This is a genomic window from Dehalogenimonas sp. W (assembly GCF_037094495.1).
GTDB classification, from domain to species: Bacteria; Chloroflexota; Dehalococcoidia; order Dehalococcoidales; family Dehalococcoidaceae; genus Dehalogenimonas; species Dehalogenimonas loeffleri.
The window spans coordinates 230,686-341,583 of sequence record NZ_CP146612.1; the positions used below are offsets into that span (position 1 = coordinate 230,686).

The window sequence follows — 110,898 nt, forward strand, 5'->3', positions numbered from 1 at the left end:
ACCAAAGCACTGTTGGGGCAGGACACCACGCAGGTCCAGCAACCAATGCACTTGTCAGGGTCTGAAGTGACCACGCCGGTCACCGGATCTTTACTCATCGCCCCGGTCAGGCAGGAATAAACACACCATGGCTCGTCACAATGCCGACAGGGTACCGAGAAACTGGTCTCATTCTGTCGTTCCACCTTCAGCCGCGGCACCGCCTTGGGGGACTCCTTGCGGTGTGCCTTCAAAATATCTTTGGAATCTGAATGCTGGGTGGCGCAATACACCCGGCACAACCCGCAGCCGATACAGACTTCTTTGCGGATGTAAATCTTTTTTCTCATTTATCCCCTGCTTGGCCGAAAATACGGCAGTCTTTTACCAATGGAATAATCCTTGCGTCAGGACAATTATTATAGCTGAATATTGAATATATTTCAAACTTGTTACCCATTTGTCGCCTCTAACACCTTCGCTGATGGCGCCAATCCCGGCTGATACGACGTTTTTACGGCAATATAGCAATATTTTTGCCGTATTACCAAACGAGGCACGCTTAAATTTCAATGCGCATTACGGCACTAAAGGATTGAATTATGGTAAAGCGTGTCCGGTAAAATTATCCTTTCAGGAACTCAAACCCTCTACCAGAATCTTGATGCCGATACCGATAAGTACCAGGCCGCCGAAGAGTTCTGCCCGCTTGCCGATCATCTCACCCAGCCGCCGGCCGACGGCAAAACCGAGCAGCGAAACCCCAAATGAAACCAGCCCCACCAGTACCGCCGCCGGAATAATAGCCACCTGCACAAAAGCAAAGGTCAGCCCCACCGCCAGTGAATCAATACTGGTAGCCACCGACAACGCCACCAGAGCTTTTCCCTGACTGATGTCCACGACCCTGCCGGTTTCGCTCTCCTTTTCAAAGGACTCCTTGAGCATCCGGGCGCCGATGAAGACCAGCAGAATAAAGCCTAACCAGTGGTCAAAACTTTCAATTACCCCGACGATGGTGCTGCCGGCCAGAAAACCCGCCAGCAGCATCCCGAACTGAAAAAGCCCGAAAGAAGCCGCCACCTTCAGCCGCCGGGCCCGGTCCAAAGCCGCACCCATGCTGATGCTGCCGCTGACGGACACAGCGAAACAATCCGCCGCCAGTCCCAGCGCAATTAACAGAATGGCGAAAAAATCCATAGCGTCCCAGTGTAGCAGATAGCTGCTCAAAGCCTCAAACAAACCAATTCAATTCGTATCAGCAACGCCCAGGCACACAACATATTTATTTTCCCGGAGCAGCGGGTTCAAAGCTGGCATCCGGTTGACGCCGCCGGAAGGTTTGCTAGAATTAACACACCAACCTCAAGACGTCCAATAAGTGATATCTAATCAGACGCGGAAACTGAAAAAAGGATAGCGGATAAAGGAAGAGTAAACAGGCGGCAGGCACCCTGCTTCCTCAAACATTATGCTGATCAGCTTGTTTATCTTTCTGCTCACTATTATCGCCGTCCTGCGACGGCCGGCCGGTGTGTCGGAGGCGGTCGTCGGAATCATCGGCGCGGCGGTCATGATTGGAGCAGGCTATGTCAGTTTACCCCAGACATACACCGTCGTCATCGATAGTCTCAATGTGGTCTTATTTTTTCTAGGCTTGATGATAATGGTGGCAATAGCCGAGGTTTCGGGATTAGTGGAAACCGCCGCAAACACTGCCGCCAGGTTTTCCCATGGCAACGGCCGACTGCTCCTGTTAGTGGTCTTCGGTATTGGAATCATAATCACAATCCTGCTTTCCAATGATGCCACGGTACTGATACTAACCCCGGTCGTTTTGGCTCTGACCAGTCGTTTCAACCTTAACCCGCTGCCTTATGTTTTCGCTTGTGCCTTTGTGGCCAATGCCTCCTCCATGCTGTTACCCATCGCCAATCCGGTTAATCTTCTGGCAATTGATGCCTTTGATATTCGCCTCCCTGAATACCTGATTCATCTTCTGTTGCCGGGATTGACCGCCATTGCCGTAACAATATCCCTGTTCATGATTATCTTCCGCCGCGAAGTCAGGACAAATTTTACACTTGAGGCAAATTCCTTCTACCCGGTCAACCCACTATTGATGCCCGTGTTGACCACCCTCGGAATAGTCGTGGCCGGATACATTTTATTCTCGGTCCAAGGCTGGCCGCTGTCCATTCCGGTACTCAGCGGCGCAATCATGCTGCTGGCAATCGCGCTGACCGGACGACATATTACCCTGCGCCCGCTGTCAAAATCCATCAGTTGGTCAATACTGCCGTTCATCGTTTCGTTGGCGGTATTGGTTCAAGGTTTGGCAAACAGTGGCTTGATTCAGTTATTGGGCGATCATCTCACTACCCTGCTGAATCAAGGCGAAATACCAGCTTCGCTGGTCGCCTCTTTCGGCACCGCCGTTGGGGCCAACCTGTTTAATAACTGGCCGATGATGATGATTTCGGTTGAAACCTTGAGGACAAGCCCGGAACTCATCGGCATGGTGCCGGCTTTACCATATCAGGTTATTCTTGGAGCAGATCTCGGACCTAATATTGCAATCTTCGGCTCATTTTCCACTCTGCTTTGGTTTGTAATACTGCGCCGTCGCGGCCTTAATATTAAACCCTCAAGTTATTTGAAATTGGGCGTCATCGTTACCCTGCCGGCCCTTTTATTCAGCAGCCTGGTGTTGATTCTCATAAGTTAGGTAATCATTGAGCAGACCACCGCCGGCGTCGACCCTGTTCCTATGAAAATATATTTTTCACCTGAAGCTGCCTCAAAGCTGGCAGCCGGTTGACGCCGGCTGTGGTTTTGCTACAATAAATAGAACATTATTTTAGGAGTCTCAAAAGTGAAATTGGAAATGCCCGCCGCCGAAGATGAAGCTGAACCCCCTTCGTTACCGAGTGTCAGCCCGGAGGAACCACCCCTTAAGGTGCCGGTTTTAAACCGGCATAAATTATTCCCGGACGTCTCCGACGCGGAGTGGAATGACTGGCGCTGGCATTTCCGCAACCGCGTCACCACCGTTGAAGCATTATCCCGCTTCCTGCCGTTATCCGTGAAAGAGCGGACCCGCCTCAAACTGGTAAGTGCCCGCTACCCCCTGGCCATCACCCCGTATTATCTGTCGCTGGTCAATCCCGCCGACCCGCACGACCCGATTCGCCGTCAGGCTGTGCCCTGTGTCCAGGAATTGACTGATACGGCCGGCCGCGAAGACCCGCTGGAAGAACACAGCCATTCCCCCGTGCCGGGACTGGTTCACCGCTACCCCGACCGGGTGCTGTTGGTACTGACCGACATCTGCCCCATGCTGTGCCGGCACTGTACCCGCAAACGCGAATGGCGCAACGGCGGTTGGGTCCAAAACCCCGACCGGATTAACGCCATGCTGGACTATATCCGCCGCACCCCCGCCGTCCGCGATGTCATCATTTCCGGCGGCGACCCGCTGACCTTGTCCACCCGGCGGCTGGAAGAAGTGCTGGCCGGGCTGAGGGCTATTGAACACGTTGAAATCATCCGTATCGGCACCCGTTTTCCGGTAGTCCTGCCGCAGCGTATTGATGCCGAACTGTGCGACATGCTGTCCAAATACGGCCCGATCTGGCTTAACACCCACTTTAATCATCCCAACGAAGTGACGCCCGAAGCCGCCGCCGCCTGTGACCGGCTGCTGCGCGCCGGGGTTCAGGTCAACAATCAGAGCGTCCTGCTCCGGGGCATTAACGATACCGTAGATATTCAATTGAAACTGTGTCACAGCCTGCTCAAAGCCAAGGTTCGCCCGTATTACCTGTTCCAGTGCGACCAGGTCCAGGGCACCGGGCACCTCTGGACGCCGGTAGAAGTCGGCCTGCGCATCATTGAAGGCATGCGCGGCCACACTTCCGGGCTGGCGATTCCCAATTATGTCATTGATCTGCCTGACGGACGGGGTAAAATCCCACTGACTCCCAATTACGTTATCAGCCGGTCGGATCAGGATCTGGTCGTCAGAAATTACGAAGGCCACATCAGTCATTTTGCCAATCCGAAACAGGTGTCAGCGACCAAAAGGAGTAAACCGGCACCGACCGTCACCCCTTCGGTCCGCCGGGAAATAGAGGTAGCCGATGAAAATAGGGCTGGCGTACGACCTTAAAGAGGCCGTAACCGCTTCAGCCGCTGGGCCTGACGATGCGCTGGAAGAATATGATTCCGCAGAGACGGTGAATCTGCTGGCTGCGGCAATCCGGAGCGCCGGGCATGAGGCGGTTGCGCTGGGCGGCGGCAGTGCCTTTCTTAAACGCATACTGGAAACCGACATTGATTTTGTCTTCAACATCGCCGAAGGCCGGGGCGCTTATCGCAGCCGCGAAGCCCAGGTGCCGTCGGTACTGGAAATGCTGGGCATTCCCTATTCCGGAGCCGATCCGCAGACGCTGGCCGTCGCTCTGGACAAACCGTTAACCAAACGCATCCTGCAAACCGCCGGGGTGGCTACGCCGCGCTGGCAGGTGTTTGCCGCCCCGGCCGACATTGCAGCGGCCGACTGGGGTCTTTTCACCTTTCCCGTTTTTGCCAAGCCGGCTTTTGAGGGTTCCAGCAAGGGCATCCGTTTCAGTGCCGTCGCGGACACCCCGGAACAGGCGGCCCGGGAAATAGTGCGCCTGCTGGAGAGCTACCGCCAGCCGATTCTGGTGGAAGAGTTTATTGACGGCGATGAGGTCACCTGCGGTATCATCGGCAATCCGGCCGCCGGCGACGCCGAGGTGCTGGTCTGGCCGCTGCGCGTCGTCCCGCGGCAAAAATCCGGTCCGTTCATCTATTCCCTGGAAGTCAAACGCAACTATCGGAATCTGGTGGATTATGAGTTTCCGGCGGCCCTTCCGGAGCCGGTGCTGGCCAAAATCAAACAACAGGCGCTGACAGTATTCCAGAACCTGGGCTGCCGTGATTTCTCGCGGGTGGACTTCCGCGTCAGTGCCGACGGCACTCCATGGTTTCTGGAGGTCAACCCCCTGCCGGGGTTGTCGCTGGACAGCGACCTTTATATCGTGGCCGTCGCCCTTGGCTGGAGCCATGAACGGCTGATCCAATCGGTCCTCGGCGCCGCACTGGCCAGATACCCTGAATTATGCGTATCGCCCTGATTTATAACCAGCCCGCGCCCTCAGCCTATGATGAACGGGGCGAATCAGCCGCGGAAAACGGCGTCATGGACGCGGTAGCGGCAGTGCGCCGCGCCCTGAAGTCCAACGCACACCAGATTATTGAACTGCCGCTGGCGCCGACAGCGGCAGTCACACCGGAAACCCTGGCCGCCGGCGGGGCGGACGTCATTTTTAATCTTTTTGAAGGCTTTGCGGGAAAACCGGAATCGGAAGCCGAATTTGCCGGCCTGCTGGCTGAATCCGGTCTGCCGTTTACCGGTTCGGCGGCCCCGGCCCTGGCGCTGACCCTCAATAAGGCAGCAACTCATCAGGTGCTTCAGGCTCACGGTCTCAGGACACCCCGATTTCAACTGCTGATGCCGGCCGCGCTGGCCACTTTTAACCTGAGCTTCCCCTGTATCGTCAAGCCCGCCGCTGACGATGCCTCTCACGGCATGTCCGCCCAAAGTGTAGTATTTAATCCGGCAGAGCTGGCGCGCGAAGTCGGTCGGCTGGAAACGGACTACCCCGGCCAGCCGGCACTGGTGGAAGAATTCCTGGATGGCCGGGAGTTCAACGCCACCGTCTGGGGCGTCAACGCGCCCCGTTTGCTGCCGGTCTCGGAAATTGTCTACACCCTGCCTTCCGGCCGGCCCAATATCCTGACCTTCGCCGCCAAATGGCAGCCGGACAGTGATGATTACCGCCAGACCGCAGTGGCTTGTCCGGCCCGTCTGGAGGCCCGCCTGGAGCCGGAAATCCGAACCGCGGCGCTGACGGCCTTCAGCGCTACCGGCTGCCGCGGGTATGCCCGGATAGACTTCCGGCTGGATCGGGACGGCCGGCCGGTCATCCTGGAAGTCAACGCCAACCCGGACCTGTCGCCGGACGCCGGTGTTGCCCGACAGGCCCGGGCCGCCGGAATTGACTATAATAATATGGTGACTGAAATTATTAACTTCGCCCTGGAGGCCGCATGACCATTGAATACCGGCCGCTGACCCCGGCGGACAAGCCGGCGATAATGCGCCTGCTGCAAAATACCCCGGAGTTCACACCGGAGGAACTGCCGGTGGCCGAAGAAGTATTGGACGATTGCCTGCTTCATCCGGCGGATTCCGGATATCACGGCATCGCTGCGGTCAGGGACGGGGCCTTATGTGGTTACATCCTCTACGGCAATACGCCGCTGACCCGGGGCAACTGGGAGATTTACTGGATGGCGGTGGGGCTAAGCGCCCGGAATCTGGGCATCGGCGGGCGGCTGGTACAACTGACGGAATCTGAAATCCGGCAGCGCGGCGGTCGGCAGATGACGCTGGAAACTTCATCGCAGCCGTCATATCAAAACACCCGCCGTTTCTACCGGGCCTGCGGCTTTCACGAAACAGCCTGCATCCCGGATTTCTATGACCGGGGCGATGACCTTTTGATATATCTGAAAAAACTGGCCTGAACCACCACTCAGCGGCAATAGGCCTGCCCGTCACCGGGGTTCAGGTGGCAACCCGGACACCGGCAGTCGCCGGCGTCATCAGACGCCGTCTTATGGTGATTCCGGCAGTAGAGCCCGGTCGCCGGCAGCTTGTCATCAAAGATGTCGGTTAACGCCCGGCGCAACTGCTTACTGGTACACTCCGCCGCCGTCCCGACGGCACAATCGGCACAACAACAGCGCAAAATGTCTGCATGGGGGTCGTTATTTTCGTCGTTCATTAAGAATCCTGTCATAATAATGCTAAGAACCAATTCATATTGTATAATGCTGGTAGTAAATACGCTATGACTGATCATACAGATAAAACCCAGAGTGAACTCATCGCCGAGATTGAACGGCTTCAATCTGCCGTTGAAGCCGTCATTGAGCCCGCAGAGACGGATTGCCGCTCCGTCAGGGAAAGTGAAGAGAAGTTCCGCATGCTCTTCCACAACGCCAATGACGCCATTTTCCTGTGGGAAATACGTAACGGCTATCCGACGGTACTGCTGGAAGCCAACAAGGTAGCGGCCAGCCGCCTGGGTATTCCCATGGCGGAAATGCCTGATCTGCAAGTGGCGGACTTCTCCATCACCACCCGGGCTGAAACTGAAGCCAACGTCGCCCGCCTCTTGCAGGACCGTCACGGCACGTTTGAGTCAGTCCACAAGCGTCGGGACGGCAGCACCTTCCCGGTGGAAATAAGTTCCCACGTTTTTGAATTAGGTGGAAAAACCGTAATCCTGTCCATCGCCCGGGACATCACCGTGCGTAAGAAGTCTCAGGAAGAACTGACCGCGCTGTATCACCGGGAGAAAGACCTGCGGCTAGCGCTGGAAACTGAAATCAGCAAGCGTATTGACTTCACCCGGTCACTGGTGCACGAACTCAAAACCCCGCTGACCCCGATGATTGCCTCCGGCGAAGTGCTGCTGGATATTCTGGAAGGCGAGGATGAACTGCGGCTGGCCGGCAACATCTACCGGGGCGCCCTGAATCTGGAACGCCGGATCAACGACCTGCTGGACTTCGCCCGCGGCGAGATGGGCGTCCTCAAAGTCAGTCGTCAGCCGCTGGATATCTGCCCCTTGCTGTTAGACCTGGCGGCGGAGGTTTCGCCCCAGTTTGACCGGAAGCAGCAATCGCTGGAACTGAATCTGCCGGATATACTGCCCCAGGTACTGGCGGATGAAGATCGGTTGAAGCAGGTCCTGCTGAATCTGCTGACCAATGCCGGTAAATTCACCCCCCGCGGCGGGCAGATTACGCTTGGCGCTAAAGTAGATGGGAATATGCTACAATTATGGGTGTCCGATAACGGCCGCGGCATCGCACAGACGGAACAGGCCAGTATCTTTTTGCCGTATTACCGCGTTCAGGATGACAATGATCCCAACGACGGCATGGGTATCGGCTTGGCATTATGTAAAATGTTAGTAACCCTGCACAGCGGGGACATCTGGTTCACCAGTGAAAAAGGTCAGGGCAGCACCTTCTATTTTACACTGCCGCTGGCTAAGAATATGGAGTGAAGAAATGAACAAACCTGAACTGACCGTGGCCCTGATTGAGGACGACAATGAAATTGTGGAAGCGGTAACCCTGACCTTCAAGATCCGCTGGCCTCAGGCCACTTTCCTGTCCAGCTCTTCGGGAGAAGAAGGAATCGCGCTGGTAGAACGCAACAATCCCGACCTGGTTATCCTGGATCTGGGTTTGCCGGATACCAGCGGCTTCAATGTGCTCAAGGAGATCCGCCGGTTCAGTCATGTGCCGGTCATCATCCTGACGGCCCGCGGTGAGGAAGCGGATATCGTCCGGGGCCTGGAACTCGGTGCCGATGAATATATCGTCAAGCCGTTCCGTCAGATGGAACTGCTGGCCCGGGTCAAAGCCATCCTGCGCCGCCACGAATCATCCGGTGAGGAATTGCCGCTGACCGTCGGCGGTATGAGCCTCGGCCCCTCAGTCCGCGACCTTAATCTGAACGGCCGCCGCGTCAATCTGACCCGCACCGAAGGCATCGTCCTCAGCCAGTTGATGCGCAACGTCGGGCACCCCGTCAGTCACTCCATCCTGGCTAAAGCCCTCTGGGGTGAAGAATACCCCGGTGCCGCGGAAAGCCTCAAAGTCTATGTCCGGCATCTGCGGGAAAAGATTGAGGAAAACCCCTCGGATCCCAAGCTGTTGCTGACCCGTATCGGGGCCGGCTACCAGCTGGCTAAACCTCAGTAAACCTGACAATCTGAAGAATACTACGGCGCTTCACCCTGCAGCACCGCCAATCGGTCGCGGAGTGGGGCGCCGCTGGATAATTGAATGACCACATATAAAGTTGCCCTGCTGCATCTGGCCCCGGAACTGGGCGCCATTGAAGCCAATAAAAAACAGGTGGAACGGGCGGTGCATCTGGCCGCCGCCGCCGGTGCGGATATTGCCGTTACCCCGGAGACGGTGATTCCGGGTTATCATTTTGCCGAGCTTATCGGCACTGACTGGATAGAACCGCAGCCTGACGCCTGGCTCCGCCGCATGGCGGAAATGGCCGGACAACTGAAGCTGAACATCTTTCTGGGGTATCAGGAACGCGACCCGGCCGACGGGCGGCTGTACAATGCCGTCTTCTGCCTGGACAAAAGCGGCCGCCTCGCCGGCCGCCATCGCAAGATGGGCATCAGCGCCGGCCATACCGCCGAGGCCTGGGCCGCCGCCGGCACACAGGTGGACATCATCCAATGCGACGGCTTCAAAGCCGGAATACTCATTTGTGCCGACACCTGGGGGCCGGATCATGCCGCTAAACTTAACACCCGCGGCGCGCAGTTCATTATCTCCCCGGCCGCCTGGCCGCCCCGACCCTGTCCGCCGGAAGGCTGCTGGGAAAAACGCAGCGCCGAAACCGGCCTGCCGGTCTGGGTCTGCAACCGCACCGGTGTAGAACCGGGGCTGGACTTCACCGGCGGTGAAAGCATTGTTGCCGTCGACGGTAACCGGGTACTGGAATATGACGCGCCGGAACCGGCGGTTTTACTCTTTAACTGGGATGACCAGGCCCGGCAGCCGCAGCAGACCGCTTTTGAGATTATCCCGCTTAATTAAAGCCGCCCGGACTATTTGACCACCGGATAGCCGGCGGCCTGCCAGTCCACAATACCACCGTCCATATCGCTGACGTCCTGGAACCCGAGATTTTTCATGACATTGACCGCCTGACCGGAACGATTGGAGGTCCGGCAGTACACCAGGTACCTGACGTCCTTATCCAGTTTGCCGACTTCAACCTCAAAATTTCCGGCATTGAAATCCAACAGCACCGCGCCTTCAATGTGGCCTTCGGCAAACTCCGCCGGCGTACGTACGTCCAGGATAACAAAATCGTCCTGCCCCTGGTTATCCTGAATCATGCTATAGGCCTCCGCCACACTCAAATCGCGGATGGTCTGCCCGTCAGGGGGCGGCGCCGCGGCGCCGCAAGCGGCCAGCGGCAACACCATCAGGCCGGCCAGTAAAATCACTAACAGTCTGCGCAATTTTTCACTCCTCTGTAGATATTACGGTCTATTATAAACTGCCCGCCGGCAAGCCCCAAAAAACGGGGGCGGGTTGTTACGCCCGCCCCCACCATGAAGCTGAATACTTCGGACTATTTGATGTCCGGTTTCTTTTCCGATGTTTTGTAGTGATGGGCGCTGGTTTTCAGCTCTTCAAAGGCGGCCCGGGCTTCGTCAATAGACGCACCGTCATCCAGAGTGGAAGTATCGCCGACGGTGGCGCCGGTGGCTACCGCTTTCAGCAGACGGCGCATGATCTTGCCGCTGCGGGTCTTGGGCAGCAGATTAACGAAGAAGATTTCTTCCGGAGTGGCCAGCGCGCCGATCGTCGCCCGCAGGTGACGGGTGAGTTCGGCTTTGATTTCCGGTGACGGATCAGTGCCCTTGCGCAGCGTCACAAACAGAATGATCGCTTCACCTTTGACTTCATCCGGCCGGGAGCAGGCCGCGGCTTCAGCCACAGCGGAGTGACCCACAATGGAGCTTTCCAGTTCGGCGGTGGAAATACGGTGACCGGCCACCTTGATGACCTCATCAGCCCGGCCCAGCAGCCACAGGAAGTTATCCTGGTCTTTCATGCAGAAGTCACCCGGCAGATAGTAACCGGGGAAACGGGACCAGTAGGTTTGCTGATACAGTTCCTGATTTTGGTAAATATCCAGCAACATCCCCGGCCAGGGTTTGCGAATAACGATGAAACCGGTCTGCCCGTTAGGCAGTTCTTTGCCATCCGGATCCAGCACTGCCACGTCCACGCCGGGCATCGGCTTGGTCGCAGAACCGGGTTTGAGCGGATGCGGCTGAATACCGGGGGTGGGTGAGATCATGAAACCGCCGGTCTCCGTCTGCCACCAGGTGTCGGAAATGGAAATGCGTTCATGACCGATATTGCGGTAGTACCACAACCAGGCTTCCGGATTGATCGGCTCACCCACCGAACCCAGTGATTTCAAACTGGACAGGTCGTATTTGGCCGGCCATTCCTCACCATGGCGCATAAACATGCGGATAGCCGTAGGAGAAGTGTAGAAAATGGTCACGCCGTACTTGGCAATCAGTTGCCACCAGCGGTCAATAGCCGGGAAATCCGGTGCCCCTTCGTACATGACCGAGGTCAGCCCCAGCTCCAGCGGCGCAAATACCACATAACTGTGACCGGTAATCCAGCCGATATCGGCAGTGCACCAGAAAACACTCTTTTGGTCAGGATTGAAAGCCCACTGTAAGGTTTTGGCAATCCACAGGGCATAACCGGCGGTGCCGTGGAGGATACCCTTGGGCTTGCCGGTGCTGCCGGAAGTGTACAGAACAAACAGCGGGTCATTGGCATCCATGGCTTCCGGAGCCACATACTCATCAACGCCGGCCAGAATATCGTCCAGCCAGACATCACGGTCGGGGTCCATTTCGGTATGATGACCGGTGTGCTTAACGACAACAATCTTCTCCACACACGGGCATTTAACCGCCGCCTCAACGGCATTCTCTTTCAACGGCAAGATCTTGCCGCGGCGATGCATGCCTGAGGAAGTGATAATTACCTTGGCTCCGACATCTTCCACACGGTCGGCCAGCGCCTGACCGGAGAAAGCGGAGAACACTACCGTAAAGATGGCTCCAAGGCGGGCACAGGCCAGCATGAAGACCGGCAGCGCCGGAATCATCGGGAGGTACAGAGCCACCTTGTCGCCCCGCTTGACTCCCAATCGTTTGAGGGCGGCGGCGTAGTTGTTGGTCAACCGGTACATCTCGTTGTAGGTCAGCACCTGGGTTTCACCCAGTTCGCCTTCCCAGTAAAAAGCCACCTTGTTTTTAACCTCGGTCTGTACATGACGGTCCAGACACTGGTAGGAAAGATTCAGTTTACCGCCGACAAACCAGCGGGCATACGGCGCCTGCCAGTCCAGCACCTTTTCCCAGGGTTTGAACCAGTCAAGGCTCTCGGCCTGTTCCGCCCAGAATCCTTCCGGATCCTCCATGGAGCGCCGGTACAGGTCGTCGTACTCGCCGGACGGCGTGTAGTAACTGCCGGTGGGCAAATGGGTAACGCGGGAATCTGTTTGTGTCATCGTTTCTTCCTTTCTCTCTATATATGATTCAGTCAGTTATTCAGTATTGTACCCGGCCAGACCGCCGTGTCGGATAACGCCAGGCCGGGGGCGCTGAAAACCCCGTCAGCCAGCACCGTTCCTTCTACCCGGGCACCGGTGCCGATGACACAGCCATCGGCAATTATAGAATTGGAAATCACTGTGTTGGGGCCGATAGTCACCCCGTTCCAGATAACGGCAGCCGTAACCACCGCGCCGGAACTGACCACACAGCCGTTGCCGATAACGGCCGGGCCGTTGACCACTGCGCCGGCCTCAATGCGGCAATTATCACCGATGACCACCGGGCCGTTGACAGCTGCGGCCGTATCAATCGCGGTCCCCCGGCCGCAGCATGCCTGAACTTCCCCCGATTGACCCAGCAGGTCCATATTAAGCTGAAAATATTTCTCCCGTTTGCCCATGTCAATCCAGTAAGCCCCGGTCGTATCATAACCATAAAACGGCCGGCCTTCCGCCAGCAATGATTGAAAAGTCTGCCGTTCAATGCTCACGGCGGTATCAGCCGGAATATAGTCCAACACCGCCGGCTCCAGCAGATAACAGCCGGCATTAATCATATTGGTGGTAATTTCGTCAGCCCGGGGTTTTTCAATAAAACGGCGGATGCGGCCGTCATCTTCAGTTTCAACCAGCCCGAAGGCCGCCGGATTAGCCACCGGCGTCAGGGCAATAGTCGCCAGGGCGCCGGTTTGAGCATGAAAGCGCCGCATGGCGGTATAATCAATGTGGGAATAAACGTCACCGTTGAGCACCAGGAAGGTGCCGTCCCCCAGCAGGGATTGGCAGTTTTTAATGCCGCCGGCGGTACCCAGCGGCCGGCTTTCATCAACATAAGTGACCTTCAGCCCAAAGCCGGAGCCGTCACCAAAATAGTGCTCCATCAGCCCGGCCAGATGGCCGCGGGTGAAAATCACCTCGGTCACGCCGTGCCGCGCCAGTCGCCGCACCACATGACCCATGAACGGCGTGTTCAGCACCGGCATCATCGCCTTGGGGGTGTTGACCGACAACGGCCGCAACCGGGTTCCCAGACCGCCTACCAATATCAGCGCTTTCATGAAATGACGAGTTTGTCCTCCAAAAAGTAATTTAAGGGTGGTAACTGGTCTTGGTTGCGCGGAATGCCTTTATCTTATAGGAACTAATCCCCTTAAATCAAGCTCTAATACCCGGATTTCACCCGCCGCGGTTGATTTCTGCCAGAATAGCCGCGGCTTTGGCGGTAGCGCGGGCCCGGTGACTGAGGGCATTTTTAGCTTCCGGCGTCAGTTCAGCCATGGTGCGGCCTAGTTCCGGCACACAAAAAACCGGGTCGTAGCCAAAGCCGCCGTCACCCCGCGGCGCGGCGGCAATAACCCCTTCCACCGCCCCTTCTACCACCCGGGTCGGCTGTCCGCCGCCGGCGATGGCAATAGCACAGCGGAAACGGGCGGTACGTTGCGCCGCCGGCACCACCCGCATATTTTTCAGCAGCAGCTCATTGCGGTCGGCATCAGTAGCTCCGTCGCCGGCGTACCGCGCCGACCTGACGCCGGGGGCGCCGGCCAGCGCATCCACTTCCAGTCCGGAATCATCAGCCAGCGTCAACAGCCCGGAAGCAGCCGCCAGGGCTTCGGCTTTTATCACCGCATTATCAGCAAAGGTCTGTCCGGTTTCAGCCGGTTCAACATCAATCCGCTTGTCCGCCGGTGTCACCAGACAAAACCCGACCCCGGCCAGCAAGCGGGTGTACTCTCTGACCTTGCCCGGATTATTGGTTGCCAGCAGCAGCTCCCGCGCTGCCACTATTATTCTTCCCTCTGCATCGTATACTCCTAAAATAAACTACCCCCTTCTTCCTCAACGCCGGGCGCTGGAAATCAGGGGGGTAGTCATTAAACACTTAACCTATATAGCTTCGAAACGGCTTTCCAGTTTACGCGACACCTGGGGCATGGTGGTGTATTCCATTTCATCCAGGGGCAGGCGGTGAGGTTCAAACGGCCCGTGTTCCCGCATCATGTAAGCCATGTCATTGGCTTTCTGGCGAGCCTGATCGTAGGACACATCGGCAAAGAAATCCCGCGGCCCTACCAGCCGGCCTTCAGATAACTGGAAGCCCAGCGCGGTCACCCGCGGCGGGCCGTCAAAACGGGTCGGCTGGCTTTGAGCAACGCTTACCGGCATCAGCGGCCCGTAGTGAGAACCACGCATCCAACCCTCAACCAGGTAAGGTTTGGCAAACGGCTCCAGGGCCTCACCGACGGCCGGGAAGGCACCCTGACAGCGGACGATGCACACCGGGTCATCCTTGCCGACATAGCGTCCGGCCAGGAAGGCCAGCTTTTGGGTGGAGGATGAAGCGGCGATCTCGCCGCTTAACGTATAGACCGCCTTAACGGGGTAGCGGTTGGCCGCGCCGATAAAGACCAGCATGTCATAGATTTCTTCCGGGGTTTTGAAGGTTATCTTTTTGCTTTCCTTGACGTCATGCACTTCAAATTTGAAACCCTGATGCATGTTTTCAGCGATTACCAGACCGATGGTGTTAAAGGGATCGGCAAACATCTTATACAGCGGCATATTCCAGGCGCCGGAGGAGGTTTTATCAGCCATGAAGACCACAATCGGCTCAGACACCCGTTCTTCAAACTCCATCTCGGCCGCCCCCGGCCCCATACCCTTGATATTGCCGGAAAAGGCATCGGTCAGCAGATCCTGGCCGGCACCGTACAGCTTCAATTTCTTGGCGACTTCGGTACACTCTACAAAGGTATCCCAGGCCATTTCATGAATATCGCCGTTGTTTTCACCTTTCTGGTGAGTCATGATGAGTTGCAGGTCATCACCGCACTTGGTGACGTGATAGTCAATCAGCAGACCTTTTTCCTTGGCCCGGGCCAGAGCCGAGTCTGCGGTACAAAGACAATCCGGATGGGCATCGGAATGACCGACAAAGCCGCCGATATCGGCCTTGATGACGCTTACGGTAACCTTCATGGTTTCTCCTCCGAAACTTATTAGTAATCAATGCCCTTGCGGGCGCGAATCCCTTCATTAATGGGGTGCTTGATCATCAGTACCTCAGACACCAGGTCGGCCATCTGGACCAGCCGCGGGTCGGCATATCGTCCGGTGAGCACCAGTTCAACATTGTGGGGCTTGGTTTCTATCAGCTTAACCACCGCTTCAATGTCCACCAGACTGCTGGCGATGGCGCCGTTGACCTCATCCAGGATGATAACGTCATATTCGCCGCTGTTCATCGCCGCCGCGGCAGCGTCCAGCGCCTTCTGCGCCTGTTCCCGATGCTCCGGCAGCACATTGCCCCGCTTGGCCCAGCCCCGCTGGCCGAACGTATCAATAGTGACATTGGGCAGGGCTTTGAGGACTTTGAATTCACCATGGTCAAAAGCCTCATTGGCCTTCATCATGAACACCATATAAACACTAAGGCCGTGTCCGGCGGCCCGCACTGCGGTCCCGATGGCGGCTGAGGTTTTACCCTTGCCGTGACCGGTAAAAATATTCACCAGCCCTCTTTCCAGTTTATAGCCGTTATCGGGTGATACCTGTTCGGTCAACACAACCCTCCGGGAACGATATTATTGAAGCGGGAAACATGTAACAGTAAAACCTTCCAAGTTTAACAAGCGCCCTCTTAAAGTGTCAACTGTAATCGGGATATGATTTTCTGTTTTTGTACCTGTTTTTCCATTATTACAGTTATAGATTCCTGATGGTTTTCATCAAAAAGAGTTTCTTCGGTTGTTACCGGACTTCCGGCTCTTCAATACAGGCCACCTGGTTACGCAGGGTCCCCACGCCGTCAATCTTGATTTCTATGGTATCCCCCGGCTGCATCGGCCCGATGCCGCTGGGAGTGCCGGTAGCCACCACATCGCCCGGCAGCAGCGTCATCACATGGGAGATAAAGTGAATCAGGTAATCCACCGGATAAATCAGATCTGCGGTATTGCCGTACTGTTTGCGTTCCCCATTCAGATAAGACTCTACCGTCAGGGCTGCCGGGTCCGCGGAAGTGCTGATCCACGGGCCGACGGCGGCAAAAGTATCAAAGCCTTTGGCCCGCGCCCACTGGCCGTCCTGCTTCTGCAAGTCGCGGGCAGTAACGTCGTTAAAGCAGGTGTAACCCAGAATACAATCCCGCGCCGCCTCCCGGCTGACCCGCCAGACCGGTTTTTTGATTACCACCGCCAGTTCGGCTTCATAATCCACCCGGTGCGACATCGGCGGATAAAGGATATCAGCTTCCGGTCCGATAACCGCGGTAGACGGTTTTAAAAATATCAGCGGCGCGTCAGGTATCTTGTGATTCATCTCCCGCGCGTGCCCGTGATAATTGACCCCCAGACAGACGATCTTACTAGGCTGACACGGCGCCAGCAGTTGTACCGCCTGCGGGTCAAAATCCCGTCCGGTGTATTCAATGTTTTTGAAAGGCGTCCCGGTCAGTTCCCTGACCGTTTCCGCCTCAATAATACCGTAATGTTCGCCGCCGTCGGGCGCTTTGAATCTGACAATATTCATATCAAAGCATTTTAGCCATTAACCAGAACATGTACAAGCACCGCGCTACGCCACCAAAGATTATTAAAGAGGTACTGTAATCCATGGGCCGTCCGGAAATATTTAACTGAACAGCTTTTCCAGGTTTACCGTGATAAGATCGTTCCAATCACGCACTACAATTTCAACTTTATAACCAGCCAGATTACCTTTCAATGTAATCGACGTACCGATAGATCCCGTTACGGTATTTTCGGTAAAACCTGTGGCCCCTTGCATCAGATTCCGGTAATGACTGACGGCATCGGCAACACTGCCAGTGTTTTCATACCGGCGATAGTATTCTTTGGAGTTCGACCAGCAATAGAAGATATCTGACAAGGGAACACTCAATTGATAAGCAGGGAAAAGGGTCGTGGGAAAATCGGTAAAGTAGGGATTGCTTTGGTAGACGATTTTATTATTCCCCACCATGACGCTGACGTTCTGTTCACCGGTATAGAAGGAGGCCTCCGCGTCGGCGTACACTTCCCAATCACCGATATAGCCTTGAACATCACTGAAAGCATTAATCTGATGCGCCTCAACCCTGTCATAGTAATGTTTGAGTACCTCGGCTTCGGTTGCGGCGGAAGAGTATTGAATGCCAAAATAAAACTTAATGTCAGGATATACATAATCCGCCGGGTAATACACTTCCATCCAGAAATTATTCTGACGTTCTTCAATATTCTTAATTTTGTATAGCGGCCAGATGGTCTCAGGGTATTCTTTAAGTTCACACATAAAATTACCGACCGCGGTCGGCATCGGCGGAGCTGTCGTGACCGGAGCCGTCGTACCCGGCGGATTGGTGTCAGGTGTATTTGTGCCGGGATCGTTGTTGCCGACCTCCGCTCCCGAACTGCAACCCACCGCGATCAGCATGATTGACATTGCCGTTACAACAATACGCGCCCAGGAAATTTTGTTGGTCATTATTTGCCTTTCTAAGCGTATTTACACACTTGACGAATATATAATCGGCTATTATCAGTCAGCAGGCGTGCTTTGTCAAAGTGTTATTTCACCAATTTTTTATTACAAGCCGGTTTGACACCCGGCGCCCTGGTGGCTAACATAGGCGCATTATGCTCGCTAAAACCATGACCTGCGCCCTGCTCGGACTGGACGGCACCATCGTTGAAGTTGAGGTTGATATCGCCCCCGGTCTGCCGTCGTTCACCGTGGTCGGTCTGCCCGACGCCGCCATTCAGGAATCCCGGGAGCGGGTCCGCGCCGCCGTCAGGAATTCTGGTTTCTTTTTTCCAATGAAGCGGGTGGTCGCCAGCCTGGCGCCGGCAGATTTCAAGAAAACCGGCCCGGCTTATGACCTGCCCATCGCTCTGGGCATCTTGCTGAGTTCCGGCCAGCTTCGCGCCCAGGTAAAAGACATCGTGTTTCTGGGTGAATTATCCCTGGAAGGCAAACTGCGCCACACCAGCGGTATTCTGCCGATGGTATCGCTGGCGCGGGACCACGGTTTCCGCCGGGTGATTGTGCCGGCCGAGGATGCCCTTGAAGCCGCCCTGGTGGACGGCGTGGAGATTATTCCGGTAACCAGTCTGGCTCAAATGGCCTCTTTTCTCTCCGGCGACATTGAAGCCCCCCAGCCGCCGGAACGGCCGGTCTTTGCCGATGACGGCACCGCCGCCAACTTTGACATGTCCCACATCAAGGGTCAGGAACACGTCAAGCGCGCTCTGGAAGTGGCAGCCGCCGGGGCGCATAACGTGGTCATGTCCGGCCCGCCCGGCTCCGGCAAGACCATGCTGGCCCGGGCTTTGACTACTATCCTGCCGCCACTGACCAATGATGAGGCCCTGGAAGTCACCAAAATATATTCAGTTTCCGGCAATCTGCCGCCGGGCACGCCGCTGGTGCGGCGTCGCCCCTTCCGTTCTCCTCACTACACCACTTCGGCCGCCGGTCTGGTTGGCGGCGGTCACCAGCCGCGTCCCGGTGAAATTACTTTGTCACATCGCGGCGTACTATTCTTGGATGAACTGCCGGAGTTCGGCCACAGCATGCTGGAAGTACTGCGTCAGCCACTGGAAGACCGGGTGGTGACCATCAGTCGCTCGCAGGGCACGGTCACTTTCCCGGCCAACTTCATGCTGGTCGGCGCCATGAATCCCTGTCCCTGCGGTTATTACGGCGATCCGCTCAAGGAATGCCGTTGCGCCCCGTCACAAATTACCCGCTATCAGACACGTTTATCCGGGCCGTTTCTGGACCGGGTGGATATTTTTGTTGAAGTACCGCGGGTGGATTATGACAAGCTATCGGGCGACCATCAGGGTGAATCATCTTCGGCCATTTCCAGTCGGGTGACCACCGCCCGGGAATATCAGACAGTCCGCTTTACCGGCAGCCGCCTGACTGCCAATAACGATATGACCGCGGCCGATATTAAGAAACACTGTAAAATGGACGCCCCGGCGGAGAGTCTGCTGAAAACAGCCATGCGCCAGCTGTCCTTGTCCGCCCGCGGCTTCCACCGGACCCTCAAACTGTCGCGGACCATCGCCGACCTGGACGCCAGCGAACAAATCAAGACCCACCACATGGCGGAAGCCTTACAGTACCGTCCGCGGATTACAGTTTAATAAAAGGTAAAATTCCGCTATTATAAGGTAATGGCTGAAATCATTATCAAGCCGCCGCCTCCGGAGTCTCCCGACGGGGAAGACCCTAAACAGCCCTGGCTGGTGCGGAACGTACGCCGCAACTTCATCACCGGTTTGCTGGTCACCGTACCGGCGGCGCTGGCCGTTCTGGCCCTGTTATGGTTCTTCAACACCATTGATAACGTCCTGCAACCCATTATCCGAGCTATCTTCGGTCAATCCATTATCGGACTGGGTTTTATCATCACCCTCGTCTTGATTTACATGGCCGGCATCCTGGCTTCCAATATCGTCGGGAAACGATTGATCCAGTTCGGTGAGGCGGTAGTAGGCCGCTTGCCGGTACTGCGCCAGATTTATAATGCCGCCAAGCAGGCCATGACCAGTCTGTCCGGCCTCAATAAAACGCGGACGGCGTTCCGCGAGGTAGTCATGGTGGAATTTCCCCGCCGGGGAATGTGGACGGTAGCCTTTATCACCAATGAATTGCATGACGCCACGGGCAAAAAACTGATATCCATCTATGTCCCGACAGCCCCGGTACCGACTTCCGGCTATTTTGCGCTGGTGGCGGAAAAGGAAATCAAACGGACAAACATCTCTGTGGACGCGGCTATGAAAATGGTCATCTCGTCCGGCATCGCCTCCACTGAAGATATCAGCGTCGGTCTGACTGGTGAACTTTTAGGTTATCAGCAACCCGATGATGAGGATAACCGCCCCGATCGCCAGGGCGATCCAGCCGCCGGTACGCACTGACCCGGGCTCGGCACGCTCCGGATTGTGGGTCACAAACTCCCGCAAATCGCGTTTACCTGACAGCGCGTCGTAGTAACCTTTTTCTTCACGGGAACCAATAAACAACATCACCAGGCCGGTCAGGATAAAAAATCCCCCCAGCGCCAGTATAACCCCGGTTTCTCCTGACATGGGAAACCTCCTTCAGGCTGCATCGCTCCCGCCTGAATTATAGTTTTTCCCCTGCCCCGAAGCAAGAGGTATAGTCGCCGCCACCGAAACCCACACGGTCCGTCATCTTCCCCACAAGCCGGGGGCTATCACTCTAAACCATTCGTGGTGAGCCTGCACGACCATGTCCGGTACTGATAACTGATGACTGTTTACTGTTTACTGATAGCTGACAGCTCGCCCCGTTTCGGTTATTGTGATTTTGGTATTTGATATTATTTTGGATTTAGAAATTAGAGATTAGATATTCACAGGTGACAGCTCGTCCCATCTCAGGCCCCCGGCGGCACCTGAATGGTCCCGCCCAATATGGCATTGCCGTCCGCGGTGATGGTGTACTTGTTCTGCGTTGATTCTATCAGATAGGTGCCGGGGTCATTGACGCCCCCGACCTTACCACCGGCGGGAATAATCTCATTGGTATAAGTCACCACGGTACCGCCGCCTTCGGTCAGCGCCTGTATGGTCGCTATCTGCACCGTCAGCAGTTCATCGTTAAATAGCGGGCCGTCCTGGGACGGGTCATAGTAAAACATATCGGTAATGTCTTCAGCGTCCGCGGCTTCTTCCGGCAGATTGATGTTTACCGGCTGTCCGATGTTGCTGAAAGTCGTTGTCTGAGACTGGGTCATGGTCACACCGCCGGACGTAGCGCTCCACGCGATATCCAGACCTGCCGGCTGGTAAGTTGCCGAGTCTATGGTGATGATGATTTCCACATCGTCTAATTGCATCTGGTCGGGATCATCCATCATCTGGGCTATCTGTTCATCGGTCGCTCCCAGAAAGGTGGCGAACTGCTCCATGGTCACTGTCACTTCCAGGCGGTATTTACCGTCTGCTTCTTCAATCGTTACCGATTCCTCACCAATGCCCTCAAATAGCAACCCGATCTGTCCGGCCTGATTGTATGACCGCCACATCTGCTCGTAGTCTTCCGTTTTCAGCGTTACCTTCTCCCATGCGCCCTCTATGCCGGAACCTTCACGTTCGGAGAACATATACATCGTATCGCCGATAACATACATTTCGCTGGATGTTGTGCCGAATCCCGGTAACGACATCTCACTTACCATGGTTAAAAACAGCTTTTCTCCGGCTGCATCCACCACCGCTGCGGCTTCCATTGTGGTCACATTCGGCTCCTGGTCGTCAGCTGTAACCGTTGCCGTCGTCTGGAGGTCATATTCGTAGGTGTTCATACCATTCGCCGCATCCAGCATAAACTCTATTATCTTGTCGTCATTAGGCGGTTTAGGCCCCAAAGGAAGAAACTCTTCTTTTTCACAACCCACCGTCAGCCCCACAGTCACCATTATCGTCAGCAATACTGCCGGTAACAATCTACTCCATTTCATCATTTGCCTCCGTAAAAATTTTCAATCCGCGCCGGGAGCGTCGGGAAAAAGTATAACACCCCAACATGAACGCCAGATGAACAGAACAGGGTAAAATAATAAGAGTTTACTTATTTACTATTCCGGGTGTGACGGCACGCCGTCTCGTTGCAGTTTTCACCGCCTGATAAATGGTAACTCCACCCAGGCTGATGAGCACAACTGCCGCGATGAGGTTATACGGCACCGCCCACACCGCCAGAAACACTCCAATAGCCAAACCCGTTATTATCAATGCGACTCCGTCAATAACCAGGTCGTTTTTGACCGGAGCGTTATTCTTGCCGATAAACGTCACTATCACACCCCCGACGATCAGTCCCAGTGCCGGGGCTATTTCAAAAGGAGAGGCTAGAAAGCTGACTGGGAAATCGGTTTTGCCGTAAAAAGAGGCTATATAAAATATACCGGCTATAATTGCGGCGACCCCGAAAAACCGCGGCTGAGTTTTGAAGCCCCCAACCAGCGCCAGCACCGCCCCCAGCAGGGCGATCACCGCGGTCATCAAAAATCCAACGCCGGAGCCTAATTGCCCGGTAGTTGTCAGTGTGTATGAGGACGAGAAAGCCCACACCAGGCCGGAAATTACTATGAGCATACCGCCCCAGGCAGCGAATCTCAGGGCAGTTTTCATGCCTTTCTCCGCCGTCTAAAAACCCAAATGGCTGCCCCGACGGCGGCCAAAAGCGCGGCTGCCAGGCCGGGATACCAGCGCTGGTCGTGCCAGAAGGAGGCATCATCCACACTGCCGACCAACCAGTAAGGCCCGCCGGCGTTCCCTGACGGACTTATTCCAGTATATGGCTCCATGGAAATAACTTCACCGCCGCCGAACGCTTTATACTGACCGCTGCGGACAATAAACTCACCGTCCTGGTTCAGCACCTCTACCTGGATACCGGATATCCGGTATGACCAGCCGTACGGCCAAATCAACAGGTGAGAATCACCGCCTGACTTTAGGCGCAAGACGTCGTTTTCCACCACCAGCTTGCCGGTGTTCAACGCCAGGAAAGAGGCAGCCTCCGGATATTTGTTGACTGGAAAAATATCTATCTCCGGTGACTCGGAAGTGCAGGCGGTGGCTGTTAAACCAATCACCAAAAGACAGGCCGTTATGCCAAATACAAATCTAAGTCCGCCGCGGGTCTTCAACGACCTCATAACCAACCCCTCTGAACGTTATCTCCATCCGGTTCTGACCCCGGTGCTGATGAGCCTCGTTACCGCCGGCAGCATGTACATCGCTGCTCCCAGATAAAAAACAGCTATAATCCACGGCTCAATATCCAAATGCCCGCCGAAGTATACGATCGAGCGCTGTCCGACAAGAGCAATCCCGAAAACCAGGGCAAAGGCACTGCCGTTCAGTGGTGATTTGAAGGCTAATATCGCCATGTAGCTCAGCAACAGGACAAAGAGGATACTTGAAATAACCCAGCCCTCGCCCATCAGCATTCCGCTGACAAACAAAAGCATGTTGCCGGTCAGCATTGATAGGAACATCGGGTTATGGACAGCGAGCTGTAAATCCTGATTTTTTACCTTGGCGTATCTATTCAGATAATAAATGACAGCAAGGTGAATGGCACTGATTAAAAGGATAATTACTATCTCAACTATGCCGAATCTCATTGCCTGACCTCCAGCCATTTATCCGTATTGTACCACCCGAAGATGAACGGGAGATGAAAATACGCCTCTCGGCGCCCGGTTTCAAGTTATCGGCCCAGCCAGAGGGATGGTATCAGTCGCCGTCTTTGACAGAATAATACCGGTTTCGTCATCAATCTTGAATATAAGTGTTTGAAACGAGCCCTGGGCCAACAAACCTTGATTTTCCAATATCGGGGTAGCGTCTGCCTGCCACCCCAGTTCTTCCTCCGTGAATGTGTCTCCGACGTAGTAGCGCACCAGCCAGTATCCTTCCTGATGTATCGTCGGAACACCGCTAGCCTTCACCAGGACGATTTCAGGGATAACATTGGATGCGATGGCTTGAGCTTGTTCGCTTGAAACATTCGGGACCGGAACCTTACTGCAACCGATCAGCGCAACGACAATTAAGACGATTACCATCAACGACAAGGCCTGTTTTATCTGATTTATTCTCATGGGGATCAATATCCTCCCTTAACAATAATAGGAATCCCTGTCATCGTTTATAACCCCGGATTACGTACCTAATCAGAGCGAAGAGTATCAAGCCTATACCGAACGTATTGAGCAAAATAATGACTGGAGTTAAAACTGGGTGTTGGAAAAGTATCTCGGTGCCATCGTCATGGCCGAACAATCCAAAAACGGTCATACTAATCGCCATGGTTGTTAATAACAAGACGCACCCGGATATCCAAATCGTCTGAATAGTTGATGGCTTCATGACCTTAACGTTTTTAGGTACCAAACAGAAAATAAGACGATTATACCGGGAATCAGCAGCAATCCCGCGATTAGCATAATCACCAGATTTTCAATAATACCGCCAATGGCTAACAATACAATCCCTACCAAGGTCATCGTCTGACCAATCTTGGGTACTGTCCAACGAGTTAATAAATGTTGCGTATATACTCTAACGGTATTGTCATTCACTTGTTTAGTAGCGCTTCGGCGGACAGTTGAAAGAAATAACGAAAAAACGAAATAAACAATTGCCGCGATAACGATGGTAAAAGCGATGAACGGGAGTAACTGAAGCCCAAATACGATAAGCGCGTCGCCGATGTCACCGTTTGATGCCTGTTCCCATACCTTCCCCAGAAAATATCCGGCTCCGAACGGTTCAATGTTTGGCGGAGGCGGCAAATTGGAACCGGGCGGCGGTGTCTGAGTCATAAACATATTATGGATATTGTAGGAAGGTGCGGTGGCAAATGTTACGAGCCAGACGGGAAGAAAATAGCGCCATTTCCAACGTTGCATCAATGGTTCAGTTCCGTTCATAATATTAAACGCGTCCTTTCATTTTAATACGTTGTAAAAAGACCTGGTATTTACCTGGAGCAGGTTATTCCTCATACAATTCCAACTTCACTGTAAATACACTCCCTTTTCCTAATGTGCTTGCCACAGAAATATCGCCCCCGTGACGGGTAATGATGCCGCGGCTGATGGACAGTCCCAGTCCGTAACCGGACTCCGGCGTCCGTTCTTCGGACACCTTAAAGAACCGCTCAAATATCTTATCCAGGTGTTCCCGGGCAATGCCTTTACCATTATCTTCCACCCTGATAACGGCATTGTTGCCGTCGGTTATCAGCCCCAACACCACCTCTCCCCCTGGTGAAGTATACTTGGCGGCGTTGTCCAGCAGGTTGGAAAACACCCGGGAGAGTTGTTCGCCGTCGCCTTTGACAGTGACGGGTTCGCCGACCGCTAACCGCCCGGTTTCCAGCCTGAATTTGATTCCTCTCTCATCAAATAACGGGGTAAATTCTTCGGCGACACCGACAACAATTTTCGTTAAATCAACCGTCTGATAATCTGTTTTCTGGGTAGTCTCATCCGCCCTGGCCTGGGACAACAGGTCCGCAATCAGCCGTTCCTGGGCTTCAATCCGGCGGGATAGTACCTCCAGTAATTGCTGGTATTCTTCCACCGTTCTATTGTCGGTCAGCGCCCCTGTCACTGCCGTCTTCATGGATGCCAACGGTGTTTTCATTTCATGAGCGGCGTCGGACACGAACCTTTTCTGGGAGTCAAATGACTGCTGTAATCCGGCCGCCATCCGGTTGAGCGAGTACGCCAGCCGCCCTATTTCATCCTTTGATTTCACCGCCGTTCTTTCAGCCAGAGCGCCCTCAGCCAGTCTTTCGGAGAACTGAGTCAGGCGGGTTACCGGATTGACGGTCATCCTGGAGATTGCCCAGCCGAGGAATAAGGCAAAAATAGTCACCAGCGGCAATGACCAGATAACATCACGGACCACGGCATCAATCCATTTAGTCTGGGGTATGAATCTTGGGTCCAAAGATGCTATGAAAACGATGTCATCATAACCCTCAATGGGCAGATAATACAGGCGTGGTATAGGATGTTGATTCAGATAATCATGAATGGTTCGTGAAAAATAATTGTCGGTCAGGAGTACCGGCCCGATCTCGGATTCACTTATAGACACCAGATATGCCTTGTAAGATGGGATTTCCGCTTGCGGTACTCTGGTAACCGTAGTGCTGAATCCCACACCTCCGGGGCGAGTGGTATCAATGATCGGACTAAAATTCTCAATTACCTTGGACGGCGTTAACCCTCCGAATTCCTGATTGAGCGCGTCATATAAATTCAGTATATTAATACTGCCCGGTCCATCGAACACACCAGGCGTTGCCCCCTTGATATATCCCGGACCTGTCTCCATCAAGCGACCGGCATCGGTGTCTGACGCCATGAATTTGCTGTATTCCATATACATGAACACCGCCACCACTAACAGAAAGACGGAGGCCATATAGAGCACTACCAGTTTAAGGCTTAAGCTTTTCATCTTTTATGGTATATCCCAGACCTCTGACTGTTTTGATTATCGCTTCTTTATCTTCAGGATTGAGCTTGTTTCTTATCCGGCCCACCAGCACCTCTATGACGTTGGAATAGATGTTGTTGTCACCGCCCCAGACGTGTTCTTCTATCATATCCTTGGTGACAGTGCCGTTTTTGTTGTAAGCTAGGTATTCCAGTATGCTGTATTCCCGTGAGGTCAGCGGCACCACCCGGTCGTCATAGGTCACCGTCTTTAAGTTGGTATTTATCTTCAGTTTGCCGGCCGACAGTTCGCCGGAGGAATGGTTGTGCGCCCGGCGGATCAGCGCCCGCACCCGGGCGAAAAGCTCCGGGTAGCTGAAAGGCTTGGCCAGGTAGTCATCCGCGCCACAGTCCAGGCCGCGCACCCGGTCGTCTTCTCTAACCCGTGCCGTCAGCATCAGGATGGGTGTATGTATGCCTTTCTGCCGAACGCCACGACAGACATCAAAGCCGTCAAGACCCGGCAGCATGATGTCCAGAACGATAACGTCGTATGTGGCCGTTAAGGCATTTTCCAACCCGGCCTTGCCGTCGCTTTCGTGTTCCACGGCATACCCGTCCTGCTCCATCCGGGAACGGATGGCCCAGACCAGGTCCAGGTCGTCTTCCACCAGCAAAATACGCATGATTCAGACTATAAACCGTAAAAATGGGTTTGTAAACAATATTCAGCTTCTGTTCATATTACTTGTTCCCGCCCCTCTGATTTGGTCAATTTGCCGCGTTCTCTTCTCATCCCCCGGCTTGCGCCGGGGGCTATCGCTCTAAACCGTTCGTGGTGAGCCTGCACAACCATGTCCGGTACTTATAACTGATGACTGTTTACTGAAAGCTGACGGCTGATAGCTATCCAAATCGTCCTTGCGAGGCTCCGCCGAAGCAATCTCGGTACCCCGGTACTCATAACCGTTTACTGTAAACCAGAAAGCTGACAGCTACTGTAAACTGTCTACTGCCAACTGTGAACTGAAAAGCTGAAACCTGATCGCTGACAACTCGCCCCGTTTCGGTCATTGTGATTTTGGTATTTGATATTATTTGGGATTTAGAGCTTGGATATTAGGATTTCCCGCGTAGCGGGCTATGCCTCGCCCGCCCGGTAAAGCTGATAGCTGACGGCTGAAAGCTGAAAGCCGGGAAAAATAATCTCCCCCAATGGGACATTTACCCCTTGCATTACGTCGCGGTTTATGCTATTATATGTTCTGTTTATAGCCATCAAGCGAAAGTTGAACCCGTACTGAATTGTTTCTTACACCGACGAATCCTCCGCCACCCCCGATTCAATCGTAAAAAGGGATTCGCTTCCTTCGTTTATCGGACAGAATACGACCCGGCTTACCAATAACACCTTGAGAGTAAGGCGGACTACCGCACTCCGGCAATGAGGCGACCCGGACACACTAACCAACTGAGCACGGAAAATCATCTGCTGAAAGCCGGCGACGGTGCCGCGGACCGTATCCCGGCGCGTTGCCCGCCCATTTGGCAATGTGCTATACTGCTGTGTTATACTCTCTACTTGGCTAAATACACTGGGCCTTAATATACAGGAGGAGTTTCACTTGCCGATCACACAGACCAATATCAAGGAATTACTGGAGTCCGGGGCGCACTTCGGCCACCAGACCAGCCGCTGGCATCCCAAAATGAAGAAGTACATCTTCACCAAGCGCAATGACATCCACATTATTGACCTGGACAAGACCGTGGTCATGCTGGATAAGGCGCTTGATTTTATTGACGGTGTTATCGCCGAAGGCGGCAAGATACTGGTCGTCGGCACCAAGAAACAGGCTCAGGAAATCGTCGCTGAAGAGAGCAAGCGCGGCGGATTGTACTACATCAATCAGCGCTGGATCGGCGGCATCCTGACCAACTTCGCCGCCATTCAGAACCGGATAGACTATCTGGTACGTCTGGAAGACCAGCATGCCCGGGGCGAACTGGCTCGTCTGCCCAAGAAAGAACAGCTCAAGCTGGCTGAAGAGATGCTGCGTCTGAATAAAATGATGGGCGGTTTCAAGGAAATGACCGCTCTGCCCGACGTCATCTTCATCATTGACCCCACCAAGGAAAAGATTGCACTGGCTGAGGCTCAGCGCATGGGCATCCCGGTGGTGGCCATCGTGGATACCAACTGCAACCCGGACGGTATTGACTACCCGATTCCCGCCAACGACGACGCCATGCGCGCCATCAAGCTGGTGCTGAGCAAAGTAGCTGACACTGTCTTGAGCGCCAATGAACAGCTCACCAAGTTTGAAGTGGAACAGGTAGAGACTGTCGCCGCCATTGCTGAGGCCGATGAGGCAGCGGCTGAAGACACCGAAACCGCCTGATTACTTAATCTAAAAATACGAGGTCTATTAAATTGCAGATTCCAGCGGAAACAGTAAAAGAATTACGTGAAAAATGCGGCGCCGGCGTTATGGACTGCCGCAATGCTCTGATTGAAGCCGAAGGCAACGTAGACAAAGCCTTTGAAGCGCTTCAGGCCAAGGGTTTCCAGAAAGCCGCCAAGAAGGCCGAGCGCGTTACCGGTCAGGGCGTTATTGAAGCCTACGTTCATACCGGCGGCCGGGTCGGTGCCCTGGTGGAACTGAACTGCGAAACCGATTTTGTTGCCCGCACTGACGAGTTCAAGAAGCTGGCCCATGAAGTGGCCATGCAGGTAGCCGCCATGTGCCCGATCTACCTGTCCGAGGCTGAGCGCCCGGAGGACTGTGAAGAGGACGCCGCCAGCGTCTGTCTGCTGTCCCAGGCCTACATCAAAGACCCCTCCAAGTCCATCAATGACCTGATCACCGAAGTGATCGCCCGCACCGGTGAGAACATCCGGCTGAAGCGTTTCGCCCGGTTTGAACTCGGCGGCTAAGACCGCCTGAATTAAGTAACGTTTTAACCGGCCGCGGCAAGCGGCCGGTTAATATAAAATAGATGAGGAGGCCGATGACTGACGTGGCGAACTCCCAAACGACACCTGATGCCGCCTCTTTGGATGCTTCCGACAGCCCGGTTGCCGGTGACCAAACCACCGGTAAGTTAAAATTCAAACGGGTCCTGCTGAAACTCTCCGGTGAAGCCTTCGCCGGGGACGCGCGGGGTCTCATTGACATCCCCACCATCCGCGGTATTACCCATCAGATTAAAAATCTTATCAGCATGGGCGTTCAGGTTTCTGTAGTCGTCGGGGCCGGCAATATCTGGCGCGGGGCTACCGTAGCTAAAGACGGCATTGACCGGGTAACCGCGGATTATGCCGGCATGCTGGCTACCGTTATCAATGCCCTGGCGCTCCAGGATTTGCTGGAAAAAGACGGCGTCAGCACCCGCACCCAGTCAGCCATTACCGTACAGCAGGTGGCCGAACCTTTTATCCGCCGCCGCGCCATCCGGCACCTGGAAAAAGGCCGGGTAGTCATCTTTGCCGGCGGCACGGGCAACCCGTACATGACCACTGATACCGCCGCGGCACTGCGCGCCATAGAGATTGAAGCCCAGGTGCTCCTGATGGCCAAGAACCGGGTGGACGGCGTCTATAACGCTGACCCGCTGAAGCATCCGGAAGCCGTCAAGTTTGACCGGCTGACTCATCTGGAAGCGCTCAACAAGCGGTTGAAGGTGATGGATGCCACAGCACTGTCGCTCTGTCTGGAAAACAAGCTCCCGATTATCGTCTTTGATATGACCGCCCCCGGTAATCTGGAACGCACAGTTACCGGTGATGCGGTCGGTACACTTATAACAAGCGAGACTCAAACATGAACATTACTGAAATCCTGCAAACCGCTGAAAAGAAGATGGGCGTTTCCATTGAGGTGCTGCACCGGGAACTGGGTGCCATTCGCACCGGACGGGCTTCAACGGCCATTATTGAGCATGTCCGCGTGGACTATGCCGGCACGCCGACGCCGATTCACCACCTGGCTAACGTCTCGGTACCGGAATCCCGCATGCTCTACATTCAACCTTGGGACCGCACCATGATGGGCCCGATTGAAAAAGCGATCATGAAGTCAGACCTGGGTTTAACCCCGTCTAACGACGGGCAGGTTATCCGCCTGTCCATCCCGCCCCTGTCGCAGGAACGGCGTGTGGAGCTGACCAAAATGACCCACAAACGGGTGGAGGATGACAAAGTTGCCATCCGCAACATCCGGCGGGAAGCGCAGGACCATTTTAAAAAATTGGAAAAGGATAAGGAAATTTCTCAGGATGAAGCCAAACGCGCGGCCGACACCCTGCAGAAATTGACCGATAATTATATAGCCAAAGCCGACCTGCTGGGCAAGGAAAAAGAAGCGGAACTGCTGAACGGCTGATTCCGGTGTTTAAGCCACCCTTTTCTGCTTCCGGTGAAACCTTAACGACCGGCATGGCAAATTAGCCCGGTTAGCCCGCCGGGTTATGTTATAATCAATCAAAGCTGAATTACCGCTTATTTTCGGAGATAATCACTTGAACGGACTCCTGTCAGTCAAACAACTGGTCGTTGACCTGATTACCCAGGCCGCCGCGGCCGCTCAGGAAGCCGGCCGGTTGCCGGCTGTCACCGTGCCGCCTGCGGGCATTGAACACCCGCAGAACACCAGCCACGGCGACTATGCATCTTCATTGCCGCTGAAAATGGCGCGCGCCACCGGTATGAAGCCGCTGGATATCGCCGCCGCCATCGCTGAATTCATTCCGGCGGTTCCGGAGATTAAGTGCGTCGCAATCGCTCCGCCAGGTTTTATTAACTTCACCCTGTCCGATAATTGGATTATTGAGCAGGTGGAAGGCATCATCAATTCCGGCGATACCTACGGCAGCATTGATATCGGCCGCGGCAAGACCGTCCAGGTAGAGTATGTTTCCGCCAATCCCACCGGCCCCATTCACGTCGGCCACGGTCGTGGTGCCGTACTGGGCAGCACGCTGGCGCTGGCGCTGGAAGCCGCCGGTTTTGACGTCCAACAGGAATTTTACGTCAACGACGCCGGTAATCAGGTGCTTTCTTTTAAGCGCTCCTTATACATCCGCTACCTGCAACAGCTCGGCCGGGATGCCGAGATGCCGACGGAAGGTTATTTCGGCCATTACATGATTGACCTGGCCGCGGAGATCGTTGCTGAGCACAGCGACCGCTTCGCTGATATCCCGGAAGCTGAAGCACTGGAAAAACTGGGAGCCATCGGTCTGAGCAAAATGCTCGGTTTAATCCGTGACGATCTGGCCGGCCTGAGCGTTAATTTTGACCGCTGGTTTTCGGAGAAGAGCCTCTTTGAAAGAGGCGAATATGATGCGGTCATCAACCGGCTGAAAGAGGCCGGCTATATACTGGAAAAAGAAGGTGCGGTGTGGTTTGCCTCCACCGCTCTGGGGGAAAACAAGGACAACGTCATCGTCCGTTCTGACGGCACGCCCACCTATTTTGCCAGCGATATCGCCTACCATTACGACAAATTCGTCACCCGTCGGTTTGATAAGGGTATTAATATCTGGGGAGCCGACCACCAGGGTCATGTTTCCCGCATGAAATCGGTATTACAGGCGCTTGATATTGATCCCGAACGGCTGCATGTCATCATTTCCCAGTTGGTCACGCTGCGCCGCGGCGAAGAATTGGTACGGCTGTCCAAACGGACCGGCGACATGATTACCCTGCGGGAAGTGCTGGATGAAGTAGGCGCAGATGCCTGCCGGTTTAATTTCCTGTCCCGCGGTGCCGATTCTCAGATGGACTTTGACATGGAGCTGGCCAAAAAGCAGTCAGCGGAAAATCCGGTTTATTATGTCCAGTACGCGCACGCCCGCATCTGTTCCATCATCAGCCTGGCCGCTGAACGCGGCATCAACTATCCCGAAGGCGATGTCACCAAACTGGTAGAACCGGCGGAACTGGAACTGCTGCGCAAAATGCTGCTGTTGCCGGAAGTCATCGCCCAGGTGGCCGAAACACTGGAACCGCATCACCTTGCCTATTACGCCCAGGTCCTGGCCACCGCGTTCCATGCCTTTTACAAGGATTGCCGTGTGGTCTCCGATGATACCTGCCTGTCACAGGCCCGGCTCAAGCTGATGATCGCCGCGCGGCGGGTTCTGGCGCGAACACTCTGCCTGATGGGCATGTCGGCACCTGAGAGTATGTGAACTTCCGTCGGCTGGTATGACTGCAAACATTTTCGCGGGCTCCATAATTTCTTCACATTCTCAGGTTATAATAGGATGGTTGGCGCGTCAGGCGTCAAATATATACTTTTAAAGGAGTCCCTCGGATGAACCGCTGGCTAATTTCGCTGATTGTCATACTCCTGATCGCCGGTACTGCTTACAACGGCACTTTGTTGTCGCAGGCTAACAGCGATTTGAGTGAAGCCCAATCCGGTCTTACCACGCTGGAAAACACCAATACCAGCTTGCAAACTTCCCTGGCTGACCGTCAGGATGAGCTTGACTCACTCGCAACCGCCATCACCGCCATGGAACAGACGGTAAACCAGCTGGTAGCCGCGCCTGACCAGAGCGGTGTTGATTTTGTAGCCCTGGTAAACCAGGTGGAACCGTCAATTGTGTACGTTGAGGTGTCCTCACGCTTTGGAGCCGGCACCGGTTCGGGAACCATTATCCGTGCTGATGGCTACGTTCTGACCAATCAGCACGTTGTTGACGGCGCTACATCGGTCCAGGTGACCTTGATGACCGGCGAAACTTACAGCGCCACCATCATTACCACCAACGTTGACCTTGATACCGCAGTACTCAAACTCAATACTACCCGCACCGACCTGCCGGCTATCACTATCGGTTCTTCCTCGGCCATGCTGGTCGGCGAGCAAATTATGACCGGCGGTTTCCCGCTGGGGGATGAATTATTCGGGGATGCTTCGTTTGGCCCGGCTACCTTCAATACCGGCATCGTGTCGGCTATCCGCACCATGACCTCCAGCAATTCCTACAACCCCAATTCGCAGATTGACTACATCCAGATTGACGCTGACATTAACCCCGGCAATTCCGGTGGCGGACTGTTTAACACCCGGGGGGAACTGATCGGCATTCCGTCTTACGGTTTCGCCGCCGGTATTAATACGGCGGTGCCGATTGATGCGATCAAATCCATCATCCAGAACGCTGTCGGCAGTTAAGGAAGCAGACTGATGAACATTAAAGCTGTCTTTTCTGCGGCCATCGTCACCGTCGTAATCGTCGGTAACGCCGTCATGTTTTCGGCTCAAGCCGGCCTCAACGACCAGATTGATGCGGTCAATGACCGCCGGACAGCCGTGGCCGAGGCCAATTCCGGCCTTCAAACGGCTGTCACCGATCTGCAAACAGGAACCGTTCAGGCGCAATCCGCCTTAACTGCATTGACAGACTCTATCGCCGCGATGCATACCGGCACGCCGGTATCGGCGTCTGGAACGTACACCGCCTTAATCCAGTCTATTGACCCGGTCACCGTGCTGGTTAACGCCACCGGGCCGGGATTACGGGGCTTCGCCTCCGGCATTATCGTCAGTGCTGACGGCTATGTTCTGACCGTGCTGCATAACGTGGACAACGCTAATTCCATCCGCGTCACTTTGAATACCGGTGAGGAGTTCACCGCCACCGTTGTTCAAACTGACGCGGCTGCTAACCTGGCTCTGCTGAAAATGAGCACCAGCCGCACCGACCTGCCGGTAGCCGCACTGGGGGCTATGGCCGATGTCCAAACCGGTGAGGCCGTCATTGCTGCCGGATATCCGTTGAACGACGACTTGCCCGGACCGGCCAGTTTCACTTACGGTATCGTCTCTGCCCTGCGTACCAGTACTGACTACTTCTTCGTGCAAAGCGAAGTACCCATCGCTCCCGGCAGCGGCGGCGGCGGGCTGTTCACACTGAACGGCAAAGTCATTGGCTTGTCTTCACTGGCCGAAGCCACCGGTATCTATTTATTCGTGCCTATTGATCTGGCTGAACCGCTGCTGGCGCTGATTCCGGCCTAAGCGGCTCCAAACCTTTGGACAAAAAAAGGTGGGTGGTGCTTTCAAAAACACCACCCACTTCAAATATTCAATTATCCTGAAGGACTAGCCGCCTTGAGCGACCGCGATACCGAGCTGCCGGGCGCTGATCTTGCCTTTTTCCAGCTCTGCCGGCGCCGCCAGTACCCAGTCACCGAACTTTTTCCAGCCCAGGTAAGTGGCGAATTTGTCCAGTGCCGCCGCGGAATCGGTGGCCTCATTGGCATGGCAGATGATAGCCGCGAAGGTCAGGCCCTTCTTAACTTCTTCCCGAGCCGGCCAGACGGTCTCAAAGAACTTTTTAGTGTCGCCGGCCAGAGACTGGAACGGCTGGGTGGTCACCAGGACGAAGGCGTCGGCGCTGGCCAGATCAGCCGCCTTGGTTTCAGTGATGTTCTTAACCTCAGCCTGACCGCCGGCCTGAGCGACGCCCTCGGCCGCGGCTTCAGCCAGTGCCTTGCAGCTCCCTGTGAAGGATTGGTAAGAGATGACGATTTTACCCATGAATTATACCTCCATAAAATTAGATTACGTGTTGTTGCGGCGGACATTCCGCCGGACAGTCGGCGACATCACAAGTGACGCACTGCGAAACCAGAGAAATCAGCGCTTCCCGTTCTTCGCTCTCCCGGTGAAGTTCCGCAATACGCTGACGGCTGCGCTCGGCTTCCAGACGCAAAACCTCAAGGGTATGATCCACCCGTTCAGAGCGGTCAACCCCGTCGCTGACCATGACATCGCGGATTTCTTCAAGGTCAAGCCCGACATTACGCAAACGCCGGACGAGTTTGACCCGGCTGACGTCACGGTCATCAAACAGTCGCATTCCGCCGGAAGTCCGCTGCGGAGTTTCCAGTAATCCCTTTTGCTCATAGAAACGCACGGTCCGGACGCTCACACCGGAGCGCCGGGCGACTTCGCCAATCTGGTAAACTCCTGTATTAGTGTTGGATTCAGCCATTGAGAGGCATTCTACCCCGATATAACGTTAGTGTCAATATCTTACCTTACGTCATATAGCCTTCATTTGAGGGCCTGTTATCGCTATGCTACAATGGCTCTTCGTCAAGGAGAACTTATTATTCATGAAAAAACGTGTATTTTCCGGAATCCGCCCTACCGGCCGGATTCACCTGGGTAATTATTTGGGAGCGGTCCAGAATTATGTCGCCATGCAGGATGAATATGACTGCATTTACAGTGTAGTAGATATTCATGCGCTGACCACGCTGGAAGATACCCACCTGTTGAAAGATAATGTCCGCGAACAGGTCATAGACCTGCTGGCAGCCGGACTTGATCCCGATAAATGCATCCTTTTCGTCCAGTCGCATGTGCCCGAAGTGACGGAACTGTTCACCCTGCTGGGGATGGCAACCCCGCTCTCCTGGCTGCTCAGGGTGCCGACCTTCAAGGAAAAGGTACGGCTCCAGCCCCATAACGTCAACTACGGCCTGGTAGGTTACCCGGTGTTGATGACTGCGGATATCGTGCTTTACAAGGCCGAAGCCATCCCGGTCGGCGAAGACCAATTGCCGCACCTGGAACTGGCCCGGGAAATCGTGCGCCGTTTTAATGAGCACTTTGGACCAATATTCCTCGAACCCCAGGGAAAACTGACCAATTTCCCGATGGTGGTTGGCCTGGACGGTCGGGATAAGATGAGCAAGTCACTCAATAATCACATTGAGTTGGCTGCCACGGCTGAAGAAACCTTGAAAAAAGTAATGAGCGCCGTCACCGACCCGGCCCGACGCCTGCGTTCCGACCCCGGTCATCCGGAGGTCTGCAACGTGTACAAACTACACCAGCACTTCAGCCCTGAGGTCATTGAGAATATCGCCGTTGAGTGCCGCTCCGCCGCCCGCGGTTGTGTGGACTGCAAAAAGCAACTGGGGGCCGCCATCAATGCCTACCTGACGCCGCTCCGTGCCCGCCGGGCTGAAATAGCCGCCGACCAGGCATATGTGGACAAGGTTATCCGAGAAGGCGCGGCAAAAGCGCAGGCCATCGCCAAAGTAACCATCACCGAGGTCAAACAGCGAATGGGACTGCTTTAGTCCGCCTCTGGAAAACTGTATGAGCACTGTTATTCTTAAGGTTAACTGTCAGGATAAAAAAGGCATTATTGCCGCTGTTTCCGGTTTTATCTCCGGTCATAACGGGAATATTATCACCCTGGATGAATTTGTTGACCGGGATACCAACACTTTTTTCATGCGGGTGGAATGGGATATCTCCAAATTTACCCTTCAGAGAGCCTACATCAGCACGGCTGTTACCAACCTAGCCGCCGAGAATAATTTCGGCGGTAACTGGGAGCTGTATTTCACCGACGACCTGCCCAAAATGGCTATCATGGTCTCCCGCTTTGATCACTGTCTATGGGATTTGCTGCTGCGACATAAAGCCGGGGAACTTAACTGCCGAATACCGCTGATAATCAGCAATCACGAAGACCTGAGGTATATCGCCGACTTTTACGGCATTGCTTATCAGTACGTCCCCAAGACCACGGAGAATAAGGCTGAGGCGGAACAGACAGAATTTGCCTTGCTTGATAATGCTGGCGTTGATTTCATCGTCATGGCCCGCTATATGCAGGTACTCAGTCCAGATTTCCTGAACCGGTACCACAACCGGGTCATCAATATCCACCACTCGTTCCTGCCGGCCTTCGAAGGCGCCAAGCCGTATCACAGGGCTTTTGAACGGGGGGTAAAAATCATCGGCGCCACGGCACATTTCGCCACCGTAGACCTGGATAAAGGGCCGATCATCCACCAGGCGACACTTCCGATATCCCACCAGGACACCGTGAATGACCTCATCACCAAAGGCCGGGATATAGAAAAAAGAGTTCTTTCGGATGGGGTAAAACTCTATATTGCCAACCGGGTCTTCGTCCATGGCAACCGGACGATTATTTTATAACACTAGTCTGCCGCCCCTGTCTCATCTAAAATAAAGACCTCATCGATGGTTGAGTTTAACGCCAGGGCAATCCGGTGCGCCAATATAAGGGAAGGATTATATTTGCCCTTCTCCAAATATAGTAAAGTTTGTCGTGTTATACCGACCTTTTCCGCCAGATCCTCCTGGGTGAGATCGTAGCGGGCACGGAATTCTTTGATACGTGTTTTCATTGATCCATAACTTTTGAACTTATTTAAGAGCGTTCATTGAACAAATACCAATAATAAGAAAATATCAACACAGCTAATCCAGAGGCAACTACGATTAACAGAGAGGTAGCAGTCGGTGTTTTGAAATCAACAAAGATAAACATCGTCAACCATGTTACGCCAAAGGCATTCCGGGCGCTTTTGTTGATTACTACCTCAATTCTCTCATCAACCTGAACCCATTCGAATTTTTCTCTCTTTACTACGTACCAATATATGATAAACGATCCGTATGAAATCAAAAAGATAATACCAATGGGTATAAGTAACGATTCAGTATCCATCCCCACCTCAACCAACAGGTTGGATGTCATCACTGTTCATATAACCATAACGAATATGGGGACCACATAATAAGATATATATTTCACTTGTATATTCCTTACATCTGAGTCTTCTTCTTGAAATAAAGGAGAGAAATGACAAAAACCAATATTGTCGCGGTGATCCCACCGAGTTAGAACTTGGTGTCGTCAACAATCACCTCGAAGGAAACAGTATAGAATATCAACAGAGCAGCCAAGAATGCATTTCTGGCACTTTTGTCGTTTTCCGACCTGACTCTTTCATCATCGGCTATCTTCCCCGTTCTCTGTCGGCAGCCGATAAAAAGAGCGAAGAACAATGCTAAAATAAACGGTATCAGGATGAATGGTAGAGCACTATCAAAAAGTGTCATAACGATTAGATTACCGACCATAAGAATAGCCGCAGCCCCAATGATATAAGAAACACTGTTAACCGCTTTGGAATTCACAGCACCACCTCGTTAGTAATATTATTTGTACTATATGTACAATATATATTACTTTAAATGCGCTGTCAATAGGTTCTTACGATATCATATGAGCACAAGTGAGATCTAACCAGGGCAGTTGGCGAAGTGAGCCTGCAACTCGCTTGCGGCCTTTAGCAATAGACTCTAACTACAAGCGACTTAGGAATCTCTTGATCCGTTCCAAGGCTTCCTCAATCTGGGACATCGAGGTGGCATAACAGCAGCGGAGGTAACCCTCACCTTGTTCACCGAAAGCAGTGCCCGGTACCGCGGCGACCTTTTCTTCTTTTAACAAACGTTCAGCGAATTCATCTGAAGACAAGCCGGTGCTTTTGACGGACGGGAAAGCATAGAAAGCGCCTCGCGGATCAAAACAGGACAATCCAAGGGAGTTAAAACCGGACACCATGACCATGCGCCGGCGGTTATAGTCCTCCACCATTGCCTGGATATCTTCCTCACCGTTCTTAAGCGCCTCCATGGCGGCTGCCTGCCCCATTGAGGAGGCGCAAAGCATGGAATACTGGTGAATCTTGGTCATGGCAGCAATGATTTCCTGTGGGCCGGCCGCATAACCGATACGCCAGCCGGTCATGGAATAGCATTTGGAGACGCCATTAAGCAGAACCGTTCGCTCTTTCATTCCCGGCATACTGGCGAATGATGGCACGGTGACCCCGTAGGTCAGGCGGTTATAGATCTCATCGGAAATGACGATGAGGTTGTGGCGTTCGGCCAGAATAGCGATTTCGGATAGTTTATTCGCCGGCATAACCGCCCCGGTAGGATTGGCCGGAAAGCCTAATAATATGGCCTTGGTCTTGGGGGTAATGTAGCGGGCAACATCCATGGGATTAATCTCAAATGATTGATCTTCGTAGGTCGGCACCGATACCGGCACCCCTCCAGCCAGCGTGATACAGGATGCATAGGACACATAACAGGGATCAGGCACAATAACTTCATCGCCGGGATCCAGAATAGCGCGGGTGGCCAGATCCAGAGCTTCACTTACTCCAACCGTCACCAGAATCTCGCTTTTCCAATCATAATCAAGTTCATGGATCCGGTTCAGGTAGGCAGCAATCTCTCGCCTCAGCTCCGGTGTACCTGAATTGCTGGTGTACATGGTGCGCCCATGCTCCAGGGCAAAAATAGCGGCTTCCCGAATGTGCCAGGGGGTTGTATAATCCGGTTCCCCGACGCCAAGTGAAATAGCGCCCTCCATGCCGGAAAGAAGGTCAAAAAACTTCCGGATTCCGGAAGGTTTGATCGCCTTAACGCGCTTTGAGGTTCTTGAGTATTCTAAATCAGCTTCAATTGACATATTTATTCAGGCTTTTAAAGGACCACTTGCTGACGCTGCACTTCTTCACTGCCAGCCAGGATTTCCCCGTCTTCCTTATAACGTTTGAGCATAAAATGAGTGGTTGTCCCCATAACCCCGTCAATCTGGGACAGTTTTTGGGAGACAAAATTGGCTACCTGATGCATTGTCTTGCCAGTAACCAGCACCGCCAGGTCATAGGTTCCAGACATCAAATAGACCGTTCTGGCTTCCGGGAAACGATAAATGCGCTCGGCGATGGAGTCAAACCCCGTATCCCGCTGCGGCACGACACGGACTTCAATAATGGCCTCAACACGCTCGTTGGACACCTTTTCCCAGTTGACCACGGTCTTGTAGCGGACAATCGTTCGGTCATCCTCAGCATCTTTGATGATCTGCTTGATTTCAGTAATGCTGCCGCCGGTCATGCGGGCGATGTTCTCAGGAGTTGTCCGCGCGTCAGTCTCCAGAATCTTCAGGATTTCCTGTTTAAGCATAACCGGCCCCCATCACAAATGTGTGCTTCATTATACGCATTCAGTCGGAAGGGTGTAAAGACCACGCGGGTTCAACTATTTTAGAATGGTGAAGCTCTCAACAAAATAGGCAATTTCTTCATCAACGGCCTGCGCTATCTGATCAATGATGATAGACGAAGGATACCCTGTCTGCTTATCATAGGTGACCGTCAAGCTGTCGGCCTGGGTGTCAATCGCTTCCTGAATAATTTCAAACAGCTTCTCAACAGTGTCTGCGCGGTTAAAATAATCTGAAAGAACAGACACTCCTGTTTCTGCATAAATCCGGTCGGTAACCACCCCATCAATCACGCTGATCAATACCGGTTGGACTATTTCCTGCGGGCAGAAACAACTAACCCGCAACTGGAATTGATAATCCTCGATCAATACTGAATCCCACAATATACGGGCTGCATCCAGTTCCTTCTGAGTGGGACTTTTCCCCAAACTACAACCAGCTATCAGGCTCACAATAATAACCAGACTCAGTAATGATAGTCTCAATTTAACCCTCATCTTCACGTTTCCTATAACGCCGGTGTGATAAAAAGGATATTAGGAAAGGCTTGCCATCCTGCCTGCTTGTGCTACAATATTTTTAATCAAGTTGACCGGCATACTGACTGGGAGAAGCGGGAGATAGACCGCGAGATTTCACTTCTGAACCGCAAATAAACTAGATGAATCTCTCAAACCGGTCCTTGGGCACCTTGCAGATAGGACAGGTATCCGGGGCTTCCGGCCGGGCGCACAGGTAACCGCAGACCTTACATCGCCACACTGGTTGGGATAGCTTGATTGTAACACCGCCGCCTGCGGTCTCTTTTGGGGCCGTCATTTCCTGACCTCTCCTTTCGGGTACCGGTTTCAAAGTCTGTTTATGCTGTTTAATTGCCGTATTGACGTACAAGCCGCAGAAACAAGCGCCGTACTCGCTGATATCGGGGTCCCTATAATCACAGGGGCAAATGATATCCAGATCCTCAGCCTTTTCCCCTGAAGCCAGCCGGCAGGGACACGCCTGATAACCGTACCGGTCAGCATTGACCAGCAAACCTTCAAGAAGTGACCTGGTGAACGGAACATCCGGATTCAGATGGTAGCCGCCGCTCTCTGCGTCAGTATTCAGTTGTTGATAGAGCTGGTCAATGGCCTCGGCGGTAACCTGACTATCCTTCACTTCAGCGCCTGCCGGATTTCTTCCTCTTTGAAGCCGACGATAGCTTGCTCACCATTAAGCACCAACGTAGGAAAAGAACTGGCCGGATTCCATTGTGTTAATTCCTTGACTGCCGAAGATCGCTGGTCACCTTGTAACAAATCAACATCTTCATAAGAGTACGCCACTCCTAATTCGCCTAAAAGCTTCTTGGTCTTGCCGCACCAGACACAGGTTGACAAAGCGAAAAGCATAATATCGCCTTTGGCGGCGCCATCCACTTTAATCTTAGCCATGCAGTAACTCCTGTGGTTGAAACGTACGATAATTGTCCCCTATAGTCACCGTTGTGTCAAAATAAACGTTGACAGTAATTCTTTGCACGGCTATATTTAAATAAGACCATAAATAGCCGTGCGACTGGCGGAAGTGGAATCAACCACATGGAGCGCGGTTATCAACGACAGCCGACCGCCTGGGCAAAAACCGCTCAGGCGGTTATTTATTTTCTTCGGAGGACAGACGCGTGTTTTCAAAAGAATGGTTCGTGTACGTATTCGGGCGCTGGATATTGCTGTCAGGCATCGCCGGGGCTATCATGCAGGTTATTATCGCTGATAAAATCGGCATTCCCACCTTTCCTGCCTTCCTGCTTAATCAGTTAATACTCGCCTCGGTATTCTGGTACGTGGATAAATACATCTTTCAGCGCCACTTCAGCGCTGTTAAGCAGATATTCAAATTTCCCCGGGTTCGTGGTCACTTCACCCAGGAGCACCAGTTCAGTAAGATTTCCGAGGAATACCAGGAGTTTGCCGACGCCTACAAGAAAGATCCGGAGAACCACGATAAATGGCTCCATGAATTTCTGGATCTGGCCCATGCCGTAGAGATGACTGAGCGGGTACTGCGGGAAAAAGGCGCCGACGTCAATGGTGAGTTTTACCGCATTATCCAGCAAAATAAAGCTAAAGGACTTTATGAAACCGGCGACTGAACTCTTAACAAGCGCTGGTTCGGTTGACACCGCCGGTTATTAAGTGGGATAATGACAACTTGTCTGACGCGGGGTGGAGCAGTGGCAGCTCGTCGGGCTCATAACCCGAAGGTCATAGGTTCGAATCCTATCCCCGCTACCAAGAGCTTTCAAGAGGCGCGGTTTAAACCGCGCCTCTTCCTTTTCCCCTTCAAAGCCTGCTTTATTCCAGATCACCGAATATCTTGGGCGCTTCGGCTTTCATTATGTCCTTGATGGCATTGGCCACGGCGCGCATTTCCGGGAGCGCCGCCGGTCCGGAGCGCAGTTTAACGATATGGCGGATTTCCCGGAAATTCCAGGAGCAGATAATCTCCGTGGCACAGGCATTCGGCAGCACGTAACGGGCGATTTCCGGTTTGACCCCGGCATTCAGTAACTTGCGGTAGGCATCCCAGGCGTCCTTCATTGATGCTTCATAGACCTCAGCCGCCCCTTCAAACGCCGTCAGCTCCGGAGGAGTAATAAAATCCGCTTCCGACTCCTTGACATACCGCTGGCTCCGCTGAGAATAGCTGGCAATACGGTGCCTCACCAGTTCATGGGTCAGCGCCCGTGAAGCCCGGATATAGAACGATGCTGACGCGTGCTCCAGCAGGCTCTCGTGCCCCTGCTTAATTCTGGCCTGCAGCCAGCGCTCACTGGTACCCTGTTTATCACCGCTGGCATAACACAAACGTCCGGCCTGCTCGGTGAGGTCTTCCCCGTGGGGCGTAACGGCCAGCAATCTAACTTCAATATCGTACTGTTCAGTCATTATCACCTCTCAAGTCTAACAGGCATTATAGCATCGCCGACCAAAACGTTCACGGTTCAGCCCGCCCAAATACCCCCTTTCCATGAATGATATAATACGAGTGAATGGAGATAATATGCCTGATCTGAACGACTATACGCTTAAACTCCAGCAGGAGGAGAGCCAGTTGCTGGCGCGCCGCAAGACCGTGCTGGGGCAAAAATTACTCGTTGACCGGGTTTTCACCACCGAGGCCGCCCGGCGGCGCAAGGAATTGGAGAAAGAACTCACTACCATTGAGAACCGTATCAGCCAGATCCGCTCTATTCTAGGCCAGCGCTTCAGCGAAAACTGAATCCCGACGATATGAACAGAGAACGCTTTTCAGAACTGGTAACTCAGGCGTTGGACAACCTGCCCGAGGCGTTTCTAGAGCTGCTGGATAACGTGGAAATTACGGTAGACGACTACCCCGACCGCCACCAGCTCCAGGGTGATGATGACTGCATGAGCCTGCTGGGTTTATACGAGGGCGTTCCGCTAACCGAACGCGGCGCTCATTACAACCTGGTACTGCCCGACAAAATCACCATCTTTCAAAAACCCATTGAAGCCATTTGCCACACCGATGCCGACATCATTGACCAGGTGGAAACCACCGTCCGTCACGAGGTGGCACACCATTTTGGGCTGAGTGATGAGGAACTGGACCAGATTGAGGAAAACCGGGCTTCAAGCTGAAAACCTCCCCCTGTTAATGCTAAAATAGACCATTATTTATCTCAGCAAGGATATTGCCATGACCGAAACCCCGAAAGCCGAACTCCCCAAGGCCTATGAACCCTCCCAGGTGGAAGACAAGTGGTACAGCCTCTGGATGGAGCGGGGCTACTTCAAACCCGATACTAATTCCACTAAACAGCCGTTTACGATAATCATGCCGCCGCCAAACGTCACCGGCGAGCTGCATCTGGGGCATGCCCTGACCGCTTCGCTGGAAGATATCATGACCCGCTGGCACCGCATGAAAGGCGAACCGGCTTTGTGGCTGCCCGGGGTTGACCACGCCGGCATTGCCGCCCAGGTAGTGGTGGAGCGCATGCTGGCCAAAGAAAACAAAACTAAGTACGACCTGGGCCGGGAAGAGTTCACCAAACGCATGTGGGCGTGGGCTAATTCCTGCCGGCAGACTATCCGCAAACAACATATGAAACTGGGCGCCTCCTGCGACTGGGACCGGGAGGTCTTTACGCTGGACGAGGGTCCTTCCAAAGCCGTACGCACTACTTTCAAGAGCCTGTACGATCAGGGCTTAATTTACCGCGGCGAGCGCATCATCAACTGGTGCCCCCGCTGTCATACCGCCATATCCGACCTGGAAGTGGACCACAAAGACCTGAACGGGCACCTGTGGCACATTAAATACCCGCTCGCAGATGACCCGACCCGGTTCGTCACCGTGGCCACCACCCGCCCTGAAACCATGCTGGGCGACGTGGCCGTGGCGGTTAATCCCGATGATGACCGCTATAAAGCCCTGGTCGGCAAAAAGCTGGTTCTGCCGCTGATGAACCGGGAAATCCCCATCGTGGCGGATGATATCGTAGATATGACCTTCGGTTCCGGCGCCGTCAAGACCACGCCGGCGCACGACCAGACCGACTTTGACATCGCCCAGCGGCATAATCTGCCGCTGATCAATATTTTTGATCAGGACGCCAAACTCAACGGCAACGCCGGCAAGTATGCCGGCATGGACCGCTACGCTGCCCGCAAACTGGTGGTGGAAGAACTGGCTCAACTGGGACTGCTGGTCCTGGTTCAGGATTATGCCCACTCCGTGGGTCACTGTCAGCGCTGCACCACGGTTGCCGAGCCGACCGCCTCTCGTCAGTGGTTCGTCAAAATGGAACCGCTGGCCGCACCGGCCATTGCGGCAGTCAAATCCGGGGAAATCCAGATACTGCCGGAACGTTTCAACAAAGTCTATCTCAACTGGCTGGAGAACATCCGCGACTGGTGTATTTCCCGCCAGCTCTGGTGGGGTCACCGGATTCCCGTCTGGTACTGCAAAGATTGCGGTGAGACCATTGTGGCGATTGAGGCGCCCACCACCTGCCATAAATGCTGTTCGGCCAGTGTTGAACAGGACCCCGATGTGCTGGACACCTGGTTCTCGTCAGGCCTCTGGCCGCACTCCACACTGGGTTGGCCGGAGGATAACGCCGACCTGAACCGCTTTTACCCCACCAGCGTCATGGAGACCGGCTACGACATCCTGTTCTTCTGGGTGGCCCGCATGATCACCATGGGGTTGCACAACACCGGCAAGGTTCCTTTCCGCACCGTCTATCTGCACGGCCTCATCCGGGATGAAAAAGGCGAGAAGATGAGCAAGGTTAAAGGGAATGTGCTGAATCCGCTGACGCTGATTGACCAGTACGGCACTGACGCCCTGCGTTTCGGCATTACCACCGGCAATTCACCCGGCAATGATATTAAGCTGTCGCTCAACCGTCTGGAGGCCGGACGCAATTTCGCCAACAAACTATTCAATGCTTCCCGTTTTGTCATCAGTTACCTCAACAAAATAGAACCCGGTACGCTCCAAATCACCGAACTGCCGGCTGAAGACCGCTGGATACTCTCCCGTCTGAACCGGGTTATCGGCCAGGTCAACTCCTTCATGGAGGAATTCCAGTTCGGCGAGGCGGAGCGGACTATCCATGATTTCATCTGGGGCGAGTTCTGCGACTGGTATATTGAGCTGTCCAAGGTCCGCTTGCAGTCCGATGCCGGCCATTCCCCGTTGCCGGTGCTGCTGAAGGTGCTGGATAATTCCCTCCGGCTGCTGCACCCCTTCATGCCCTTTGTGACCGAAGAAATCTGGCAGCACCTGCGGCCATACCTCGGTGATACGCCGGATTCCATCATGATTGCCGCCTATCCGGAAGCCGACCCGGCGGAAATTGATGCCGCCGCCGAGACCTTCGTGGACGGCCTGATTGAGGTGGTCAAAGCTATCCGCAACGTCCGCGCCGAACACAAGGTGGAAGCCGGCCGCTGGATACCGGCCGAACTTCACACCGGCGACCTGGCGGCGGAGCTGGCACCCTACCAGCCCATTATTGAAAGCCTGGGCCGGGTCAGGCCGTTGACGATCAGCGATGACCGTGTTCAAGCCGAGAGCGACACTGAACGGCTGGTGCTGGTACTGCGGGACGCCGAACTGGTACTGCCGTTGTCCGGTATGATTGACCAGGAAGCCGAGAGCGCCCGCGCCGCTAAGGAACTGGCCGAGACCGAGTCTCAGGTGACCCGGCTGTCGGCCATGCTCAGCAACGAAGCCTTTACCGCCAAAGCCCCGCCCCAGGTGGTCGCCAAGGAACGCGCCAAGCTGGAGGCGCTGGAGGATAAACTCAAGCGGCTGAAGGGTGGGTAGGGCGAGCTATCAGCTATCAGCTATCAGCTATCAGCGATAGTTATAGCAATAATAGAGAATGTGTCCAATAGTCGGCTATAAAGGGTTCAGGTGCCGCGGCTATGGTCATCGCTTTGGTGACTGGTCAAATCGGCGGCGATCACCTGACCTGCTGGTTTGTCATCCCTCAGCCTTAAAAACACCGGAGCGCGCAGGGCGCCGTCGGTGGTAATTTCAGCGTATTTAACCTCGGCGACCAGTTCCGGTTTCAACCAGTTGATACTGCGCTGTCCCGGTATCGGCTCCGAGAAGGCAGAGGTTTCGGTTGCCAGCGGCTGCATAGCTGAAACAAGAGCGGTCAGCAGGGATTCGTCAAACCCGGTCCCGACATTGCCGCGATGCATCAGTTTTCCTGAAGTATCATACTGCCCCAGTACCAGGGCCCCGAAACTGCCGGTCCGATTACCCTGGCCCGTGGTATACCCGGCTATCACAAAATCATCGCTGCGAGTGGCCTTAATCTTCAGCCAATCCGGTGACCGCCGCCCGGGCTGATAAACCGCGGCGCGGCGTTTGGCAATGATGCCTTCCATACCCACAGCAAGCGCGGCTTGAAAAACCTCCGCGGCATCCCCGGTCAAACGGGACACTGCTTTGACGCTGGTGCCGGACTGCAATGTCTTGTCCAGCAATAGAGAACGGAATTCCTGACGCATCCCGGTAAGCTCATAACCGTTAAGGTAAAGCAGGTCAAAAATAAAATAACGGAGCGAGAACTTAACCTCTGCCCCACCGGATCGGGGTTTGAACAGGCTTTGCAGGCATTGAAAACAGGGACGCCCTGCAGCGTCCAGCGCCACCATTTCCCCATCAAAAACGGCTTGTTTCACCGGCTGAGCAGCCAGTTCCCGGACAACATCGGGGAATACCGCGGTATAATTCTGAAAATTGCGTGATTGCAGGCGGACCTGCCCGTCCCTGACGAAAGCGATGATACGATAACCATCCAGCTTAGGTTCAAAAAACCAATCCGGATCATTGAAAGGCTTGTCAGTCAGGGTTGCCAGCATCGGCGGGACGCGCCGCGGCATCTCCACCGGTATGGCTCCGGGCAAATCATCAGGCTGATATGGTTCACGGCTGGGCATCGGCGTTCATCCCTTTCCAGCGACACCCGTTTTAGCTTTAGCCAGGCTGGCTTCCAGGGCCGCCATCAGGTCAACAGTATCCTCTTCTGCGGGCGGAGGCTGGGTCGGCGCAGGTTTACGGCCTTTAACTTTGGCGTCAATAATCTTCTGAAGGGCTTCCCGGTATTCATCACGGTACTGGCCCGGGTCAAAGGGCTGCACCATACTGTTGATGAGCGACTCAGCCATAGTAAGCTCGGCTTTGGTCAGCTCAGTCTTTAACGGCATCACCTCCGGCGGCGGCATGATTTCTGCCGGGTAGCGCATGGAGTGGAGTGAAAGTCCCGCACCATGAGGCCGCAGGCAGGCCAGGTGTTCTTTACGGGCAAAGGTGACCTTGGCGACCGCAATTTTTCCGGTCTTGATCATAGCTTCCCGCAGCAATTGGAAAGGCTTTTCGCCCATCGGCCGCGGTTCAAGGTAATGGGTGTCAAAAAAGAAAATGGGGTCAATCTCCTCCGCCCCGACAAAAGCCTGTAAATCAATACTGCGGGTGGTCTTCAGCGGCACTTTTTCAAAGTCCTTGTCCGTCATCACCACATACTGACCTTTGGCGTACTCATAGCCCCGAACAGTGTCCTTGATGCTGAAATATTCATCATCTTCCGGGCAATGCAGAACCTGATTGGGTTTGACCAGGTCTTTCTTGTGCAGGTAACTGAACCGCAACGGCCGCTCCCGAATGGCTACCGACATTGAGACCGGGATGACCACCAGCCCGAAACTGATGGCCCCTTTCCAGAATGTTTTCGGCATATCGCCCTCCGCTATTGTGCTGTCTTTAATAATACTCCAAAAAAGATGTAACTCTTATACCCGGAGTCTCTGTTATCCGCACCAGGTCTTGAGGCTTCCCGTTCATGGCCGTCTAAGCTCACCACGACCGATCTTGAAGTTCAGTTCGTATTCTGTCCGATAAACGAAGGAAGCGAATCCATTTTCACGATTGAATCGGGTGCTGCGGATGATTCGTCGTGATATGAAACAATTAAGCTCAGACAATTCTCTATGCGGACTACAATTTTTAGAACATATAATAGCATATTCTGCGACGTTGCGCAAGAGGTAAATGTCTCATTTTGGAAATATATATATATTTTAATAGTCAACCGGGCGTATCGAGTAATTTCTCAATTGAAAATTTAAAATAACGGAAACTTGGTGAACGATTGGTGCAAATATTCATATGAGGGGAAATATTTTCCGCCCACTTGTATTTTTCTGCGCCGATAACCTGCCATCCTTGTCTTTTCAGAATACTAGCACCTCCCGGATAGATCGAATCAGCCAGTCGTTCCCATGTATCACAGATGCTGTCGTTGTAATATCGATCTAATACATGCTGTTTGGCCTTTGGATAGGCTTTCTTAATAGCTGGAATATCACCAAGCAACCAAGCTTCCATTTCTTCTATTGCGAAACAAAAACATGTAATTGGAGCTGGATTACATTCCAGGAGGATATCGTCAAGTTCTTGCCTGAAAGTATCAAGACATTTTTTGTCCAAATCACACACAACGATAACCGCACATGAGTAATCGCTATATCCAGGCGCCGAGAAGGTTCTTCCATAGCCCCGCAATAATTTGGGTAAATTATTCAACATTATTCTTTTTGAGGCATCACGAGGATCACTCATGGCTTTCGGTACACCACCAAGCCCCCTGTAGGAAATAATCCTCCAAGAATGTGTGTCTCGGGCAATCTTCGGCAGTAATACCTCTAACAGTTTCTTACCAGAACAATCTTCAACAAGAATTTCTAAATGCATATTTAATGCTTATCCAAGTAGTCGCTATACCATAAACTTCCCAATGTAAGCCCTTCATCAATCAGATTTTGAATAATTGGATCTTGATTGGCTCTCGTTATTGTTGAAAAACCATCCTCCCCTTTATCAAGTATCCAGACTTCCTTCGGTGATAAAGCATCGACAAAATAGGGCTGATGAGTCGTAACAAAAACTTGAGAACTGCCTTTTGACGGTGCCATAGCATGCTCACGTAATTCGCGAGCTAAAGCCTCAAGAAGCTTGTGATAAAGTCCATTTTCAGGCTCTTCAACGCAAATAAATGGGGGAGGCAAGGGGTCTTCAAGGAGTAATAAATATGCAAATATTTTAAGCGTTCCGTCAGACATTTGTTGAGCATAAAAAGGGTCTTTGAATCCCTTATCATTAAATTTTAGCAATAATCTGCCATCATCAGTTTTAGCCGTCTCAATACTTTCAATTCCCGGTATCTTTTTTGAAATACGGTCTAATATGCCTTGAAACTTTTTTTTGTACTCCCTTTCCATAAATTGCACCACATTACCAAGATTATCGCCATGAATATTTAGATGTTTTTGTGGCCCCGCTAGTGGAAGACTGCGGGCGGCATCCGGCGTAAAATAACTTAAATACCAGCCCTCGATGAATCTCCTGAATGCAGATATTCGTGGATGTTGCTTAAGTGAACCTAACGTGGAAATGCCAAGTTTTCTTTTATCTTCCAGTTCTACAACTTCCGTTTCTCTACTTTCTTCTTCACCTGTCTTTGAAATAGACTCAATCAATCTACTTAAGTCAAATAAACCTTTTTGTTCATCAATTTGACGACCTTCCCCTTCACCCCTCCAAACAACACCTTTGGCATCGTTGAGCACTAAAAAGGAAAAGGGCCATCCGTGTGTTTGACCTTTTCTACGTTGACGAAGCCTTTCTCTTTGAACGTAAGGTCGTCCGCTTGAATCAATATTAATTGCGAGTTCGTACGTAATAGGACGGGCTTTCGGTTCTTCTTTATAATACACTTCAAACTCAATGGGACCAGATTGATTTTGTGATCTTATTCTCTCAAAGCCACCTCTACCTCGTGAGTCACAGGCTTCTTCGACCCCGACTCTCAGGCAATCGGCGAGAAATCCAAACGCATCAAATAGTGAACTCTTTCCAACCCCATTTTTCCCTATTACTGCGGTCATGGGAGTCAAAGGTTCAATATTTTGTAAATTCCAAAGTTTCCCCAAAGTAATGTCGCGCAACGCACGATAATTTTTTATTCGAATCCCCTCAATTCGTGACATATGACGCTCCTAATAATCCAATTTAACGAATCGCGAAACTGTTCACATATTGTATACCCACTCGTACTAATAAAACCACTCTAACTGTGGTTCTCATTGATGCTTTGCTCCCTTCTAATAAGTCATTGTTTAAGAGCAAATTTCACTCTTAACGACCCAGCAAATTTTAGACCGTTAAAACGGCAAACTTATTATCATTTGTCTAATTTTGGAAATATAATTATTAGCCATCAGCTTTCAGCTTCACCAAGCGGGCGAGGCATAGCCCGCTACGCGGGAAATCCTAATATCCAAGCTCTAAATCCCAAACAAAATCAAAATTCAAAATCACAATGAACAAAACGGGGCACCGGGGTCGGCAGGCTATTCTTTTGTAAGATTGCCACAAGCGCGTTGCGCTTTCGCAATGACCCAGGTGGGAGGAGATACCGGGATTGCTTCGGCGGAGTCATGCAGGGGGGGCTATCAGCCGACAGCTTTCAGCTATTCAGTTTGCAGTTTACAGTGAACAGTCATCAGTACTGGGAATACCGAGATTGCTTCGGCGGAGACTCGCAGGGGGGCCTATCAGCCGACAGCTTTCAGTTATACAGTTTGCAGTTTACAGTGAACAGTCATCAGTACTGGGAATACCGAGATTGCTTCGGCGGAGCCTCGCAAAGACGCCTGAGAGTAGTCAGTTAACGGTAAGCGGTAGAGAGTTTGCCGTTCATGATTGGAAAGGCTTCCAACGAACCGAATTCATGAATTCAGGCGGGGGTCCTGAGATTGCCCGCTCACGCGCCTGATGCTATAATCCACCGATATGGAACTATCAAGACAAGAAGTACTGCACATCGCCAGATTGGCCCGCCTGGGCATTGAAGATGCCGAAATTGACCGTTTACAGGGTGAACTGTCCGACATTCTGGGGCATTTCACCGTCCTCCAGCAGGTGGATACCGAAGGGGTACCGCCGACCGCTCAGAGCGTGGCCCAGTGCAACGTCCTGGGCTACGACGAACCGGCGCCGTCATTAGCTGTTGAAGAGGTCCTGGCCAATGCTCCCGACCGCGACGGCGACCTGATTCGCATCCGGGCGGTACTGGAATAGAAAAAAATACTACCAATACTACCAATACTACCAAGAATAAATACTACAAATGCCACAAATACTACCAATACCACCAAGAATAAATACTACCAATACTACCAATGCCACAAATACTACCAATATTAAATAAGGAATCAAATTGTCTATAAACGTCAGCCAGCTTACCATTGTTGAAACCGCGAAACTGCTCCAGGACAAAGAATTCTCGGCGGTGGAGCTAACCCGTGCCTATCTTGACCGGATTGAAGCGGTGGAGCCGAAGGTTAAGGCCCTGATGACCGTCACCGGCGAACAGGCGCTGACGCAAGCCAAGGCGGCCGATGAAGCCATTGCCGCCGGTCAGGCCGGTATGCTGACCGGAGTACCGGTTATTTTGAAAGACGTTATCTGCACTAAGGGCATCCGCACCACCTGTTCCTCCAAAATGCTGGAAAACTTCATCCCGCCGTATGATGCGGGCGTGGTGGAGCGGCTGAAAGCCCGCGGCGCAGTGGTTATCGGCAAAGCTAATATGGATGAATTCGCTATGGGTTCATCTACTGAAAATTCGGCCTATTTTACCACTCATAATCCCTGGGATCTGAGCCGGGTGCCCGGCGGTTCCAGCGGCGGGTCTGCGGCGGCGGTGGCTGCCGGCGAAGCTCCGGCGGCGCTGGGTTCGGACACCGGCGGCAGTATCCGCCAGCCGGCCAGTTTCTGTTCGGTCACCGGTCTCAAACCGACCTATGGGCTGGTCAGCCGCTACGGTTTGATCGCCTTTGCTTCATCACTGGATCAAATCGGGCCGTTAACGAAAGATGTGGCCGACTCTGCTGTTATGTTAAACGCCATTGCCGGTCATGATTCGCGGGATTCCACCTCAGTTGCCCAACCGGAAGAAGACTATTTCGGCTGTCTGGGCAAGAGCGTCAAGGGCCTGAAACTGGGCGTACCGAAGGAATATTTCGCTCAGGGCGTCACCGCCGAAGTCAGCGATGCCGTCAAAGCAGCCCTCAAGGTCTATGAAGAGCTGGGCTGCAACATTGAAGAATGCTCCCTGCCGACCACCGCCTACGCCCTGGCGGTGTATTACATCATTGCCCCTTCCGAGGCTTCAGCCAACCTGGCGCGCTATGACGGCGTCAAATACGGCTTTTCTTTCAAAGATACCCAAAGCATGTGGGAAGCCATGGAAAAGACCCGCGGCATCGGCTTCGGCCCCGAGGTCAAGCGGCGCATCATGCTGGGCACCTACGCCCTGTCCGCCGGTTATTACGATGCCTGGTACGTTAAGGCTCAGCGGGTACGCACGGTAATCCGCCGCGAGTTTGATGAGGCTTTTGAGAAATACGACGCCCTGATTACGCCGACAGCACCGACCGTGCCGTTCAAAATCGGAGAAAAATCGGCCGACCCGTTCTCCATGTACCTGTCCGACATCTGCACCATTCCGATTAACATCGCCGGACTGCCGGCACTGGCCTTACAGGGCGGCTTTGCTCAGGGTCTGCCGATTGGCCACCAGATCATCGGCAAACCTTTTTCGGAAAAGACCATTCTGAACCTGGGCCACGCCTACCAGCAGGTGACCGACTGGCACAAACAACAGCCGGTTATTTAGCGCTTCTTCTAACCGCGGTCTTCAGTGCTTTCAGATGTTCCTGTATGTGCTGGGAGACAATCTCCAGATGTTCCTCCGGGGAGTAGCTCCGGGAGCCGACTCTGTAAGGTATCAAGACCAATTTGTCATCCATGATATAGCGGTTAATCATATCGTGCGCCGCTTCAAACCGGCCTATCACCTCTTCAAATGTCATAGTTTCCAGTTCTTCAAAACAACGGCGGTTTAATTCACTGTAAGCGCCGGAAAGCGGCTTCGGTTTGACGCCGTCAGCCAGGTCCCGGACATTGCGGGCAAAGCTTTCGTGCCAGAACATGATATGGCCCAGGGTACGCTTGACTGTCCAGCCCTCGTACATGGGGCTATCCGGGGCGGTTACGTTTTTACTGAATACCAAAAGCTGCGAGGCGCTGTCATTCAGCCGGTTAAGCAGATCCTGTCTGGTTTCCATATCTAATTAAGAATCCCGGCCTTTACGTTCAGCCGAAGCTTTTGACGATGGCCTCAGCATAGAACTGAGCCCAATCGCTTTGGGGTGAGCGTAGCGTCCGTTCTTTTTCCAGTAACGGCAACAAGCCGGCCAGTTCCTCAACGCTCAGACTGACCGCCAGCTTACCATTCAATTCCGGTTCAAGTTTGGCGGCGTACCAGCGCGCCCAGTCCGGGTCAGCGCCGTTAACCATGATAAAAGCCCGGTGATGGGCATGGCCGATGGTTCTCAGTGATTCCGCGATTTCTTCAGTATTCTTATTCATGGCCTCAATTATACCCCCCTGCGGCCGGTTAGCAAACCATATACGAACCGCAAATAGTAGTAATACTTTTGACCGATGACAACTCATCAAGTATAATCGGCCCATCCTTAAAACGTTAACCGGAAGGAGGTGATAAGCATGTCCGGAATATCTTTCCACCGCCGAACCTGACGAAGTATTCTAACGGCGCGGGTACCGCGCCCAGGGACTGCTTGCGCCTCTATTCCGCTGTTTCGTTCGGCTGTATAGCTGATTATCATTTAGCTTCACACAGCGGCGGAGGTTAATCCGCCGCTTTTTGTTGCCCGGATGCGCGGCAGTTCCCCTCAAAAATGGCCAGCCCCGTTACCTAAATTATATTTTGAGAGGAAACTGAAAATGACTTTAACCGCTAATGAACAGATGTGGTCGGAACTGGGTATTGACCTGGAATCCCACGGCCAGTTAATGAACGCCCTCGGCCCGATCTACGGCGAAATCTATCTCAGCCAAAAGAACCGCCCCCAGGGAATGGGCTTTTATGATTTCGTGGTTGGCGACATCCACGGTATCCGCGTCAAGGAACTTCGGGAACACGCCAAAGACGGCGGCAAGGTAGTGGCTACCTACTGCGTCTTCGTGCCCGAAGAATTCTGCTGGGCGGCCGGCGCCATCCCCGTCAGCCTGTGCGCCGGCACTCAGTTTTCCGTGCCGGTTGCCGAAGAGGTGCTGCCTCGCAATACCTGCGCCCTGATCAAATCCTCCTACGGCTTCAAACTGGGACGGCTGTGTCCGTATGTCCAGGTCAGCCACCTGATTGTGGGTGAAACCACCTGTGACGGTAAAAAGAAGATGTTTGAACTACTGGCGGAGCAGCAGCCGGTTTATGTCATGGAAGTACCCAACAAACGCAGCACTGCCGGCCGGGCATTGTGGCAACAGGAAGTCCGGGATTTCAAAGCCAAAATTGAGGAACTGACCGGCAACGAAATCACCGTTGAAAACCTGGGAGAGGCGATCAAAAAGGTCAACGCCCGCCGCCGCGAGTTCCGCCGCCTGTCCGCACTGCGCGCCGCCGACCCGGCTCCGATTTCCGGCAAAGACGCCCTGCTGGCGACCCAGGTATCCATGTACGATGATGTGGAGCGCCAGACCCAGATGATTACCGCGCTCAACGACGAACTGGAAGAACGGGTGAAAAAGGGCGAAGGGGTTGCCCCCAAAGGGGCTAAACGGATTCTTATCTCCGGCTCGCCGATGGCCATCCCCAACTGGAAACTACACCACATTGTAGAATCTTCGGGCGCGATTATCGTCGGCGAAGAATCCTGCACCGGTTCCCGCTTCTACAATGAACTGATACCGGAAGGCATCGGCAATCTGGAAGACATGCTGACTGCACTGGCTGACCGCTACCTCAAGACCAATTGCGCCTGCTTCACCCCCAACACCGAACGATTGGACGACATTATCAAGATGGCGCGCGACCTCAAGGCTGACGGCATCATCCACTACAACTTGCAGTTCTGCCATACCTACGCCAATGAAGCCGTCCAGGTTGACCGGGCATTGGCCGAGGCCGGCATCCCGCTGCTGCGGGTGGAAACCGACTACTCTGATGAAGACGCGGGGCAGCTTAAGACCCGGATTGATGCGTTTTTGGAAATGCTGTAGGAATACTACCAATGTCAAATACTACCAATACTACCAATAGTATGAATAAGGTCAACGCAGCCCATACTTATGACGGGAATAATGCCGGTATTAGCCGCTACCAGGCATTGAGGCTGATATCGTGATTACCGCCGGATTGGACTTGGGTTCCCGCACTATCAAGCTGGTGTTATTTGACAGCGGGGTGAGGTCATCGGAGGTCATTGATTCCGGACTGAAACCGCTGGACAGGTGCCGGCGACTTCTTGGTGACAAGCAATACGACAAACTGGTGGTTACCGGTTATGGCCGGGATCTGGTGGCGCCGGAGCTTTCCGGCGCCACCATCTCGGAAATCTCCGCCCAGGCGGCCGCCGTCCGCTTCCTGTATCCCGATGCTGCCAGCGTCATTGACATCGGCGGTCAGGATTCCAAAGTTATCCGGTTGAACGAAAAAGGCGGCGTACTCAAGTTTGAGATGAACGACCGCTGCGCCGCCGGCACCGGTAAATTTCTGGAAATCATGGCCCGGGCGCTGGAACTCACCATTGATGAATTTGCCCGCACTTCGCTGGAGGCTAAACGTTCGGTTACTCTAAATTCGCTGTGTACCGTATTCGCTGAAAGCGAGGTGGTATCGCTGATCAACAAGGGTGAAGATGCCCACGCCATCGCGCTGGGACTGCACCAGTCAGTAGTCACCCGGGTGTCGGGCATGGCCCGCCGGGTCGGGGTTACCGGTCAGGTAATCTTCGCCGGCGGAGGCGCCAAGAACGCTTGCCTGGTGAGACTGCTGGAGGATAAACTTAATCTGAAAATCACCGTGCCCGATGATCCGCAAATAACTGCGGCGCTGGGCGCCGCCATCATCGCCGCTAATGGGAAAAACCAAGGAGAATAGTATGTCTGAAATTATTGACGCCCGCGCCAGAGCCTGCCCTCAGCCGGTACTGCTGGCCGGTAAAGCCTTGAAAAACGCCGATGAAGTGGTAATCATCGTGGACAACACCAACGCACGGCAGAATGTCTCCAAATTTGCCAAAAGCCAGGGCTGTGAGGTGAAGGTAGAGGAGAAGCCCGACGGGATATACCTGAGCCTGACCCGGTCGGCGGCCTGCGCCATTATGGAGACCCCGGCGGCAACCGGCATCGTCATCTTCATCGGCTCCGACATCGTGGGACGTGGTGAGAACACGGAGCTGGGACGGCTGCTGATGCAGAGCTTCCTCAATACCATCCAGTCACTGCCCAACCGTCCGGAAAGCATCATCTTCATGAACAACGGCGTCAAGCTGGTAGCTGAAGACTCCCATGTCCTGGGTGAACTCCGGCAACTGGCAGAGGCGGGAATTGAGTTTTTAGCCTGCGGCACCTGTCTCTCCCGGCTGGGGCTGTCCGACAAGATAGCCATCGGCCAGGTTTCCAACATGTTCACCATCGCCGATGTGATGACCAAAGCGGCTAAAGTGATCAGTTTGTAAACCGGCAAGGGCACCTCAATCTTCATCCGTGTTATAATCCGGTGAAAATCCGCACTGTCCACGAATGAAGGGAAGTATGATAAAAGCTGTTCTTGAAAAAAGTAAATACATCACACTGGTTGCTGTTTTTTCATTACTGGCGGCTTCGTTGGTTGCCTTTATTCTTGGTTTGATACAGTCAGTCAGAATTCTGATAGATCTGTTCGCCAATTTCGGTATCAACGGCACCGACATCATACCGTTGATAGAAATCATGGATATCTTTCTCATCGCTACTGTCCTGCTGATATTCGCCTTCGGTTTATATGAGCTGTTCATCGGCGATCTGAAGCTGCCGGAATGGCTGATTATCAAGAATCTGCATGACCTGAAAACCAAACTTAGCAGTATTGTGATCATGGTCATGGCCATAATTTTCCTAAAACACCTGGTCCTCTGGGAAGACCCACAGGGAACGTTATTTTTCGGGTTGGCGGTGGCGGTGGTAGCGGCTACACTCATAGCTTTCAATCAAACCGGTGACAAGAAGAATTGAAACCGTTCCGAACTTAGCCGGAACTGATCTGTCCGACACGTTTGGCCTCAGCATCAATTTAATCTTATACTGTCACCATGACCGCAGTATTCAGGAAACGACCAGGTGGGTAATCCGGTAATCGGCGAAGGCTGGCTGCTGCCGGCACTGCTGGTGGGCCTGGGGCTGCTGACCGGCGTGTATGGTTCGCTCATTGGCATCGGCGGCGCGCTGCTGCTGGTACCAGGGATGCTGTTGCTGTATCCGGAAGCCGACCCATTGACAGTAACCGCGATTTCACTGTCCATCATCCTGATTAACGCCGTCACCGCCACCGCGTCATTTCACCGCCAGGCGCGCACCGATTACCGCGCCGGATTGCTGCTGGCGGCCGCCACCATTCCCGGTGTTATACTGGGCGTCTGGACGCTGCAATATGTGTCGCGTTCCGTCTTCACCCTGATCTTCAGCCTGCTGATGATTGGTCTGTCAATATTCCTGTTTATACGGCGAACACCGATGCCGGCACCAACCGTTGCCGGGCGGCAACCGTTCAATGTCCCCCTGGGATTAAGTTTAAGCGGCGGTGCAGGTTACCTGGCCGGGCTGCTCGGCATCGGCGGCGGCGTGATTCATGTTCCGGCCATGACCTATATTCTGCGCTTCCCGGCCCATATCGCCACCGCGACATCCAGCTTTATCCTGGTATTCACCGCGTTAGCCGGTGTCGCGATGCATCTGGCTCAAAACAACTTCGGCACTGACTGGGGGGTGATCCCCTGGCTGGCAGCCGGCGGTATCGCCGGCGCCCAAATCGGGAGCCGATTGTCCCGCCGTTTACACGGCCAAACGCTGATGCGGATACTGGCCGTCTCGCTGGCTTTGACCGGAATACGGCTGATTATCAGCTAGACCGGGCCGGGATTTGCCGTATTTGCGTGTCATCCTGACTGACTTGTGCTAAAATTACCGAACACAACCATCAATGGGCGAGGCGGTGAGTATGGCCGTTAATCCAATCAAAAAAATCAGCAAATCCAACCGGGCCAAAGAACCTACTCTTAATATAGAGCGGGTAACTTATGGTACGTTCACCTGGATCAATATTGAGAATCCGAATGAACTGGCGACCGACTATCTGGCCGAGAACTACCCGTTTCACCCGCTGGATCTGGACGATGTGCTGTCAAAACGCCAGCGGCCCAAAACTGATGAATACAAAGACTACCTGTTCTTTGTGCTGCATTTCCCGGTGTACAACAAAGAGGAAAAGGTATTAATGCCGTCCCAGGTATCGGTGTTCATCGGTCAGGACTACCTGATCACCCTCCATGCCGGTAATCTCAAGCCCCTGACCAAGCTGTTCCGTGAATGCGAGATTGATGAAGAGTCCCGCCAGGAATACTTCGCCCACGGCCCGGGCTACCTGCTGTACCGGATTGTTGACCGCCTGGTGGACTACTGCCAGCCTATCGTCAGCAAGATTCTGGATAATACCGACGATATTGAGGATGAGATTTTTACTCAGCCGCGGGACAACACGGTCAGGGAGATTTCCGCTTTGCGCCGCGACATCATTTCCTTCCGCCGCACCATCTGGCCGATGCGTACGGTTATCTCCGGTTTGGAACCCAAGCTGCGTAAATACACCGACCATGATATGAACGTCTATTTCGGCGACCTTGCCGACCATGTGGATAAAATCTGGGATGGTCTGGATGAAACCAAGGAGGTTATTGAGGGGCTTTCCGCCACCTTTGACTCTCTATCCTACAACAATTACAACTCCGGCATCCGTACGCTGACCATCTTTGCCACCATCACCCTGCCCGCCCTCATCGTGGCCAGCGTCTACGGTATGAACGTTGACCTGCCGTTTCAGGACGCCGAACACCCCTTTATCATCGTAATGCTGATTACCCTGGGCTTTTCCCTGCTGACGGCCTATATCCTGCGCCGCCTCAAAATCATTTAATCTGAGAAGGAACACCGTTGAACGTATCATTCCGTTTTGTCGTGGTCACGGCGTTGTTTGTTGCCGCCCTGATTACCGCCAACGTCATCGCCGTTAAACTGATAGCCGTGGGCTCAGATATCGTGTTGCCGGCGGCGATACTGGTATTCCCCTTAAGTTATATAATCGGGGACATCCTGACCGAGGTCTACGGCTTTGCCTGGGCCCGGCGGGTCATCTGGCTGGGGTTTTTATGTAATCTGATTTTTGTCTTCTTTATCTGGCTGGGCGGCCTGCTGCCCGGAGCCTCATTCTGGGGCGGCCAGGAGGCCTACGAATCCATTCTGGGGTACACACCCCGATTGCTGCTGGCGTCCTTCTGCGGTTACCTGATCGGCAGTTTCTCCAATGCTGCAGTGATGTCCAAAATGAAAATACTGACCCGCGGCCGTCACCTGTGGAGCCGCACCATTGGTTCTACGGTAATCGGCGAAGGTCTGGATTCGGCGGTGTTTATCACCATTGCCTTCATCGGCACCCCGGCCTTTGCACCAATCTTCATCATATATCACTGGGCAGCCAAAACCCTGATTGAAGTGGCGGCCACCCCGATCACCTACGCCGTCGTCAACTACCTGAAAGGCGTGGAGAAGACCGACACTTATGACGCCGATGTCAGCCTGAACCCGTTTTCACTGGCGGATGCCCGGCGATGAAAATCCGTTTTCTGGGCTGCCACAATGTAGAAACAGCCACGACCGCCATGAGCTGCCTGCTGGTGGACGATAAGCTGGCGCTGGACGCCGGGGCACTGACCCGTTACCTTTCACCATCCGCGATGTTCAACCTGCGGGCGGTAATGCTGACCCACGGCCATTTTGACCATATCCGCGACCTGCCGTCATTGGGGATGAACCTGTACCTCAGCGGCAAGAGCATGGATTTATACGGCAACCAGCAAACGAAGGAAAACCTGACTTACTGCCTGTTGAACGGCACCATGTATTCCAAGTTTCTGCAAAAACCGGCGGATAATCCGACCTTCCGGTACCATGAAGTTGAACTTGATACCGTCTTCAACATTGATGATTATGAAGTGCTGGCAACAGCCACACCCCACTCCCAGCCGTCTCACGGCTACCAGATCACCGATAAAAGCGGCAAACGGCTGTTTTATACCGGAGATACCGGACCGGGCTTGTCCCAGTGTTTTAAGATGGTGACCCCCGACCTGATGGTTACCGAAGTTACCGCGCCTTCCAGATTCACCGAATTCTTCGCCTCACCGGAAGGGAAACATCTGACACCGGAGCTGCTGCGCCGGGAACTGCTGGACTTTCAGCGCCTTAAAGGGTATCTGCCGCAGGTGGCCTGCATTCACATGAGTCCGGCAACTGAGGGTGAGGTTGAACGGGAAGTTAACACCCTGGCCGCCGACCTGAATGCCCGGATATTCCTGGCCCATGAAGGATTGACGGTTACGCTTTAGGTGGTCTGGTTCCGGCGCGGCCGGGCATCAGGCTCAATCAGGTCCCGTTTAAGTTCTATAATCCGGTCGCGCAATAGCGCGGCACGTTCAAAATCCATAATCTTGGCAGCTTTCTTCATCTGAGTGTCCAGTTCGCGAATGAGCCGCGCCAGTTCTTCCTTGTTCAAAGGCATTGATTTGTAGCCGTCAGCGTCAGACTCAGCCACCACCGCCATTTCCGCCGTGCGCACCCGCTCGGTGATATCCTTGATGGCTTTGCGGATACCCTGCGGGGTGATGCCGTGCTCCAGATTATAGGCTTCCTGAATTTCACGGCGGCGTTTAACTTCAGCAATCGCCCGCTCCATGGAGCCGGTAATGACATCGGCATACATGATGACCCGGCCGTCCACATGCCGGGCGGCCCGGCCCATCGTCTGGATAAGCGCCCACTCCGAACGCAGGAAGCCTTCTTTGTCCGCGTCCAGAATGGCTACCAGCGACACCTCCGGCAGGTCAAGCCCTTCCCGCAACAGATTTATGCCGACGATAACGTCATAGACGCCCAGACGCAGATCACGCAGTATCTCCACCCGTTCAAAGGTTTCCACCTCGGAATGAAGATACTGGGTCTTGACGCCGGCTTCGGTGATGTATTCTGAAAGTTTTTCGGCCAGCTTCTTGGTCAGAGTGGTCACCAGACAGCGCTCACCCCGCGCCACTCTCAATTTAATCTGCTCCAGCAGGTCATCAATCTGCCCCGTGGTCGGCTTGACCTCAATCAGCGGTTCCAGCAGCCCGGTCGGCCGGACCACCTGCTCCACCGTTTGTTTGGAATGCTCTTTCTCATAGGGTCCCGGCGTGGCGGAAACGTAAATAGCCTGATCTGTCCGCTGCCGGAATTCCGAAAAATTGAGCGGACGATTATCCATGGCCGACGGCAGGCGGAAGCCGTAATCCACCAGTATCTCCTTGCGTGCCCGATCACCGTTGTACATACCGCGAATCTGCGGCAGCGACATATGGGATTCATCCACAAACAGCAGAAAATCCTTGGGGAAATAATCCAAGAGTGTCCACGGGGTAGAGCCCGCCGGCCGCAGGGCCAGATGGCGGGAGTAGTTTTCCACGCCGGAGCAGTAACCCGCCTGTTCCAGCATTTCCAGATCATAGTTGGTGCGCTGTTCCAGTCGGGCGGCCTCCAACATTTTGCCCTGATCTTTGAGGTCGGCGGTGCGCTGCACCAGTTCGTCACGAATAGCCTGAAGCGCTTTGGACAGCTTCTCCGGCGAGGTCACGAAGTGTTTGGCCGGGTAAATATCAATGATTTTGAGTTCTTCCAGAAACTCCCCGGTCAGCGGGTCAATGCGGAGGATGCGTTCAATCTCATCGCCGAAAAACTCCACTCGTATTGCCGTTTCTTCATAAGCCGGACGGAGCTCCAGCGTATCACCGCGCAGCCGGAACTTGGAGCGCGAAAAATCCATGTCATTGCGTTCATATTGCATATCCACCAACTGACGGATAATGGCGTCCCGGCGGTAACTGGCGCCCTTCTCCAGGTTCAGCACGAACTGCATGTATTCTTCCGGTTCACCCAGGCCGTAGATACAGGAGACTGAAGCGACAATGATGACGTCCCGGCGCGACAACAGCGCCCGGGTGGCGGCGTGACGGAGTTTGTCTATCTCGTCATTGATGTCGGCGTCTTTTTCAATGTACATATCCCGTGAAGGCACATAGGCCTCAGGCTGGTAGTAATCATAGTAGCTGACAAAATATTCCACGGCGTTGTGGGGGAAGAACTCCCGAAACTCGGCGTAAAGCTGAGCCGCCAGTGTTTTATTATGGGAAATAATCAGGGCGGGACGCCCGGTGCGGGCAATAATATTAGCCATGGTAAAGGTCTTGCCGGAGCCGGTGACGCCCAGGAGCGTCTGGTCCTTCAGGCCTTCGCTAAGGCCGCGGGTAAGCGCCTCCACTGCCTGGGGCTGGTCGCCCATCAGGCCGAAGTCAGAGACAAGCTGGAATTCGGTCATAGTTCAATTATAGGGGAGAAGAGGGGGATTGGCGAGTGGGTGGCAACAATCGTGTCAAACGCACCAAACCTGCTAAATGTTAAAAGGGGGAAACGTCATACTGACGCCCCCCCTTTTTAACCTCTAAACTTGAACTAAGAGCTCTTACCCGCTGCCATGCGCCAGCCGGAAACTACCAACAGGAGAACACCGGGAATACCAAGTATCAGTGCGCCCATCCAGGCTGCAGTGAAATACATTTCTTCCAAGGTTCCCAAATAATGCTGGACAGCCATCAACACCAGCAATAAACCAACAGCACCGACAAACCAAACCCACCAGGCAGGTTTACGATCATTGCGTTTCAGCCAGTTCAGCAATTGAATAAAGCCAACAGTCAGCAATATGGCTATCAGAATCCATAAGGGTGTTAATTCCATTTGATTCTCCTTCTATTTTTCCAAGATATTTCCGTTTAGATAAACTTGGGATTGATACCGTAGAGGTATTCCTGATTGTTCCACCAGGATTCCGGATCCTTGTTACCGTAATGCATTGACTCTTCCATCTGGGCGAAGAAGGAATTGAAAATAGGAGTAACGGAAGAGGTTCCTGCTACAAAGTCATGGATAAAGCTGTAGCGACCGGAGGCATTGAAGGGGCAGAACGCCATGCACGCGGTGCAGTTAGAGCAGTTGACCGTGTTAAGCCGCCAACCCTTGAAGCCTGTCGGGCTGTAAGGCATGCCGGTTGTTGCCTGATCGTGAACATCCCAGGTGGGGTCGTCGTTAGGCAAAGCCTCAAACAGGCAGAATTTGGAACAGGTTTTACACGTCAAACAGAACCGGGAGATACCGGCATCAATCGGTTTGGTCGGCTCCAGAGGAATGTCGGTGAGCATGCGGCACATACCACGAATCATTGACCCTCTTTCGGGAGTGACCAAAACGAAGCACATACGGGCATGTTCCCCAATCCCGGCCAGGGTACCGAAGGGATTGGACGGTGCCATCTCGCCACTCCAGGCGTTGATACCGTGATAACCCAGACCACGAATAAACTCCTGAAGCTGAACGCTGATAAAAGGCAAGCGACTGTAAGCCAGGTTAGACGCGCTGGAACCGAGATTGGATGGCTTACGCATATTAAGTTCGGTCGCTTCCTGATGTGTCCAGGTGATCATGTATTTGAAACGTGACGGGATACGATATTCTGTATCGGTTTCTGCCAACGTATCGTCACTAACAAAATTATAAGCCTTGCCGTTGGATTCCTTGGCAAAAACAAGTTTCTTGGTATTCTCGTCCAGGACGGTCACACCGAAATCGGTGGCACCGAACAGTTTAAAAGCATGGCGCAACATCAGGGTATTTTCTTCAGCCGTGCCTTCCCAGCGGGGCATATTCCGGCTTTCTGGAGTTGGGGCTTTCTGATACCCCATGAACATGGTTGTTTTCGCCGGGGTGTAGTAATTATAAAATCTCAGCACGCCGGTGGCCCCGTTTATGGCCCAATCACGGATGCTGTCACCATTCCATTCGGGAGCGGCGTGCCGAACCACTTCCCGCTGCAATTCATCAAAGTGTTCCCGATTATAAACTGCCTTGGGGTGGTCGCTCTGACGATACGGAAAAGTGGAAATCTTACTGCGATCGGCACGCTGCACTTGGCTCCAATCAATTTCCAGAGTCGCCGTCTGGCCGTGGTCCTTTTCCGACACCCACCAGGGACGTCTCAGTTCACCACCGGGACCAGAAGTTGAACCCGACGAAGCAGAGGAAACTTCGTCAAGGTCATGGAAACCCGGAGATAGGACAGTGGCAGCACCCAATCCGGCGCCTGCCAAACCGAGGCCTTTCATAAAATCACGACGTGAAACCGTACTGTGAAATTTAGTCATCTAGCAGATTCCTTCTTCATATATTTATTCCACCGCGGTCTTTCCCGCTGTCCTCCAGTCTCTCCTGAACGTCAGATCACATAGTACACCCCCACATCCCAATGTTTCCTACCTTTAAGGCATCTATTTTTAACCCTTAACGTTACTTATTGTACCCTCTTTTATTTTTCCGCGCATCGTCCTAAAGGACTAGCGGGCCTAAGCATTTTGGCTATATACTTTAGTATTTTTTATTAGCTACTTTAGTATATTTTGGCTTTAAGTAAACGAGTTTGTAGTTCACGCTAGATAGTCATCAGCACCGGGGATGTTAGGATACTTACTAGATTGCCACAAGCGCTATGCGCTTTCGCAAGGACAGGCTCCTTGGAGACCGAGATTGCTTCGGCACAGCCGCGCGGAAGAGTAGTCGGTTGTCAGTAAGCAGTATTCAGTATCCCCGTTCATCCTTCGACAGGTTCAGGACGAACGGGATGAAGCAATGACGAGGTTAAGAGACAACTTTTAAGGATCAAATTTCAGCAGCCTGCGACCGGGGCGGGCGAGGCATGCCTCGCCCCTACGGAAACGTTTTCAGGTTATACTTGCAAGATTGCCACAAGCGCTACGCGCTTTCGCAAGGACGGGGTACAAGCCGTCAGCGGTCAGCTATCAGCTTTCAGCTATTCCAGTTTACAGTCCACAGTAGCCAGTCATCAGTAACGGGGGACCGCAAAAGGGCGAGGCATCGCCCTTCGGGAAATCCTAAATCTCAAGCACCAAATAACAAACAAATTCAAATAATAAAATTTTAAATATCAAACTGGAAACCATGACTGCTTCGGCCTAGCTGGGCATAAGAGTAGTCGGTTTTCAGTAAGCAGTATACAGTAGCTCTGGTATAATAAAACCGCTTTGAACACGATGAACAGCGACCCAGATTTCCCGGCCCGAATCCAGTCATATATAAAGTACCTGCCGGGCTATCCGGCGGAATATATTGACTACCTGATTAACCGAGGCGGTTTGTCCGAAGACTCAGTGACAGCCGATATCGGGGCTGGTGCGGGTATTCTGGCCAAAATGATTTCACCCCGCGTCAAAAGAGTACTGGCGGTGGAGCCGGATGAGCGGATGCGCCGGGCGGCGGGAGAATACTTAAAAGACACGGCCAACGTCACCATCATTGCCGGCAGCGCCGAGGCGACCGGTCTTAGTGACAACAGCATTGACCTGATAACCGCCGGGCAGGCCTTTCACTATTTTGAATTTGATGCGGCGCTTCAAGAATTCAAGCGGATACTTAAACCCGACGGTCTGACAGCGCTGGTCTGGCATACACGATTAACAGATTACCCTTTCGGTGAAGCCATGGAAAACCTACTGCGGCATTTCTGCCCGGATTATACCGGCGGCACCGACAGCGAATGGCCGGCGAGCCGGTTTTTCAAAAACGGAAATTTTGAACACCGCACCTTCTGTAACCACCGGTATATTGACCTGGAGACACTCATCGGATACGCTTTATCCATGCCGTTTTCCCCGGTCAAAGGCGACCGGCTGTTCCCGGAGTTTGTGGAAAAACTGGCAACACTTTATGATAAGTATTCCGACCACGGCAAACTGGAGCTACGAGCCGCGGTTGACGGCTACCTCGGCGAAATTTGATCAGCGAGGCCGCACACAACATGACCGGCAATTATAAAACGGTGGAATGGCTGGGCGACCGCCTGCTGATCATTGACCAGACCCGCCTGCCGCAACATGAGACCTATCTGGAACTGGCCGACCATCATCAGGTGGCGGAAGCCATCAGGTCACTCTGGGTGCGGGGTGCCCCGGCTATCGGGGTCGCCGCGGCCTACGGCATTGTCCTGGGCGTCCAGAAGATTGAAAGCCGCGACCATAAGGAGTTTCTGAAACAGTATCATACCGTGGCCGAAGAACTGGCGGGCACCCGGCCGACCGCCCGCAACCTGTTCATGGCGGTGGAGCGGCTGAACGCCGCCGCTGAGGCGGCCGCCGACATCCTGACCGCCCGCAACGCGATTTTGGCCGAAGCTGAAAAAATCCAGGCTGAAGAGATAGAAGCCACCAGAAAAATCGCTGAACTTGGGGCTGATTTAATTAACGACGGCGACACCATAATGACCCACTGCAATACCGGCCCGCTGGCAACCACCGGGTACGGGACTGCTCTGGGCGTCATAATTGAAGCCCACCGCCGGGGCAAGCGTATTCAGGTACTGGCGACCGAAACCCGGCCGCTGTGCCAGGGGGCCCGGTTGACCGCCTGGGAACTCAAAAAGGAACATGTTCCCTTCCGGCTGATCACCGACTCCATGGCGGGGTATTTTCTGAAAGAGGCCCGGGTGGATATGGTTATCACCGGGGCCGACCGCATCGCCAAAAACGGCGACACCGCCAATAAAATCGGCACCTACGGGCTGGCGGTGCTGGCCGCAGCCAACAAGGTTCCATTTTATATCGCCGCTCCTTCAAGCACCTTTGACCCGGAACTGCCCACCGGCGACGATATAATTATAGAAGAACGCTCACCGGACGAAGTGACCCACCAGAATGGTAAACGAGTGGCCCCGGAAGGCATTGAAGCCTGTAATCCGGCCTTTGACGTTACGCCCGGCGGCTATATCACCGGATTCATCACTGAAACCGGTATCCGCAAACTACCCTAAACGAACAGGAGACAGAACATTGAACCAACCGGACAAAATTGAACTGACAGTCATCGGCGGCACCGGATTGTACGATATTGAGGGGCTGACCGACGTCCGCGAGCTGGAGCTGGATACGCCTTACGGCCAGCCCAGCGACAGCATCGTCACCGGCACGCTGGACGGCGTCCGCATGGCTTTTCTGCCGCGGCACGGCCGCGGCCACCGGATTCAGCCGACCGATATTCCGGTGCGGGCTAATATCTGGGCGCTGAAAAGCCTGGGCGTGGAACGTATTATCGCCATCAATTCAGTCGGCAGCTTTAAAAAGGAAGTGGCGCCGGGACACCTGCTGATTCCCGACCAGTTGATAGACCGCACCAGCCGGAGAGTGAACACCTTCTTCGGCGACGGCGTGGTGGCTCATATCGCTTTCGGCGACCCATTCTGCCCGGACATGAGAAAACTGCTGGTGAGCTGTGCCGGCGATGCCGGCGCGACGGTGCATGACGGGGGCACCTATGTGGTGATGGAAGGCCCGGCCTTTTCCACCCGGGCGGAATCCCGGCTGCATAAAAGTTGGGGGGCCGATGTCATCGGCATGACGGCGCTACCGGAAGCCAGGCTGGCCCGTGAGGCCGAGATTTGTTACGGCATCATCGCCTGTTCCACCGATTACGATTCCTGGCATGAAGAAGAAACACCGGTGACGGTGGACATAATTATGGCCACCCTGAAAGCCAACATGGAGCTTTCAAAGCGCATCATCAAGTTAGCTGCAACCCGCCTGACGACGGCCCGGACTTGCGGCTGTCCCAGCGCACTGGCCGGGGCGATTGTCACCGACCCGAAACTTATATCACCGGACCGCAAGGAGCATCTAAGGCTGATTGCCGGCAAATATCTGCCATAGCGACCTTGCGGGCGTACATGACGATTGTTTCCCCGATACCCCCTTTTGTGGTTAAATAGAGACAGTTTTATATCATGGAGAATTAATGACCCATAATACTGAGTTTAATCTGGCGCCCACAATCATCGGCAGTATGCCGCACCAGGACCCGGTCAAGGCCTGCAAGCTGATTGCAAAGTACCTGACCGAACTGCCGGCCTGGCCGCAGTTGCCGCAACGTTCCAATCGGGAACTGATGACAGCCCAGTATGCCGAAGGCTTCCCTGGCCTGAAAATCACCGATGATGAAGCGGTGATGGACCGGACGACGGTGGAATGGGAGAAGGAACTGGAAGCCCTGTACGGGGCTTATATCACCAGCGATACAGAAAAATACGGCATCAGCCCCGAAGCGGCCGCCGGATTCCATGCTTTCCTGGAGATTCATCCGCCGTCGCCGAGGGGCGTTAAGGGCCAGGTGGAAGGTCCGGTCAGCTGGGGACTGTCCATCAAGGACGAGACCGGCGGACTGATGATTTACGACGACGTGTTATCTGAAGCCGCCGCCAAACTGCTGGCCCTGAAGATTGCCTGGCAGGAAAAACAGCTTAAACAGATAGCCTCTAAAACCGTCATGTTCCTGGATGAACCGGCGCTGACGGCTTATGGTTCAGCCTACCTGCCCCTGTCCAAAGAACGCATTCAGCAGATACTGACCGAGGTGCTGGGTGAAATCAAGGGCATCAGAGGCGTGCACTGCTGCGGTAATACCGATTGGACGCTCTTGACCGATCTATCGTTAAATATAATCAGCTTTGACGCCTACAACTACGCCAATTCCCTGGCTTTGTATCCCAAAGAGATCAGCCAGTTCATCGGCCGCGGCGGGGCTATTGCCTGGGGCATCGTGCCGAACACTGATGCGGGGGTTAAGGAAGAAACTCCGGCCAGTCTTCAGGACCGCCTGGAAGAGGCCATGGCTCCATTCACCCGCGAGGGGATGGAGTTCCGGAAGCTGGTGGGACATGGGCTGATAACCCCCAGTTGCGGCATGGCTTACATGAGTGAAGACGGCGCCGAACAGGCGCTGGAACTGGCGGCGGCGCTGACCGACCGGATGCGAAGCCGTTACCTGTAAGATAATAAATAAACAGAGGGAGATACTATACATGAACAAAAAGAGGCGCGTTGCGCAACACAAACAAAAGATACGCAAGGAAGCGCTGAAGGAAAAGGCCCGGGCACTGCGGCTGGCTGAAACCGGCGGCAAGGTCACCCCGGCTCCGGCACGGACCAGATACGAAATTGAGGAAACACCCGAAGCTGCGGTAAAGACCACCAAGACGAAGGCTGCACCTAAAGCCAAGGCAGAAACCACCGCCGCAGCAACCAAACCGGCAACGAAAGCCGCCGCCAAACCCAAGGCCACGCCCAAAGCTAAGGCAGAAACCGAAGCCGCTGCTGAAGACAAGCCCAAGAAGGCGGTCAAAAAGGCTGTTAAAAAAGTAGACGCGGAATAACCTCACGGCTTATGAGCCAGTTGCCTGAAGTTATCACCGCCCTGCTGCAACCGTCCCAATACCCTGATGAATGCCCGCAACAGGTGGAGTTGCTCCAGACCCAGATGTCCTTTGTGTTATTGACCGGTAAGTACGCTTACAAAATCCGAAAACCGGTCAACCTGGGGTATGTGGATTATTCCACGCTGGAAAAGCGCAAACTGTTCGGCGAAAAGGAACTGGTGCTTAATCGCCGGTTGTGCCCCGGCTCTTATGTCGGACTGGTGCCGGTGGTGCGTAATCATAAGGGCAAAATCCAGCTCGGCGGTGAAGGCGAGACGCTTGATTATGCCGTCAAGATGAACCAGTTGCCCTTGACCGGCATGATGGATCATCTGTTGCAAACCAACCGCCTGACCGGCGACATGGTGGCAGCAGTGGCCAGGAAGATGGCCTTTTTTCACGCTGAAGCCGCTACCGGAGGCGAAATCAACCGGTTCGGCTCACTGGACACCATCAGCGGCAATATAGCCGAGAACTTTGAACAGAGCCGGCCGTATATCGGCCGGGCGCTGAGTCAGCGCCAATTTGATGCCTTGCGCAGTTACTTTGACCGGTTCCTGGCGGATCACGCGGCGATGTTGGACAACCGCATTGCCGGCGACCACATCCGGGATTGCCACGGCGATTTACATTCCGCCCACGTCAACTTCAACGGTAGCGACATCTGTATCTATGACTGTATTGAATTCAATGACCGCTTCCGCTACGGCGACACGGCTTCAGAAATTGCCTTTCTGGCAATGGATCTGGACCGTCACGGACGCAGTGACCTGCGGCAAATTTTTGTTAAGGAATATGTTCACGCCAGCGGCGACCGGCGGCTGTACGCACTGCTGAAGTTCTATCAGGCGTATCGCGCTCATATCCGGGCTAAAGTGGCCTGTTTCAAGCTGGACGACCCGTTTGTGTCCCCGGAAGAAAAAGCGGCGGAACTGGCAAAAGCTCAGGGGTATTTTGACCTGGCAACGGCTTACATCCTGCCGCGGCCGCAGCTCTTCATTACCACCGGCGTGACCGGCTGTGGTAAATCAACCCTGGCCGCTGAGCTGACCCGTCACCTGGGACTGAGGCACATTTCCTCTGACATCACCCGCAAAACCCTGGCCGGGCTGGCACCGGAAACGCCGGCGCCGGCGGCATTCGGTCAGGGGCTATATTCTCCGGAACAAACCCTCCGCACCTATAACGCCATGCTGAACGAAGCCGGCAAAGTGCTGGCCGGCGGCGAGTCCGCCATTTTGGACGCAACCTTCCTGCGGCGTGATGACCGGGCGGCTGCCCTGAAGCTGGCAGCCCAATACGGCGCGGAGGCGATGATAATTGAATGCCGGTTGAGCGAGCCGGAGCAACTGGCCCGCCTTGACCGGCGACAGAAAGAGGCAAGTGTTTCCGACGGTTGCCGGGAAATCTATGCCCACCAAAAAGACCGGCTGGAACCGGCGGATGAACTGCCGGTTGGCCGAAATCATGTTATAATTGACACTCAGGACTCTGTTGAAGCGAACGTGCGGCAGATAGTTGACCTCCTGGTTTAAGGTCGGCAGAAGCCGTTGAATATTATTTAGAAAGGTTTGCCATGTCACCAAAATCCGATATCAAAGACGCCGGGCTGGCGGCTGCCGGTAAGGAACGCATTGCCTGGGCCGGGCGTGAAATGCCGGTGCTCAAACTTATCGCCGAACGATTTGAAAAGGAACAGCCCTTTAAGGGCGTCCGCATCGCCGCCTGTCTGCACGTCACTACCGAAACCGCCAATCTGGCGCTGACGCTGAAAGCCGGCGGTGCCGACCTGATACTGTGCGGCTCCAATCCGTTGTCCACCCAGGATGACGCAGCGGCGGCGCTGGATGCTTACGGCATTCCGACCCACGCCATCAAGGGTGAAGATGACGCCACCTATTACAAACACATCATGTCCGCGCTGGAAGTCCAGCCCCAATTGACGGTGGACGACGGGGCCGACCTGGTGACCACCCTGCATACCAAGCGCACTGAGCTCCTGAGCGGGGTTATCGGCGGCACCGAGGAGACTACGACCGGCGTCATCCGGCTGCAGGCTATGGCCGCCGACGGGGCCTTGAAATACCCCATCATCGCTGTTAATGACGCCAAAACCAAACACCTCTTTGACAACCGCTACGGTACCGGGCAGAGCACCCTGGACGGCATCACCCGGGCCACCAACGTGCTGTGGGCCGGGAAAAAGGCGGTGGTGGTCGGCTACGGCTGGTGCGGTCACGGTCTAGCCCTGCGCGCCAGCGGCATGGGATCGCACGTTATTGTCGTTGAGGTTGATCCGGTACGGGCACTGGAAGCGGTCATGGACGGTTTTGCCGTCATGCCGATGGAAGATGCCGCCAGAATCGGTGACATCTTCGTAACCGTTACCGGTGACAAAAACGTCATTGACGCCAATGACTTCGCGGTGATGAAAAACGGCGCCATCATGGCTAATTCCGGCCATTTCAACTCAGAAATCAACATCCCGGCGCTGGAAACCATGGCCGCCGGTAAACGGACCCTCAAACCGTACGTGGAAGAGTATCTGATGCCCGACGGCCGCAAACTCTACCTGCTGGGCGAAGGCCGGCTGATTAACCTGGCCGCGGCTGAAGGCCATCCGGCCAGCGTCATGGACATGAGTTTTGCCAATCAGGCGCTGGGGCTGGAATACCTGGTAAAGAACCGCGGCCAGCTGAGCGCCGGGGTGTACCCGGTTCCGGCTGATCTGGATGATAACGTAGCCGCTCTCAAGCTGACCAGCCTGGGGGTGACCATTGATACCCTGACTGAGGAACAAAAAGAATACCTGTCCAGCTGGCAGGAGGGAACTTAGGAGGCATGATGTTAAGCTGCAAGGACTCGGAAAAATACCTTTTTACATCGGAATCGGTGACCGAAGGCCATCCGGATAAAATGTGCGATCAGGTTTCTGACGCGGTACTGGACGCCATTATCGGCAAAGACCCTTTTGCCCGCGTTGCCTGTGAAACCGCGGTGACCAACGGCCTGGTTTTTGTGCTGGGAGAAATCACCACCCAGACCTATGTGGAAATACCCGAACTCGTCCGCAACGTGGTACGCGAAATCGGCTATACCAATCCGGAATGCGGCTTTGACTATAAATCCTGCGGCGTGATGGTTTCCATTAACAAGCAATCCGCTGACATTGCCCTCGGGGTCGGCCAGTCCGCCGAGGCCAAAGCCGGCTCCAGCGACCCGCTGGACGCTGTCGGTGCCGGTGATCAAGGTATGATGGTGGGCTATGCCTGTAATGAAACGCCGGAGCTGATGCCGCTGGCCATCGCGCTGTCCCACCGGCTGACCCGCCAGCTGGCTCATGTCCGCAAACAGGGCATTATTCCCTACCTGCGCCCCGACGGTAAAAGTCAGGTCACGGTAGAATACCAGTACGGTGTCCCGGTCAGGATTGAAACCGTGGTTATCGGCGCTCAGCACGACGACGGAGTCAGCCAGGAACGCATCTACGAAGATATCCTCAGCCACGTTATCCGGCCGATTATTCCCGCCGAACTGGCCGACGACAAAACCAATTATTATGTAAATACAACCGGACGGTTTATCATCGGCGGCCCGGCCTCCGATACCGGCTTCACCGGCCGCAAGATACTGGTGGATACCTACGGCGGCTTTGCCCGTCACGGCGGCGGGGCCTTCTCCGGCAAGGACCCGACCAAGGTGGACCGTTCCGCCGCCTACATGGCACGCTACGTTTCCAAGAATATTGTCGCCAGCGGTCTGGCCGACCAGGTGGAGATGCAGATTGCCTACGCCATCGGCCGCGCGCAGCCGCTGTCGGTTTCTCTGGAAACCTTCGGCACCGCCAAAGTCACCCAGGAAAAACTGATGGAACTGGTGGGGAAACATTTTGACCTGCGGCCGGCCGCCATCATCAAAAACCTAGACCTGCGCCGACCTATTTATCGCCAGACCGCATCTTACGGCCACTTCGGCCGGACGGATATTGACCTGCCCTGGGAACGCGTGGATAAAGCCGCGGCGTTGAAAGCCGACGCCGGGCTGTAAAGGCTGGGTAAAGTGATGAACGCCAAGGATAAAGTTATACCGATTAAATTCGGTACCGATGGCTGGCGGGATTTGATCGCCCGCAATTTCACGTTTGATAACGTGGCCATCTGCGCCGCCGGATACGCCCGCTATCTCAAGGAAACCGGGGCGGCGGGCCGGGGAATCGTCATTGGTTACGATACCCGGTTCCTGTCAGCCGATTTCGCGCTGGAAACGGCCATGGTGTTGAACGCCGCGGGCATCAGGGTCAGCCTGTCCCGCGAAGCGGTGCCGACCCCCACTGTCAGCTTCAGTTCCCTGAAACGCAACGCCGGCGGGGCGGTGGTCATTACCGCCAGCCATAATCCGGGGCATTGGAATGGTTTCAAAATCAAGTCCGCCTCCGGCTCATCCGCCCCTCCCGAGGAAGTGGCGGTGATTGAAAAGCACATCAGGGCCATCTATGAAAGCGGGATGACACCTGAACGCCTCAGTCCGGACAAGGCGGCCGCTCAGGGGCTGTTGGAACGGGTGGATCTGGCTCCGCCCTATCTGGAAAACCTGGGAACGCTGGTTGATCTGACCAAGCTGCGGCAGTCCGACAACACCATCATGCTGGATTCCATGCACGGTGCCGGTGCCGGATACTTCCGCCGCCTGCTGGGTGAAGATTATCCGATGACGGAAATCAAGGGCGAGATTAACCCGGCCTTTCCCGGCATGCAGCAGCCGGAGCCGATTGACGGCAACCTGACGGAACTGAAGGCGGCGGTTGTTCGGCAGGGCGTCAATGTAGGGCTGGCAACCGACGGCGATGCCGACCGTCTGGGCGTGGTGGATGAACGAGGCAATTTTGTAACTCAGCTTCAGGTGATGTCCCTGCTGGCGATGTACCTGCTGGAGGTGCGCGGCCAGCGCGGCGCTATTATCAAGACTATCACCACGTCAGCCATGCTTAATAAACTGGCCGGGCTGTACGGCGTACCGATTTTTGAGACCGCGGTCGGCTTCAAGAACATCGCCCCCTTGATGGAACGTGAAAATGCTATCATCGGCGGCGAGGAAAGCGGCGGCTACGGCTTCCGGAATCATGTTCTGGAACGGGATGCCATGCTGGCCGGTCTGTACTTTCTGGATTTCATGGCCGCCACCGGCAAGACGCCTTCAGAGCTGCTGGCCGACTTATACAGCAAGGTTGACCACCACGATTACAACCGGATTGATATCGGCTTTGACGAGGCCGCCAGGCAGGCGGTGATGGACCGGTTACTCAAGGCCGACCCGGACCGGCTGGACGACCGCGCGGTAGTTAAAGACACCATTGACGGATTCCGTTTCACCTTTGAAGACGGCGCCTGGCTGTTAATCCGGGCTTCCGGTACCGAACCGCTGTTACGTATTTATGCCGAGGCCGATTCCATGGCCCGGGTCAACCGCTTACTGGAACTGGGAAAACAACTGGCAGGAGTTTAATGATGAACGAAATAATGCTGGACCAAACCGAGACGTATGAAAAACTTGATCCTGAGGGCATGGGGCAGCGCATCCGCGAGTTACCCGAAACCCTGCTGAACGCCTGGAATCAGGCCGCTGAGTTTGAACTGCCGGATTATCAGGGTATTGATAAGGTGCTGGTGCTGGGCATGGGCGGTTCGGCCATCGGCGGCGATCTGGTGCGCCGGCTGCTGATGAGCGAATCCAAAGCCCAGATCAGTGTGCTGCGGGATTATGACCTGCCCGGCTGGGTGGACGATAAAACACTGGTAATCGCCTCCAGTTATTCAGGAAATACCGAGGAGACATTATCAGGGTTTGAACAGGCCTTAAACGGCCCGGCGAAGAAGCTGGTTATTACCACCGGCGGGCGATTGCTGGAATTGGCCCGGGAACATGATATTCCGGCTTTTGTCTTTGATTACAAAGCTCAACCACGGGCTGCCGTAGCCTGGGGCATATTTCCACTGCTGAACTTCCTGACCCGTATGGGATTGGCGGCGGACAAGAATCCCGATGTTTCAGAAGCGGCGCTGGTTACTGAGCAATTCGCCCGGAAAATAGAGCCCGGCAAGGCCCTGAGTCACAATCTGGCCAAGGAAATGGCCTATAAGCTATTCGGGCGCATCCCGGTGGTTTACGGCGCCGGATTAGCCGTTGAGGTGGCCTACCGCTGGCAGACCCAGTTCAGTGAGAACGCCAAGCAATGGGCGTTTTCTCAAACCTTCCCGGAACTGAATCATAACGCTATTGCCGGCTATCAACTTCCCGAACAACTGGTGCCCAGTCTGGCGGTGGTGATGCTGCGCTCCAACCACCTGTCGGAACGCATCGTCAAACGATATTATGTTACCGCCGACCTGCTGGGCAAATCCGGCGCCAGGGTCAACTTTGCCGACGGCCGGGGCATCAGCCCGCTGGCCCAGATGATGAGCCTGATTCTGATGGGTGATTATGTCAGCTACTACCTGGCACTGCTCAATAACGCCGACCCGTCGCCGGTGGAGAATATCAGTTATCTTAAGAAACGGCTGGCCGAATCCACTTAACCGCGTAACTCATCTTAAACAAAAAAACCGCCTCTTTCAGGCGGTTTTTTTATATCAATAAAGAAAGCCCGCACGGCATATGCCGTGCGGGCCTATTTTCGGATGTAAAACCTAACCGGGTATTAACGCTTGGTGTACTGCGGCGCCTTACGGGCGCGTTTCAAACCAGGCTTCTTGCGTTCTTTGGTGCGTGAATCCCGGGTCAGTAACCCGTTTTCCCGCAGCACGCCCTTATGGTTCTCGTCAGCAGCGACCAGCGCCCGGGACAGACCCATAGCGATGGCATCAGACTGCCCGGCAATTCCGCCGCCGGAGCACTTGACCATCACGCTGAACTTGCCAACCGTATCGGTTACTTCAAACGGCTTCATCACCGAGCGCAGGTATTCCGGCCGGTTAAAGCGCTCTTCAAACGGCTTGCCGTCCACTACAATGGCACCCTTACCGGGGGTCAAACGTACCTGAGCGACGGCAGTCTTACGCCGGCCGGTGCCCTGAAAATAATTCTTCTTTTCCATCTTTATAATTCCTCGCTGCTATTAGGCTTCTTTGGCGGCCGATACCTGGCCCAGGTGCGGATGTTCCGCGCCGGCGTACACCCGAAGTTTAGTAATCATCGCCGCGCCCAGCCGGTTCCGGGGCAACATGCCGCGGATAGCGCGTTCAATGGCAAAAGTGGGCTTTTTGGCCATCATTTCATTCAGACTGGCTTTGCGGAAGCCGCCGGGATAACCGGAGTGACGGTAGTACAATTTGTCAGTACCCTTTTTGCCGGAAAAATCCACCTGGGCGGCGTTAACGACGATGACGCCGTCGCCGGTATCCAGATGACGGCAAAAAATCGGCTTGTGCTTGCCCATCAGGAGCCGAGCTGCTTCAGTCGCTACCTGCCCCAGCACTTTGCCCTTGGCATCAATGACATGCCATTCCCGGGTGATTTCTCCCGCTTTAACATTATAGGTTTTCATTGTAATCTCCCAAATCCTTCACATAATTAACACTGATCAGGCACAGGCCTTTGCCCGGTACCGCCGGTCCGGCTGAGCCGGGCACCGCCGCGGTCATCAGTTCACTAAACTCATCCAGAGTCATTTTTCCCTGACCAACCTTGATCAGAGAGCCGACGATGTTCCGTACCTGATGCGGCAGGAACGAAGCCGCCTTAATCCGGAACGTAATCTCGGCATCCTGCCGGACAACTTCCGCGGCGTCCACCCGGCGGATGGTGCTGCCCGCCTTCTTACCCAGCCTGCTGGCAAAGGCGGCCATATCGTGGTTACCCACCAGCATCGCCGCCGCCTGATTCATGGCTGATAAATCCAGCTCACCATACACCCGGTAACTGTATCGTTCCCGCAGCGGCGAAGGCACCGGACTGTGCCAGATGTGGTAACAGTATTCCCGGCTGACGGCGTGACGCCGAACATCAAATTCTTCAGGCACCCGATACACGCCCAGCACGGCGATTTCCGCCGGCAGAAAGTGATTCAGCGCGGTAGCTACGGTTTCCAGCGGCAAATCAAGTTCAGTCCGAAAACTGACTACCTGACCGGTAGCCGAAACCCCGGCATCGGTACGGCCGGCAAGGTGTACCCGAATCTTTGTCCCAGCCAGCTTTTCAAGCGCGGTTTCCAGTTCCGACTGAATAGTTGCCCCGTGACGTTGCGCCTGAGAGCCACGATACCCTGTCCCGTCATATTCAATTGTTAAAACCAGTTTTTGCTTATTTAGAGCAGCCAAAACAAAGCTACTTGAGCAACTCCACCACGGCCATTGGTGCGGCATCACCCTGACGCGGCTCCAGTTTGATGACCCGGGTATAGCCGCCTTTACGGTCGGCGAATCGTCCGGCCAACTCATCAAACAGCTTGGAAACCACCTTTTCGTCATAGATAAAGGCCAGCGCCCGTCGCCGGGCATTCAAGTCACCCTTTTTGCCCAAAGTGACCATCTTTTCCGCTACCCGCCGGATTTCCTTGGCGCGGGATTCGGTAGTGGTTATTTTTTCATAACCGATCAAATCAGTCACTAAGCCACGGAAAAGGGCCTGGCGCTGCCCGGAATCACGATCAAAACGTTTGCTTCTTAGTCCGTGTCGCATATTATCTCACCTTACTCAGCGGCCGCATCAGCGCGCTTGCGCCGGGGCTTTTTTGTTTCTTCTTCTACTTCTTCAACCACCCCGGACAGTAATCCCTCCGGTGCGTTGAACGACAGGTCAAACGCCTGCAGGCGTTCTTCAAGCTCATTGAGGCTCTTCAGACCGAAGTTGCGCAGACCCATTAATTCGTCAATGCCTTTGCTGAGCAGTTCGCCGACGGTATTGAGACCGGCATGCCGCAGACAGTTAAGGGAACGAACCGAAAGATCCAGTTGCTCAATGGGCATGTTGAATTTTTCTTCGGGAATCGCCAGTTTCACCGGTGGTGTATTAGAGATCTTCAGCGCCGGAGCACCGATTTCGGTGAATGGCTGAAAATGACTTACCAAAACCCCCGCTGACTGAGATATGGCGTCAGCCGGCGACATGGTGCCGTCCATCCAGATGCGCATATGCAGACGCTCGTAGCTCATTTCCTGCCCCATGTGAACCGGTTCAATTTCATAATTGACCTTTTCCACCGGGCTAAAAATGGCGTCCTGAGGAATAGTACCGATAGCGGCATTGTCAGCGGCAGCAGCTTCAACGAACCCACGGCCGATCTCAACTTCCATCTCAACATATAAATGGGAATCGGCGTTATCCAAAGTAGCCAGATACAGATCCGGATTGGCTACTTCAAAATCGGATGACTTTGCAATATCACCGGCGGTGACCTGACGGGCGCCTTTAACGTCTAGGACCAGTCTCCCCGGATGGCCGGACAACGGCTTCAGTCTCAACCCTTTAAGGTTAAGCAGAAAGTTCATCGTATCTTCTTTGGCTCCGGGTAACGGCGAAAATTCATGCTGTACGCCTTCAATGCGCACCTGAGTAACGGCAGCGCCGATCAGCGAGCTTAACAAGACCCTTCTCAGGGCATTGCCGATAGTAGTGCCGAAACCCTTTTCCAACGGTTCTACCGTGAAATGGGCGTAGGCCTCATCAGCTTCTTTTGTTGCAATTAGGGGCTGGGCAATTTCTGTCACAGCCTGACCTCCTTAAGAATGAACCAACTAGCGTGAATAATATTCCACCGCAGCCTGGGGATCCAGTTTCTGGTCCAGGTCACCACGAGTGGGTAACGATACCACTTTACAGACAAGGGTTTTCCGGTCGACCGACAGCCAATCCGGAACAACCTTGGTGCCTATAACCTCGAGCACACGCTGGTAATAGGCTGTCTTGGTGCTCGTTTCACGGAAACCGATCTCGTCGGATTCGCGTACCACATAGGACGGAATATCCAGTTTACGGCCGTTAATCGTGAGATGACCGTGGCGCACCAATTGTCTGGCCTGGGCGCGGGAATCCGCCAGTCCCAACCGGTAAACGACATTGTCCAAACGTCTTTCCAGCAAGACGATAAAGTTATCACCGGTGACACCGGGTAGCCGTTCGGCTTCCGCAAAGAAACGCCGGAACTGACGTTCCAGAACACCGTAAGTGTAACGAATCTTCTGCTTTTCCCGCAGCTGGGTGCCGCGATCAGATAACCGGCGTGGGCGACCGGCCTGAGGACCGGGCGGCTTGGGCCGTTTATCAAAAGTGCATTTAGACACGCACTTGTTGCCTTTAAGCATAAGTTTTTCACCGCTGCGGCGGCATTGACGACAAACTGCTAAATAATATCTGGCCATAATCCTCTATACCCGCCTTCTCTTGGGAGCCCGGCAACCATTGTGGGGAATGGGCGTCACGTCCCGGATACCGGTCACTACCAGGCCGGAGGCCTGAAGCTGACGAATAGCTGCTTCGCGGCCGGACCCGGGGCCCTTGACGAGCACCTCCACCTGACGCAAACCGCTCTCCATCGCCTTTTTAACACAGTTCTGGGCTGCCATCTGAGCCGCATAAGGCGTACTCTTGCGGGAACCCTTGAACCCGGCATTACCGGCGCTGGTGGATGCCAGGGCGTTACCCTGCATATCGGTCAGCGTGATAATGGTATTGTTGAAGGTCGCCTGAATAAAGGCTTTACCTACCGGTATATTCTTCTTTTCTTTTTTCTTGACGCCAGTGCGTTTTTTGGTCGCCATTAAAGCCTCCTACTTGGTGTAACTGTCATATTATTTCTTCGCCGCGCCGCGTTTCTGACCGCGTCCGGCAACTGTCTTGCGCGGGCCGCGCCGGGTACGGGCATTAGTCTTGGTGCGCTGGCCATGCGCCGGCAAACCCCTGCGGTGCCGCATACCCCGATATGAACCGATATCGGTCAGCCGCTTTACGTTCAGGGTAATTTCCTTGCGCAGATCACCTTCAACACGATATTCCTTGTCAATGACTTCGCGCAAATGATTAAGCTCTTCATCGGTCAGATCACTCACCTTGGTGGTCTGTTCAATATTCAGCCGATCAAGTATCTTGACGGCCAGGGTGGGTCCGATACCGAAAATATACGGTAAGGAATAAACCACCTGTTTGTTACGGGGAATATCAACACCGGCAATACGTGCCATTTCTGCCTCCTAACCCTGTCTCTGCTTATGTTTGACGTTGGGGCAGATGTTTCTGACAACGCCCTTGCGCCTGATAATTCTGCATTTTTCACATCTCGGTTTGACCGAAGCTCTGACTTTCACCATTATCTCCTTTGACTGTTTACGATTTGAACCGGTAAGTAACGCGACCCCGGGTCAGGTCATAAGGCGACAGCTCCACCAGGACGCGGTCACCGGGTAATATTCTGATGTAATGAACACGCATTTTGCCCGATATGTGCGCCAGAACCTCATGGCCGTTGGCCAGTTCCACCCGAAAGGTGGTGTTGGGGAGGGCTTCCAGCACCGTACCCTCAACTTCTATGGCGTCCTTTTTAGGCATAATATCCGGCAGGCTAGCCAGCCACCGTCAGCACCTCCGCTTCCCCGTCGTTAATGGCAATGGTATGTTCAAAATGGGCGGATAGCAACCCGTCACCAGTGGAAACAGTCCAGGCATCTGGTCCGACTTTTGTCCGCCAGGTACCTTGATTCAACATGGGTTCAAGGGCCAGGGTCATCCCCTTTTTCAGCAACATACCGCTGCCGGAGCGCCCATAGTTGGGCACCGACGGGTCTTCGTGCATCTCACGACCGATGCCGTGTCCGGTATATTCCCTGACTACCCCGTAACCGCGGGATTCCGCGTACTGTTGAATAGCGGCTCCGACATCGCCCAGCCGTTGGCCGGCTTTAGCCGCCGCGATACCAGCCGCCAGAGCGGCTTCAGTAGCCGTAATAAGAGCCGCGGCCTCATCTGAAACTGCCCCAACACCCACCGTAATGGCCGCATCGCCCTGAAAACCGTCTACAACGGCGCCCAGATCCAGCGACACGACATCGCCTTCCAGCAAAACCCTTTCACCGGGAATACCATGAACGATCTGTTCATTAACCGAAATACACAAGCTGCCGGGAAAGCCGCGATAGCCCTTGAACGAGGGCACCCCGCCCAAGGCCCGAATCATCTCTTCAGCCTTTTTATCCAATTCTATGGTTTTCATTCCCGGTTTCAGTTGATGCTTCAATTCCATCAGCGCATTCCCGACAATCCGTCCGGCGCGGCGCATGATAATAATCTCTCGTTCAGATTTAATTATAATCCCCATTAACCCTGTTTCAATGCTTCCGTGATTCGTGCAGTGATATTTTCAATATCCCCCTGCCCGTTAATCTCGGCCAGAACTCCCCGCTGCCGGTAGTACTCAATCAGCGGTGCGGTTTCCCGGAAATATACCTCCAGGCGGCTTTTTACCGTCTCCGGAGTGTCATCCGGCCGTTGATACAATTCACCGCCGCACTTCCGGCAGGAGGCAGATGCTTCCCGATCAGCACCGGAGTAAGTCGCCTGACAACTGCGGCAAACCCAGCGGTCGGACAAACGCCTTTCCAACTCGGCCTGCGGCACAGCGATATAAACCACCCGGTCAACACGCTCACCCTGTGCTTCCAAGGCAGTGCTTAACGCTTCCGCCTGAGACAGTGTCCGGGGAAACCCGTCCAGAATAACTCCGGCAACGTTCTCCAACTCACTGATTCTATTGAGCACCATGGCAACAGTCACGCTGTCGGGTACCAGTTGCCCATTTTCCAAGTACGTTTTTACCTGTCGCCCGAGTTCATCGTCCCGCTCAATAGCCTTGCGAAACAAATCACCGGAAGCCAGGTGAGCCAGATTGGCCCGACCGGCGACCAACGCCGCCTGCGTACCCTTGCCGGCGCCCGGGGCGCCCAGAAAAACTACATTATACATTATTCTGCTCTACTTGATAAAGCCTTCATACCGGCGCATTACCAACTGGGCTTCCAGTTGCTTCATGGTATCCAATACGACACCAACCACGATCAACATCCCGAAACTGGAAAGCTGTAAGGTCTGCACCGATGTTATCTCCCGAGCCAGAAAGGGCATGACGGCCACCGTAGCCAGAAACAGCGCGCCCGCCCAGGTGATATTGCGGATAACACCATTCAGGTAGTTGGAAGTCATCTTGCCGGGTCGGATACCCGGAATAAAGCCGCCCTGCTTTTGCAGTGTGCCCGGCAAATCCTGCTGCTGAAACACAATCATTGTATAGAAAAAGGCGAACGCCATGGTCAGCAGGAAGAACATACCCCAGTAAAACAATCCAATCGGCAGTTCGGCACTGGGACTGAACCAGTTGACAATAGTATTGGCAAAATTAGGGTCGGTCCCCGCCGGATTGGCAAAATAACTGGCCACCGTACCGGGAAAGATTATCAGCGCCGAAGCGAAGATCAACGGAATCATGCCGGCGGTATTAACCCGCAAAGGGATATGAGAGGCCCCGCTCTGCCGGTACATCCGGCCGCTTTTGATAACGGTCTTAGCATATTGTACCGGTACCCGGCGGTGTGCCTCGGTAAAAATAACAATTAAGATGGTGGTTGCCAGGGCGATTAAGGCGTACACCGCCAAACCCAGGAATTGATCCTGAGCCAGGAAACCCTGGCCGATAAGCTGCGGTAGTCCGGCTACGATCCCGGCGAAGATAATGATGGAAACACCGTTACCGATACCGTACTGGGTGATTTGTTCGCCCAGCCAGACCAGGAACAACGTTCCGGCCGTCAGTGAAACGATAATCGCCGCGGTTACCAGCGGTTCGGAAGCGGCAACAACGCCTTCCCGCTGCAGCAGCACCAGTTGTCCCCAGCCGCCCATGGCTGCCAGGGGCACGGTAATCCAATGGGTAAACATATTTATTTTATTACGACCAGCCTCGCCTTCCTGGGAAAGTCGCTGTAAAACCGGTACCACCGGTGTCATCAGCGTCATAACGATGCTGGCTGTAATATAAGGATAAACACCTAAGGCAACCAAACTAAAATTACGCAAGGCGCCGCCGGAGAAGATATCCAGCATCCCCAGGACGGCATTTGAGCCCATCAGGTCATTCAAGGCCTGAGCGTCAACACCCGGCATCGGGACATGCGCGATAAAGCGGAAAGCTACCAGAATACCGATGGTAATCAGGATGCGCCGGCGTAAATCCGGCAGGCTAAAAGCATCCATCATCGCCTGGAGCAGTTTAGGTCGGCTCGATTTCTCGGCCATTTTAGATTTCCTCTACCTTGCCGCCGGCGGCTTCTATCTTAGCGCGGGCAGCAGCGGTAAAGCGATTGGCTTTTACCACCAGCGCCCGGTCAAGCTCGCCATTGGCCAGAATTTTTACCGGAGCCTTGGTATTTTTTATCAGATTACGGGCAACCAGCACCTCCGGAGTGATTTCGGTATCAGCCTCAAACACATTAAGCGTGCCGACATTAATAATACTGAATTCCACTCGGAAAGGGTTCACAAAACCACGTTTCTGCGGTAATTTCTTAATCAGCGGGTTCTGACCGCCTTCAAAACCAGGGCGAACTTTGCCGCCGGCCCGGGCTTTCTGGCCTTTAAGACCTTTTCCGGAATAGGCGCCGTGCCCGCTGGCATCACCGCGGCCGACCCGTTTGCGGTCTTTACGCGCACCCGGGGAAGGAAACAATTCGTGTTCTTTCATTATTCTGCCTCCGCCACTTCAACGAGATGCCTGACTTTTTGAATCATACCGCGAATGGCCTGATTGTCTTCATGCACCACCGTCTGGTGCATCCGCTTAAAACCAAGAGACTCAATAGTTGCCTTTTGGTCTGCTTTATATCCAATAGTGCTCTTAACCCAGGTGACTGCCAGCTTAGCCATTAACAACCTCCCCGGTTGCCGGACCCCGCCGCCGGGCTATGGCGATCTTGGGATCTTTAATCTGTGACAGTGCTGACACGGTCGCCCGGGCGACATTGGTCTTATTAGCGCTGCCCAGCGACTTGGTCAAAACGTCTTTGACTCCGGCAGTTTCCATCACCGCCCGCACGCTGCCGCCGGCGATAATCCCGGTACCGGGCGCGGCAGGCTTGAGGAATACCTCGGCGCCGCCGAAACGCACACGGATTTCGTGATGAATAGTGGTGCCCTTCATATCAACCTTAATCAGGTTCTTTTTAGCCGTAGCGCTGGCCTTGGCTATCGCTACCGGCACTTCTTTGGCTTTACCCAAACCGACACCGACATGACCGGCACCGTCACCGGTTACAACCAAAGCTGAAAAGGCCATTCTTTTACCGCCTTTAACTACCTTGGTGACCCGGTTGATATAGATGAGTTTGTCATTTAAAGACAACTCTTCCGCATCAATTTTTGAAATTACTTCTCTTTTATTAGCCACATAGCCTCCTAGAACGACAATCCGGCCGCGCGGGCCGCATCAGCCAGGGCTTTAACCCTGCCGTGGTATTTAAAGCCGCCTCGGTCAAACACGACTTCCTTTATGCCGGCTTCCTGGGCTCGCCGGGCGACTGCCTGACCGACCATTTCCGCCTGCGCGACCTTTGGGGCCGCCGCAGATTTCTCTTTCAGCTCGGTATCTAACGTGGACGCCTGTACCAGCGTTGCGCCCCGGCTGTCATCAATCACCTGAGCATAAATATGCTCCAGCGAACGGAATACGCACAGCCTCGGCCTTTCGGCACTGCCTTCAACCTTCTTGCGAAGTCTGATATGCCGCACCTTGCGGGCATAACGAGAATCTGTTTTAGTCATTATTTACCCGCCTTTCCGACCGCTTTGCCGGGTTTTAGTTTAATTACCTCACCGGTATAACGGATGCCTTTGCCCTTATAGGAGTCAGGCTTGCGGACACCGCGAATCTCAGCGGCAACCTGCCCGACCTTTTCCTTGTCAATCCCGGAAACCTTCAATTTGGTAGGTGTTTCCAAAGTAAAATTGACGCCGGCAACCGCCGGAATCTGAACGGTATGAGAATAGCCAACCCGTAAAATCAGGTTTTCACCGTCTTTCTCAGCCCGGAAACCGACCCCGACAATATCCAATCCTTTGACGTATCCCTCGTTGACGCCCTGAACCATATTGGCCAGCAGCGAGCGGGTCAGTCCATGCAAGGCCCGATGATCGGGAGCATCGGACGGACGCGCAACAACCAGTTTGCCGTCATCCTGTGTAATAACCATATCCGGATTAAAGGTGCGTTTCAGCTCTCCTTTTGGTCCCGTTACGGTCACTTCATTTCCTTCAATGGTCACCTTCACCCCCTGGGGAAGGGCCACCGGTAATCTTCCAATTCGTGACATCGTATATTCCTCGACTCTTTTACCAGACTTTCAAAAGCAGTTCACCACCGACGCCCTGCCGCCAGGCCTGGTAGCCGGTCATTACCCCGCGGGAAGTGGACAGAACAGTAATGCCCAACCCGCCGTAAACACGGGGAATCTCCCCGCGCTGAACATAGACCCTCAATCCCGGCTTGGAGATCCGCTCCAGACCATTGACCATGGGCACGCCTTTTTCATCGTAGCGTAAGGCTACTTTGATATGGCGTTTGGGTTTATCACCAATCAGCTCAAAGCCGGAGATAAATCCTTCCTGCTTCAACAACTTGGCAATATTTTGTTTCACCCGCGACTCCGGAACCAGAGTGCTGTCATGTCCTGCCATTGAGGCGTTGCGGATCCGGGTTAGCATATCGGCAATCGGATCAGTCATCCCAATCCCCCTGAAATTAAACGATAAATTATTTTTGTCATCTTACCAGCTCGACTTCCTGACACCGGGAATATTACCCTGAAGCGCCAATTCCCGGAAACATATGCGGCAAATACCGAATTGCCTCATATAAGCCCGCGGCCGTCCGCACTTCAAACAACGATTATGTTGCTGCACCGGGTACTTCGGCGCCCGGAGCGCCTTAACGATTTTAGATGTTTTTGCCATTGTCTCCCCTATTCCTTCGCGAACGGCATGCCGAGACCTTCAAGAAGGGTCCGGCTTTCCGCGTCCGTTTTAGCCGAGGTCACAATACAGACCTCAAGCCCACGCAGTTTATCAACCTTGGAAAAATCAATTTCCGGAAATACGGATTGTTCCTTGAGACCCAGGGCATAACTCCCCCGGCCGTCAAAGGCATCCTTGGGTACTCCCTGAAAATCCCGCAAACGCGGCAGCACAACACTGATCAATTTATCCAGAAAATTGTACATATTCCGGCCGCGCAGGGTGACCTTGACCCCTACAGGCATCCCTTCGCGTAACTTAAAATTAGCGATGCTATGCTTGGACCGTGTCACTACGGTATGCTGACCAACGATAGCCTCCAGGTCAGCCTGTACGGTTTCAACAACTTTGGGATTTGAGGAAGCTTCCTTACCGACACCAACATTTACCACGACCTTGGTCAAATGCGGCACTTCCATGATATTGCGATAGCCATAGGCTTCCCGCAATTTGGGAACGGCTTCCTTCAAGTATTTTTCTTTGAGTCCGGCCATATTAGTCAATTACCTCGCCACAGGATTTACAAAAACGCACTTTCTTCCCATCGGCCAATACACGGCTGCCCAAACGGGCTGGTTTGCTGCACTTATTGCAAAGCACCATCACGTTGGAAACATGAAGCGGGGCTTCCCGTTCAATAATACCCGCCTGCCGTGCCTGAGCACGGGGCCGCGCGTGTTTCTTAACCATATTCACGCCTTCAACCAGCAACCGATCCTCGGCTGCCACCTGGCGTACTTTACCGCTTTTACCGCGGTCTTTGCCGGCGATAACCAGCACATTGTCATCTTTTTTAATTTTCATTATGCCTCACAGTACCTCGGGCGCCAGCGATACAATTTTTAAGAATTTTTTGTCCCGCAGTTCCCGGGCCACCGGGCCGAAAATACGGGTTCCGCGAGGTTCATTCTTGTCATTGATGACCACAGCGGCATTCTCATCAAATTTAATGTAGGACCCATCTTGCCGCCGCAGCGGAGCTACCTGCCGCACGATGACGGCTTTAACTACACTGCCTTCCTTAATGCCGGAATCCGGCGCAGCGCGTTTCACCGAGCACACAATAACATCTCCGATGCGACCGCGTAATTTACGGGAGCCGCCTAAAACATTGATGCACATCAGTGATTTGACGCCGGTATTATCAGCAGCCTTTAAACGAGTGTAAGCCTGAATCATTTAGGTTATCTCCTTCAATTCCGCCGACTCGGCTACTTCACCCCTGGTGAGAATCTGACCCAGGCGCCAATGTTTGGTTTTGGACAATGGACGGGTGGGAATAATCTCCACTTTATCGCCGTAGTGCGCTTCGCCCTTTTCGTCGTGAACTTTATAATTCTTGACGACCTTATAGGACTTTTTATAAATCGGGTGCTGGCGCCGGGTCTCCACAGCCACCACGATGGTCTTGTCCATTTTGTCGGAGACCACCTGGCCGATGGTCTTTTTAATCTTGCGAATCTCTTCCATAAATATCCTACCTTATACCCAGGGTACGTTCACGAAGCACCGTTTTGAACCTGGCAATATCCTTTTTAAGATTAGGCAATTCCCGGTTATTCTGTAACTGCTTGGTTGCCAGCTTAAACCGTACTTCCAGTAACTCACGGTACACACTATCCAATTGTTTCTTAATCTCTTCACCGGACAGCGCTCTTATTTCTTCAATTTTCATTAAACATTCTCCTCGGCCGCAACAGCTTCCGCTTCCTTAACCACAAACTTGGTCTGCAGCGGCAGTTTATGGGAGGCCAGGCGCATCGCCTCGCGAGCGACATCCTCACCCACACCACCCATTTCAAACATCATGCGACCCCGTTTGACGACAGCCACCCAATGGTCCGGGGACCCCTTACCGGAACCCATCCGGGTTTCAGCCGGCTTTTTGGTTACCGGATGATCCGGAAAAATCCGAATCCAGACCTTACCACCGCGTTTGATATAGCGGGTCATGGCGCGCCGGGCGGATTCTATCTGCCGGGACGTGACCCAGGCGGTAGAAGTGGCCTGCATGCCGAAATCGCCAAAATCCAGTTTGTTACCGGACTGAGCCTCGCCGTGACGGTGGCCTTTATGACTTTTACGAAATTTTACACGTTTTGGTTGCTGCATGGTTTCCCTCTAATTAAAATGTCTGACGCTAGGCGTCTTCGGTTTTTTCTTCGGCTGCCTTACGCACGCGGCGCTTGGGTTTTTCAGCACCGTCTTCCGACTCAGGCTTAGTTTCCCTGGCTTCCTTCTCAGTATCAACAGACTTGCGACGGGTTTTCGGCTGGGCTACAGCTACAGTCACGCCTTCACCTTCGCCGGCGGTGGCTTCGTTCGCTTTTTCAAACTCAGCAGCTTCGGCCTCAGCTGCAGCGGCGGCGGCCTGAGCTTCGCTGATGAAGTCCTCTTCCACAACTGCCTTGGCTTCGGGCAGAATATCGCCCCGATAGATCCACACCTTAACGCCAATGCGACCCAGCGCCGTGTTGGCTTCCGCAAAACCGTAGTCAATATCAGCCCGAATGGTGTGCAAAGGCACCCGTCCGTTGTGCATTTCTTCCTGCCGGGCAATTTCAACACCACCCAGGCGCCCAGAAGTTTTGATCTTGATGCCCTGAGCTCCGGCCTGCCGGGTGCGGAACATCGCCTGTTTCATGGCTCGCCGGTAAGCGATACGCCGTTCCATCTGATCAGCAACAGAGCGGGCTACCAGATAAGCGTCAAGTTCCGGCTGACCAATCTCATGGATATTGAGTTGAATCTTTTTTCCGGCCACCTCTTCCAGAAAACGACGCATCTCGTCAACACGCTGACCGCCTCGACCGATGACAATACCCGGCCTCGCTGTAGAAACGGTGACGGTCACCTTCGCTGCCTGTCGTTCGATTTCAATGTTGGAAATCCCGGCGTCAGTGTACTTCTTTTTTATCGCCCGCCGGATTTTCAGATCCTCCAGGAGGTTGTCTGAAAAGTTTTTTTCGGCATACCAGGTGGAATTCCAACCCTTGATGGCGCCGATGCGAAAAGCGTACGGATGAACCTTGCGTCCCATTAACCCTCCTGGTCCGCTACGATGACGGTTAGATGACTTGACCGTTTGAGAATCGGCGATACCCGTCCGCGCGATCGCGGCCGGTGCCGTTTCATCATTGGCGCCCCGTCAGCGTAGATTTGTACTATTTTTAATTCGTTAGGTTCCATCTGGTAATTGTTCTCGGCACTGGATGCCGCGGACTTCACAGTCTTTGCGACCAGCCCGGCGGTGGGAGACGGCATGAAACGCAGAATGGACAGCGCCTCAGCCACGCCTTTGCCCCTGACCAGGTCAACGTAGAGCCTGACCTTTCTTGGGGATACCCCTGTGTTTTTAGATATTGCCTTAACTTGCATCTTTCAAAGACCCCTTATTTCTTGCCCTTGGCCTTGACCTCGGATTTACCGGCATGACCGCGGTAGGTACGTGTCGGTGCGAATTCGCCCAGCTTATGACCAACCATATTTTCAGTAACGAATACCGTCACATGGCGCCTTCCGTCATGTACCCCGAAGTTGAGCCCTACCATCTCCGGCAAAATAGTTGACCACCTGGCCCAGGTTTTAATCATCACCTTTTTTCCGGCGCGGTTGGCTTCATCAACCTTCTTCATCAGCTTGGGGTGAACTGCCGGCCCCTTTTTAACAGAACGTGACATTTAATTCATTACCTCCGACGTTTGACGATAAGCTTATTGGAAGCCTTGGTTTTATTCCTTGTCTTGTAACCCAAAGCCGGTTTACCCCAGGGTGTCTTAGGTCCGGGCATACCGATCGGCGACCGACCTTCACCACCACCGTGCGGATGATCAACGGGATTCATGGCGGAGCCTCTAACCGTTGGTCTCCAACCCATATGACGCTTGCGACCGGCCTTACCGATAGACAGCGTCTGATGTTCCTCATTGCCGACCTGACCCACGGTGGCATAGGCACCGATCCGGACTCGGCGCATCTCACCGGAGGGCAAACGGATTAAGGCAAAATCGCCTTCTTTGGCCATCAACTGCGCCCCGGCACCGGCGGAACGAACCATTTTAGCACCCCGGCCTGGTTCCAGTTCAATATTATGAATAACGGTACCACTGGGCATGGAACCAAGAGGCAGTGCGTTGCCTACTTTAAGCTCAGCATCGGGGGCGGCGACAATCATGTCATCAACCTTAAGCCCCTGGGGGGCCAGGATATAACGTTTTTCGCCGTCAACGTAAAATATGAGCGCAATACGGGCCGAGCGATTCGGATCATACTCAATAGCGGCCACCCGTCCGGGCACGCCTAGCTTATCACGCTTAAAATCAATGATACGAATAAGCTTCTTGGCACCGCCGCCGCGATGACGCACCGTCATCTTGCCCTGAGCATTGCGCCCTGCATTATTCTTAACGCTTAGAATCAGCGCTTTCTCTGGACGACTCTTGGTAATGTCCGAGAAATCAGAGCCGGTCTGATGACGACGGCCTGCCGATGTTGGTTTATACTGCTTAAGTGCCATAATCTGTTAGACCCCTTCGAACAACTCAATCTTATCGCCGGGCTTCAAGGTAACCATCGCCTTCTTCCAGTCAGGCGTCATGTGGTATCCCCGACCCATGCGCTTCATTTTGCCCTTGACCCGGACAACATTCACCGCAGTCACTTCAACCTTGAAAGCAGCCTGAACGGCAGCCTTGATCTGGGGTTTGGTTGAACCTTCGGCTACTTCAAAAACATAAACTCCGTTGTCCTGCAACCGGGCACTTTTCTCCGTAATCAACGGGCGGCGTAAAACTTCAAATATCTGCATCAATATCTCCTTAAGCGGCCTCGGTACCCCAAACCTGCTGGATAACTTCGAGAGCCTGCTCCGTCAACAGGAGCTGGTCATATTTTAATAAATCAACCACATTAAGTTGGTTGGCCGGAGTGGTCTTTACCTTCGGCAGATTACGGGCGGACATTACAACCGCAGAATCCACCCCCGCCGTAGCAATAATAGTTGAAGAACCTATCTCCAGCGCCTTAAGTACGGCAACCATATCCCGGGTGCGCGGAGCTTCAAAGCTGAAGCTTTCAACCACTTTCAAACCACCATTGCTGACTTTGTCCGACAACAGACACCGGATAGCCAGCTGACGCATCTTCTTGGGCAGTCCCTTGGAATAATCCCGGGGCTTGGGTCCAAAAATCACGCCTCCACCCGGCCTGAGGCCACTGTTCCGTGAGCCGGCCCGGGCTTCGCCGGTGCCCTTCTGACGAAAAATCTTGCGGGTGCTGCCGGCTACTTCTGACCGGGTCTTGGTGCTGGAAGTGCCCTGACGGCCATTGGCCGCCTGAGCAACCATCGCCTGATGCACCACGGCGTCGTTCATCGGCACCCCGAACAGGGCTTCGCTGATGGTAATGTTCTTGACCACCTGGCCGCTTGTGTTATAGACAGGTATTTCCATTTTATTTGCTCTTCTTCGACTTTTTAATCAGTATCAAACCATTCTTGGCACCGGGCACAGCGCCCCGCACCAGCAGAAGGTTTTTTTCCACGTCGGTTTTAATAACTTTCAACCCGCTGACAGTGACCTGTTCGTGTCCCATATGGCCGGCCATCCGGGTGCCTTTAAAAACCCGACCGGGGGTAGTGGTAGCACCAATGGAACCAGGAGCCCGATGCCGGTCACTCTGGCCATGAGTCTTGGGTCCACCGGCAAAACCATGCCGCTTGACCGTGCCGGCAAAACCCCGGCCTTTGCTCACTCCGGTCACATCAATCAGTTCTCCATCAGCGAACAGACTAACATCAACCTGATTGCCGACCTCAACTCCATCAAGATCATCCAGCCGGAATTCGCGCAGGTGGCGAAAATTACCCATATCCTTAACATGACCTTTTTCGGCTTTAGTCAGATTTTTGGATTCACCAAAACCCAATTGGGCAGCAGTGTATCCATCACGCTCGGGCGTTTTAACCTGAACCACGGTGCAGGGACCTACCTGCAGGACCGTGACCGGTTCAACTTTACCCCCGGCGCTATAGATCTGGGTCATCCCCAGTTTCTTTCCGATAATCCCGTTTATCATCTTCAGTCTTCCTATAGCTTAATATCAATGTCAACACCAGCCGGCATATTCAGGCTGGTAAGCGAGTCAATAGTCTTGGAGGTGGTCTCCACAATATCAATGAGCCGCCGGTGTGTTCTGACCTCAAACTGCTCCTGAGAGTCCTTATCAATGAAAGAGGCGCGAATCACACTGTACTTCTTGATATGAGTAGGCAACGGTACCGGGCCGGAAATAACGGCGCCGGTGCGTTCCAAGGCTTCAACGATCTGCATCGCCGACTGGTCCAGAATCTTGTGGTCAAACCCCTTGAGCTTGATCCGAATTTTTTGTTTTCCCATCTTTTTACATTTCCCCTATTTGTTCGCTGCCTCGGTCTCCATGACCGTCTTGGCAATATTGGCCGGCAGTTCCTGATACTTGTGGAACTCCATGGATGAAGTAGCCCGCCCCTTGGAAATACCGCGGATAGTAGTAGCATAACCGAATGTCTCGGCCAGAGGCACGAAGGCGTGAACCACCGTAGAATCGCCCCGGGGCTCAATGGATGAAATATGACCGCGGCGGGAATTAAGATCCCCGATAATGTCCCCCATGTATTCTTCAGGGGTTACTACTTCCATTTTCATCACCGGTTCCAGCAGAACCGGTTTGGCCTTGGAAACCACGTCTTTAAGCGCCATGGAACCGGCAGTTTTAAAAGCCATTTCGTTGGAGTCAACGTCATGGTAACTACCGTCGTAAATAGTCACTTTAATGCCGACCATAGGATAACCGGCGTAAGCTCCGGTCGCCGCGGCTTCTTTAATACCGTTGGCGGCAGCGTTAACAAAGTTCTTGGGAACGGTACCACCGCGAATTTCATCAACGACTTCAATGGCGGTAGATTCAGTCAGCGGCTCAATATTAACCTTAACATGACCGTATTGGCCGCGGCCACCGGACTGTCTGACAAATCGCCCTTCACCGGTAGCGGTACCGGTAATGGTTTCCCGATAGGCCACCCTGGGTTGACCGATTTTGGCCGCTACCTTAAATTCTGTCAGCATGCGGCTGACCAAAACGTCCAGGTGAAGCTCACCCATACCGGCGATAATATTCTGACCGGTTTCATCGTTGTAGGAGACCTTAAAAGTCGGGTCTTCATCGGCCAGTTTCTGCAGCGCATCTACCATTTTATCCTGGTCGGCGCGGGTTTTGGGTTCAATGGAAATAGAAACCACCGGTTCTGGAAAGGTAATATTCTCCAGTACAACCGGGTGATTAGGATCACAAAGCGTATCGCCGGTAAAAGTACTCTTAAGACCCAGGCTGGCGATGATAGAACCGGTATCAGCCTTATCAACTTCTTCGCGGCTATTTGCATGCATTACCAGCAACCGGCCGATGCGTTCGCGTTCCCCGCGAGTACTGTTAAACACACCCGCGCTGGCATTAATGGAACCGGAGTACACCCGGAAATAAACCAAACGACCGACAAATGGATCGGAGACGACTTTAAAAGCTAAAGCGGAAAACGGAGCCTCGTCGGTAACCGGGCGGCTGGCCTCTTCCTGATTGCGGGGGTCAACACCGATAACCGGCGGCGTATCAAGCGGCGAGGGCAGATAATTAATTACGGCATCCAGCAACACCTTGACGCCTTTCTGACGGAAAGAACTGCCGCATAAAATAGGAATACCCTTATTGGCCAGGGTGACCCGGCGAAGACCAGCCCTGATCTGGTCTTCCGTTAACTCTGTGCCGTCAAGATAGGCACACATAATTTCATCATCAACCTCAGCCAGACGTTCAATCATCTGATGACGAGCGGCCTCATATTGTGCCCGTTCGGATTCCGGCAAGGGTATCTCTACCGGTTCCGGAGTAGCGGCATCGCCATCTTCCTTATAAGCTCTTCCGGTGACCAGATCAATAACACCACCAAAAGTTTCACCGCTGTTGATGGGGATAACCACCGTAATGTGATGCGCCTTAAGCCGGTCTTCAATCATTTTCAGACAGCGCCAGAAATCAGCGCCGGTACGATCCATCTTATTAATGAAACAAATACGGGGCACACCATAGCGGTTAGCCTGACGCCAAACCGTTTCTGACTGGGCTTCAACGCCGGCGACGCCGTCAAACACAACCACGCCGCCGTCCAGGACGCGCAGAGACCGCTCCACTTCCGCGGTAAAATCAACGTGGCCGGGGGTATCAATAATGTTGATGCGATAGTCGCGCCAATGAGCAGCCGTTGCTGCTGAAGTAATGGTGATGCCGCGTTCGCGTTCTTGCTGCATCCAGTCCATCACCGTATTGCCATCGTCAATATTACCGATTTTGTGAGTGCGCCCGGTATAAAACAGTACGCGCTCAGTCGTGGTGGTCTTGCCGGCGTCAATGTGGGCAATGATACCAATGTTGCGTATTTTATCTAGTTGAAAAGTTCTATCTTGGCTCATGAATTCGTCTTATGTTCCTTACCCGTATTACCAGCGATAATGAGCGAAGGCACGGTTTGCTTCGGCCATCTTGTGGGTTTCTTCGCGCTTCTTGACCGCTGAACCCAGCCCCTTGCTGGCATCGGTCAACTCGGCGGCCAGTTTCGCTGACATGGATTTACCGGCACGGGCCCGAGAATACTTGGCGAGCCAGCGCAAAGCCAGGGAAAAAGCCCGCTCTGGGCGAACTTCCACCGGCACCTGGTAATTGGCACCGCCGACCCGGCGAGCCTTAACTTCAATCAGAGGAGTAATATTTTTTATCGCCTGCTCCACCAGGGTCACTGAGTCCTTGCCTTCCTGTTCGGCAATCAGGTCCATGGCATCATACACCACGCGTTCCGAAGTGCTCTTTTTGCCAGAGTACATCAGCCGATTGATCATTTTAGCAACCATCAGGCTGTTGTATTTTGCATCCGGTGCAACCGGGTGTTTCTTGATGCTAGAATTTCGTCTTGCCATTTTCCTCTATTTGCCTCCCTGAATATCAGAGCCTTTTTATTTTTTAGCCGCGGTCTTACCGGCTTTGGCCACCTTGGAGCCATACTTGGAGCGTCCCTGCTTGCGATTAGCTACGCCGGCGGTGTCCAGAGTACCACGGACGATATGATAGCGCACACCCGGCAGATCCGGCACGCGACCGCCACGGATAAGCACAACCGAGTGCTCCTGCAGGTTGTGACCTTCACCGGGAATATAAGCAGTAACTTCCATATGGTTGGAAAGACGGACGCGGGCTATTTTACGCAGCGCCGAATTAGGTTTCTTGGGCGTAGTGGTTTTCACCTGGAGACAAACACCGCGCTTTTGCGGCGAACCGGTACCGTAAACATTACGGTTCTTGAGGGCATTGAAGTTGTAATGCAACGCCGGAGTCTTGGCTTTCTTCGCCAGCTTATTGCGCCCTTTTCTGACTAACTGATTTACCGTTGGCATGTGTCTTGCTCCTTATCATTTTCCGGACAATACAAAAGGATGAGACGAGCCCACCCTTCAACAAGCCCGTGGCAGACTGCTTTAATAACGCATCATCTGCCATGTTTGTAATCAAATCACAAACAACGGGCTAGTGTATCATGCCGAAATAGCGGTGTCAACATTTCAATCCTGAGGACACCACATCCCGGGCTTTTCATGGTTCCACCTATGACCACTGAAAATATCTAATCCGCCAGCCCCGACAGCTATCCCTGCCCCTGCTCTTTCGTTATAATAAATGCACCGGCTAAAACCGGACAGCGCTGGTGATACATCGGACACCGCCAACCAACCGGCAGGGGGTTTTTCCCAGGTGCAGCAAGACGAACGAGAAATTATAACGCGGGCGCAAGCGCGGGATGCGGAGGCCTTCGGTCTTATCTATGAAGCCTATTTTGATAAGATTTACCGTTATGTCAGCATTAAAACCGGCAACCGCACGGAGGCTGAAGACTTGACGCAGCAGGTGTTTGTCAAAGCCCTGAGTTCAATACATTCTTACAAGGTGATGAGCAACATCCCTTTCAGTGCCTGGTTGTACCGTATCGCGCATAACCAGATCGTTGACAGCCTGAGAAAGAGGTCGCGCCGGCCAACAGTGGAGCTGGATGAGACGATGCCGCTGGCGGCTGATGATGATCCGGCCGCCGAAACCGAATTAAAAATGGAGAGCCGGGAACTTATAGCGGCAACCCAAAAACTGACCCCGTCCCAAAGGGAGGTGATTGCCCTGCGTTTCGGGGCCGAGCTGCCCATTGCTGAGGTAGCCCGCCTGACCGGCCGAACCGAAGGGGCTGTCAAGGCAATGCAGCACGCGGCTATAGCCGCATTGCGGCGGCTGATGATGGAAAAAATATGAATACAGCAGATAAACACAACAACAACATAATAATAGAAGACATCTTTGATGAATGTCTGGATGCCGTGCTTTCCGGCCGCGCTTCAGTAGAAAACTGCATGGAAAAATACCCCGCTCAAGCCGCAGAACTGGCCGACCTGCTGAATATCGCCCTGGGAATCGCCCGGTCACCCGAACTTGTGCCTTCGCCCGGTGCCAGAATGCGCATCCGTTATGGGCTGAATGAAAAACTGGCCGAGACGGCACATCGGCAAAACAAACCATTCTGGCGTCTCGGCTGGGCCAACGCCGTAATAACTCTGTTGCTCAGCCTTAGTCTAGGAGGCGGCGGCCTGGCATTTACCGTCAGCGGCAGTATGCCGGGTGAGGTCTTGTATCCGCTGAAAACTGGTATGGAGCAGACTTTAATCAGCCTGACTCCGGGAAATGATGCCAAAGTTAAGCTCTATACGGCATTCAATGATCGCCGGGTAGCTGAAATCATGTACCTGGCCGGCATTGGTGATTCGCTAGCTATTGCCGAACTCACTTCAAGCATTGCCGCCAACTTCTCCGCGGCCGCGGCTATACAAGGTCTTAATCCTAATAAAACGATAGATATGCTGGCTCCTCCGTCCGGCACGGAATGGACCGTCAGTATTACCGGTACGCCCGAAAACGACCGAGGTGCGGGAGTTTCATCCGCCGTTGCTGAAATATTGACTGATGCCGAAGCTTCCCAACTGGCCAGCTTGACTGATATCCCTCCCGGTGCGTCGCCGGCGGTCCAACTGGCGCTGGAACAGGCCGCGGCGGTTATCCGCGACGGCTATTCCGATCTATTATCCCGCTTTGATTAAGGCACAGAGAGCCGGTGTTAACCGGCTCTCTGTGCCTTAATATTATCAGTTCCGTCAGACCGCAACTGTTTCCGCCTCGGTGACCCTGACCTTCCCGGCTGTAGCGCTCAGGAATTCAATGATTTCCGGTGAGGGATTGATATGCGGCGGTGATAAATGAGCCAATTCCGCCCCGGCTGCCTGCTGCTTCAATTTATAAAGTTTGAAGGCTCCTTGCGGCAGCACCGTGACTTCCAGCGGCATCAACCCGGTAAAATCCTCCAACTCAGAATACGGTTGATCAAGCTGTTTGAGTTCGGCATGAATCAGACCAGCGGCCTCCTGAGCATTGATTCGCTGTCCCTTTTTGGGCTCCAGATAGTAACGCAACACTGGCCGACCCTTGCTGGTTTCTTTACGGGCAGTCCAGTTATCATAGGCCACCCGCGAATGCTCCAGAGCCTGCCACAGAACTTTTTCCGATAACCTGGTGAAACCGGCGATGTCTATCTGATCATCAACCCGGGTCAGGAAGCGCATCTGGGGAATATCAATATCCAGTTTGTCATTCCGGAGTGAGGTAATCTGGACCAGGTGGCCCAGACGGTAACGGACAAAGGCACCGCCGTGGAAATTGGTAATGACCAGTTCGTAGTTCCCTGGCTTGAGTTCGTTCATCAAATAGGTCTGTGGCTGGTATGACGGATCCTGCCAGCATTTGACGGCTTCTGATTCGGGGATGAACTCAAAGAAGTTCATATGGGGGATAAAGGTCATGCCCTGATGATCCCAAGTCTGCATGGCGATGATAACAGCTTCAGTACAACCGTGAAAGTCCAAGGGATAACACCCCCACATTTCATTGATCTTATCCCGAAATACTTCGCCGTCAATTCCGTAGGTAATGAGACCCTTGAGTTTCCACAAATCCTTCGGCAGCATTGGCCGGCCGGCCAGTTTGGCTCTCATTTTACCCTTAAGCAGCCGGGCCAGCATGGCAGGCTTTTTTACCATTTTTTTTATGTCAACCTTGCCGCCGGAACTCTTAAATTTCTCGCCCATGGCTACGGTGACGCTGGACATGGACAAACAGTAATCCATCCCCTTTTCCAATCCCATTTTGAAGCCCTGAGTAACGCGTTCTTCAAATGAGACATTCTCAGCCTCCTCTACCGGCGGCAAAAACTGGAAGATCTCATGGGGGAAAACCCGGGTCATGGTGCCGGTAGCATAAGGCGGCGGCGCCATGCCGTAAAGCACCCGGTCATTGGGACGAATGGTAACGTCATGGCGCTTTTTGGCGCCGGAAAAGAAGGAGAGGGCAAAAACCAGCGCCTCAGTCTCATCCATCATCCGGGCGGTCACCGGGGCCCAGCGGTAAGAATACTCTGCGCTTTTACCGGAAGTATATTGCCACATAATCGGCTTGCGCGGCAGCACATCCCACCGCCGCTTCAAAAGATAGGGCGCGTAGTCTTCATAGCTGGTCAACGGCACCATACGGCGGAATTCTTCCACCGTGGTAGGATTGGCACCATTGAAGATACCCTTGCCCAGCGGGCAGTTCTTCAGCATCTCAATTTGTTCCAAAAGCAAACGCTTTTGGATATCCATAAATTGATTTATGCTCAGATCAATAAACCCGCAACAGCGATCCCACATCTCATCATATTGTCCCTGTTCCAACATGTCACCTAACTGGCTCATTTTGACTGGACCTCCAATTTGTTATTTTTTTTCAAGCCTTTGAAGAAGGCGGTTAGACTTTGTTTGCTAGGAATAAGCATGGGAGTAGTTTCCTGGTACCGGTGATAACCCGGAAACATACGAGGAAAAACGTAGCGATCCTGGAGGTAGACGAGTATAGTGGAGAAAAGAACCCAGACGATCCCAGCCCAAAGAGCCAGCAGGGACCCTGACAACAATACCAGCCCTGCCATGGCGAACCCGAAAAACAGCAACCAGGGATGGCGAACCAATTCATAGATGCCATTAGTGACCAATTGCCCGCTGGTACCGCTGGATATATAGGTTTTACCGATTGGGAGCGCTACATATAGTGAATAGGCCATACCAAACAAGGCAGCCGAAAATACGCCCCAACCGAAAATGTTAATCCACACGGGAAATCCAAAATGGTTTCCCGTCACGGCAACATTGAACATGGCGTAGACGACAAGCCCGGTCCCAACGAGCCACAAAAGCGGCTTTAACCCGGTGATCTTCTTCATTGAGGCAAAATCAAGGAAATGCATCAGCATGAAACCGGCAGCCCCTAATAAAATGTAGTTCATAATATTTAATTAGTACTATGCCAGTCATTCGGGGCTATTGGAAGGTATATAGTACTAGAACAATGTTCTAGTCATAGCTGAGGTACGATTAAAAAAAATTCTCCCCCGATTTGGGGGAGAATTAACATTTCCTTTGAAAACTCTCAGACTTGAGCGACGGCTATTTCCATTTGATCTTGACTTCCCGTCCTTCTTCTTCCGGAGCGTTCTGATCAACCCCGGTAAACTTGGAAGTCATTTCCTTCAAATCCAGCGGACCTTCTTTGCCAAGTTCCAAGCCGTAGCCGATAAAGAAATCCACAAAGCTCTTCATTAATTTCTTGGTATCTTCCTGAAACCCGGCCATCTCTTCCTTCAGAGCATACTTGTAACTTTCCTTGTTAAGCATCCTGGCAAACTCAGCCTTAAGCTGCTCCAGGTCCTCACGGGAAATTCCAGTTGCAGACGGGACGGGTTCTTTCAGTTGGTTGTCAATGAGAAAATTAAGGAATTCAGCCTGAGAAAGGTCACCGCGGTTTTCATCAATCTTCTTGAGCAACTCCGCTGGCACGATCAACATTCGCTTTTCAGTCATAGTACTCCTGTCGGGGACGCATCTTCATCGTCATCTTTGAGATTAAGAGTATCAAGTATTTCGTCTATATGGCGCAAAAGCGTCAAACCTTTTTTGGTGACCCGGTAAGTAACCGAAGGGTTGCCCAGCTTGACCCGGTCCACTAACTCCCGGTCAATCATGAAATTAAGATATTTCTGTAGCTGAAAATAGCTCATATTGACGGAATACATGATTTCCGTCTTGCCGGCTTCACCCAGCCGCAACATATCTGCGATAATTTCAATGCTGGACCTTCTGCGGTCTAATCTCATCGGTACCCTACTAAAGTCCTTTTTATTGCGAATTACGACTAGTACTATTATACTACCCACGTCAAGTGTTATCAGGTGTATTATTATCCATACACGGAATAATATTCCGGAAACATCAGGGGAGGCATCATGAAAGCTGAGGAACTGCTACGGGCAATGGTCAAAGCCGGGGCTTCAGACCTGCACTTGAAGGTCCCCAATCCGCCGGTTTTCCGCATTGATGGAATGCTCAAACGCCAAACCAATTACGGCCCGATCAATGCCGGCGACATGGAGCGCTTGTTCCGAGAAATGACTACCCCTGAACAGCAGGAACATTTTATTCATGACAAAGAACTTGATTTTGCGATGTCAGTTCCCGATGTCTCACGCTTCCGGGTCAATATCATGTACCAGCGGGGCACCATTTCCATCGCTGTCCGCCAGGTCCCCTTCCATATAATGACCATTGATATGTTGAACCTGCCGGGCATCCTGAAAAGCCTGATCATGAAACCCCGGGGCCTTATTCTGGTCACCGGCCCGACGGGTTCCGGTAAATCCACCACTCTGGCCGCCATGCTGCAGCATCTTAATGAAAACCGCCACTCCAGTGTCATCACCATTGAAGATCCCATTGAATACGTATTTCAGGACAATAAATGCATTATCGCCCAGCGGGAATTGGGCGGCGACACCTCTTCCTATCCTACTGCTCTGCGCCATGCCCTGCGCCATGACCCGGATGTGATCGTCGTGGGTGAAATCAGGGATATTGATACCATCACTACCGCGGTGGCTGCCGCCGAGACCGGCCATTTGGTTTTGGGAACCCTGCATACCATTAATGCCGTACAGACTGTGGACAGAGTGATTGATATGTACCCGCCAAACCAGCAACATCAGATTCGGATGCAATTATCACAGGCATTGGAGGCAGTGGTTTCCCAAACGCTTATCAAAAGGGCCAACGGCAGCGGACGGGTGGGCTGCTTTGAAATACTGCTGACGACCACCGCGGTTAGAAATCTGGTTCGCGAAGGTAAAACCTTTGAACTGCACTCCATCATGCAGCTGAACCGGCAGGCCGGCATGCAGACTCTGGATCAGAATCTAGCCGAACTGGCGGCGAATGGGATTGTAACTAAAGAAGAAGCGCTTATGAAGAGCGATAATCCCGACCGTCTGGAACGGTTGATTGAGGATACCAAACGGCACGTCAGAGCCCCAAATCCATTTTAGACGTCCAAAGACAATAGTACTGGTCAAGTTGTTTACGAACGATTTTCGTTGACATCCATGGCCCGCTCGGACATAATGAGCCGAATATCAAATCAACTGACCGGGGGACCGATATAGCTTGACCGTCTGGGCTGCCATACCGCTGGTTACATCCATAGCATACTTAGTACTGCTGTTGTTAATGTTGCCTAGTTTGGACCGCAAAATCAGTCGGGCGATGGCATATTTTGCCGGCATTGCCGCGCTTTGGGGTTTTAGTTCCTTCATGTTGCATCTGGATGCACCGGCTTCACAAACCCTGTTATGGAACAAAATTCTGATTATTACTTTAGTATGGACACTTGTGGCCTATTACCATTTTGTTCGCGTGTATGTATTCAATAAAGCTGGAATTGGTGTACTAGCAGGATATCTCGGACTGGCCATAGTGGCGATTCTTTCATTGAATGGACATATCGTTACCAGCGCCTCTGTCCTTGAAGGTGTCGTCCATCAGACAATGACCGCTAACGTGTACCTTGTAACGCTCATAGTGCTGACCATCACATTACTGAGTGCGTCGGCCCTGTGGCATAAATTTCGGAGCACCCAAAACGTTGATGAACGCCTCACTCCAATAGTCCTGTTGACCGGTATGTTGATTGCCGTTACCGCCGGCTTCACCAATCTAAGTGACAACCCGATGATATACGGTCTGCCGATTGACCAGTTAGCCAGTTTCATTAATCTTTCATTAATCGTCTTTGTAATTTTCCGGCACCGCCTCGTCCCGTTAAGAAACATCAATACCCAAAGAGGCTTCACCTACGCTTTATTGACACCACTTGCCTTGTTCTCCTTTGGAGGGTTGGCCTCAATTACCATGGGACTCAGCGGCAACACACCGCAAATATTAGGCTTAAATGCCTGGGCAATTATTCCATTGGTGGCCAGTATTGTGTATGTGGTATTACTCTTACTGGTACTTCAGGATACAGAACGAAAAGCTAATAGATTCTTCGCCTATTTTCTGAGTGTTGCGGCATTTTGGAGTTTCACCTCCTTTATGCTGGTTTTCAACCCGGCTGCAGCCCCCGAACAACTTCAGTTCTGGAATGAAATGGTTGTCGTAGCCATCACCTGGATCGGCGTAGCTTATTACCATTTTGTCAGAGTGTATGTTAACAAGCCCGGGGGCATCTGGGTCTACATCGGTTATGCGTTTACCTTCACCATTTTAATTCTTGCCCTGAACGGAATGGTCGTCTCAAATGTCAGCCTCGTGAATGGATATATTCTCCATGATATCCGGCCTTGGGATATTGTTATCGGTTCAATCATTGCCCCGTTTGTTATTGCCGGCGTATACATGCTCCTCAGGCGCTATAGACAATCCATTGACCCGGTTGATCGCAACCGGACGGTCTACCTTTTACTTGGTTCAGCTGCTTTGATCATTCTTAGCTATATAACTCCCTTCACACCGGCACTGGCCGGTTTGACGACCGACCATATCGGCAACATTATCAATACTGCGTTAATTGCCTATGCAATATCCCGCTTTCATTTACTTGATATCAAACTGGTCGCACGCCGCGGTCTGACTTTCCTGATACTGGTCACCGCTTTGGCCGCTACCTATGCCGGCATGTTATTCCTGACCCTTCAATTATTCCCGGGAATACCCCAAACCACCGTCATGATTATTACCGGCATAATCGTCACTCTGCTCGCGTTGACAGCTCGGCCGCTGACTCATTTTATCGCCGTTACCGTAGACCGGATTTTCTATCGGGAAAACTATGTCCACCGTCAGGAACTGCTGAACTTTTCCAACAAGATGAGTTACATCCTGAATCTGGAAGAACTCTCACAGGCGATCCTGCCGCCCCTGGCCCAGGCGCTGAATATCAGCCATGCGGCGCTGTTATTCCAAAATAACCCGGCGGCGGATTTTACCGTTCAATATATATATCCTGAGAATCACGAATTAAGGAACAGTTTCCGTATGCCGGCGGATAACCCGATTGTGGAGTGGATGGATCGCAAGGGTAGAGCCATATCACCCGCACAGGTACATTCTATGGCGGAATTCAAGGGGTTGTGGCAATCAGAGAAAGAGCAACTGGCCAATGCGGACCTGGCCCTGATCCACCCAATCAAGAGCCGGGATAAACTGGTCGGCATCATCGCTACCGGCAATAAAAACAACGGCGGCGTATATTCCACTGAAGACTTGGAACTGATTAACCGTATTTCTTCCCAAGCCGGCGTCATCATTGAAAATGCGCAACTGTTTATTCAAGCGAATACCCGCGCCAATACCGACGAACTCACCGGCCTTTATAACCACCGCCATTTCCACGAACGTGTAGAACAGGAAATCAGCCGCGGCGGCCGGTTCGGCATCACCTTCTCCCTGATACTGCTGGACCTTGACCTGTTTAAGGTTTATAACGATATCTACGGCCATCTGGCCGGAGATCAGCTTCTGCGCAAGGTAGGGCAGATGATTCATACTTCAGTACGCAATATTGATCTGCCTTTCCGCTACGGCGGTGAGGAATTCGCCATAATCCTCCCGGAAACCCGCATTGATGATGCTTATCGGGTAGCTGAACGCTTGAGAAAGACCATTGAAGCCCGTTCCAGTTTCCGGGAAATGCCGGTTACTGCAAGCCTCGGTGTATCCAACTGGCCGGGTGACGGGCTGATGAAGGAAGAAGTGATTCATCGCGCGGATTTAGCGCTGTACCGCGCCAAACGGTTAGGGCGCAACCGGACCTGTCTGGCCTCCGAAACCGCCGGACCGGAGGCTCCCGACCTTAACGCTGAGCCGGAGGCGCAACCGCAGGCTTTGTCCATCATCTACGCCCTGGCGGCTACCGTGGACGCCAAAGACCACTATACCTACGGCCACTCCCGCAAGGTGAGTGAATATGCGGTAGCCCTGGCGGAAGCCGTCAAACTGCCGGAAGAAACGGTCCATTTCATCCGGGCGGCCGGTTTACTTCATGATATCGGTAAAATCGGCGTTCCAGATTCTATCCTGACCAAACCATCGGCACTTGACCTCAAGGAATGGGAACCCATCCGTACGCATCCGGAACTGGGAGTGGAAATACTGAAGCATGTGGTTGACCTTTCCAAATGTCTGCCGGCGATTCTCCATCACCACGAACACTGGGACGGCAGCGGCTACCCGCACAAACTCAAAGGGGAATCCATACCGCTGGAAGCGAGGATACTGACGGTAGCCGATGCTTATGACGCCATCACTTCCCCGCGGCCTTACCGCGACCAATTATCACTTGATGAAGCGCTGACGGAACTCAGACGATGTTCCGGCAGTCAGTTTGACCCGCAACTGGTTGAGGTGTTCTGCCGCATCATGCAACCTTCGGAAGAAGAGCGCGCCGGCGCCGAACGCCGCGCGGAAACGAAAACCACAACCACCGAAGATTAAGCAGAGCCCTGGTTTATCTCTTTACTGGAAAGGCAAATTATTCCTGAGCAGCGGGCCTGCCGGTAACAAAATCCAGACTGAAATTCACCCCTCGTGCCGAATGAGTAATCGCCCCGACCGAAATCAAATCAACACCGGCCTCGGCGACCTCTCTGACATTCTCCAGAGTGATACCGCCCGATGCCTCAAGACTGATGGTCGTCGGCACTGTTTTCACGGCCTCCCGGATGTCATCCAGACTCATATTGTCCAGCATGATGATATCGGGTTTACCGTCAACTGCCTGTTTTAATTGTTCCAAATTCTGGACTTCTATTTCTACTTTCATCCCGTTAGCACCGGCCTTGGCCTTGGCGATGCCTTCAGAGATGCTGATGCCCTTGGCAGCCATGGCCACCAGGTGATTGTCTTTGATAAGGATACCGCTGGCCAGGTCCGGGCGGTTATTTTGTCCGCCGGCGGCATAAACAGCGTATTTCTCCAACAGACGCAGTCCGGGCAGGGTTTTGCGAGTATCGCCGATCTTTACCCCCAGGTCCTTGACCTTTTCAACATACCGAGCGGTCAGCGTAGCCACACCGGAGAGATGGCTGAGGAAGTTCAAAATTACTCTCTCGGCTTTAAGAATACTGGTTACCCTGCCGGTTATCACCATGACCACCTCGCCGGCCTTGGCCGGATTACCGTCCTGAATTTCCATCTTGACTTCAAGGCTCTGGTCAACTTTAAGTAAAGCGATCCGGGCAATTTCGCCGCCGGCTACAACGGCGTCCTCCCGGGCAATTATGGCTGCACTGCCACCCATGTTTGCCGGAATAATCAGTTCAGTGGTGCGGTCACCGCGGGCGACATCCTCTTCCAGTGCGATATCAATAATGCGTTCAATTTGATTGTGAGTTCCCATGTCAGATATTTCCTTCCTGTTTATGTGTGTTAAAGATTATATGCCGTCGCCAGCGCCCGTCCGGTTCTGGATAATCCGTCCGGTAATGAGCGCCCCGGCTTTCAGTCCGGTATAACGCGGCTTCCACCAACAGGCGTCCGGTAATAATCAGGTTAGCCAGTTCGTAGTCATCGCGACTATTAAAAGTTGATCTTTGAACCAACGCATCCCAACCACCCAGCTTTTCAGCCGCCTCGGCCAGCCCGATGCAATCCCGCAGGATACCGGCTGACTGCCATAATAATTCCTGAATGTCTACCCTGTTGGGTAAAGATAGTACCCTATGAGGCACGATATCGGCAAGTCGGCGGCTGTCTGATGCCGGCGGCAGGGGTTCTGAATCAGCTTCAGTACTATGCTTTACAATCCGCCGGGCAAATACCAGCACCTCCAGCAACGAGTTTGAGGCCAACCGGTTGGCCCCGTGGACTCCAGTGCAGGCGACCTCTCCGGCAGCATAGAGCCCGGCCAGGGAACTGGCGCCCCAGGTATTCACCCTGATGCCGCCGATCATATAGTGGGCCGCCGGAGCAACGGGAATTAAATCCCGGGTGATATCCAGTTTGTTCGCCAGGCAATGCCGGTATATTTGCGGAAAGCGCGTAAGAACCAGCGTTGCAGGCAGATGAGTCACATCCAGATAAACGTGGTCAGCGCCGGTGCGGCTCATTTCAGACACAATCGCCCGCGACACGATATCCCGGGGCGCAAGTTCTGCCTGAGGGGTATAATCCGCCATAAAACGCCGGCCATCTGCCGACCTCAGCAGACCGCCCTCGCCCCGGACGGATTCGGAGATTAAAAAAGGCGGCGCACCCGGTATTTTTAAGGCGGTGGGGTGAAATTGAAAGAATTCCATATCCTTGATGTCCGCGCCGGCCTGGTAGGCCAGCGCCACCCCGTCTCCAGTGGCGATATCCGGATTGGTGGTCAAACTGAACAGCTGCCCGGCACCACCGGTAGCCATTATGAGGAAGCGGCAGGAATAAGCTTGGCGTTCACTCCCGCCATTTAAGCTTGACAATGTCTCAACGCCGCAGACACGGCCGCCGATCTGCTTGATGGAGGTTACCAGGCAGTGTTCCAAAATCGGGATTCCCGCCGCCCTAACTCCGGCTGACAGCGTCTCTTCAATATGCCGCCCCGTTGCGTCACCACCGGCATGAAGAATGCGAGGCATAGAATGGGCGGCTTCCAGCGTGAGGGCGACCTCACCTTCAACGGTATCAAAGGGAACGCCGAGTTCAATCAAATCCTTGATTCCCAGCGCAGCCTCACGAACCAGAATCCTGACTGCCGCCTCTTCACTGAGGCCGGCGCCAGCATTCATTGTGTCTTTGAAATGAAGTTCGGCGGAGTCTCCGGCGCCTATGGCCGCGGCGATACCGCCCTGTGCATAGCGGGTGTTACATTCTTCAATGGTGCCTTTGGTAACAATGAGTACTGAGCCATGACGGGAAGCGAGCAGGGAACTGTATAGACCGGCAATGCCGGAACCGACAATAATATAGTCGTACACCGCCAATTCGGCCTCCATTTAATACCCGGCATCAGTTGCCGCCAACCTGGGGGAACGTTAGCTGAACTCAACACGGAACTCTGTTGCTTGGGATTTTCTCACCCGGCGCAAACCGAACCCGTAACAATGATTATGTCTAAGCAGCCGGTTCTTCCTGTTCCTGTTTCATGGCGACACCAGCCCGGACCAGGCGCAACAACGCACCGGACTCGGTTTTGATGACTAGTGTTTTTTCATCAAGGGCTTCAATAGTGCCGTATATGCCGCCGATAGTGACAATCCGATCGCCCCTTTTCAGATCCGCCAGCATATCCTGCTGTTGTTTCTGCCGTTTTTGCTGCGGCCGAATAATCAACAGATAAAAACCGGCGAACATCAGCAGCATGAAGCCTAAAAGCGTCAAAGTTTCATTATTCATATCAAGTCTCCTTAAGTGCCGTCGGTCACCAATTCCCCTCGCAACGACCACGGACCGGCGGCGTTAATTCTAATATTGACCAATTGACCTTTAAGTGCCAACCGGCTTTCAAAGAACACCAGTTTACCATGTCTCTCACGGCCCCGCCACTTGCCCTTAGCTTCGTTCTCCACCAGCACCTCGGTAACGGTACCCACCATGGATTGATTATTGGCCTCAGCAATACCCGTCTGCAGAACCTCTAAATCCGCCAGGCGGCGGGATTTTTCCGCCGCTGGCACATCATCGTCATATTTCTCGGCGGCCTCTGTCCCGGGTCGGGGCGAATATACAGCGGAATGGACGGCGTCAAAACGTAAATCCTCAATCAGTCTGCGGGTGTTGAGATACTGTGCCTCAGACTCGCCGGGGAACCCCACAATAACGTCCGTAGTCAGTGAAATATCAGGTACTGATCGGCGGATACAGGCCACCAGCGCCCGGTATTCAGCCGAGGTATAACCCCGCCGCATCCGCCTTAAAACCTCATCATCGCCAGCCTGAACCGGCAGATTTATGGCAGGACAGACTTTGCTCAAGGTGCCGATAGCCGTAATTAAACGGTCGCTCATGTCTTTGGGGTGGTTGGTCAGAAAGCGCAACCGCCGTAATCCCTCAATGCCATTAAGCGCTGCCAGCAGGTCAGCCAGGTCAGGCTCACCCGGCAAGCCCTGGCCATACGCGTTGACATTCTGTCCCAGCAGCGTCACTTCCCGGGCGCCACGCGCCACGAGTTCCCTGACTTCAGCCGTCAGTTCATCCAAAAGCCGTGAGGTTTCCCGGCCGCGACGGTAAGGCACGATGCAGTAGGAACAAAAGTTATCGCAACCCTGGACGATGGGTACCAAAACTGAAACGTCGGGTTTCTCGGGTAAAGTATCCTGAGGTATTTCATCCAGAAAATCAGGCAGCGCTCCCGCGTTGAAAAAATAGTCCACCATGGGATACTGTTTTTTCATTGCCGCAATGTCTTCACCGACCATGCAGCCGGTAAGAGCCACTTTCAATGCCGGACGCTGAGCCTTTAATTTTTTCAATATCGCCAGCCGGTTGGTTATACGCTCCTCCGCACTTTGCCGCACGGCACAACTGATAAGTAGCACCAAATCCGCCTGATCAGGCTCGTCCACTGGAAAGTAACCCTTGCGCCCCAAAATTGTTTCCAGTCTTTCGGCTTCTGACTGGTTCATCTGGCAGCCGATGGTAAATATATGATATTCGGGCATTGGATGTCCTTTTAAAATGTCCTATAACGGATTTATTATTCAAGCTGGGGCGGTATTGCGGGCAAATCCGTTAACCGCCGCCGCAGAATAATCAATACGGAATATAATCTAACATAAACCGGTGTAACACGTCAGCCAAAACAAAAAAACCTGCCGCCCCTAAACAGAGGCGGCAGGTAGAGGCACAACCAGTGTGGTTAACTGGATTACTACTGAGGTTTGGAAATGAAGCTGGCGAAATCAAACGCGCCTTTGGGAGCGGCTTCAGTTTCTGAAAACTCCCCGGTGGACGGCCCATCATTAGCCCTGGTTTCGGCTGTCACCAGATCACTCTCATCCTGAGCGACCGGAAATTCGTTCACCGGTACCGGCGCCGGGGCTGCCTCCAGCTCCAGAGGCTC

Annotated in this window: 133 protein-coding genes, 1 tRNA gene and 1 riboswitch (2 of these 135 cut by a window edge); of the genes, 48 read left to right on the top strand and 86 right to left on the bottom strand. The window is 53.5% G+C overall.

Annotation, left to right across the window (positions count from 1 at the left end; genetic code table 11):
* Positions 1–329: the 5' portion of a 4Fe-4S dicluster domain-containing protein gene (locus V8247_RS01045; RefSeq protein WP_338737891.1), read on the bottom strand. Its footprint begins 139 nt before the window's first position; only the first 329 of its 468 coding nucleotides appear in the window; the start codon lies at positions 327–329; the stop codon falls past the left edge of the window.
* Between the two features lie 283 nt (positions 330–612).
* The gene (locus V8247_RS01050) at positions 613–1,209 is read right to left on the bottom strand and encodes a manganese efflux pump MntP family protein (protein WP_338737893.1); all 597 of its coding nucleotides are present in this window, start codon (positions 1,207–1,209) and stop codon (positions 613–615) included.
* Positions 1,210–1,450: 241 nt separating this feature from the next.
* Here V8247_RS01050 and V8247_RS01055 point away from each other — a divergent pair, with 241 nt between their 5' ends.
* From V8247_RS01055 to V8247_RS01075, 5 genes are all read left to right on the top strand, one after another.
* Positions 1,451–2,707 (top strand): ArsB/NhaD family transporter, encoded by a 1,257-nt coding sequence (locus tag V8247_RS01055; RefSeq protein ID WP_338737895.1) that lies wholly within the window; start codon positions 1,451–1,453, stop codon positions 2,705–2,707.
* A gap of 147 nt (positions 2,708–2,854) precedes the next feature.
* Positions 2,855–4,150 (top strand): KamA family radical SAM protein, encoded by a 1,296-nt coding sequence (locus tag V8247_RS01060; RefSeq protein WP_338737897.1) that lies wholly within the window; start codon positions 2,855–2,857, stop codon positions 4,148–4,150.
* Complete coding sequence (locus V8247_RS01065) at positions 4,122–5,141, top strand: D-alanine--D-alanine ligase (protein ID WP_338737899.1); 1,020 nt, start codon at positions 4,122–4,124, stop codon at positions 5,139–5,141. The genes V8247_RS01060 and V8247_RS01065 overlap by 29 nt, the downstream gene beginning before the upstream one ends.
* Positions 5,126–6,121 carry a hypothetical protein gene (locus tag V8247_RS01070; RefSeq protein ID WP_338737901.1) on the top strand — a complete coding sequence of 332 codons (996 nt, stop codon included), beginning with the start codon at positions 5,126–5,128 and terminating at the stop codon, positions 6,119–6,121. Before V8247_RS01065 ends, V8247_RS01070 begins: the two co-directional genes overlap by 16 nt.
* Positions 6,118–6,597, top strand: coding sequence for a GNAT family N-acetyltransferase (locus V8247_RS01075; RefSeq protein WP_338737903.1), 480 nt, complete (start codon positions 6,118–6,120; stop codon positions 6,595–6,597). Before V8247_RS01070 ends, V8247_RS01075 begins: the two co-directional genes overlap by 4 nt.
* Before the next feature lie 8 nt (positions 6,598–6,605).
* Here V8247_RS01075 and V8247_RS01080 read toward each other — a convergent pair whose 3' ends face one another.
* Positions 6,606–6,857, bottom strand: a complete 252-nt coding sequence (locus V8247_RS01080; RefSeq protein WP_338737905.1) for a hypothetical protein — start codon at positions 6,855–6,857, stop codon at positions 6,606–6,608.
* Between the two features lie 66 nt (positions 6,858–6,923).
* On the opposite strand from V8247_RS01080, the gene V8247_RS01085 reads away from it, so the two are divergent.
* The 3 genes from V8247_RS01085 (at position 6,924) to V8247_RS01095 (ending at position 9,717) form a co-directional block, all read left to right on the top strand.
* Positions 6,924–8,150, top strand: coding sequence for a PAS domain-containing sensor histidine kinase (locus V8247_RS01085; RefSeq protein WP_338737907.1), 1,227 nt, complete (start codon positions 6,924–6,926; stop codon positions 8,148–8,150).
* A gap of 4 nt (positions 8,151–8,154) precedes the next feature.
* A complete protein-coding gene (locus tag V8247_RS01090) occupies positions 8,155–8,853 on the top strand; it encodes a response regulator transcription factor (protein WP_338737909.1) in 699 nt (232 codons plus the stop codon).
* Between the two features lie 84 nt (positions 8,854–8,937).
* Positions 8,938–9,717, top strand: coding sequence for a carbon-nitrogen hydrolase family protein (locus V8247_RS01095; RefSeq protein WP_338737911.1), 780 nt, complete (start codon positions 8,938–8,940; stop codon positions 9,715–9,717).
* 11 nt (positions 9,718–9,728) lie between these two features.
* Here the strand turns inward: V8247_RS01095 and V8247_RS01100 are convergent, their stop codons facing one another.
* From V8247_RS01100 to V8247_RS01135, 8 genes are all read right to left on the bottom strand, one after another.
* Positions 9,729–10,148: a rhodanese-like domain-containing protein gene (locus V8247_RS01100; protein WP_338737913.1), complete on the bottom strand. Its 420-nt coding sequence runs from the start codon at positions 10,146–10,148 to the stop codon at positions 9,729–9,731.
* 113 nt (positions 10,149–10,261) lie between these two features.
* Positions 10,262–12,238: an acetate--CoA ligase gene (acs, locus tag V8247_RS01105; RefSeq protein ID WP_338737915.1), complete on the bottom strand. Its 1,977-nt coding sequence runs from the start codon at positions 12,236–12,238 to the stop codon at positions 10,262–10,264.
* Positions 12,239–12,270: 32 nt separating this feature from the next.
* Entirely contained in the window at positions 12,271–13,341 is a 1,071-nt protein-coding gene (locus V8247_RS01110) for an NDP-sugar synthase (protein WP_338737918.1), read from the bottom strand.
* 118 nt (positions 13,342–13,459) lie between these two features.
* The gene (locus tag V8247_RS01115) at positions 13,460–14,068 is read right to left on the bottom strand and encodes an XTP/dITP diphosphatase (protein WP_375340868.1); all 609 of its coding nucleotides are present in this window, start codon (positions 14,066–14,068) and stop codon (positions 13,460–13,462) included.
* A gap of 102 nt (positions 14,069–14,170) precedes the next feature.
* Complete coding sequence (gene fbp / locus V8247_RS01120) at positions 14,171–15,262, bottom strand: fructose-1,6-bisphosphate aldolase/phosphatase (RefSeq protein WP_338737920.1); 1,092 nt, start codon at positions 15,260–15,262, stop codon at positions 14,171–14,173.
* 20 nt (positions 15,263–15,282) lie between these two features.
* Entirely contained in the window at positions 15,283–15,846 is a 564-nt protein-coding gene (locus V8247_RS01125) for a cob(I)yrinic acid a,c-diamide adenosyltransferase (protein WP_338737921.1), read from the bottom strand.
* 187 nt (positions 15,847–16,033) lie between these two features.
* Positions 16,034–16,813, bottom strand: a complete 780-nt coding sequence (locus V8247_RS01130) for a fumarylacetoacetate hydrolase family protein (RefSeq protein WP_338737923.1) — start codon at positions 16,811–16,813, stop codon at positions 16,034–16,036.
* A gap of 102 nt (positions 16,814–16,915) precedes the next feature.
* Entirely contained in the window at positions 16,916–17,770 is an 855-nt protein-coding gene (locus V8247_RS01135; protein WP_338737925.1) for a hypothetical protein, read from the bottom strand.
* A gap of 152 nt (positions 17,771–17,922) precedes the next feature.
* Here V8247_RS01135 and V8247_RS01140 point away from each other — a divergent pair, with 152 nt between their 5' ends.
* Both V8247_RS01140 and V8247_RS01145 read left to right on the top strand, forming a co-directional pair.
* A complete protein-coding gene (locus tag V8247_RS01140) occupies positions 17,923–19,440 on the top strand; it encodes a YifB family Mg chelatase-like AAA ATPase (RefSeq protein WP_338737927.1) in 1,518 nt (505 codons plus the stop codon).
* Positions 19,441–19,470: 30 nt separating this feature from the next.
* Positions 19,471–20,220, top strand: a complete 750-nt coding sequence (locus V8247_RS01145) for a DUF502 domain-containing protein (protein ID WP_338737929.1) — start codon at positions 19,471–19,473, stop codon at positions 20,218–20,220.
* On the opposite strand, the gene V8247_RS01150 is transcribed toward V8247_RS01145, so the two are convergent.
* From V8247_RS01150 to V8247_RS01190, 9 genes are all read right to left on the bottom strand, one after another.
* Positions 20,146–20,391, bottom strand: a complete 246-nt coding sequence (locus V8247_RS01150; protein WP_338737931.1) for a hypothetical protein — start codon at positions 20,389–20,391, stop codon at positions 20,146–20,148. The two genes, V8247_RS01145 and V8247_RS01150, sit on opposite strands and share 75 nt — an antisense overlap.
* A gap of 311 nt (positions 20,392–20,702) precedes the next feature.
* Positions 20,703–21,788, bottom strand: a complete 1,086-nt coding sequence (locus V8247_RS01155; protein WP_338737934.1) for a DUF6612 family protein — start codon at positions 21,786–21,788, stop codon at positions 20,703–20,705.
* 106 nt (positions 21,789–21,894) lie between these two features.
* Positions 21,895–22,461: a hypothetical protein gene (locus V8247_RS01160; RefSeq protein ID WP_338737936.1), complete on the bottom strand. Its 567-nt coding sequence runs from the start codon at positions 22,459–22,461 to the stop codon at positions 21,895–21,897.
* Positions 22,458–22,991, bottom strand: a complete 534-nt coding sequence (locus tag V8247_RS01165) for a hypothetical protein (RefSeq protein ID WP_338737938.1) — start codon at positions 22,989–22,991, stop codon at positions 22,458–22,460. The genes V8247_RS01160 and V8247_RS01165 overlap by 4 nt, the downstream gene beginning before the upstream one ends.
* 18 nt (positions 22,992–23,009) lie before the next feature.
* Positions 23,010–23,462, bottom strand: a complete 453-nt coding sequence (locus V8247_RS01170) for a hypothetical protein (RefSeq protein WP_338737940.1) — start codon at positions 23,460–23,462, stop codon at positions 23,010–23,012.
* Positions 23,463–23,543: 81 nt separating this feature from the next.
* A complete protein-coding gene (locus tag V8247_RS01175) occupies positions 23,544–23,942 on the bottom strand; it encodes a hypothetical protein (RefSeq protein ID WP_338737942.1) in 399 nt (132 codons plus the stop codon).
* A 264-nt stretch (positions 23,943–24,206) separates the two neighbouring features.
* Positions 24,207–24,773 (bottom strand): hypothetical protein, encoded by a 567-nt coding sequence (locus tag V8247_RS01180; RefSeq protein WP_338737944.1) that lies wholly within the window; start codon positions 24,771–24,773, stop codon positions 24,207–24,209.
* Between the two features lie 64 nt (positions 24,774–24,837).
* Positions 24,838–26,316: a HAMP domain-containing sensor histidine kinase gene (locus V8247_RS01185; protein WP_338737946.1), complete on the bottom strand. Its 1,479-nt coding sequence runs from the start codon at positions 26,314–26,316 to the stop codon at positions 24,838–24,840.
* Positions 26,297–26,980 carry a response regulator transcription factor gene (locus V8247_RS01190; RefSeq protein WP_338737948.1) on the bottom strand — a complete coding sequence of 228 codons (684 nt, stop codon included), beginning with the start codon at positions 26,978–26,980 and terminating at the stop codon, positions 26,297–26,299. Before V8247_RS01190 ends, V8247_RS01185 begins: the two co-directional genes overlap by 20 nt.
* Positions 26,981–27,925: 945 nt before the next feature.
* Here V8247_RS01190 and rpsB point away from each other — a divergent pair.
* The 7 genes from rpsB (at position 27,926) to V8247_RS01225 (ending at position 34,330) form a co-directional block, all read left to right on the top strand.
* Positions 27,926–28,696 (top strand): 30S ribosomal protein S2, encoded by a 771-nt coding sequence (gene rpsB, locus V8247_RS01195; protein WP_338739261.1) that lies wholly within the window; start codon positions 27,926–27,928, stop codon positions 28,694–28,696.
* Between the two features lie 32 nt (positions 28,697–28,728).
* Entirely contained in the window at positions 28,729–29,232 is a 504-nt protein-coding gene (locus V8247_RS01200; protein WP_338737950.1) for a translation elongation factor Ts, read from the top strand.
* Between the two features lie 74 nt (positions 29,233–29,306).
* Complete coding sequence (gene pyrH / locus V8247_RS01205) at positions 29,307–30,122, top strand: UMP kinase (RefSeq protein ID WP_338737952.1); 816 nt, start codon at positions 29,307–29,309, stop codon at positions 30,120–30,122.
* Complete coding sequence (gene frr, locus V8247_RS01210; protein ID WP_338737954.1) at positions 30,119–30,679, top strand: ribosome recycling factor; 561 nt, start codon at positions 30,119–30,121, stop codon at positions 30,677–30,679. The genes pyrH and frr overlap by 4 nt, the downstream gene beginning before the upstream one ends.
* A 136-nt stretch (positions 30,680–30,815) precedes the next feature.
* Entirely contained in the window at positions 30,816–32,489 is a 1,674-nt protein-coding gene (argS, locus tag V8247_RS01215; protein ID WP_338737956.1) for an arginine--tRNA ligase, read from the top strand.
* Positions 32,490–32,614: 125 nt separating this feature from the next.
* Positions 32,615–33,484: a trypsin-like peptidase domain-containing protein gene (locus tag V8247_RS01220; protein ID WP_338737958.1), complete on the top strand. Its 870-nt coding sequence runs from the start codon at positions 32,615–32,617 to the stop codon at positions 33,482–33,484.
* Between the two features lie 12 nt (positions 33,485–33,496).
* Positions 33,497–34,330: a trypsin-like peptidase domain-containing protein gene (locus tag V8247_RS01225; RefSeq protein WP_338737960.1), complete on the top strand. Its 834-nt coding sequence runs from the start codon at positions 33,497–33,499 to the stop codon at positions 34,328–34,330.
* A gap of 84 nt (positions 34,331–34,414) precedes the next feature.
* Here the strand turns inward: V8247_RS01225 and V8247_RS01230 are convergent, their stop codons facing one another.
* Positions 34,415–34,852, bottom strand: coding sequence for a flavodoxin (locus V8247_RS01230; protein ID WP_338737962.1), 438 nt, complete (start codon positions 34,850–34,852; stop codon positions 34,415–34,417).
* 19 nt (positions 34,853–34,871) lie between these two features.
* Entirely contained in the window at positions 34,872–35,309 is a 438-nt protein-coding gene (locus tag V8247_RS01235; RefSeq protein ID WP_338737964.1) for a MerR family transcriptional regulator, read from the bottom strand.
* Positions 35,310–35,433: 124 nt separating this feature from the next.
* On the opposite strand from V8247_RS01235, the gene trpS reads away from it, so the two are divergent.
* On the top strand, positions 35,434–36,408 hold the full coding sequence (gene trpS / locus V8247_RS01240) for a tryptophan--tRNA ligase (protein ID WP_338737966.1): 975 nt from the start codon (positions 35,434–35,436) through the stop codon (positions 36,406–36,408).
* A gap of 19 nt (positions 36,409–36,427) precedes the next feature.
* Positions 36,428–37,282, top strand: a complete 855-nt coding sequence (gene purU, locus V8247_RS01245; RefSeq protein ID WP_338737969.1) for a formyltetrahydrofolate deformylase — start codon at positions 36,428–36,430, stop codon at positions 37,280–37,282.
* Between the two features lie 2 nt (positions 37,283–37,284).
* On the opposite strand, the gene V8247_RS01250 is transcribed toward purU, so the two are convergent.
* The 8 genes from V8247_RS01250 to V8247_RS01285 all read right to left on the bottom strand — a co-directional run bounded on the left by V8247_RS01250 (position 37,285) and on the right by V8247_RS01285 (position 41,617).
* On the bottom strand, positions 37,285–37,494 hold the full coding sequence (locus tag V8247_RS01250; protein WP_338737971.1) for a helix-turn-helix transcriptional regulator: 210 nt from the start codon (positions 37,492–37,494) through the stop codon (positions 37,285–37,287).
* Positions 37,495–37,517: 23 nt separating this feature from the next.
* Entirely contained in the window at positions 37,518–37,817 is a 300-nt protein-coding gene (locus V8247_RS01255; RefSeq protein ID WP_338737973.1) for a hypothetical protein, read from the bottom strand.
* A gap of 173 nt (positions 37,818–37,990) precedes the next feature.
* The gene (locus V8247_RS01260) at positions 37,991–38,290 is read right to left on the bottom strand and encodes a DUF2178 domain-containing protein (RefSeq protein ID WP_338737975.1); all 300 of its coding nucleotides are present in this window, start codon (positions 38,288–38,290) and stop codon (positions 37,991–37,993) included.
* 169 nt (positions 38,291–38,459) lie between these two features.
* Positions 38,460–39,638 (bottom strand): aminotransferase class I/II-fold pyridoxal phosphate-dependent enzyme, encoded by a 1,179-nt coding sequence (locus V8247_RS01265; RefSeq protein ID WP_338737977.1) that lies wholly within the window; start codon positions 39,636–39,638, stop codon positions 38,460–38,462.
* Positions 39,639–39,652: 14 nt separating this feature from the next.
* Positions 39,653–40,138, bottom strand: coding sequence for an Lrp/AsnC family transcriptional regulator (locus V8247_RS01270; RefSeq protein WP_338737979.1), 486 nt, complete (start codon positions 40,136–40,138; stop codon positions 39,653–39,655).
* A gap of 75 nt (positions 40,139–40,213) precedes the next feature.
* Positions 40,214–40,666, bottom strand: a complete 453-nt coding sequence (locus tag V8247_RS01275; RefSeq protein ID WP_338737982.1) for a DUF6174 domain-containing protein — start codon at positions 40,664–40,666, stop codon at positions 40,214–40,216.
* A gap of 172 nt (positions 40,667–40,838) precedes the next feature.
* Entirely contained in the window at positions 40,839–41,342 is a 504-nt protein-coding gene (locus V8247_RS01280; protein ID WP_338737984.1) for a ferredoxin-thioredoxin reductase catalytic domain-containing protein, read from the bottom strand.
* Entirely contained in the window at positions 41,339–41,617 is a 279-nt protein-coding gene (locus V8247_RS01285) for a glutaredoxin family protein (RefSeq protein WP_338737986.1), read from the bottom strand. The genes V8247_RS01280 and V8247_RS01285 overlap by 4 nt, the downstream gene beginning before the upstream one ends.
* Positions 41,618–41,727: 110 nt before the next feature.
* Positions 41,728–41,809, top strand: a riboswitch (ZMP/ZTP riboswitch).
* Between the two features lie 38 nt (positions 41,810–41,847).
* On the opposite strand from V8247_RS01285, the gene V8247_RS01290 reads away from it, so the two are divergent.
* Positions 41,848–42,318 (top strand): hypothetical protein, encoded by a 471-nt coding sequence (locus V8247_RS01290; protein WP_338737988.1) that lies wholly within the window; start codon positions 41,848–41,850, stop codon positions 42,316–42,318.
* 67 nt (positions 42,319–42,385) lie between these two features.
* A tRNA-Met gene (locus V8247_RS01295) sits at positions 42,386–42,460 on the top strand.
* Positions 42,461–42,520: 60 nt separating this feature from the next.
* Here V8247_RS01295 and thyX read toward each other — a convergent pair.
* Positions 42,521–43,114: an FAD-dependent thymidylate synthase gene (thyX, locus tag V8247_RS01300; protein ID WP_338737990.1), complete on the bottom strand. Its 594-nt coding sequence runs from the start codon at positions 43,112–43,114 to the stop codon at positions 42,521–42,523.
* Positions 43,115–43,229: 115 nt separating this feature from the next.
* Here thyX and V8247_RS01305 point away from each other — a divergent pair, with 115 nt between their 5' ends.
* From V8247_RS01305 to V8247_RS01315, 3 genes are read left to right on the top strand one after another with little or no spacing between them, the layout of a single operon-like run.
* A complete protein-coding gene (locus tag V8247_RS01305; RefSeq protein ID WP_338737992.1) occupies positions 43,230–43,448 on the top strand; it encodes a hypothetical protein in 219 nt (72 codons plus the stop codon).
* Positions 43,449–43,459: 11 nt separating this feature from the next.
* On the top strand, positions 43,460–43,834 hold the full coding sequence (locus V8247_RS01310; RefSeq protein WP_338737994.1) for a metallopeptidase family protein: 375 nt from the start codon (positions 43,460–43,462) through the stop codon (positions 43,832–43,834).
* Positions 43,835–43,892: 58 nt separating this feature from the next.
* Positions 43,893–46,535 (top strand): valine--tRNA ligase, encoded by a 2,643-nt coding sequence (locus V8247_RS01315; RefSeq protein ID WP_338737996.1) that lies wholly within the window; start codon positions 43,893–43,895, stop codon positions 46,533–46,535.
* Positions 46,536–46,621: 86 nt separating this feature from the next.
* Here the strand turns inward: V8247_RS01315 and ligD are convergent, their stop codons facing one another.
* The 4 genes from ligD to V8247_RS01335 all read right to left on the bottom strand — a co-directional run bounded on the left by ligD (position 46,622) and on the right by V8247_RS01335 (position 50,767).
* The gene (gene ligD, locus V8247_RS01320; protein WP_338737998.1) at positions 46,622–47,662 is read right to left on the bottom strand and encodes a non-homologous end-joining DNA ligase; all 1,041 of its coding nucleotides are present in this window, start codon (positions 47,660–47,662) and stop codon (positions 46,622–46,624) included.
* Between the two features lie 6 nt (positions 47,663–47,668).
* Positions 47,669–48,457: a Ku protein gene (locus V8247_RS01325; RefSeq protein WP_338738000.1), complete on the bottom strand. Its 789-nt coding sequence runs from the start codon at positions 48,455–48,457 to the stop codon at positions 47,669–47,671.
* 349 nt (positions 48,458–48,806) lie between these two features.
* Positions 48,807–49,472 carry a DUF4276 family protein gene (locus V8247_RS01330; protein WP_338738003.1) on the bottom strand — a complete coding sequence of 222 codons (666 nt, stop codon included), beginning with the start codon at positions 49,470–49,472 and terminating at the stop codon, positions 48,807–48,809.
* A 2-nt stretch (positions 49,473–49,474) separates the two neighbouring features.
* Positions 49,475–50,767, bottom strand: coding sequence for an AAA family ATPase (locus V8247_RS01335; RefSeq protein WP_338738005.1), 1,293 nt, complete (start codon positions 50,765–50,767; stop codon positions 49,475–49,477).
* An 805-nt stretch (positions 50,768–51,572) separates the two neighbouring features.
* Here V8247_RS01335 and gatC point away from each other — a divergent pair.
* On the top strand, positions 51,573–51,860 hold the full coding sequence (gene gatC / locus V8247_RS01340) for an Asp-tRNA(Asn)/Glu-tRNA(Gln) amidotransferase subunit GatC (RefSeq protein WP_338738007.1): 288 nt from the start codon (positions 51,573–51,575) through the stop codon (positions 51,858–51,860).
* Between the two features lie 145 nt (positions 51,861–52,005).
* Positions 52,006–53,460, top strand: a complete 1,455-nt coding sequence (gatA, locus tag V8247_RS01345) for an Asp-tRNA(Asn)/Glu-tRNA(Gln) amidotransferase subunit GatA (protein ID WP_338739263.1) — start codon at positions 52,006–52,008, stop codon at positions 53,458–53,460.
* Here gatA and V8247_RS01350 read toward each other — a convergent pair.
* Both V8247_RS01350 and V8247_RS01355 read right to left on the bottom strand, forming a co-directional pair.
* Positions 53,453–53,911, bottom strand: coding sequence for a DinB family protein (locus V8247_RS01350; RefSeq protein ID WP_338738009.1), 459 nt, complete (start codon positions 53,909–53,911; stop codon positions 53,453–53,455). The two genes, gatA and V8247_RS01350, sit on opposite strands and share 8 nt — an antisense overlap.
* Before the next feature lie 28 nt (positions 53,912–53,939).
* The gene (locus tag V8247_RS01355) at positions 53,940–54,215 is read right to left on the bottom strand and encodes a hypothetical protein (RefSeq protein ID WP_338738011.1); all 276 of its coding nucleotides are present in this window, start codon (positions 54,213–54,215) and stop codon (positions 53,940–53,942) included.
* A gap of 378 nt (positions 54,216–54,593) precedes the next feature.
* Here V8247_RS01355 and V8247_RS01360 point away from each other — a divergent pair, with 378 nt between their 5' ends.
* The 8 genes from V8247_RS01360 (at position 54,594) to V8247_RS01395 (ending at position 61,285) form a co-directional block, all read left to right on the top strand.
* Positions 54,594–55,868, top strand: a complete 1,275-nt coding sequence (locus tag V8247_RS01360) for a double-cubane-cluster-containing anaerobic reductase (protein WP_338738014.1) — start codon at positions 54,594–54,596, stop codon at positions 55,866–55,868.
* A gap of 121 nt (positions 55,869–55,989) precedes the next feature.
* On the top strand, positions 55,990–56,748 hold the full coding sequence (locus V8247_RS01365; protein ID WP_338738016.1) for an acyl-CoA dehydratase activase: 759 nt from the start codon (positions 55,990–55,992) through the stop codon (positions 56,746–56,748).
* A 1-nt stretch (position 56,749) separates the two neighbouring features.
* Positions 56,750–57,328 carry a sulfurtransferase-like selenium metabolism protein YedF gene (gene yedF / locus V8247_RS01370; RefSeq protein WP_338738018.1) on the top strand — a complete coding sequence of 193 codons (579 nt, stop codon included), beginning with the start codon at positions 56,750–56,752 and terminating at the stop codon, positions 57,326–57,328.
* A 76-nt stretch (positions 57,329–57,404) separates the two neighbouring features.
* Complete coding sequence (locus tag V8247_RS01375; RefSeq protein ID WP_338738021.1) at positions 57,405–57,863, top strand: YqhA family protein; 459 nt, start codon at positions 57,405–57,407, stop codon at positions 57,861–57,863.
* A 105-nt stretch (positions 57,864–57,968) separates the two neighbouring features.
* Positions 57,969–58,754, top strand: a complete 786-nt coding sequence (locus V8247_RS01380; RefSeq protein WP_338738023.1) for a sulfite exporter TauE/SafE family protein — start codon at positions 57,969–57,971, stop codon at positions 58,752–58,754.
* A gap of 91 nt (positions 58,755–58,845) precedes the next feature.
* The gene (locus V8247_RS01385; protein WP_338738025.1) at positions 58,846–59,817 is read left to right on the top strand and encodes a magnesium transporter CorA family protein; all 972 of its coding nucleotides are present in this window, start codon (positions 58,846–58,848) and stop codon (positions 59,815–59,817) included.
* A 17-nt stretch (positions 59,818–59,834) separates the two neighbouring features.
* The gene (locus tag V8247_RS01390; RefSeq protein ID WP_338738027.1) at positions 59,835–60,512 is read left to right on the top strand and encodes a queuosine precursor transporter; all 678 of its coding nucleotides are present in this window, start codon (positions 59,835–59,837) and stop codon (positions 60,510–60,512) included.
* Entirely contained in the window at positions 60,509–61,285 is a 777-nt protein-coding gene (locus V8247_RS01395) for an MBL fold metallo-hydrolase (RefSeq protein ID WP_338738029.1), read from the top strand. The genes V8247_RS01390 and V8247_RS01395 overlap by 4 nt, the downstream gene beginning before the upstream one ends.
* Here V8247_RS01395 and uvrB read toward each other — a convergent pair.
* From uvrB to V8247_RS01410, 3 genes are all read right to left on the bottom strand, one after another.
* The gene (gene uvrB / locus V8247_RS01400) at positions 61,282–63,303 is read right to left on the bottom strand and encodes an excinuclease ABC subunit UvrB (protein WP_338738031.1); all 2,022 of its coding nucleotides are present in this window, start codon (positions 63,301–63,303) and stop codon (positions 61,282–61,284) included. The genes V8247_RS01395 and uvrB overlap by 4 nt on opposite strands.
* 134 nt (positions 63,304–63,437) lie before the next feature.
* Complete coding sequence (locus tag V8247_RS01405) at positions 63,438–63,722, bottom strand: dehalogenase (RefSeq protein ID WP_338738034.1); 285 nt, start codon at positions 63,720–63,722, stop codon at positions 63,438–63,440.
* Between the two features lie 35 nt (positions 63,723–63,757).
* Positions 63,758–65,182, bottom strand: coding sequence for a reductive dehalogenase (locus tag V8247_RS01410; protein WP_338738036.1), 1,425 nt, complete (start codon positions 65,180–65,182; stop codon positions 63,758–63,760).
* A 903-nt stretch (positions 65,183–66,085) separates the two neighbouring features.
* On the opposite strand from V8247_RS01410, the gene V8247_RS01415 reads away from it, so the two are divergent.
* The 10 genes from V8247_RS01415 (at position 66,086) to V8247_RS01460 (ending at position 76,862) form a co-directional block, all read left to right on the top strand.
* Positions 66,086–66,829, top strand: coding sequence for a class I SAM-dependent methyltransferase (locus tag V8247_RS01415; RefSeq protein WP_338738038.1), 744 nt, complete (start codon positions 66,086–66,088; stop codon positions 66,827–66,829).
* A gap of 20 nt (positions 66,830–66,849) precedes the next feature.
* On the top strand, positions 66,850–67,857 hold the full coding sequence (gene mtnA / locus V8247_RS01420; RefSeq protein ID WP_338738040.1) for an S-methyl-5-thioribose-1-phosphate isomerase: 1,008 nt from the start codon (positions 66,850–66,852) through the stop codon (positions 67,855–67,857).
* Between the two features lie 19 nt (positions 67,858–67,876).
* Positions 67,877–68,749, top strand: coding sequence for an S-methyl-5'-thioadenosine phosphorylase (mtnP, locus tag V8247_RS01425; RefSeq protein ID WP_375340870.1), 873 nt, complete (start codon positions 67,877–67,879; stop codon positions 68,747–68,749).
* 85 nt (positions 68,750–68,834) lie between these two features.
* A complete protein-coding gene (locus tag V8247_RS01430) occupies positions 68,835–69,866 on the top strand; it encodes a methionine synthase (protein ID WP_338738042.1) in 1,032 nt (343 codons plus the stop codon).
* 31 nt (positions 69,867–69,897) lie between these two features.
* Positions 69,898–70,248: a hypothetical protein gene (locus V8247_RS01435; RefSeq protein WP_338738044.1), complete on the top strand. Its 351-nt coding sequence runs from the start codon at positions 69,898–69,900 to the stop codon at positions 70,246–70,248.
* A gap of 11 nt (positions 70,249–70,259) precedes the next feature.
* Entirely contained in the window at positions 70,260–71,825 is a 1,566-nt protein-coding gene (locus V8247_RS01440; RefSeq protein WP_338738046.1) for an AAA family ATPase, read from the top strand.
* 41 nt (positions 71,826–71,866) lie between these two features.
* Entirely contained in the window at positions 71,867–73,126 is a 1,260-nt protein-coding gene (locus V8247_RS01445; protein WP_338738048.1) for an adenosylhomocysteinase, read from the top strand.
* Between the two features lie 8 nt (positions 73,127–73,134).
* The gene (gene metK, locus V8247_RS01450) at positions 73,135–74,337 is read left to right on the top strand and encodes a methionine adenosyltransferase (protein WP_338739267.1); all 1,203 of its coding nucleotides are present in this window, start codon (positions 73,135–73,137) and stop codon (positions 74,335–74,337) included.
* 15 nt (positions 74,338–74,352) lie between these two features.
* Entirely contained in the window at positions 74,353–75,792 is a 1,440-nt protein-coding gene (locus V8247_RS01455; protein WP_338739269.1) for a phosphoglucomutase/phosphomannomutase family protein, read from the top strand.
* A gap of 2 nt (positions 75,793–75,794) precedes the next feature.
* The gene (locus V8247_RS01460; RefSeq protein WP_338738050.1) at positions 75,795–76,862 is read left to right on the top strand and encodes a bifunctional phosphoglucose/phosphomannose isomerase; all 1,068 of its coding nucleotides are present in this window, start codon (positions 75,795–75,797) and stop codon (positions 76,860–76,862) included.
* A gap of 122 nt (positions 76,863–76,984) precedes the next feature.
* On the opposite strand, the gene rpsI is transcribed toward V8247_RS01460, so the two are convergent.
* From rpsI to rpsL, 37 genes are read right to left on the bottom strand one after another with little or no spacing between them, the layout of a single operon-like run.
* The gene (gene rpsI / locus V8247_RS01465; protein WP_338738052.1) at positions 76,985–77,380 is read right to left on the bottom strand and encodes a 30S ribosomal protein S9; all 396 of its coding nucleotides are present in this window, start codon (positions 77,378–77,380) and stop codon (positions 76,985–76,987) included.
* Positions 77,381–77,401: 21 nt separating this feature from the next.
* Positions 77,402–77,830 (bottom strand): 50S ribosomal protein L13, encoded by a 429-nt coding sequence (gene rplM / locus V8247_RS01470; RefSeq protein WP_338738054.1) that lies wholly within the window; start codon positions 77,828–77,830, stop codon positions 77,402–77,404.
* Positions 77,817–78,602 carry a tRNA pseudouridine(38-40) synthase TruA gene (truA, locus tag V8247_RS01475; protein WP_338738056.1) on the bottom strand — a complete coding sequence of 262 codons (786 nt, stop codon included), beginning with the start codon at positions 78,600–78,602 and terminating at the stop codon, positions 77,817–77,819. Before truA ends, rplM begins: the two co-directional genes overlap by 14 nt.
* A 7-nt stretch (positions 78,603–78,609) precedes the next feature.
* The gene (rplQ, locus tag V8247_RS01480) at positions 78,610–78,963 is read right to left on the bottom strand and encodes a 50S ribosomal protein L17 (RefSeq protein ID WP_338738058.1); all 354 of its coding nucleotides are present in this window, start codon (positions 78,961–78,963) and stop codon (positions 78,610–78,612) included.
* Between the two features lie 11 nt (positions 78,964–78,974).
* Entirely contained in the window at positions 78,975–79,991 is a 1,017-nt protein-coding gene (locus V8247_RS01485) for a DNA-directed RNA polymerase subunit alpha (protein WP_338738060.1), read from the bottom strand.
* Positions 79,992–80,018: 27 nt separating this feature from the next.
* Positions 80,019–80,642 (bottom strand): 30S ribosomal protein S4, encoded by a 624-nt coding sequence (gene rpsD, locus V8247_RS01490; protein ID WP_338738062.1) that lies wholly within the window; start codon positions 80,640–80,642, stop codon positions 80,019–80,021.
* A 6-nt stretch (positions 80,643–80,648) separates the two neighbouring features.
* On the bottom strand, positions 80,649–81,041 hold the full coding sequence (gene rpsK / locus V8247_RS01495; RefSeq protein WP_338738064.1) for a 30S ribosomal protein S11: 393 nt from the start codon (positions 81,039–81,041) through the stop codon (positions 80,649–80,651).
* A gap of 30 nt (positions 81,042–81,071) precedes the next feature.
* Positions 81,072–81,461, bottom strand: a complete 390-nt coding sequence (gene rpsM / locus V8247_RS01500; RefSeq protein WP_338738066.1) for a 30S ribosomal protein S13 — start codon at positions 81,459–81,461, stop codon at positions 81,072–81,074.
* Positions 81,462–81,470: 9 nt separating this feature from the next.
* A complete protein-coding gene (gene rpmJ / locus V8247_RS01505) occupies positions 81,471–81,584 on the bottom strand; it encodes a 50S ribosomal protein L36 (RefSeq protein ID WP_013218517.1) in 114 nt (37 codons plus the stop codon).
* Positions 81,585–81,603: 19 nt separating this feature from the next.
* Entirely contained in the window at positions 81,604–81,825 is a 222-nt protein-coding gene (gene infA, locus V8247_RS01510) for a translation initiation factor IF-1 (RefSeq protein ID WP_338738068.1), read from the bottom strand.
* A gap of 13 nt (positions 81,826–81,838) precedes the next feature.
* Entirely contained in the window at positions 81,839–82,591 is a 753-nt protein-coding gene (map, locus tag V8247_RS01515) for a type I methionyl aminopeptidase (RefSeq protein WP_338738070.1), read from the bottom strand.
* A complete protein-coding gene (locus V8247_RS01520; RefSeq protein WP_338738072.1) occupies positions 82,591–83,235 on the bottom strand; it encodes an adenylate kinase in 645 nt (214 codons plus the stop codon). The genes map and V8247_RS01520 overlap by 1 nt, the downstream gene beginning before the upstream one ends.
* Positions 83,236–83,244: 9 nt before the next feature.
* On the bottom strand, positions 83,245–84,561 hold the full coding sequence (secY, locus tag V8247_RS01525; protein WP_338738074.1) for a preprotein translocase subunit SecY: 1,317 nt from the start codon (positions 84,559–84,561) through the stop codon (positions 83,245–83,247).
* Position 84,562: 1 nt separating this feature from the next.
* The gene (rplO, locus tag V8247_RS01530) at positions 84,563–85,006 is read right to left on the bottom strand and encodes a 50S ribosomal protein L15 (protein WP_338738076.1); all 444 of its coding nucleotides are present in this window, start codon (positions 85,004–85,006) and stop codon (positions 84,563–84,565) included.
* Complete coding sequence (gene rpmD / locus V8247_RS01535) at positions 85,006–85,188, bottom strand: 50S ribosomal protein L30 (RefSeq protein WP_338738078.1); 183 nt, start codon at positions 85,186–85,188, stop codon at positions 85,006–85,008. The genes rplO and rpmD overlap by 1 nt, the downstream gene beginning before the upstream one ends.
* Complete coding sequence (rpsE, locus tag V8247_RS01540) at positions 85,181–85,687, bottom strand: 30S ribosomal protein S5 (protein WP_338739276.1); 507 nt, start codon at positions 85,685–85,687, stop codon at positions 85,181–85,183. The genes rpmD and rpsE overlap by 8 nt, the downstream gene beginning before the upstream one ends.
* Positions 85,688–85,716: 29 nt before the next feature.
* Complete coding sequence (rplR, locus tag V8247_RS01545; protein WP_338738080.1) at positions 85,717–86,082, bottom strand: 50S ribosomal protein L18; 366 nt, start codon at positions 86,080–86,082, stop codon at positions 85,717–85,719.
* Positions 86,082–86,630: a 50S ribosomal protein L6 gene (rplF, locus tag V8247_RS01550; RefSeq protein WP_338738082.1), complete on the bottom strand. Its 549-nt coding sequence runs from the start codon at positions 86,628–86,630 to the stop codon at positions 86,082–86,084. Before rplF ends, rplR begins: the two co-directional genes overlap by 1 nt.
* A 19-nt stretch (positions 86,631–86,649) precedes the next feature.
* Positions 86,650–87,042: a 30S ribosomal protein S8 gene (gene rpsH, locus V8247_RS01555; protein WP_338738084.1), complete on the bottom strand. Its 393-nt coding sequence runs from the start codon at positions 87,040–87,042 to the stop codon at positions 86,650–86,652.
* 42 nt (positions 87,043–87,084) lie between these two features.
* Positions 87,085–87,270 (bottom strand): type Z 30S ribosomal protein S14, encoded by a 186-nt coding sequence (locus tag V8247_RS01560; RefSeq protein WP_338738087.1) that lies wholly within the window; start codon positions 87,268–87,270, stop codon positions 87,085–87,087.
* An 8-nt stretch (positions 87,271–87,278) separates the two neighbouring features.
* Entirely contained in the window at positions 87,279–87,824 is a 546-nt protein-coding gene (rplE, locus tag V8247_RS01565) for a 50S ribosomal protein L5 (protein ID WP_338739279.1), read from the bottom strand.
* A gap of 1 nt (position 87,825) precedes the next feature.
* Positions 87,826–88,134, bottom strand: a complete 309-nt coding sequence (gene rplX, locus V8247_RS01570) for a 50S ribosomal protein L24 (RefSeq protein WP_338738089.1) — start codon at positions 88,132–88,134, stop codon at positions 87,826–87,828.
* Between the two features lie 6 nt (positions 88,135–88,140).
* The gene (rplN, locus tag V8247_RS01575) at positions 88,141–88,509 is read right to left on the bottom strand and encodes a 50S ribosomal protein L14 (RefSeq protein ID WP_338738091.1); all 369 of its coding nucleotides are present in this window, start codon (positions 88,507–88,509) and stop codon (positions 88,141–88,143) included.
* Entirely contained in the window at positions 88,510–88,800 is a 291-nt protein-coding gene (gene rpsQ, locus V8247_RS01580) for a 30S ribosomal protein S17 (protein ID WP_338738093.1), read from the bottom strand.
* Positions 88,801–88,807: 7 nt separating this feature from the next.
* On the bottom strand, positions 88,808–89,005 hold the full coding sequence (rpmC, locus tag V8247_RS01585; RefSeq protein ID WP_338738095.1) for a 50S ribosomal protein L29: 198 nt from the start codon (positions 89,003–89,005) through the stop codon (positions 88,808–88,810).
* Entirely contained in the window at positions 89,005–89,442 is a 438-nt protein-coding gene (gene rplP, locus V8247_RS01590) for a 50S ribosomal protein L16 (RefSeq protein ID WP_338738097.1), read from the bottom strand. The genes rpmC and rplP overlap by 1 nt, the downstream gene beginning before the upstream one ends.
* Positions 89,443–89,470: 28 nt before the next feature.
* Positions 89,471–90,370, bottom strand: a complete 900-nt coding sequence (rpsC, locus tag V8247_RS01595) for a 30S ribosomal protein S3 (protein WP_338738099.1) — start codon at positions 90,368–90,370, stop codon at positions 89,471–89,473.
* Entirely contained in the window at positions 90,370–90,708 is a 339-nt protein-coding gene (rplV, locus tag V8247_RS01600) for a 50S ribosomal protein L22 (protein ID WP_338738101.1), read from the bottom strand. The genes rpsC and rplV overlap by 1 nt, the downstream gene beginning before the upstream one ends.
* 14 nt (positions 90,709–90,722) lie before the next feature.
* Complete coding sequence (rpsS, locus tag V8247_RS01605) at positions 90,723–91,010, bottom strand: 30S ribosomal protein S19 (protein ID WP_338738103.1); 288 nt, start codon at positions 91,008–91,010, stop codon at positions 90,723–90,725.
* Positions 91,011–91,018: 8 nt separating this feature from the next.
* On the bottom strand, positions 91,019–91,846 hold the full coding sequence (rplB, locus tag V8247_RS01610; protein ID WP_338738105.1) for a 50S ribosomal protein L2: 828 nt from the start codon (positions 91,844–91,846) through the stop codon (positions 91,019–91,021).
* 6 nt (positions 91,847–91,852) lie between these two features.
* The gene (locus V8247_RS01615) at positions 91,853–92,137 is read right to left on the bottom strand and encodes a 50S ribosomal protein L23 (RefSeq protein ID WP_338738106.1); all 285 of its coding nucleotides are present in this window, start codon (positions 92,135–92,137) and stop codon (positions 91,853–91,855) included.
* 10 nt (positions 92,138–92,147) lie between these two features.
* Positions 92,148–92,780, bottom strand: a complete 633-nt coding sequence (gene rplD / locus V8247_RS01620) for a 50S ribosomal protein L4 (RefSeq protein ID WP_338738108.1) — start codon at positions 92,778–92,780, stop codon at positions 92,148–92,150.
* A 1-nt stretch (position 92,781) separates the two neighbouring features.
* The gene (rplC, locus tag V8247_RS01625) at positions 92,782–93,405 is read right to left on the bottom strand and encodes a 50S ribosomal protein L3 (RefSeq protein ID WP_338738110.1); all 624 of its coding nucleotides are present in this window, start codon (positions 93,403–93,405) and stop codon (positions 92,782–92,784) included.
* Between the two features lie 11 nt (positions 93,406–93,416).
* A complete protein-coding gene (gene rpsJ, locus V8247_RS01630) occupies positions 93,417–93,725 on the bottom strand; it encodes a 30S ribosomal protein S10 (RefSeq protein ID WP_338738112.1) in 309 nt (102 codons plus the stop codon).
* Between the two features lie 15 nt (positions 93,726–93,740).
* Complete coding sequence (gene fusA / locus V8247_RS01635; RefSeq protein WP_338738115.1) at positions 93,741–95,831, bottom strand: elongation factor G; 2,091 nt, start codon at positions 95,829–95,831, stop codon at positions 93,741–93,743.
* Between the two features lie 27 nt (positions 95,832–95,858).
* Positions 95,859–96,332, bottom strand: coding sequence for a 30S ribosomal protein S7 (gene rpsG, locus V8247_RS01640; protein ID WP_338738119.1), 474 nt, complete (start codon positions 96,330–96,332; stop codon positions 95,859–95,861).
* 36 nt (positions 96,333–96,368) lie between these two features.
* A complete protein-coding gene (gene rpsL, locus V8247_RS01645; protein ID WP_338738121.1) occupies positions 96,369–96,806 on the bottom strand; it encodes a 30S ribosomal protein S12 in 438 nt (145 codons plus the stop codon).
* 355 nt (positions 96,807–97,161) lie between these two features.
* Between rpsL and V8247_RS01650 the strand changes: the two genes are divergently transcribed.
* Positions 97,162–97,707 (top strand): ECF subfamily RNA polymerase sigma factor, BldN family, encoded by a 546-nt coding sequence (locus V8247_RS01650; RefSeq protein ID WP_338738123.1) that lies wholly within the window; start codon positions 97,162–97,164, stop codon positions 97,705–97,707.
* Complete coding sequence (locus V8247_RS01655; RefSeq protein WP_338738125.1) at positions 97,704–98,546, top strand: DUF5667 domain-containing protein; 843 nt, start codon at positions 97,704–97,706, stop codon at positions 98,544–98,546. The genes V8247_RS01650 and V8247_RS01655 overlap by 4 nt, the downstream gene beginning before the upstream one ends.
* Before the next feature lie 54 nt (positions 98,547–98,600).
* On the opposite strand, the gene V8247_RS01660 is transcribed toward V8247_RS01655, so the two are convergent.
* From V8247_RS01660 to V8247_RS01675, 4 genes are all read right to left on the bottom strand, one after another.
* On the bottom strand, positions 98,601–100,232 hold the full coding sequence (locus tag V8247_RS01660) for a GH3 auxin-responsive promoter family protein (RefSeq protein WP_338738127.1): 1,632 nt from the start codon (positions 100,230–100,232) through the stop codon (positions 98,601–98,603).
* Positions 100,229–100,819, bottom strand: a complete 591-nt coding sequence (locus tag V8247_RS01665) for a methyltransferase (protein WP_338738129.1) — start codon at positions 100,817–100,819, stop codon at positions 100,229–100,231. Before V8247_RS01665 ends, V8247_RS01660 begins: the two co-directional genes overlap by 4 nt.
* Positions 100,820–100,979: 160 nt before the next feature.
* Positions 100,980–101,393 carry a hypothetical protein gene (locus V8247_RS01670; RefSeq protein ID WP_338738131.1) on the bottom strand — a complete coding sequence of 138 codons (414 nt, stop codon included), beginning with the start codon at positions 101,391–101,393 and terminating at the stop codon, positions 100,980–100,982.
* Complete coding sequence (locus V8247_RS01675; RefSeq protein ID WP_338738133.1) at positions 101,390–101,686, bottom strand: winged helix-turn-helix domain-containing protein; 297 nt, start codon at positions 101,684–101,686, stop codon at positions 101,390–101,392. The genes V8247_RS01670 and V8247_RS01675 overlap by 4 nt, the downstream gene beginning before the upstream one ends.
* 126 nt (positions 101,687–101,812) lie before the next feature.
* Between V8247_RS01675 and V8247_RS01680 the strand changes: the two genes are divergently transcribed.
* Both V8247_RS01680 and V8247_RS01685 read left to right on the top strand, forming a co-directional pair.
* Entirely contained in the window at positions 101,813–102,907 is a 1,095-nt protein-coding gene (locus V8247_RS01680; protein WP_375340876.1) for a type IV pilus twitching motility protein PilT, read from the top strand.
* 181 nt (positions 102,908–103,088) lie between these two features.
* Positions 103,089–106,352, top strand: coding sequence for a diguanylate cyclase (locus tag V8247_RS01685; protein WP_338738138.1), 3,264 nt, complete (start codon positions 103,089–103,091; stop codon positions 106,350–106,352).
* A gap of 37 nt (positions 106,353–106,389) precedes the next feature.
* On the opposite strand, the gene nadC is transcribed toward V8247_RS01685, so the two are convergent.
* The 5 genes from nadC to V8247_RS01710 all read right to left on the bottom strand — a co-directional run.
* On the bottom strand, positions 106,390–107,256 hold the full coding sequence (gene nadC / locus V8247_RS01690; RefSeq protein ID WP_338738140.1) for a carboxylating nicotinate-nucleotide diphosphorylase: 867 nt from the start codon (positions 107,254–107,256) through the stop codon (positions 106,390–106,392).
* A gap of 1 nt (position 107,257) precedes the next feature.
* On the bottom strand, positions 107,258–108,832 hold the full coding sequence (gene nadB / locus V8247_RS01695) for an L-aspartate oxidase (RefSeq protein WP_338738143.1): 1,575 nt from the start codon (positions 108,830–108,832) through the stop codon (positions 107,258–107,260).
* Positions 108,833–108,950: 118 nt separating this feature from the next.
* Positions 108,951–109,232, bottom strand: coding sequence for a preprotein translocase subunit YajC (yajC, locus tag V8247_RS01700; protein WP_338738145.1), 282 nt, complete (start codon positions 109,230–109,232; stop codon positions 108,951–108,953).
* Positions 109,233–109,243: 11 nt separating this feature from the next.
* The gene (gene miaB / locus V8247_RS01705; RefSeq protein WP_338738147.1) at positions 109,244–110,497 is read right to left on the bottom strand and encodes a tRNA (N6-isopentenyl adenosine(37)-C2)-methylthiotransferase MiaB; all 1,254 of its coding nucleotides are present in this window, start codon (positions 110,495–110,497) and stop codon (positions 109,244–109,246) included.
* 209 nt (positions 110,498–110,706) lie between these two features.
* A protein-coding gene (locus V8247_RS01710; protein ID WP_338738149.1) for a hypothetical protein crosses the window boundary here: on the bottom strand, positions 110,707–110,898 show its 3' portion. 351 nt of this gene lie beyond the right edge of the window; only the last 192 of its 543 coding nucleotides appear in the window; its start codon lies beyond the right edge, outside the window; the stop codon is at positions 110,707–110,709.

What these genes read in the sequence shown, in the direction of transcription:
- V8247_RS01250 (WP_338737971.1), bottom strand. Translation starts at nt 37,494, where the DNA reads ATGAAAACACGTATCAAAGAATTCCGTGCCCGCTACGATCTCACCCAG.
- V8247_RS01130 (WP_338737923.1), bottom strand. Translation starts at nt 16,813, where the DNA reads ATGAATATTGTCAGATTCAAAGCGCCCGACGGCGGCGAACATTACGGT.
- secY (WP_338738074.1), bottom strand. Translation starts at nt 84,561, where the DNA reads ATGGCCGAGAAATCGAGCCGACCTAAACTGCTCCAGGCGATGATGGAT.
- mtnA (WP_338738040.1), top strand. Translation starts at nt 66,850, where the DNA reads ATGACCGGCAATTATAAAACGGTGGAATGGCTGGGCGACCGCCTGCTG.
- infA (WP_338738068.1), bottom strand. Translation starts at nt 81,825, where the DNA reads ATGCCTAAAAAGGACGCCATAGAAGTTGAGGGTACGGTGCTGGAAGCC.
- rpsG (WP_338738119.1), bottom strand. Translation starts at nt 96,332, where the DNA reads ATGGCAAGACGAAATTCTAGCATCAAGAAACACCCGGTTGCACCGGAT.
- rplP (WP_338738097.1), bottom strand. Translation starts at nt 89,442, where the DNA reads ATGCAGCAACCAAAACGTGTAAAATTTCGTAAAAGTCATAAAGGCCAC.
- V8247_RS01375 (WP_338738021.1), top strand. Translation starts at nt 57,405, where the DNA reads ATGATAAAAGCTGTTCTTGAAAAAAGTAAATACATCACACTGGTTGCT.
- V8247_RS01355 (WP_338738011.1), bottom strand. Translation starts at nt 54,215, where the DNA reads ATGAATAAGAATACTGAAGAAATCGCGGAATCACTGAGAACCATCGGC.
- V8247_RS01310 (WP_338737994.1), top strand. Translation starts at nt 43,460, where the DNA reads ATGAACAGAGAACGCTTTTCAGAACTGGTAACTCAGGCGTTGGACAAC.
- rplO (WP_338738076.1), bottom strand. Translation starts at nt 85,006, where the DNA reads ATGAAAGAACACGAATTGTTTCCTTCCCCGGGTGCGCGTAAAGACCGC.
- V8247_RS01560 (WP_338738087.1), bottom strand. Translation starts at nt 87,270, where the DNA reads ATGGCAAAAACATCTAAAATCGTTAAGGCGCTCCGGGCGCCGAAGTAC.
- V8247_RS01185 (WP_338737946.1), bottom strand. Translation starts at nt 26,316, where the DNA reads ATGAAAAGCTTAAGCCTTAAACTGGTAGTGCTCTATATGGCCTCCGTC.
- rplX (WP_338738089.1), bottom strand. Translation starts at nt 88,134, where the DNA reads ATGAAAATTAAAAAAGATGACAATGTGCTGGTTATCGCCGGCAAAGAC.
- V8247_RS01315 (WP_338737996.1), top strand. Translation starts at nt 43,893, where the DNA reads ATGACCGAAACCCCGAAAGCCGAACTCCCCAAGGCCTATGAACCCTCC.
- V8247_RS01145 (WP_338737929.1), top strand. Translation starts at nt 19,471, where the DNA reads ATGGCTGAAATCATTATCAAGCCGCCGCCTCCGGAGTCTCCCGACGGG.
- V8247_RS01155 (WP_338737934.1), bottom strand. Translation starts at nt 21,788, where the DNA reads ATGAAATGGAGTAGATTGTTACCGGCAGTATTGCTGACGATAATGGTG.
- V8247_RS01065 (WP_338737899.1), top strand. Translation starts at nt 4,122, where the DNA reads ATGAAAATAGGGCTGGCGTACGACCTTAAAGAGGCCGTAACCGCTTCA.
- rpsK (WP_338738064.1), bottom strand. Translation starts at nt 81,041, where the DNA reads ATGGCGACCAAAAAACGCACTGGCGTCAAGAAAAAAGAAAAGAAGAAT.
- V8247_RS01085 (WP_338737907.1), top strand. Translation starts at nt 6,924, where the DNA reads ATGACTGATCATACAGATAAAACCCAGAGTGAACTCATCGCCGAGATT.
- rplQ (WP_338738058.1), bottom strand. Translation starts at nt 78,963, where the DNA reads ATGCGACACGGACTAAGAAGCAAACGTTTTGATCGTGATTCCGGGCAG.
- V8247_RS01435 (WP_338738044.1), top strand. Translation starts at nt 69,898, where the DNA reads ATGAACAAAAAGAGGCGCGTTGCGCAACACAAACAAAAGATACGCAAG.
- yajC (WP_338738145.1), bottom strand. Translation starts at nt 109,232, where the DNA reads ATGAATAATGAAACTTTGACGCTTTTAGGCTTCATGCTGCTGATGTTC.
- rpsH (WP_338738084.1), bottom strand. Translation starts at nt 87,042, where the DNA reads ATGACTGATCCGATTGCCGATATGCTAACCCGGATCCGCAACGCCTCA.
- V8247_RS01255 (WP_338737973.1), bottom strand. Translation starts at nt 37,817, where the DNA reads ATGGATACTGAATCGTTACTTATACCCATTGGTATTATCTTTTTGATT.
- V8247_RS01410 (WP_338738036.1), bottom strand. Translation starts at nt 65,182, where the DNA reads ATGACTAAATTTCACAGTACGGTTTCACGTCGTGATTTTATGAAAGGC.
- V8247_RS01055 (WP_338737895.1), top strand. Translation starts at nt 1,451, where the DNA reads ATGCTGATCAGCTTGTTTATCTTTCTGCTCACTATTATCGCCGTCCTG.
- map (WP_338738070.1), bottom strand. Translation starts at nt 82,591, where the DNA reads ATGGGGATTATAATTAAATCTGAACGAGAGATTATTATCATGCGCCGC.
- rplC (WP_338738110.1), bottom strand. Translation starts at nt 93,405, where the DNA reads ATGATAAACGGGATTATCGGAAAGAAACTGGGGATGACCCAGATCTAT.
- V8247_RS01140 (WP_338737927.1), top strand. Translation starts at nt 17,923, where the DNA reads ATGCTCGCTAAAACCATGACCTGCGCCCTGCTCGGACTGGACGGCACC.
- V8247_RS01265 (WP_338737977.1), bottom strand. Translation starts at nt 39,638, where the DNA reads ATGTCAATTGAAGCTGATTTAGAATACTCAAGAACCTCAAAGCGCGTT.
- V8247_RS01430 (WP_338738042.1), top strand. Translation starts at nt 68,835, where the DNA reads ATGACCCATAATACTGAGTTTAATCTGGCGCCCACAATCATCGGCAGT.
- V8247_RS01160 (WP_338737936.1), bottom strand. Translation starts at nt 22,461, where the DNA reads ATGAAAACTGCCCTGAGATTCGCTGCCTGGGGCGGTATGCTCATAGTA.
- V8247_RS01235 (WP_338737964.1), bottom strand. Translation starts at nt 35,309, where the DNA reads ATGGCTGAATCCAACACTAATACAGGAGTTTACCAGATTGGCGAAGTC.
- uvrB (WP_338738031.1), bottom strand. Translation starts at nt 63,303, where the DNA reads ATGACCGAATTCCAGCTTGTCTCTGACTTCGGCCTGATGGGCGACCAG.
- V8247_RS01665 (WP_338738129.1), bottom strand. Translation starts at nt 100,819, where the DNA reads ATGAACTACATTTTATTAGGGGCTGCCGGTTTCATGCTGATGCATTTC.
- ligD (WP_338737998.1), bottom strand. Translation starts at nt 47,662, where the DNA reads ATGCCCAGCCGTGAACCATATCAGCCTGATGATTTGCCCGGAGCCATA.
- fusA (WP_338738115.1), bottom strand. Translation starts at nt 95,831, where the DNA reads ATGAGCCAAGATAGAACTTTTCAACTAGATAAAATACGCAACATTGGT.
- V8247_RS01655 (WP_338738125.1), top strand. Translation starts at nt 97,704, where the DNA reads ATGAATACAGCAGATAAACACAACAACAACATAATAATAGAAGACATC.
- frr (WP_338737954.1), top strand. Translation starts at nt 30,119, where the DNA reads ATGAACATTACTGAAATCCTGCAAACCGCTGAAAAGAAGATGGGCGTT.
- rpsC (WP_338738099.1), bottom strand. Translation starts at nt 90,370, where the DNA reads ATGGGACGCAAGGTTCATCCGTACGCTTTTCGCATCGGCGCCATCAAG.
- metK (WP_338739267.1), top strand. Translation starts at nt 73,135, where the DNA reads ATGTTAAGCTGCAAGGACTCGGAAAAATACCTTTTTACATCGGAATCG.
- trpS (WP_338737966.1), top strand. Translation starts at nt 35,434, where the DNA reads ATGAAAAAACGTGTATTTTCCGGAATCCGCCCTACCGGCCGGATTCAC.
- rplM (WP_338738054.1), bottom strand. Translation starts at nt 77,830, where the DNA reads ATGAAAACCTATAATGTTAAAGCGGGAGAAATCACCCGGGAATGGCAT.
- V8247_RS01660 (WP_338738127.1), bottom strand. Translation starts at nt 100,232, where the DNA reads ATGAGCCAGTTAGGTGACATGTTGGAACAGGGACAATATGATGAGATG.
- yedF (WP_338738018.1), top strand. Translation starts at nt 56,750, where the DNA reads ATGTCTGAAATTATTGACGCCCGCGCCAGAGCCTGCCCTCAGCCGGTA.
- rplD (WP_338738108.1), bottom strand. Translation starts at nt 92,780, where the DNA reads ATGGAAATACCTGTCTATAACACAAGCGGCCAGGTGGTCAAGAACATT.
- V8247_RS01405 (WP_338738034.1), bottom strand. Translation starts at nt 63,722, where the DNA reads ATGGAATTAACACCCTTATGGATTCTGATAGCCATATTGCTGACTGTT.
- V8247_RS01285 (WP_338737986.1), bottom strand. Translation starts at nt 41,617, where the DNA reads ATGGCTAAGATTAAAGTGGATGGCGCCGCCAAAGGCGATATTATGCTT.
- rpsJ (WP_338738112.1), bottom strand. Translation starts at nt 93,725, where the DNA reads ATGGGAAAACAAAAAATTCGGATCAAGCTCAAGGGGTTTGACCACAAG.
- V8247_RS01670 (WP_338738131.1), bottom strand. Translation starts at nt 101,393, where the DNA reads ATGACTGAAAAGCGAATGTTGATCGTGCCAGCGGAGTTGCTCAAGAAG.
- pyrH (WP_338737952.1), top strand. Translation starts at nt 29,307, where the DNA reads ATGACTGACGTGGCGAACTCCCAAACGACACCTGATGCCGCCTCTTTG.
- rplB (WP_338738105.1), bottom strand. Translation starts at nt 91,846, where the DNA reads ATGGCACTTAAGCAGTATAAACCAACATCGGCAGGCCGTCGTCATCAG.
- V8247_RS01440 (WP_338738046.1), top strand. Translation starts at nt 70,260, where the DNA reads ATGAGCCAGTTGCCTGAAGTTATCACCGCCCTGCTGCAACCGTCCCAA.
- V8247_RS01095 (WP_338737911.1), top strand. Translation starts at nt 8,938, where the DNA reads ATGACCACATATAAAGTTGCCCTGCTGCATCTGGCCCCGGAACTGGGC.
- rpsM (WP_338738066.1), bottom strand. Translation starts at nt 81,461, where the DNA reads ATGGCACGTATTGCCGGTGTTGATATTCCCCGTAACAAACAGGTGGTT.
- V8247_RS01190 (WP_338737948.1), bottom strand. Translation starts at nt 26,980, where the DNA reads ATGCGTATTTTGCTGGTGGAAGACGACCTGGACCTGGTCTGGGCCATC.
- V8247_RS01135 (WP_338737925.1), bottom strand. Translation starts at nt 17,770, where the DNA reads ATGACCAACAAAATTTCCTGGGCGCGTATTGTTGTAACGGCAATGTCA.
- V8247_RS01305 (WP_338737992.1), top strand. Translation starts at nt 43,230, where the DNA reads ATGCCTGATCTGAACGACTATACGCTTAAACTCCAGCAGGAGGAGAGC.
- V8247_RS01080 (WP_338737905.1), bottom strand. Translation starts at nt 6,857, where the DNA reads ATGAACGACGAAAATAACGACCCCCATGCAGACATTTTGCGCTGTTGT.
- rpsD (WP_338738062.1), bottom strand. Translation starts at nt 80,642, where the DNA reads ATGGCCAGATATTATTTAGCAGTTTGTCGTCAATGCCGCCGCAGCGGT.
- miaB (WP_338738147.1), bottom strand. Translation starts at nt 110,497, where the DNA reads ATGCCCGAATATCATATATTTACCATCGGCTGCCAGATGAACCAGTCA.
- V8247_RS01220 (WP_338737958.1), top strand. Translation starts at nt 32,615, where the DNA reads ATGAACCGCTGGCTAATTTCGCTGATTGTCATACTCCTGATCGCCGGT.
- V8247_RS01180 (WP_338737944.1), bottom strand. Translation starts at nt 24,773, where the DNA reads ATGAACGGAACTGAACCATTGATGCAACGTTGGAAATGGCGCTATTTT.
- rplR (WP_338738080.1), bottom strand. Translation starts at nt 86,082, where the DNA reads ATGACTAAAACAGATTCTCGTTATGCCCGCAAGGTGCGGCATATCAGA.
- V8247_RS01385 (WP_338738025.1), top strand. Translation starts at nt 58,846, where the DNA reads ATGGCCGTTAATCCAATCAAAAAAATCAGCAAATCCAACCGGGCCAAA.
- V8247_RS01445 (WP_338738048.1), top strand. Translation starts at nt 71,867, where the DNA reads ATGTCACCAAAATCCGATATCAAAGACGCCGGGCTGGCGGCTGCCGGT.
- rpsS (WP_338738103.1), bottom strand. Translation starts at nt 91,010, where the DNA reads ATGTCACGTTCTGTTAAAAAGGGGCCGGCAGTTCACCCCAAGCTGATG.
- V8247_RS01170 (WP_338737940.1), bottom strand. Translation starts at nt 23,462, where the DNA reads ATGAGATTCGGCATAGTTGAGATAGTAATTATCCTTTTAATCAGTGCC.
- rplV (WP_338738101.1), bottom strand. Translation starts at nt 90,708, where the DNA reads ATGCAAGTTAAGGCAATATCTAAAAACACAGGGGTATCCCCAAGAAAG.
- rpsI (WP_338738052.1), bottom strand. Translation starts at nt 77,380, where the DNA reads ATGGAAAAGAAGAATTATTTTCAGGGCACCGGCCGGCGTAAGACTGCC.
- rpsQ (WP_338738093.1), bottom strand. Translation starts at nt 88,800, where the DNA reads ATGGAAGAGATTCGCAAGATTAAAAAGACCATCGGCCAGGTGGTCTCC.
- V8247_RS01520 (WP_338738072.1), bottom strand. Translation starts at nt 83,235, where the DNA reads ATGTATAATGTAGTTTTTCTGGGCGCCCCGGGCGCCGGCAAGGGTACG.
- V8247_RS01165 (WP_338737938.1), bottom strand. Translation starts at nt 22,991, where the DNA reads ATGAGGTCGTTGAAGACCCGCGGCGGACTTAGATTTGTATTTGGCATA.
- rplF (WP_338738082.1), bottom strand. Translation starts at nt 86,630, where the DNA reads ATGTCACGAATTGGAAGATTACCGGTGGCCCTTCCCCAGGGGGTGAAG.
- V8247_RS01075 (WP_338737903.1), top strand. Translation starts at nt 6,118, where the DNA reads ATGACCATTGAATACCGGCCGCTGACCCCGGCGGACAAGCCGGCGATA.
- V8247_RS01175 (WP_338737942.1), bottom strand. Translation starts at nt 23,942, where the DNA reads ATGAGAATAAATCAGATAAAACAGGCCTTGTCGTTGATGGTAATCGTC.
- V8247_RS01090 (WP_338737909.1), top strand. Translation starts at nt 8,155, where the DNA reads ATGAACAAACCTGAACTGACCGTGGCCCTGATTGAGGACGACAATGAA.
- V8247_RS01110 (WP_338737918.1), bottom strand. Translation starts at nt 13,341, where the DNA reads ATGAAAGCGCTGATATTGGTAGGCGGTCTGGGAACCCGGTTGCGGCCG.
- V8247_RS01230 (WP_338737962.1), bottom strand. Translation starts at nt 34,852, where the DNA reads ATGGGTAAAATCGTCATCTCTTACCAATCCTTCACAGGGAGCTGCAAG.
- V8247_RS01330 (WP_338738003.1), bottom strand. Translation starts at nt 49,472, where the DNA reads ATGCATTTAGAAATTCTTGTTGAAGATTGTTCTGGTAAGAAACTGTTA.
- V8247_RS01460 (WP_338738050.1), top strand. Translation starts at nt 75,795, where the DNA reads ATGAACGAAATAATGCTGGACCAAACCGAGACGTATGAAAAACTTGAT.
- gatC (WP_338738007.1), top strand. Translation starts at nt 51,573, where the DNA reads ATGGAACTATCAAGACAAGAAGTACTGCACATCGCCAGATTGGCCCGC.
- V8247_RS01360 (WP_338738014.1), top strand. Translation starts at nt 54,594, where the DNA reads ATGACTTTAACCGCTAATGAACAGATGTGGTCGGAACTGGGTATTGAC.
- purU (WP_338737969.1), top strand. Translation starts at nt 36,428, where the DNA reads ATGAGCACTGTTATTCTTAAGGTTAACTGTCAGGATAAAAAAGGCATT.
- V8247_RS01455 (WP_338739269.1), top strand. Translation starts at nt 74,353, where the DNA reads ATGAACGCCAAGGATAAAGTTATACCGATTAAATTCGGTACCGATGGC.
- fbp (WP_338737920.1), bottom strand. Translation starts at nt 15,262, where the DNA reads ATGAAGGTTACCGTAAGCGTCATCAAGGCCGATATCGGCGGCTTTGTC.
- V8247_RS01615 (WP_338738106.1), bottom strand. Translation starts at nt 92,137, where the DNA reads ATGCAGATATTTGAAGTTTTACGCCGCCCGTTGATTACGGAGAAAAGT.
- V8247_RS01270 (WP_338737979.1), bottom strand. Translation starts at nt 40,138, where the DNA reads ATGCTTAAACAGGAAATCCTGAAGATTCTGGAGACTGACGCGCGGACA.
- rplE (WP_338739279.1), bottom strand. Translation starts at nt 87,824, where the DNA reads ATGGCCGGACTCAAAGAAAAATACTTGAAGGAAGCCGTTCCCAAATTG.
- V8247_RS01395 (WP_338738029.1), top strand. Translation starts at nt 60,509, where the DNA reads ATGAAAATCCGTTTTCTGGGCTGCCACAATGTAGAAACAGCCACGACC.
- nadC (WP_338738140.1), bottom strand. Translation starts at nt 107,256, where the DNA reads ATGGGAACTCACAATCAAATTGAACGCATTATTGATATCGCACTGGAA.
- V8247_RS01415 (WP_338738038.1), top strand. Translation starts at nt 66,086, where the DNA reads ATGAACAGCGACCCAGATTTCCCGGCCCGAATCCAGTCATATATAAAG.
- rpmC (WP_338738095.1), bottom strand. Translation starts at nt 89,005, where the DNA reads ATGAAAATTGAAGAAATAAGAGCGCTGTCCGGTGAAGAGATTAAGAAA.
- rpmD (WP_338738078.1), bottom strand. Translation starts at nt 85,188, where the DNA reads ATGGCTAAGCTGGCAGTCACCTGGGTTAAGAGCACTATTGGATATAAA.
- rplN (WP_338738091.1), bottom strand. Translation starts at nt 88,509, where the DNA reads ATGATTCAGGCTTACACTCGTTTAAAGGCTGCTGATAATACCGGCGTC.
- V8247_RS01225 (WP_338737960.1), top strand. Translation starts at nt 33,497, where the DNA reads ATGAACATTAAAGCTGTCTTTTCTGCGGCCATCGTCACCGTCGTAATC.
- V8247_RS01675 (WP_338738133.1), bottom strand. Translation starts at nt 101,686, where the DNA reads ATGAGATTAGACCGCAGAAGGTCCAGCATTGAAATTATCGCAGATATG.
- V8247_RS01325 (WP_338738000.1), bottom strand. Translation starts at nt 48,457, where the DNA reads ATGCCGAAAACATTCTGGAAAGGGGCCATCAGTTTCGGGCTGGTGGTC.
- thyX (WP_338737990.1), bottom strand. Translation starts at nt 43,114, where the DNA reads ATGACTGAACAGTACGATATTGAAGTTAGATTGCTGGCCGTTACGCCC.
- rpsL (WP_338738121.1), bottom strand. Translation starts at nt 96,806, where the DNA reads ATGCCAACGGTAAATCAGTTAGTCAGAAAAGGGCGCAATAAGCTGGCG.
- V8247_RS01685 (WP_338738138.1), top strand. Translation starts at nt 103,089, where the DNA reads ATGTTGCCTAGTTTGGACCGCAAAATCAGTCGGGCGATGGCATATTTT.
- V8247_RS01350 (WP_338738009.1), bottom strand. Translation starts at nt 53,911, where the DNA reads ATGGAAACCAGACAGGATCTGCTTAACCGGCTGAATGACAGCGCCTCG.
- V8247_RS01335 (WP_338738005.1), bottom strand. Translation starts at nt 50,767, where the DNA reads ATGTCACGAATTGAGGGGATTCGAATAAAAAATTATCGTGCGTTGCGC.
- acs (WP_338737915.1), bottom strand. Translation starts at nt 12,238, where the DNA reads ATGACACAAACAGATTCCCGCGTTACCCATTTGCCCACCGGCAGTTAC.
- V8247_RS01150 (WP_338737931.1), bottom strand. Translation starts at nt 20,391, where the DNA reads ATGTCAGGAGAAACCGGGGTTATACTGGCGCTGGGGGGATTTTTTATC.
- V8247_RS01070 (WP_338737901.1), top strand. Translation starts at nt 5,126, where the DNA reads ATGCGTATCGCCCTGATTTATAACCAGCCCGCGCCCTCAGCCTATGAT.
- nadB (WP_338738143.1), bottom strand. Translation starts at nt 108,832, where the DNA reads ATGGAGGCCGAATTGGCGGTGTACGACTATATTATTGTCGGTTCCGGC.